This is a genomic window from Bradyrhizobium arachidis (assembly GCF_024758505.1).
GTDB lineage: Bacteria > Pseudomonadota > Alphaproteobacteria > Rhizobiales > Xanthobacteraceae > Bradyrhizobium > Bradyrhizobium manausense_C.
Genome location: NZ_CP077970.1, coordinates 5,397,379 through 5,510,567 on the forward strand (window position 1 = coordinate 5,397,379; position 113,189 = coordinate 5,510,567).

Below are 113,189 nucleotides of genomic sequence, written 5' to 3' on the forward strand. Positions count from 1 at the left end.
AACTGCAGGAGATTCGCACCTACTACAAAGTGCGCAACCTCGATGTCGATCGCTACTGGTTTGGCGACACCTACCAGAGCGTGATGATCTCGGCGCGCGAGCTGAATTCCGCGCTGCTACCTCCCAATGCGCAGACCTGGGTCAACCGCCACATCCTGTTCACCCACGGCAATGGCGCGGTGATGAGTCCGGTCACCCAGAAGAGCGGTGAAGGGCTCCCGCTTCTCTATCTGCACGATATTCCTCCGGTTGCACACGGAGGTCCCGCTATTCGCGAGCCACGGATCTATTACGGACAGGAGACTAACGACTACGTCGTCGTCAAGGGAACCGTTCCGGAGTTCGACTATCCAAAGGGGAAGGACAACGCCTACGCAGCCTACGACGGCTCCGGTGGTATCCCGCTGTCGGGGATGCTGAGGAGACTGATCTTCGCCCACCACTTCAACGACGTAAACCTGCTGCTTTCGGACTACATCGGCGACGACAGCCGGATCATGATCCGGCGCGACATCAAGAAGCAGGTCGGCACCATCGCCCCGTTCCTCACCCTCGATCACGATCCCTATTTGGTCGTCAGCGAGGGCCGGATGTTCTGGATACAGGACGCCTACACGACGAGCGAATATTTTCCCTACGCGCAGCCTGCGCCCGGCCACAATCTCAACTATATCAGAAATTCGGTGAAGGTCGTGATCGACGCCTACAACGGCACCGTCGACTTTTACCTGATTGATACGGCCGACCCAATCGCCGCGACCTATCAGCGAATCTTCCCCGCCCTGTTCAAGCCGTTCGCGGTCATGCCGCCCGATCTGCAGAAGCACATTCGCTATCCCGAAGACCTCTTCCTCATCCAGGCGCGGCTTTTCCAGACCTACCACATGGAAGCGGCCGATGTTTTCTATAACCGCGAGGACCTCTGGCAATTTCCGCGTCAGCCGGCCGGTGACGGCGTCTCTTCAATGGACGGGATTACCGCGATGGCCCCCTACTACATCATCATGCGGCTGCCGGGAGAGGCGCAAGCCGAGTTCTTCATCATGATCCCGATGGTGCCGAGCCGTCGCGACAACATGATCGCATGGCTCGCCGCGCGCTGCGACGAGCCCGGCTATGGCAAGCTGGTCGTGTACGAGTTTCCCAAGGAGAAGCTGGTCTACGGACCGTTCCAGATCGAGGCGCGAATTCATCAGAACACGGAGATCTCCCAACAGATATCGCTGTGGAATCAGATGGGGTCGCGCGTGATCCGGGGAAATTTGCTCGTGATCCCGATCGAGAATTCGATTCTCTACGTGTCGCCGCTGTATTTGCGGGCCGAGCAAGGACATTTGCCGGAGCTCAAGCGGGTGATTGCCGCCTATGGCGAACACGTCGTCATGAAGGAAACACTTGCCGAGGCCCTGTCGGCACTCTTCGTGGACGACGGACCTGCGCCGGCGCCGGGTGCGACCGCGGAATCGCCCAGCGAAGGGTCCGCGGCAAGGCGCGCGCAGGAGGCGCTCGATCACTACAATCACGCCATGGAGCGGTTGAAAGCCGGCGATTGGACCGGCTTCGGAAAAGAGATCGGCGTGATGCGCGGTATTTTGGAAGACATCCGGCGGCAATCGGGTAGCCGCTGAGGTGCCCGAGAAACGGTATTTTCTGACTTGCCCGGCGGATCGAGCGGATTGGGAAGGTCGCCCCCTGTCGTCGCGAGCGGTGCATGGCGTAGCTGGATCGGGGGCGGCTCTATCGATGAGCGCCTGCGCACTGACCACTAGCCTTTCGCAAACTCCGGCATCCAGGAGCGCAGCTCGCGGGCCGCGGCCGTCACGCTGGCGACATCGGGAAACTCCGCCGCCTCCACCATCATCATGCGCGCCAGCCGCACAGCCCCCGCCTCGCTGACCGCCGCCTCTCCGAATCCTCGATCAACTCGAAATCGATATTGTGCGCGACCCGAAGATGCGGCGGTGGCTGTGATCAAGTCGAACGTCAGCGTTTGGGAAGCGACGCCATTACCTCGCCCGCGTCCCCGTCTTCCAGGCAAGGCGTGACGGTCAACGGAAGTAGATCAGACCATTGGGCGACCCAACGATACATGGCCTTTGGATCACTCGATTCGGAGATCGCAAATCCCTGACCATTCATGCCATGCCAACGCCCCAACATCTTGACGCCGTCGGGTGGAGCGCCACCGGTTTCCAGGAAGCGCGCGACTGCTGCATTGAAAGTGCCTTGAGGTACAGACCAAGCAATGATGAATTTCATGCGAGTCTCCCATATTTGCAATTCATGGGTGAATGTCGCGGCTTCGCCGCTTGCGCACGATAGCGCCTGCAGGTCGGATAACAATGGCGAATGAATGGTCTGCTGATTGTTCGAGGGCGCCGTCCTGGAGGTCGACCAGCGGTGACGGATTGCGACCGTTTGGCCTCATGTCCCTCGCGACCGGAACCGTGTAGTATCCTTCTGACGCATGACAGAGGCGTGCCATGGCTGGCGAGCGCGTGCAGCGACGGCTAGCGGCAATTCTAGCGGCCGACATCGCTGGCTATAGCCGACTGATGGGCGCCGACGAAGAGGGCACGCTTGCCCAATTGAAGGCTCATCGCCATGCGCAGCTCGATCCCAAGATCGAGGAGCACCTGGGACGGATCGTCAAGACGACAGGCGACGGCATGCTGGCTGAGTTCGCTAGCGTGGTCGATGCACTGCGTTGCGCCATCGAGATCCAGCGCGGCATGCTCGAGCGCAATGCCGACGTCCCTCTGGAGAGGCGGATCGAGTTCCGTGTCGGCATTAATGTCGGCGATATCATCATCGACGGTGGCGACATCTATGGCGATGGCGTGAACGTGGCAGCCCGCCTGGAGGGCCTCGCTGAACCGGGTGGGATCTGCGTTTCGGGCCGCGTGCAGGAAGACGCGCGAGGCAAGCTCGACATCGCCTTTGAGGACGCCGGCGAACAGCAGCTCAAGAACATCGCCTGGCCGGTGCGGGTCTACCGGGTGCGGCTCGGCGGCGAAACAACCCAGGTCCGATCGGCCGTCGCACTTCCCTTGGCGCTTCCCGACAAGCCCTCGATCGTCGTCTTGCCGTTCACCAACATGAGCGGAGATTCCGAGCAGGATTATTTCGCCGACGGCGTGACCGAGGACATCATCACGGGGCTCTCACGTGCGCGCTGGCTCTTCGTAATAGCGCGGAACTCATCCTTCGCTTACAGGGGGCGCTCGACCGACGTTAAGCAGGTCGCGCACGAACTCGGTGTGCGCTACGTGCTCGAGGGCAGCATACGCAAGGTTGGGGAGCGCGTACGCATCAGCGCACAGCTGGCTGAGGGAACCTCCGGAAGACAGCTTTGGGCAAAGCGCTACGATCGCGAACTGTCCGACATATTCGCCATGCAGGACGAGATCACGGAGACGATCATCGGCGCGGTCGAGCCGGAGCTCGGAAAGGTCGAGCGCCGGCGCTCGGCCGGCAAGCGTCCGGATAATCTCGACGCCTGGGATCTCTACCAGCGCGGCATGTCGCACCTCTATGAATACACCAAGGAGGACCTGCAGCGCGCGCGGCAATATTTTGTCCAGGCAATTGCGAAGGACCCGCAGCTCGGGCCCGCACATTCCGGGCTCGCCGAGACCTATTACTACGAGGGTGTCTACGGCTTCGCAGAGTCCATTTCGGACAATCGCGAGAAGGCACTCGCACCCGCGCTGCGGGCAGTGGTACTCGACGCCGAGGATGCTGGCGCGCACTGCACGTTGGGGCGGGCCTACTACATGCGCCGCGCCTATGACGCTGCATTCCGGGAACTGAAGACGGCATTGGAGCTGAACCCTTCACTGGCGCTCGCACATTACGGCCTGGGTGCGACACTCCTATTCTCGGGACGCGCAGCGGAGAGCATCCCCCATCTGACCGCGGCGATACGGCTCAGTCCGCATGATCCGAACATGGGATCATTTTTGGTGCGGCTCGCTGATGCCGCGTATTTTCTGAAGCGCTACGAGGAAGCCGCCGAATGGGCAATGCGCGCACTGCAGCAGCCGAATTTCCAATGGTCGCGGTACACCGTGCTGATCGCGGCTCTGGCCCAGCTTGGCAGGCTCGACGAGGCCAGGAATTGCATCGACGAATTGCAGGCCAAGCGACCAAACACGTCAATAGCGTTTGTGCGAGAAACTCACCTGTTCGGCGACACGGCAAGCTTCGCGCACTATCTGGATGGCCTCCGCATGGCCGGTCTGCCCGATTGAGCGCGCCGCAATCAACTTCTATTCCGCTGACGCAACGGCGGGCGTCTCCGCCTTGGGCTTGCGCAGCATCATGCGTGCGATGGCCTCGCCGATCACCACGGTGGTGAAGTGGGTGTTGGCGCGGCAGTCTGCCGGCATGATTGACGCGTCGGCGACGCGCAAGCCGGCAATACCCTTCACAGTGCCGTCGGGATTGACCACACCGTTGGCGTCGTTGAAGCCCGTCATGCGGCAGGAGCCGGCGGCGTGCTGGATGTCGCCGGTGTCACGGCGCAGCACGGCTTCGAGCTCACCGGTCGGCAGCGCCGCCGCTTGCGGCAGCGTCATGTCGGTGTCGGTGAGGCGGATCCAGTCGGCGATTCCGGCGAGTGCAGGTTGCGTCGTGAGGACGGCGAGCCGCTTGACCGCATCGACCATGCGCAGCATGTCGCGGGGATCGGCCAGCATGTTCTCCTCTACAACGGGGTCGACGGAGGGATCGATCGAAGCGAGCTTTAGCGTGCCACGCGAATAAGCGTTGTAGAGACCGGCACCGATCGCACCGGGATTGCCGATGCCGCGATGGTTGAAGGCGATCAAGATCATGTCGCGCTTGCCGCCGCCGGCGAGGCCTGACGAATAGGTGACGCAGCAATTGGTGTGGCGCGTATCGCGATCGGTTGGGCGCAGGTCTTCCCGAAGCTGGATGGTGGCACGGAACAGCGGATGATCGAAGTAATCCTTGCCGACCGGCAGATCGCGTTCGACCGCGATGTTCATGGCCCTCAATTCATCGCCAGGGCCGATGCCTGAGCGCATCAGGATGGCCGGGCTGTGGATCGCGCCGGCGCACAGCACGATCTCGCGTGCGCTGATCTCCTGCGTGCCCTGCCCCTCCACATGCACGATGACACCGGTCGCCCGGCCATCCCTGATGACGAGGCGATCGACCAGGGCAAAACCGCGGATCTCCAGATTGGCGCGACCGCGTATGGGCTCCAGATAGCCTTCGTTGGTGGAGATCCGGCGCAGATTGCGGCTGTTGATGGGATAGCAGGCGACACCCTCGCCGTCCGTTCCGTTGAGGTCCTCGCACCAGGCATAGCCTGCGGCGAGTGCCGCATCGCGCAAGCCCCGATCGATCGGGCCCCAAGTCTCCGGCGGCGCGCGATAGACCGGCAGTGGCCCGCCGCGGCCATGGCCGGGTCTGTCGCCGAACTCAAAATCGTCCTCGATCACCGAGAACAGCGGCATCACATCCTTGGCGGACCAGCCGGTGCAGCCGAGCTCTGCCCATTCATCGAATGCGTCGGCGACGCCGCGGATGGCGATCTGGCCGTTCATCATCGAGGAGCCGCCAAGGCCCTTGCCGCGCCAATAGAAGCGCTGCTCCTGGCCTGCGATGCGGCGCGCATGCAGGTTGGGCCACTGCCACTTCTCCTGAAACTCGCGCTGGTGAATGATCGGGATCGGATTCGCAGTGGTCACTTCCCACGGCGCGTCAGCGGCACGCCAGTCGAGGCCGGCTTCCAGCAGCAGCACGCGCTTGCTGGCGACTTCCGAAAGCCTCGCGGCAACCGCGGCGCCGGCGGAGCCGCCGCCGACGACAATGACATCATACATGTGATTCAAGTCCCGATGGTTTGGCCGGCGCATCAAAGCATGGCTCGGCGCTATCGGGCTAGGGTCGCACCCGCGCCAGTCAGCCGCATTATTTGGCGAAATCCGGCTGCCAGTCGCACAATTTTCGCGCAGCACCCGTGATGTCGGTGATGGATGGGAACGACCCCGTCTCCACCATCATCATGCGCGCCAGCCGCACGGCGCGCGCCTCGCTGATCGCCCGCCTCTGCGGATCCTCGATCAGCTCGAAATCGATATTGTGCGCGAGTCCGAAGATGCGGCGGATGATTTTTGCGGCGGCAAATCCGACCGTGTCGGCGAACAGCCGCTGCATATAGGCTTGCCGCTCGGCCTCCAGCCGTGCGGCGCCGTTGTCGCCGGCAAAGAGCGAGGCCGGATAGCCGTCGCCCGCGGCACCCGCGCGCCAGAGGTCGAGGAATTTTCGCAAGAACTCGCTCCAAACCTTCTCGACGGTGTCGAGCACCCAGCCCTCGAACGCGCGCCGTTCGCCCGGTGTGCGCTCATGGCCGGCCGAGGCAAAATAGGCCATCAGGAGATTGGCGATGACGGCGCCGACGTCAAAACCCATCGGGCCGTAGAAGGCGAATTCGGGGTCGATCACCCGCGTCTCGGTCTCCGTCACCATGATCGAGCCGGTATGGAGGTCGCCATGGACCAGCGCCTCCGGGCTCGCCATGAATTTGAGTTTCAGCCGCGAAATCGCGACATGCAGGTCCAGGTCCTCACGCAGGCTTGCTGCGGTGGCGTCGAGGTATGGCGCGGTCCAGCGGTTCTGCTCCGCTATGCGATAGGGATCGGTGAAGATCAAATCCTCGGTGATCTTGCACAGCGCATGATTGCCAGCAAAGGCGGCGATGCCTTCCTTCTTGTCCGCCGCCGACAGCGCGAGATCGGAGGTGTAGAACAGCGTGCGCGCCATGAAGGTCGAGATGTCATCGACGAAGCGCGGATATTTGACGCCGGCGACCAGCCCCTTGCGCATGATGATGTGGGGCTCGAGCAGCTCCATCGCCGTCAGCGCGAGCGTGTCGTTGTGATGCAGCAGCGCCGGCACGAGGCCGGGGGCCAGTTCGGCCTGCCGCGACAACGCCAAAAATTCGTAATGCGCCCGCGACAGCGGCAGCGGCCAGCTTTCGCCGACCAGCCGCACATAAGGCAGCGCCTGCTTCACGGCGATCCCGCCTTGCGCGCCCTTGACGATGAAAACCAGATTGAGATTGCCGTCGCCGACCTCGGTGATCTCCCAAGCGCTCGGCGCCCCGCCCAGCGTTGTCGCTAGCCCTGGAACGCCGGCCAAATAGTCCCGCAGGTCGGCTTCATGCAGGATACAGTATTGATCTGCCCCATCGGCCTTCATGACGCTCCCACCCCATGGCTCTCATGGCCGGCTCGTCACTCGCGCTCCAGGAAGCTCGAACCGATATCGGCCTTTCTTTTAATCGGATCGTAGTCGCAATAGACGCCGTCCGCCACCAGCGTGTAGCTGGCGAAGACCGTGTATTTGTCCGTTTTGACCGAGTTGAGGCCGATGACCGAGGTGCTCTTGCCACCGTTCCACTTGAACGGCGTCGAGCTTTGCGCCCGCTCGCAGGCGGCGACCGCCTCGTTGAAGACGTAGCCTTCGACGAAGGCCTTCATGGTCCGGACCTGGACCGCCATCTTCCATTCGAAATAGCCGATGGCACCGAGGCCAGCGACGATCAACACCAAGAGCGCAATGACGATCCGCTGAAAAGTCATTCTTCCCCCCAAACGCCGCCGCCCAAATCTAGAACGGCATTCCCATCAATTTCGACAACCGTTCGATCGACAAATATCCGGCATGGTAAGCGGCCATGCCAAGCCCGAAAACGATGGCAGAAATGATCGTGGTCCAGATCAGCTTGGGCCCCATCCTGGTCAGGATCGGAGCGCCGGGATCAGTCCCCGGCTCGCCAACGCCGTCCTCATGCTGGCTGCGTACGCCGAACGGCAGGGTCACGAACAGCGTGACCCACCACAGCACGAAGTAGATCGCGAGCGCGGTTGATATCTGGTAGGCCATGGCCTGTCTTACGCCTGCTCGATCTCGACCAACGCGCCGGAAAAATCCTTCGGATGCAGGAACAGCACCGGCTTGCCGTGGGCGCCGATCTTCGGCACGCCGTCGCCGAGCACGCGGGCACCCTCCTTCACCAGCGCATCGCGCGAGGTGATGATGTCGACTACCTCGTAGCAGACATGGTGGATGCCGCCGTCGGCGTTGCGCTCCAGGAATTTGGCGATCGGCGAAGCCTCGCCATAAGGCTCGATGAACTCGATCTTGGTGTTTGGCAGCGTCACGAACACGGTGGTCACGCCGTGCTCGGGCAACGCCACCGCGTCCGAAATCTGCGCGCCGAATGCGGCGCCATAGATCTTCGCCGCCTTGGCGGCGTCCCTGGTCGCGATCGCGACGTGATTGAGCCGGCCCAGCATGTTCCTTCTCCCTTAGAGCATGATCCGCGGTCTTCCGAAAAGATCATGCTTAAACAGTTAGACTGTCAGCACATGTACCAGACAGGGGGGCTTTTTGCCCCAATGTTCGTTGATGACCGCGCGCACCGCCCGCCGCACTGATTCCGCGAGCGCATCGGCGTCGCGGCGCCGCGCCCGCGGCAGGCCCTCGATCGTCGAAACCACGGCGTCGAACACGAGGTCGTCAAAGGTCTCGCCGCCCCTATTCTTCTCGGGGATTCCGACGAGATCAATCTCGGGATCGTCAGCAAGCTCGCCCTGCTCGGTCATGGCGATGGCCACGAAGGCGCAGCCGGAGAACGCCATGCGCCGCCGCTCGACCACCGCGCGCGACTTGGAATCCTCCAAAATCGTGCCGTCCTTGTAGAGCCGGCCCGAGGGCACCGCGCCGACGATGCCGGGATCGCCGGGGCCGAGCTTGACCAGGTCACCGTTGCGGCAGACCAGCACTTTTGGCACGCCCGCCGCGCGCGCGAGCTTGGCATGCTCGTGCAGGTGCAGCGGCTCGCCATGGACGGGGATGAGGAGCTGCGGCTTGGTCCAGGCGATCAGGTCGCGCAGCTCGTCGCGGCGGGGATGGCCGGAGACGTGGACGAGATGGGTGCGATCGGTGATGACCTCGACGCCCTGCGACACCAGGCCGTTGATGATTGCGCCGACCGCCTTCTCGTTGCCGGGGATGGTACGCGAGGAGAAGATGACACTGTCACCCTTGTTCAGGGTGACCTCGGGATGGTCGTCATTGGCGATGCGCGCCAGCGCCGCGCGCGGCTCGCCCTGGCTGCCGGTGCACAGCGCCAGCACCTTCTCCTGGGGGATATGGCCGTAGAATTCGGGGCTGCGGAAATTCTGCACGCCGTCGAGATAGCCGGTCTCGCGCGCCACCTGCACCACCCGGTCCATGGCGCGACCGACCACGACGACCTCGCGGTCCGCCGCCTTGGCCGCATCGGCGACCGCCTTGATGCGGGCGACGTTGGAGGCAAAAGTCGTGACCGCGACGCGGCCCCTGGCCTCTTTGACGAGCTCAATGATGGTCTTGGCGACCTCGGCTTCCGAGGGCGAGCGGCCCTCGCGCACGGCGTTGGTCGAATCGCCGATCAGGGCGAGCAGCCCCTCCTCGCCCAACTCGCGCAGCCGTCGCTCGTCCGTCGGCTGGCCGATGATCGGGGTCGGGTCGATCTTCCAGTCGCCGGTGTGCAGCACCGTGCCGACTTCGGTATGGATCGCCAGCGCATGCGACTCCGGAATGGAGTGCGCGACCGGGATGAACTCGACATTGAACGGGCCAACGTCGACGCGGCCGCCGGACGGAATCACCGTCACCGGAATGTTGGGCGCGTTACGCTCGGCCGCGCATTTGGCCTCGAACAGCGCCGCGCTGAATTTCGTCGCGTAGATCGGGCATTTCAGTTTTGGCCAGAGATCGATGATAGCGCCGAAATGATCCTCATGGGCATGCGTCAGCACGAGGCCCATGAGGTTTTTGCGTTCCTTCTCCAGGAAGCTGATGTCGGGCATGATCAGGTCGATGCCCGGCAGGTGTTCCTCGTCGCCGAAGGAAACGCCGAGATCGATCGCGAGCCAGGCCCGCTGGTGGCGGTTGCCGAGGCCGTAGATCGACAGGTTCATGCCGATCTCGCCGACGCCGCCAAGCGGCGCAAAGACCAGCTCGTCGGGCCTCGCCATCACGTCGCTCCCACCGATGCCGCCGCACCAAAGAACACTTCGCCCGCGGCCACGGGCACACGCCGGCCATCCGCGGTGCGGACAATCAGGCAGCCGCTGTCGTCGATCGTGTCAAAAACGCCTTCAACGGTCGCGTTGCCCGTGTTGATCGCCACCTTCTCGCCGAGCCCGGCCGCGCGTTCCAGCCAGAGGCGCCGGATCTCGGCAAAACCGCGACCATTGTCCCAGATGCCGCGGAACTCCACCCATGCATCGGACAGTGCGACGAAAAGCTCCTCTGCGCTGACCTGGACCCCGAGTTCTGCCAGCGACACGGCGGGTGTCGGCAAGCCCTCGGGCGCAGCGACAACGTTGGTGCCGATGCCGACCACGACGGCAAGGCGCTCGCCGACCGGCTCGGCTTCGAGGCCGATCCCGACGAGCTTTTTGCCTCCGGCCAACACGTCGTTCGGCCACTTCAGCGCGTATGTCGGACGCCCGGGACCAAGGCGCAGCGCCGCCTCGATACTGACCTGATCGAGCGCCGTCGCCTCGGCCAGCCCCGCGGCAAAGCCGATCGTCGCGGCAACAGCCGGGGCGACGTCCAGGACCTCCAAAATGGTGGCGGCGAGATTGCCGCGCGGCGCGATCCAGGCGCGCTGGCGGCGGCCGCGACCGGCGGTCTGTTGCGTGGTCACGAACCAGATCGGGCCCCGCTCACCGGCGCGGGCGCGCTCCAGCGCCTCCGCATTGGTCGAGCCGATCTGGTCAAAGGCTGCGAGCCGGTAGCCCGCCTGGAGAGCCCGATGACCGAGCGCGAAACTCATCCCTAGAACAGCGACTTGGCCGCCGCGCTCGCCATGCTCACGAGCGGCGCCGGATAGACGAAGAACAGGATGTTGAAGAGGCCGGCGACCGCGAGCACGGTGCGCAGCTCGATCCTGACAGGATCCAGCTTGGTCAGCGGCTCGTCGAAGTACATCGTCTTGACGATGGTGAGATAGTAGTAGGCGCCCACCACGCTGGTCAGCACGCCGATGACGGACAGCGTGAACAGGTTAGCCTTGATCGCGGCGACGAAGACGTACCATTTGGCGAAGAAGCCGGCGAGCGGCGGGACGCCCGCGAGCGAGAACAGCAGCATCGCGAAGAAAAAGGCGAGCAACGGGTTGGTGCGCGAGAGACCGGCGAAATCGCTAATGTTCTCGACGTTCTTGCCGTCGCGTTTCATGGCGAGGATGATGGCGAAGGAGCCGAGCGTCATCGCGACATAGATCGCGATATAGACCAGCACGCCCTGCGCGCCCTCTGGCGTACCGGCGGCAAGGCCGACCAGCGCAAAGCCCATATGGCCGATCGAGGAATAGGCCATCAGGCGCTTGATGTTGGTCTGCCCGATCGCCGCAAAGGAACCCAGTGCCATCGATGCGATCGCCACGAAGACGATGATCTGCTGCCACTGGCCGAGGATGCCCGGGAACGCGGTCAGCGCCACACGGGTGAAGACCGCGAGCGCCGCGACCTTGGGCGCGGAGGCAAAGAACGCGGTCACCGGCGTCGGCGCGCCTTCATAGACGTCCGGCGTCCACATGTGGAACGGCACGGCAGACACCTTGAAGCAGAGGCCGGCGAGCAGGAAGACCAGGCCGAACACCAGGCCGACATTCGCATGGGTCGCAGCCGCGGCAATGCCGGCAAAGTTGACCGTACCGGTGAAGCCGTAGACCAACGAGGCGCCGTAGAGCAGCATGCCCGACGACAGCGCACCCAGCACGAAGTACTTGAGGCCCGCTTCGGTCGACTTGGCATTGTCCCGGTTGGAGGACGCCACGACGTAGAGCGCCAGCGACATCAGCTCGAGGCCGAGATAGAGCGAGATCAAATCGCCGGCCGAGATCAGCACCATCATGCCGAGCGTCGAAAGCAGGACCAGGATCGCATATTCAAAGATGCGACGGGACGGATCGGACAGAAACTCCGCCGACAGGATCAGCGTCGCAGCCGAGCCGATCAACGCAAGTACCTTCAGGAAGCGCGCAAAGTCGTCGACGATGAAGCTGCCGCCGAAGGTCACGAGCTTGCCGGCCGGCAAGGTCAGCACCAGCACGCCGGTCAGGACCAGGAGCAGCACCGCGAGCGTGGTGACCGCCTTGGTCGTCCCCTGCCCGCGATAGGCACCCAGCATCAGCAGCGCCATGCTGCCGATTGCCAGCACGAGCTCGGGCAGCACCGGCCCCAGTTGATATCCTGCAGTCTCAAAGCTCATGGCGATATCCTCACCCTGCCGCTGTCATTGCAGCAGTGCGGCGGCCTTAACGGCCGTCACCGCGGTGTTGTAATTGTTGACGAGTTGCTGGACCGAGGCTGCCGACATGTCGAGCACCGGCTTCGGATAGACGCCGAACAGGATGGTCAGCGCGATCAGCGGGAACAGGGTCAGGCACTCCCGGAAGGTGAGGTCCTTGATGGTCGCCAGCGACGGCTTGACCAGCGCTCCGAAAACGACCTTGCGGTAGAGCCAGAGCGCGTAGCCGGCCGACAGGATCACGCCGAAGGTCGCGGCGAACGCGGTCGGGATCGAGACCTTGAAGGTGCCGAGCAGCGTCATGAACTCGCCGACGAAGCCACTGGTGCCGGGCAGACCGACATTGGCCATGGTGAACACCATGAACGTCAGCGCGTACAGCGGCATCCGGTTCACGAGGCCGCCATAGGCTGCGATCTCGCGGGTATGCATGCGGTCGTAGACGATGCCGACGCAGAGGAACAGCGCGCCGGAGACGATGCCGTGCGAGATCATCTGGAACACGCCGCCGGCCACGCCCTGCATGGTGCCGGCGAAAATGCCCATGGTGACGAAGCCCATATGCGCGACGGAGGAGTACGCGATCAGCTTCTTCATGTCCTCCTGCATCAAGGCCACCAGCGAGGTGTAGATGATGGCGATGGCCGAGAGCGTGAAGATCAGCGGCGCGAAGTCATGCGAGGCCAGCGGGAACATCGGCAGCGAGAACCGCAGGAAGCCGTAACCGCCCATCTTCAGCAGGATCGCGGCCAGGATGACCGAGCCCGCCGTCGGCGCCTCGACGTGCGCATCGGGCAGCCAGGTGTGCACCGGCCACATCGGCATCTTCACCGCGAACGAGGCGAAGAAGGCCAGCCACGCCCAGGTCTGCAACGACCGCGGCACGGCGGTGTGCATCAGGGTCGGGATGTCGGTGGTGCCGCCGTTCCAGTACAGCGCCATGATGGCGAGCAGCATCAAGACCGAACCGAGCAGCGTGTAGAGGAAGAACTTGAACGATGCATAGACCCGGCGCGGACCGCCCCAGACGCCGATGATCAGGAACATCGGGATCAGGCCGCCTTCGAAGAACAGGTAGAACAGCACGAGGTCGAGCGCCGAGAAGGTGCCTACCATCAGCGTTTCCAGGATCAGGAACGCCATCATGTATTCGCGGACGCGGGTCGTGACCGACTTCCAGCTCGCGATGATGCAGAACGGCATCAAGGCGGTGGTCAGGATCACGAACGGCAGCGAAATGCCGTCCACGCCCATGTGATAGGTGATGCCGGAGGCGAGCCAGTTCGTCTTCTCGACGAACTGGAAGTCGGCAACCGTCGGATCGAAGCGCCAGACCAGCAGCAGCGACACCGCGAAGGTGATCAGCGTGGTCCAGAGCGCGATCCAGCGCGAATTGGCCTTGGCTGCCTCATCGTCGCCGCGGCTGACATAGACGATCAGCGCGCCGACCAGCGGCAGGAAGGTGGTGACGGAAAGGATGGGCCAGGTTGTCATTTACTGGCCTCCAAAGCCGAACATGAACCATGTGATCAGGCCGGCGACGCCGATCAGCATGGCGAATGCGTAGTGATAGAGATAGCCGGTCTGGATCTTCACGACGTTGCGGGTGACGTCCAGGACACGCGCCGAGACGCCGTCCGGGCCAAAACCGTCGATGATGAAGCCGTCGCCCTTCTTCCAGAGCTGATAGCCGATCCACTTCGCCGGGCGGACGAAGATGACGTCGTAGAGCTCGTCGAAGTACCACTTGTTGAGCAGGAAGTTGTACAGCCCCGGCTGGGTCGTCGCGAGTTCGACCGGCAGATAGGGCCGGCGGATGTAGAACAGGTACGAGATCAGGAAGCCCACCACCATCATCACCGTCGGCAGCAAGGCGATGGTCTCGGGGATGTGGTGCATCTCCTCGATGATGTGCGGGTTCATCTTCACGGATTCGCGGAAGAACTCCTCGATGCCGTGACCGGCGAACAATTCCTTGAACGGGAAGCCCGCGACGATGGAGCCGACCGCCAGCACGCCGATCGGGATCAGCATCCAGATCGGGGCCTCATGCGCCGCCTCGTAATGATGCTCGTCATGCGGTTCGCCGTGGAACGTCTTGAAGATCAGGCGCCAGGAATAGAACGAGGTCAGGCAGGCCGCGATCACGGTCATCAGGAAGCCGTAGAACGCGAACGGATTGTGCGAGGCGTAGGCGGACTCGATGATCGCGTCCTTGGAGAAGTAGCCGGCCGTCAGCGGGAAGCCGGTGAGCGCCAGCGTGCCGACCACCATCACGGCATAGGTGTAGGGGATTTTCTTCCAGAGCCCGCCCATGTTGCGGATGTCCTGCTCGTGGTGCATCGCGTAGATCACCGAGCCTGAGCCTAGGAACAGCAGCGCCTTGAAGAAGGCGTGCGTGAACAAATGGAACATGCCGACCGAATAGGCCCCTGCCCCCATCGCCACGAACATGTAGCCGAGCTGCGAACAGGTCGAGTAAGCGACGATGCGCTTGATGTCGTTCTGGACGAGGCCGACTGTCGCCGCGAAGAACGCGGTGGTCGCACCGAAGAACATCACGACAGCCTGCGCGTTCGGCGCGAGTTCGAACAGAGGCGACAGGCGCGCCACCATGAACACGCCTGCGGTGACCATGGTCGCGGCGTGGATCAGCGCCGAGACCGGGGTCGGGCCTTCCATGGCGTCCGGCAACCAGGTGTGCAGCAGGAACTGCGCCGACTTGCCCATCGCGCCCATGAACAGGAGCACGCAGGTCAGCGTCAGCGCATCCGCCTGCCAGCCGAGGAAGTTGATGGTCTTGCCGGTCAGGCCGGGGGCGGCGTGGAAGATGGTCTCGAAATCGGTCGAGCCAACCAGCATGAAGATCGCGAAGATGCCGAGCGCGAAACCGAAATCGCCGACGCGGTTGACGATGAAGGCCTTGATCGCCGCCGCATTCGCCGACGGCTTGTGGTACCAGAAGCCGATCAGCAGATAGCTTGCGAGACCGACGCCTTCCCAGCCGAAGAAGAGCTGCACCAAATTGTCGGCAGTCACCAGCATCAGCATCGCGAAGGTGAACAGGCTGAGATAGCCGAAGAAGCGCGGCCGATACGGATCCTCATCCATATAGCCGATGGAATAGAGGTGCACGAGCGAGGACACGGTCGTGACCACGACCAGCATCACCGCCGTCAGCGTATCCACCCGCAGCGCCCAGTAGACCTGGAGGTCGCCGGACACGATCCAGGGCAGCAGCGGAATCCGCGCGTCGTGATGCATGAAGCCGACATCGACCAGCGTGAACCAGGACAGCGCCGCCGACACGAACAGCAGCGCCGTCGTGATCAGCTCGGCCGCGCGCGATCCCGCCGCCGGCGGCTCGGAGACGTGGTGGTCGTCGTGGCCGTGATCATCATGCGCGTGGTCATCGTGGGCCGCCGCGTGACCATGGGCATCGCCATGCCCGTGATCATGATGCTCGACGGTGTCGCCGCTGGGGTTGCGGGCATGCGCGCCGAACAGCGCGATCAGGCCGGCCAGAATGGCGCCCAGCAGCGGCAGAAAAACGATTGCCTGAACCATGACTGAGCTCAGCCCTTCATCAGATTGACGTCCTCAACCGCGATCGAGCCGCGGTTGCGGAAATAGACCACCAGGATGGCAAGACCGATCGCGGCTTCGGCGGCTGCGACGGTAAGCACCAGCAGCGCAAAAACCTGGCCGACGATGTCGCCGAGGAAGGTCGAGAACGCCACCAGGTTGATGTTGACCGAGAGCAGGATCAGCTCGATCGACATCAGGATGACGATGATGTTCTTGCGGTTGAGGAAGATACCGAGGATCCCGAGCGTGAACAGGATCGCGCCGACCGCCAGATAGTGTCCAAGCCCGATCGTCATTTCACCCACTCCGCCGCGTCCGCATCCGAGAGCCCCTGCCCCGTCGCCACCTTGCGCAGCGCCATCGCCATCTCAGGCGTGCGCGCGTTCTGCACGTTGATGTCCTGCCGCTTGACGTTCGCCTTGTGCCGTAGCGTCAGCACGATGGCACCGATCATGGCGACGAGGAGCACCATGCCGGCAAGCTGGAAGTAATGGATGTACTTCGTATAGAGCACCAGGCCGAGCGCCTCGGTATTGGAGACGTTGGTCGGGATCGCCGCCGTGATCGTCTTGGCGACGCCGGGGTTGATCACCCAGAAGCCGACGGTGAGCAGCAGCTCGAACAGGAAGATGCCGCCGATCACCAGACCAACCGGCAGATATTCGATGAAGCCCTCGCGCAGCTCCTCGAAGTCGACGTCGAGCATCATGATGACGAACAGGAACAGCACCGCGACCGCGCCGACATAGACGACGATCAGGATCATCGCCAAAAATTCGGCGCCGAGCAGCACGAACAGGCCCGAGGCGTTGACGAAGGCCAGGATCAGATACAGCACGGAGTGCACGGGATTGCGCGAGACAATCACCATCACCGCCGAGGCGACGCAGACGCCGGCGAACAGATAGAAGAACAGCGCGGGAAGGATCATGCCCTCACCTCACCGGTACGGCGCGTCGAGCTCGATCGCCTTGGCGATCTCGCGTTCCCAGCGGTCGCCATTGGCGAGCAGCTTGGCCTTGTCATAGTAGAGCTCCTCGCGGGTCTCGGCCGCAAATTCGAAGTTCGGGCCCTCGACGATGGCGTCGACCGGGCAAGCCTCCTGGCAGAGGCCGCAATAGATGCACTTCACCATGTCGATGTCGTAGCGCACGGTGCGGCGGGTGCCGTCGTTGCGGCGCGGACCGGCCTCGATGGTGATGGCCTGCGCGGGGCACACGGCTTCGCACAGCTTGCAGGCGATGCAGCGCTCTTCGCCGTTCGGATAGCGGCGCAGCGCATGCTCGCCGCGGAAGCGTGGCGAGATCGGACCCTTCTCGAAGGGATAGTTGAGCGTCGGCTTCGGCTGGAAGAAGTAGCGCATGGCGAGGAAGAACGCCGATACGAATTCCGACAGCAGCAGCGAGCGCGCGGTGGCGTTGATGTTGATACCCATGGCGAGCCTCACTTCGGCGCGATGCCGGCGAAATGCAGCACGCCGGCCACCACGATCACCATTGCCAGCGAGATCGGCAGGAACACTTTCCAGCCGAGCCGCATCAGTTGATCGTAGCGGTAGCGCGGCACGATCGCCTTTGCCATCGCAAACAGGAAGAACATGAAGAACAGCTTGAGCGAGAACCAGATTATGCCTGGAACCCAGGTGAAGGGCGGCAGGTTCACCGGCGGCAGCCAGCCCCCTAAGAACAGGATCGTCGCCATCGCGCACATCGTGCAGATCGCGACATATTCGCCGAGCATGAACAGCAGGTACGGCGTCGAGCCGTATTCGACCATGAAGCCGGCGACGAGCTCGGATTCGGCCTCGACGAGGTCGAAGGGCGGACGGTTGGTTTCCGCCAGCGCCGAGACGTAGAACACGACGAACATCGGGAACAGCGGCCAGACGTACCAGTTCAGGATGGTGAGCTGCGGCAGGCCGATCAGGCTGGCAAGGCCCCGCGCGTTCTGCGCTTCGACCACGGCCGACAGGTTCAGAGTGCCGGCGCAGAGCAGCACCGTGATGATGACGAAGCCGATCGAGACTTCGTAGGACACCATCTGCGCGGCGGAGCGCAGCGCGGCCAGGAACGGGTATTTCGAGTTCGACGACCAGCCGGCCATGATGATGCCGTAGATCGACAGCGACGAGATCGCGAAGATGTAGAGGATGCCGACATTGATGTCGGAGATCACCCAGCCGAGATTGGTCGGGATCACGGCCCAGGCCGCGAGCGCCAGCACGCACGAGACCAGCGGCGCCAGCAGGAACACGCCCTTGTTGGCGCCGGACGGAATGATCGGCTCCTTCAGCACGAACTTGAGGAGGTCGGCGAAGGACTGGAACAGGCCCCAAGGACCGACGACGTTCGGACCGCGCCGGATCTGCACCGCGGCCCAGATTTTGCGGTCGGCCAGCAGGATGTAGGCGATCGCGACCAGGAGCACGACGAGCAGCAAGACGCTCTCGGCGACCATGATGATCAGCGGCCAGAGGAAACCGGTCCAGAATGCGCTTTGGAAGAATTCCATCAGATCACGCTCACTCCGCTGCCGTCAGCATCTGCCCGGAGGCAAGCCGCGAACATTCCGCCATTACGGCGGATGCACGCGCGATTGGGTTGGTCAGGTAAAAGTCCTCGATCAGCGACTTGAACGGCGCCTTTTCCGGCGTGCCGCCCTTGCCTGCGAGTGCCTTGACCTGGTCGGCAGAGCCAGCCGCGATCTGATCGAGGCGGATCAGGTGCGGCACCGCCTTGAAGACCGCCTGGCGCAGCGCGGCCAGCGAGTCGTAGGGCAGCTTCTTGCCCAGCGCTTCCGACAGCGCGCGGATGATCGCCCAGTCCTCGCGGGCTTCGCCCGGCGGGAACGCCGCGCGCCCCGTCATCTGCACCCTGCCCTCGGTATTCACGTAGATCGCCGACTTCTCGGTGTAGGCGGCTGCCGGCAGGATGACGTCGGCGCGATGCGCGCCGCGGTCGCCATGGGTGCCGATATAGACCACGAAGGTGCCGTCCGGCGCCTTGATCTCGTCAGCACCGAGCAGGAACAGCAGGTCGAGGGTCCCGAACGTCGTCATCTGCGCCGCATTCAGCCCGCCGCTTCCCGCGGCAAAGCCGATATCGAGCGCGCCGACGCGCGAGGCCGTGTCCTGGAGCACGCCAAAACCGTTCCAGCCGTCCTTCACCGCGCCCACATCGAGCGCCAGCTTGGCGGCGGCAGCCAGAATGGCCGCACCGTCATGGCGCGAAGTCGCGCCCGCGCCGACCAGCACGATCGGGTGCTTGGCGTTCTTCAACACGTCCATGAAGGAGTGCTTGCCGGCCGCGAGCTCGGCGAGCGTCTCGGTGCCTGCGCCGATATGATCGAAATCATAGGTCAGATCGGCCTTGGCGCCGATCACGCCGACCTTGAAGCCGCCCGCACGCCAGCGCTTGCGGATGCGCGCGTTGAACACGGCGGCTTCCTTGCGCGGATTGGCGCCGATGATCAGCAATGCATCGGCCTGCTCGAGGCCGACGATGGTCGGGTTGAAGATGTAGGAGGCGCGCCCGAGTTTTGCATCGAAGGCGTCGCCGCCCTGCACGGCCATATTGGTCGAGCCGTACTTCGCCAGCAGATCCCTCAGCGCGAACATCTCTTCGACGCCGGCGAGGTCGCCGGCAATGGCGCCGATCCGCTTGCCGTCGGAACGGCCTGCCTTCGCGGCAATCGCGGCAAAAGCCTCAGACCAGGACGCCGGACGCAGCTTGCCGGCTTCCCGGATATAGGGCCGGTCGAGCCGCTGGGTGCGCAGGCCGTCGACGACGTGGCGGGTTTTGTCCGAGATCCACTCCTCGTTCACGGCCTCGTTGATGCGCGGCAGGATGCGCATCACCTCGCGGCCGCGGGTGTCGACGCGGATCGCCGAGCCGAGACCGTCCATGACGTCGATCGACTGGGTCTTGCCGAGTTCCCAGGGACGCGCGGCAAAGGCATAAGGTTTCGAGGTCAGCGCGCCGACCGGGCAGATGTCGACGAGGTTGCCCTGCAATTCCGACGTCAGTGCGTGCTGGAGATAGGTCGTGATCTCCATGTCCTCGCCGCGGCCGGTCGCGCCCATCTCCGGAGCGCCGGCGACTTCCGCCGAGAAGCGGACGCAGCGCGTGCACTGGATGCAGCGGTTCATCGAGGTCTTGACCAGCGCGCCGAGATACTTGTCCTCGACAGCGCGCTTGTTCTCGGCGAAGCGGCTGGTGTCGACACCGTAGCCCATCGCCTGGTCCTGGAGGTCGCACTCGCCGCCCTGGTCGCAGATCGGGCAGTCCAGCGGATGGTTGATGAGCAAAAACTCCATCACGCCTTCGCGCGCCTTCTTCACCATTGGCGAACGCGTGGAAATTTCCGGCGGCTCGCCCTTGGGACCCGGACGGCAGTCGCGCACGCCCCAGGCGCAGCTTGCGACCGGCTTCGGGCCGCCCTTCACCTCGACCAGGCACATCCGGCAATTGCCGGCGATCGACAGCCGCTCGTGGTAGCAGAAGCGCGGAATCTCGGCGCCGGCGGCTTCGCACGCCTGCAACAGCGTGTACTCCGGCGGGACGTCGATCTCTTTGCCGTCGATGATCAGCTTCGTCATTATCCCTACTCCGCCGCCACCATGTGAGCGGGATCGAGCACCCCGGCGTCATCGATGTCGGCCTTGCGCGAATACTGGTCGATGCGCGCTTCGATCTCGTGACGGAAATGCGCGATCAGGCCCTGGATCGGCCATGCGGCCGCGTCGCCCAGCGCGCAGATGGTGTGGCCCTCGACCTGCTTGGTCACTTCGAGCAGCATGTCGATCTCGCGCTTGTGGGCGCGACCTTCGGCCATGCGGGTCAGCACGCGCCACATCCAGCCCGTGCCCTCACGGCACGGCGTGCACTGGCCGCAGCTCTCGTGCTTGTAGAAGTACGATATGCGGGCGATGGCACGGATCAGGTCGGTCGACTTGTCCATCACGATCACGGCCGCGGTGCCGAGGCCCGAGCGCAGCTTGCTCAAGCTGTCGAAATCCATCGGCGTGTCGATGATCTGCTCGGCCGGCACCATGCGCACCGACGAGCCGCCGGGGATCACGGCCTTGAGATTATCCCAGCCGCCGCGGACGCCGCCGCAATGCTTGTCGATCAGCTCACGGAACGGAATGCCCATGGCCTCTTCGACGTTGCAGGGCCGCTCGACATGACCGGAGATGCAGAACAGCTTTGTGCCGACATTGTTGGGACGACCGATGCCGGCGAACCACGCCGCGCCGCGCCGCAAGATGTCTGGTGCAACCGCGATCGACTCGACGTTGTTGACGGTGGTCGGGCAGCCGAACAGGCCGACGTTGGCCGGGAACGGCGGCTTCAGCCGCGGCTGGCCCTTCTTGCCCTCGAGACTTTCGAGCAGCGCTGTCTCTTCGCCGCAGATATAGGCGCCGGCGCCGTGCGCGACGTAGATGTCGAACGGCCAGCCGGTGACGTTGTCCTTGCCGACCAGCTTGGCCTCATAGGCCTGGTCGATCGCGGCTTGCAGCCGCTCGCGCTCGCGGATGAACTCGCCACGGACATAGATGTAGCAGGCATGCGCGTTCATCGCGAAGCTTGCGATCAGGCAGCCCTCGACCAGGAGATGCGGATCGTGCCGCATGATCTCGCGGTCCTTGCAGGTGCCGGGTTCGGACTCGTCGGCGTTGACGACGAGATAGCTCGGCCGGCCGTCGGTCGACTCCTTCGGCATGAACGACCATTTCAGGCCGGTTGGGAAGCCCGCACCGCCGCGGCCGCGCAGGCCGGAGGCCTTCATCTCGTTGATGATCCAGTCGCGGCCCTTGTCGATGATGGCCTTGGTGCCATCCCAGGCGCCGCGGCGCCGCGCGCCCTCGAGGCCCCAATCATGGAGGCCGTAGAGGTTCTTGAAGATGCGGTCCTTGTCCTCGAGCATTTCAGTGCTTTCCGATCAACGATTGGCTTGCATGTAGGCAAGCCCGGCGGCGCAGCCGGCGAAGGTCAGCGCCCAGAGCAGACTGGATTCCAGCGACGCACTCAGCGTGTAGCGCTGGAGCAGGAAAATGAACGCGGCGGCCACCACGGCATGCGTGGCGATCAAGCCCCATTTCTTCATGGTGCCGCTCCCCTCCAACCCGTTTGCTGGCGCGTGAAGACCACGCATCAGGTGGTCTCCTTGAGCGTGGTTGGTCCGGTGATGGGCGCCGAGAACTGGCGGCCATTCTGCGGACCGGGCTTTGGCGGACTGCCCGAGGCAAAGCCGTCGAGCAACTTGCCAAAACTTTCCTTGGTCAGGTCCTCATAGGTGTCCTTGCCGATCAGCACCATCGGCGCATTCACGCAGGCGCCGAGGCACTCCACCTCTTCCCAACTGAAATTGCCGTCCTTGGAGAGCTGGAAGGGCTCGTGACTGATGCGGTGCTCGCAGACGTGGATCAGTTCCTCAGCACCCCGCAGCCGGCATGGCGTGGTGCCGCAGACCTGGACGTGGGCCTTCTTGCCGACGGGGGCGAGCTGGAACATCGTGTAGAAGGTCGCGACTTCGAGCACGCGGATATAGGGCATGTCGAGCATGTCGGCGATCACGCGGATCGCGGCTTCCGAGACCCAGCCCTCATTCTGCTCCTGCGCGCGCCACAGGATCGCGATCACGGCGGAGGCCTGACGGCCCGCCGGATATTTGGCGATCTGCTGTTTTGCGAAGGCGAGATTCTCCTCCGTGAACGCAAAGCTCGCGGGCTGGACTTCCTTCGGTGCTAATCGGCGGACGGACATCTCTTCGTTCTCTCACTGCATGCGGCGCGCGGTTTTCGCATTCAGGGCATCGATCCTGCTCTGCCAGAATGCGCTCGCGGTGCCGAAAACGTTGTAGCCGACGTGGGTGGAGACCTTGATACGATCGAGGATCGACAGTTCGGTCACCGTCTCCAGGCGATTGCTGCGCGGATCGTAGACGATCAGCTTCAGCGGGGTTTGTTCGAGGATGTAGCGCGACACCGCATGCGTACGGTCGCTGCCGTGCTCCTCGCACATGATGACGCTGTCGCCTTCGAGCAGCCGCTTGCCGCCCTTGATGGCCTCGATCTCGACGCCTTCGACGTCGAGCTTGATCAGATACTTGCCGCCAGCCTCAACCTTGCCGTCGTCGATGAGGTTGTCGAGCGCGATGACCGGCACCTCTTCGCCGCCGGCGGACGGATCGCCCGCGATGCTGAAGGCCTCGTGCTTGGTGCCCGACAGCCGCGCGGAGCCGCGCGAAGCGCCGATCGCGCATTTCATGCTCTCGAAGCGATTGCCGTTGATCCTGGCGTTGTTCGCAAGCTTCGGATAATTCTGTCCCGACGGCTCGATCGCGATCGCCCTGTGCGCGCCAAAGGGCTTGCTGGAAACCAGCACCGACCAGTAGCCGTAATTGGCGCCGCAATCGATCAGCGTGTAGTCGACGTCGGCGGAGTCAGCGAACAGCAGCTCCAGCTCGTCTTCGTAATTGTAGGAGCGGTTGAGCAGCTTGCTCCAGTAGCCGTCGCCATAAGGAAATTCGAACACGGCGTCGGGATTGAGCTTGATCGCGATGTTGCGGTCGGGAAGTGTTCTCCGCAACAGGTTCGCGCAGGCGATATAGCCCATGTGCGAGAAGTGCGACGAGATCTTCGACCCCGTCACCAGCGCCAAGGCAGCCGTCCGCTCCCACAGGTTGGCTCCTTCGAGAGCCCCCGAGGCACGGTCAAACTGGATCGGCGCCTGGGCCATCACCGATCGACCTCTCCGAACACGATGTCGAGCGAGCCGAGGATCGCCGAGACGTCGGCGAGCAGATGGCCTTTGCAGATGTGGTCCATCGCCTGGAGATGGGCAAAGCCCGGCGCGCGGATCTTGCACTTGTAGGGTTTGTTGGTGCCGTCAGAGACCAGATAGACGCCGAACTCGCCCTTGGGCGCCTCGACCGCGGCGTAGACCTCGCCGGCCGGCACGTGAACGCCCTCGGTGTAGAGCTTGAAGTGGTGGATGAGCGCTTCCATCGAACGCTTCATCTCGCCGCGGCGCGGCGGCGCAACCTTGTTGTCAGCGACGACGACGGGCCCCTGCCCGTCGGCCGCGTTCAGCTTCTGGATGCACTGCTTCATGATGCGCACGGACTGGCGCATCTCTTCCATGCGGATCAGGTAGCGGTCGTAGCAGTCGCCGTTCTTGCCGATCGGAATGTCGAACTCCATCTCGGCGTAGCATTCATAGGGCTGCGACTTGCGCAGGTCCCACGCCGCGCCCGAGCCGCGCACCATCACGCCGGAGAAACCCCACTCCCAGGCTTCCTTCAGCGGCACCACGCCGATATCGACGTTGCGCTGCTTGAAGATGCGATTGGCGGTGAGCAGACGGTCTAGATCGTCGACCACTTTCAGGAACGGATCGCACCAGGCCTCGATGTCGTCGACGAGCTTTTGCGGCAGGTCCTGGTGCACACCGCCGACGCGGAAGAAGGCTGCGTGCATGCGGCTGCCCGAGGCACGCTCGTAGAACACCATCAGCTTTTCGCGCTCTTCAAAGCCCCACAGCGGCGGGGTCAGCGCGCCGACGTCCATCGCCTGCGTCGTGACGTTGAGAAGGTGCGAGAGAATACGCCCGATCTCGCAATAGAGCACGCGGATCAACTGCCCGCGGCGCGGCACTTCGATGCCGAGCAGCTTTTCTGCCGCGAGGCAAAAGGCGTGCTCCTGGTTCATCGGCGCGACATAGTCGAGCCGGTCGAAATAAGGAATCGCCTGGAGGTAGGTCTTCTGCTCGATCAGTTTTTCGGTGCCGCGGTGAAGCAAGCCGATATGGGGGTCGACACGCGCAACGACCTCACCGTCCAGTTCCAGCACAAGGCGCAGCACGCCGTGCGCCGCAGGATGCTGCGGGCCGAAGTTGATGGTGAAATTTCGGAGGTTTTCGGGTTGCTCGTTCATGATCAGACCTTCGGCCCCGCCTTCTCATCGCCGGGCAGCGGATAGTCCGCCCCTTCCCACGGCGAGAGGAAATCGAACTTGCGGAATTCCTGGTTGAGCCTGACAGGCTCGTACACCACCCGCTTCTCCTGGTCGTCGTAGCGCACCTCGACGAAACCCGTGGTCGGAAAGTCCTTGCGCAGCGGGTGCCCCTCGAAACCGTAGTCGGTGAGGATGCGGCGCATGTCGGGATGGCCGACGAAGATCACGCCATAGAGATCGTAGGTCTCGCGCTCGAACCAGTCGGCGCCTGGGAACATTTCGATCAGCGACGGCACCTGCGTGGTCTCGTCGGCCTGCGCCTTGAGGCGGATCCTCGTGTTCAGGGTCGGCGACATCAGGTGGTAGACGATGTCGAAGCGCTTCTCGCGCGACGGGTAGTCCACCGCGGTCACGTCGGTGAAGTTGATGAAACGGCAATTCGGATCGTCGCGCAGGTATTTTACCACCTCGACGACCTTGCCGACCTCAATGTCGACCGTGAGCTGGTTGAAGGCCACGGTATGACCGGTTGCCGCGCCCGGAAGCGCGCTCACGATCGTCTGCCCCAAGGCGTCGAGCTTGCCGTCGTCCATGACGTAAAACCTTAGCGTTCGATGGTGCCGGTGCGCCGGATCTTCTTCTGCAGCAGCAGCACGCCGTAGAGCAGCGCTTCCGCCGTGGGCGGGCAGCCCGGCACGTAGATGTCGATCGGCACGATGCGGTCGCAGCCGCGCACGACCGAGTAGGAATAGTGATAGTAGCCGCCGCCATTGGCGCAGGAACCCATCGAGATGACGTAGCGCGGCTCGGGCATCTGGTCGTAGACCTTGCGCAAGGCCGGGGCCATCTTGTTGGTCAGGGTGCCCGCGACGATCATCACGTCGGACTGGCGCGGCGAGGCGCGCGGGGCGAAGCCGAAGCGCTCGACGTCGTAGCGCGGCATCGAGACCTGCATCATCTCGACCGCGCAGCAGGCGAGACCGAAGGTCATCCACATCAGCGAGCCGGTGCGCGCCCAGGTGATGAGGTCGTCGGCCGCGGCGACGAAGAAGCCCTTGTCGGAGAGCTCGTGATTGACCTCGAGAAAGAACGGGTCATTGGCGCCGACCGGTTTGCCGGTCGCGGGGTCGAGAATGCCCTTCGGGGCCGGCGTCACCAGCGGACCCGCGGACTGCGTAGCAGGGTTCAATCCCATTCGAGCGCGCCTTTCTTCCATTCATAGGCAAACCCCACCGTCAGCACGGCGAGGAACACCACCATGGACCAGAAGCCGGTCGCACCGAGCTTGCCGAACGCCACCGCCCAGGGGAACAGGAACGCCACCTCGAGGTCGAAGATGATGAAGAGGATGGCGACCAGGTAGAAGCGGACGTCGAACTTCATCCGGGCGTCGTCGAAGGCGTTGAAACCGCATTCATACGCCGACAGTTTTTCCGGGTCCGGCTGCTGGAACGCCACGATGAACGGGGCAATCAGCAGCACCAGGCCGATCAGGCCGGCTACCCCTATAAAGACGACAAGTGGAAGATAGTTCTCAAGAATGCCGCTCATTGGCGAGCCCTTTTTCCCGCAGCCCCGGAAGAGGCCACGGATTCGTCCGATTTGGAATTATTCTGAGCCTTAGCGCAGTGCACCAAGGGGCGCAAGACACGCTGCTTTTAGGCCCTTTGCCGCCCCCAGAACAGTGAAAACCCGGACACGAAACCGGGAATCGTCCCGCCGCTGGTATGGAGCAGATCAGCTACCCCAGCAAGGTGAGCGCGTTCGGCCGCCGGGCCGCCATGTCGCAATTCCGAGCCGGTGTGGCGACTTATCCACTATGGGGCGCACGCCCCGCTTACCGGCGCTTTTCCAGCCGGCGGCCCAACCACACCCAGGTGACGACCGCAACGGGTGCCCCCACGGTGACCCAGGCAATATATTTGCCGAAGTTGCCCCAGATCAGCGCGATCAGCAGGCCGGCCGTCGTCAGCACACCAAGCACGATGGGAGCGCCGAAGACACGGAGCCACGGGCGCGAACGGTCGAGCGAGCCGTGCATCACGGCGTGACCACGGAACGTGCGCCATGCGGGACCGGCGGCGCGCGTTTGCGGCGCCGCGCAACCCAGAGATAGAGCCCACTGCCGATCACAATCATGGTCAGCACGTCGAGCGCCGCCCAGATGATCTTGAGGGGCATGCCGCCATAGTCGCCGAAATGCAGCGGCTGCGAGATCAGCAGCGCCTGGAGGTAGACCGGCAAGGCGCGGCTGTCGGCGACCTCCCCCGTTTCACCGTCCAGCAGGACCGGCTTCAACAGCCGCGCCGTCAGCGGCGTGTCGCCGCGCATGAAGACCCCAAAATGATGGGACGACGCGAAGGGCGTTCCCGGGAAGGCAATGAAAGCGATGTCCATGCCGGGCGCGGCCTCCTTCGCACGGCCGACGACGACGTCGAGGGAAGCAAGGCGTGTCGGCGGCAGCTTGCCGGCAAAGGGCGCGACCATGGCGGCGAGCTCGTTCGCCTTCCACTGGTTGAGCATCAGCTCGGCCCAGGTGTTGACGACTCCGGTCAACCCGACCACCAGCGCCCAGGCGATCGTCACCACGCCGATCAGATTATGCCAATCGAGCCAGCCCACGCGTCGCGAGGCGCGGTCGCGGATGGTGGCAAAGCGCAGGCGACGCGTGAACGGCCAGTACAGCACCACTCCCGAGACGATGGCGACCGCAAACAACAGTCCCATGCCGCCGAGAAACAGCTTGCCGGGCTGTCCCGCGAACATGTCCACATGCAGCTTCAGCACGATCAGCATGGGTCCGACACCGACCGGCCCCAGCATTTTGGCTGTGACGGCATCGAAGGCCCGCACCGTCGCCTTGTCGGGCTCGCCGTTCGGCGCGCTGTTGGTGTAGGCGAAGACGACGCCCGGCTCGTCCCTGTCCCAGCCGATATATTGCAGCACACGGCCGGGATCGGCCGCGAGCGCTGATACGGCGATCCGCTGCGTCGCCGCCTTCTCGCCCGAATGCACCTCGGGCTGGGGCGCATAGCCCAACAGCTCGTCGATCTCGTGATGGAAGATCAACGGCAGCCCGGTCAGGCAAAGCAGAAACAGGAACAGGGTCGAGATCAGGCTGGTCCAGGTGTGGACCGCGGACCAGATCCGGACGGTGCGCGCCTTCACGAGATCATCCCCTCGCCTCCCGTCACCACTTGTAGGACACGCTCGCGGTGACCCGCCGGCGGTCGCCGTAGAAGCAGGCCGTGACGCCGGCGCAGCTCGCGACATAGGTCTTGTCGGTCACGTTGATCACGTTCAACGCGGTGCGCCAGTTCTGCCACTCATAGTGCAGCGCTAGGTCGCCGAGCACGACCGTGGGGACCTCGAGCGTGTTGGCCGCGTCGGCCCATGAGGAGCCGACATAGCGCACGCCGCCGCCGACGCCGAAGCCCGTCAATGGCCCCTGCTTGAAGGTGTAGTCCGCCCAGCCGGACACCAGCATCTGCGGGGTATTGGTCGGCGTCTTGCCGACAAGGGTTGGATCGAGATCCCTGCTCGTGAAGAGATGATAGCTGGTGAATGCGCCGATCAGCTTCAGCTCGGACGTGACATTGGCCACTGCTTCGATCTCGATGCCCCGCGAAGTGACCTCGCCGGTCTGGTTCTGCAGCAGGAAGTTGTTCGGATCGGTCGTCAGCGCGTTCTGACGCTTCAGATTGAACGCGGCGACTGTGAAGTATCCGTCGAACCCGCGCGGCTGGACCTTCAGGCCGACTTCGACCTGCTTGCCCGTTTCCGGCAGCAACAACTGGTTCGCCGCATTCAGACCGATGACGGGATTGTAGCTCGTCGCATACGAAACGTAGGGAGCCAGACCATTGTCGAAATTGTAGATCAGGCCGGCGCGTCCGCTGAACTGACTGTCGTCGCGCTGGGCGAGCAAGGCGCCGGTCGCACGATTGTCCTGGCTCGTCGAAACCCAGTCATTGCGGCCGCTAAGCACCAGCGTGAAGTTGCCGAGCTTCATCTGGTCCTGGAGATAGGCGCCGGCCTGCTTCTGCGTGATGACGAAGTTGCGGAATGGTGCGCTCGTAAACGGAATGTCGCCGATGCCGTAGACGGGATTGAAGATGTTGAGCGAGGGGACCGTTCCGAACTGGAAGTTCTGGTAGTCGTCGATCTGGTAGCCCCTTAAGTCGACGCCAAACAGCGTCGTGTGCTTCACGGGACCGGTGTCGAAGCGATACTCCAGCTGATTGTCAAGGTTGGCCTGATTGGCAGTGTCCTTCGCATACCAATTGTAGCGCGCGACGTCGCCCGTAGCGATGTTGGAGTAGCCGTTGGCGACGTAACCGCGATAGGTCACATCGACATGGGCAAACCGTGCGTTCTGGCGGAACGTGACGCTGTCAGTGAGGTTGCGCTCGAACTGATAGCCGATCATCTCCTGCTCGCGCGTGAATTTGTCGGAGCTGGGATCGCCCAAGAATCTGTTCGTCGGGATGCGGCCGAATGGTGCATTCGTCACCGTGCCGACATAGGGCAGGAAATTGATGCCGCGCGTGTCGGTCCGCGAGGCCGACGCCAGCACGGTGAAGGTCGTGTCGGCATCCGGCCTCCAGGTCACCGACGGGGCAATGAAGTAGTTGTTGTCCGGCGTGAATTCGACCTGGGTGCCACCGTTCTGTACCTGGCCGACGACGCGGTAGAACAGCTTGCCGTCGCCGTTTTGCGTCAGAACCGGACCGCCGAAATCGAAACCGACATAGGCGTTGCCGAAATTATTCACGCCGGCCTCGAGATAGCGGATCGGTTCGGTCGGCGGCATCTTGCTGATGACGTCGACGATGCCGCTGGGGCTCGAACCGCCATACAGCACCGCAGACGGTCCGCGCAGGATCTCGACACGCTCCATATTGAAGGGCGGCAGCTTCCAGCTCGCATAGGACGTGTAGAACAACTGCATGCCATCGAGGAACAGGCCGACGTCATCCGACTTGAAGCCGCGGATCAGCCACCAGTCGTTGCGGGTGTCAGCACCAAAGGTTCCGGCGCGGACACCGGCCGAGTAGCGCAGAACCTCATCGAGCTTGCCTGGCTTCTGGTCGCGGATCTGCTCGGCGCCGACCACGGAAACCGATTGCGGCGTCTGCATGATCGGCGTGTTGGTCTTGGTGCCCGACGAGCTGCGCGTTGCGACGTAACCCTGGATCGGACCGCGCGGCGTCTCGACGAATCGCACCTCGCGCGGCGGCTGCGGCTTCCGCCCGCTCGTCGTGAGGACCGGTCGCGCCACGCGACGCGGCGCGGTGCTCGCCGCCGGACGCCGCGACTCAGGCGGCGCCACCGACACCGGCGGCAAATTCTGCGCGCCACCTTGTGACGACGACTGAGCGAAAGAGACCTGCGGCAAAAATGCCAAAGCGGATGCGGTTGCCATCGCGGCCCACCGCAGCATTCCCAGAGAGTTCAACGCGCCACCCAACCTGCATGTGTGTTACGTCATGCCGTCAGTCCCGTGACGACATGCGTTTGCAGCGACGCTTATGCGAGTGGGCGCACGTAGCCTAATAGAAGGCCTCTTAGAAGAACTCTTAGAGAGTCTCCAAGAATGATTCAAAACAGACTGAGGATCAGCCGAGCTCTCGTTCGCTATCGAGCATGTCGGCGGCCGTCGCAGTGAGACGATCGATCTGCACGAGCAACGCGTCGAGTTCCTCTCTGCTCAGTTGCTGCAGCAGTCGCCGGTTCCGTTCCTGCGCGCCGGCAACGATCGCATCGTGTGCGGCGAGCCCCGCCTTGGTCAGCGAGATCAGCACCTCGCGATTGTCATTGGGATTGGCCGCCTTGGCGATCAGCTTGCGCGACACGAGTTCCGCGAGCGCGCGGCTAATCAGGCCCTTGTCCTGGCCGACCGCCTCGGCGAGTCGCGCCACGCTCATCGGCGGCCGGCGGCCGAGCGAAGCCACGAGACCGAACTCGACCGAAGACAATCCAGTCAGCCGCTTGTAGCGCAGCATCGCGCCGCGCTTGAGCAGGTTCGCCAGCACCATGAGCCGCGACGACAGCATCACGGTGATCGGCGCCGGCTCGTCGTTCTCATCAGCCGCGGGCAGCGCCCGCCTCGCCTTGCTCGGTTTCTGGCTCATGTTCCGATTCATGGGTCACCTCTGCCAAGAAAGCTGCGGCCTGCCAAGCCCGCCAAGTCATGTGCGGTGCAGCACTTCCAAACGCTTCTAAGAGGCCCTCGCAAAATCGTTGACATTGTCATCGATCTACCGTTGACTTGATCAACGGTCGAATAACGACCCTGTGAACCAAAGTCATCGCGGGAGGACCAGGAATGACCATCACCCAGCGTGATCGCGATCTCGGCACGGCCTATGCGATGAAGCCCGCTTCCACGCGTACCGAACTGACGTCAGTTGCGCGCGGTACGCCCATGGGCGAGCTCTTGCGTCGCTACTGGCATCCGGTCGGTCTGATCGGCGACGCCACGGACACGCCGAAGAAAGTCCGCGCGCTAGGCGAGGACCTGGTCCTGTTCCGCGACAAGCATGGCCGGCCCGGTCTTCTCCACGCCCGCTGCTGTCACCGCGGAACTACGCTCTACTACGGCAAGGTGGAGGACGACGGCATCCGCTGCTGCTATCACGGCTGGAAGTTCGACACGGAAGGCCATTGCCTCGAGCAGCCCTGCGAGCCCGATGGCGGCCAGTTCAAGGACAAGGTGCGCCAGCCCTGGTATCCGGTCGAAGAGCGCTACGGCCTGATCTTCGCCTATATGGGCCCGGCCGAGAAACGCCCGGTCCTGCCCGCATACGAATGCCTGGAAAACATGGACGATGGCGAAATCGTCGAGGCCGACGATTCCTCGATCGGCGGAGGCGGTCCGGCCATCATCCCCTGCAACTGGCTGCAGCATTTCGAGAACGTGGTCGATCCCTTCCACGTGCCGGTGCTTCATGGCTCGTTCAGCGGTCCGCAATTCACCAACATGATGGCCTCGATTCCCGAGGTGAAGTTCGAGAAATCGCCGCGCGGCATCCTCGTGCGCTCGGTGCGCAAGCAGGATGACGGCAAGGTGTTCTATCGCGTGAGCGAGGCCGCCCTCCCCACGCTGCGCGTCGTGCCCAACCCGCGCGTGGCGCAATTTGCCCGTGTCGAGTCGATCGGCTGGACGCTGCCGATCGACGACACCTCGTTCCGCATCTATGTCGCCGGCCGCGTCAAGAACGCCGGCGACATCAGCCGCATGCGCTCGAAGTTCAACGGCAAATTCTGGTGGGACATGAGCGAGGAAGAGCACCAGAAATTCCCCGGCGATTATGAGGCCCAGGTCGGCCAGGGCCCCGTGACTGTTCACTCCGAGGAGCACTTTGGCCAGAGCGACCGCGGCATCCTGATGATGCGGCGCATGCTGGGCGAGCAGTTGGAGGCGCTCGGTGCAGGCAAGGATCCGATCGGCGTCTCCTTCGATCCGAACGCACCGCCGGTAGAATTTGAAGCGGGGAATTACATCCGCGAAGCCTGAACGACCAAAACCATAAAATACATATTGGGGGGAAGTCATGGTCGATGTGACGTCACAGCTTTCCGTGCAGACGGATGCGGCCGCAAAGCCGTCCGCGCGGCGATACTACGTGCTCGGGCTGCTCACTATCGTGTATGCCCTGAATTTCCTCGATCGCACCATCTTCAATGTGCTGATCGAGCCCATCAAGAAGGAGTTCGCACTCAGCGACACCATGATGGGCCTGCTCGCAGGCTTCGGCTTCGCGCTGTTCTATTCGCTGCTCGGCATTCCCATCGCGCGCATCGCCGACCGGCTGAACCGGCGCAACATCGTCGCGGTCGCCTTCGCCTTCTGGAGCGCGATGACGGCGCTGTGCGGCATGGCCACCAGCGTCACCTCGCTGGCGCTGGCGCGTATCGGCGTCGGCATCGGCGAATCCGCGGGCTCACCCGCCTCGCAATCGATCGTCGCCGACCTCTTCAACAAGAACGAGCGGCCGCGCGCGCTCGGCATCTACGCCATCGGCACCTACCTCGGCGTCTTCCTCGGCTATTTCATCGGCGGCTACGTCAACCAGCACTATGGCTGGCGGATGGCGTTCTACGTTGCGGGCCTCCCCGGCATCCTGCTCGCCATCGTGCTGTGGCTGACGATATCAGAGCCGAAGCGCGGCGCGATGCAGGAGACCTTTACGCCCGAGCCGCTCGGGCCGACGCTGCGCTTCCTGGCCTCGCAGCAGAGCTTCATCATCGTGCTGATCGGCTTTTGCCTGACGACCTACACCAACTACTCGACCGCGGCGTGGATTCCTCCGTTCCTCGCACGCGTGCACCATCTCTCCAGCGCCGAGATCGGCACCTATGCCGGCACCTTCAAGGGCCTCGCCGGCATGGCGGGGACGCTGCTCGGCGGCTTCGTGGTGGCTCATATCAGTCGCCGCGATGACCGCTGGAAGTTGTGGGCGCCCGCGATCACATCGGGCCTCGCCGGTCCCGTGTTTGCGCTGTGCATGTTGACGCAGGATTTTGCGACCATGGTGGCGATGCTGGCGCTGACCTCGTTCCTGGTCGGCTGCCATCTCGGGCCGATCTTCGCGATCGCCCAGACTGTGGCAAAGCCCAGCATGCGGGCACTCGCTTCCGCCCTCATCGCGCTCACCGCGACCTGCTTCGGCCAGGGCGTCGGCCCGCTCGTTGTCGGCATGATCAATGACGCGCTGAAGGGAACCTACGGGATCGAGGCGGTCCGCTATTCCCTGCTGTCGGCCGCCGTGACGTCCACCCTGGGCGCGCTCCTCTTCGTCTGGGCGGCCCGCACCATCCGGGACAATATTAACCGGGCAGCGGCCTAAATCACGCCCCGGGCCGGCCGGTTTCGGCCGGCCCGGAGCGAAATCAGGGAATCCGCCGAATGAAACCATTTTGCGGAACCCGCGAAACCATCCGGAAACAGATGGACCTTATGAAAAGAGCCAACAGACGGCGGCAAAGCCCGCCCGGAGGCTCAAATGAACCACTCCATTCACTCTGCTGACCGTGCGACGCACCTGAAGATCGTGGTGGTGGCGCTGGTGGCCGGCATCTTCGTGGCAGGCTTCGGGATCGCGGCGCGGACCAATGTCGATTACAGCCAGACCGCCCAGACCCACGTGATCAAGGCCGGAAAGCCTGTTGTCGTGACCAGTTCGGCGACCTCGGAAATCCGCTAACAAACCCATTTCCGGGCTGACAGATGGCCGCCTTAAGGCGGCCTTTTCGTTTTCCAGAGCAATGCTAGGCAGGCCGCCCGCTGCAAAGCGCAACGTCCTTGACTTCAACAGGCCCCGCCTTTAAGTCCCCCCTCGTTCCGCGCGCGTTCAGCAAGCCACGCGGGAGTAGCTCAGTTGGTTAGAGCGCCGGCCTGTCACGCCGGAGGTCGCGGGTTCGAGCCCCGTCTCTCGCGCCATTTTGGCAATCCCTTCATAGCCTTAGCCTAAAATCGAGCCCCCACCGTTTTTGCGGGGGCATTGGCGCGTCGAATTGGGCCACATAGGCAGCCCGGCCCCGAATCGTCTAGGCCTGCCCGATGCTTGGCCGGATTTCCGGAACTGTCCGCCGGATCCGCGGGATTGCCGGCGATTCGAGCAAGGAGGCCTGACATGGCGAAGAAGGCAGCGGCTCCGGCCACGATTACGCTCAGGCACCTCGCCGCCGACATCGCGGAGGGCCAGGATCTGTCCAAGAAACAGGCCGAGGCCATCCTCACCGATACGATCGACCTGATCGCAAAACATCTGAAGAAGGGCGACCGTGTCAGGATCGTCGGCCTCGGCATCCTCCAGGTGCGCAAGCGCGCCGCCCGCATGGGCCGGATTCCCTCGACCGGCGAGCCCATCCAAATCAAGGCCAGGAAGAAGGTCACCTTCCGCCCGGCCAAGGAACTCGCGGAAGCGATCTGACATCACGATTCATCAAGGTACGATCGAGCACCATTCCGGCACGCTGGCGCGGCCCCCGGAATGACGCTTTTCTGCTATATCGCAAGCTCACCTGATCCGGCGGTTTGAACTGAAATGTCCTCCCTCACCTTCTCGCATACCGTGACCGAACGCTTCCTGCGCTACGTCACCATCGACACCCAATCCGATCCCGAGTCGCCAAGCTCGCCCTCGACCGAGAAGCAAAAGGATCTCGGCCGCGTGCTTGTCACCGAGCTGAAGGCGATCGGCGTCGCAGACGCCCATCTCGACGAGTACGGCTACGTCTACGCGACGATCCCGGCCAACACCGACAAGAAGGTGCCGGTAATCTGCTTCTGCTCGCACATGGACACCTCGCCCGACGTCACCGGCAAGGACGTCAAACCGCAAGTCGTGAAGAACTACCGCGGCGGCGACATCACGCTATCAGCCGATCCGACGCAGGTGATCCGTTTCGCCGAGCATCCCGCGCTGAAAAACCAGATCGGCAACGACATCATCACCACCGACGGCACCACGCTGCTAGGAGCCGACAACAAGGCGGGCGTCGCCGAGATCATGGATGCCGCGCACTTCTTCATCAACAATCCGCAGGTAAAGCACGGCACCATCAAGATCCTCTTCACGCCCGACGAAGAGATCGGCCGCGGCGTCGACAACGTGGATATCAAGAAACTCGGCGCAGAGTTCGGCTACACCATGGACGGCGAGAGCGCCGGCAGTGTCGAGGACGAGACCTTTTCCGCCGACGGCGCCACCATCACCATCCAGGGCGTCAGCGCGCATCCCGGCTACGCCAAGGGCAAGATGGAGCATGCGATCAAGATCGCCGCCGCCATCGTCGAGCGACTCCCCAAGGAAGGCTGCTCACCCGAGACGACTTCGGGCAAGCAGGGTTTTCTGCATCCGATCGGCATCTCCGGCGCGCTGGAGCAGGCGACACTGTCCTTCATCGTGCGCGACTTCACCGAGGAGGGCCTGAAGGAGAAGGAGGCGCTGCTCGAGGACATCGTCAAGGACGTGATGAAGGACTTTCCGCGCTCGACCTACAAGTTCGAGGTCAGGGAGCAGTACCGCAACATGAAGCAGGTGATCGACCGTCACCCGCACGTCCTCGAATACGCCATCGAGGCGATCCGCCGCGCCGGGCTGCGCCCGATGCGCACCGCGATCCGCGGCGGCACTGACGGCTCGCGCCTCTCCTTCATGGGCCTGCCCTGCCCCAACATCTTTGCCGGCGAACATGCGTTTCATTCGCGACTGGAATGGGTGAGCCGGCAGGACATGGAAAAGGCCGTGCAGACCATCGTGCATCTGGCGATGATCTGGGAGGAACGGGCCTAGATCTCCGCGCAAGCTGATGTCCTATGTTAACGACACCGGCGCGGCGATCGTTCAAGGATGCGGTCGGGGCGGAACCTCCTGGACAGGAGAGCCGCGTGGATCGCAGAACGGCATGCCTCAACCAGGCAAGTGCATGTCGGAAGAAGGCGCTTGCCGATCCCGAACATCACGATCTCTGGATCGATGAAACCATCAAATGGCTGGAGCGGGCGCTGGAGGAGGCAAGCGTGTCAGGATCATCCTCGGCCCGGACGACAAGCTGTCCTAAACATTGGAAACAACCCCATGCACAGTAGCCGATGGCCGTCGGCACAATATCGTCTTTTGCGAATCCATGTGACGGATCAGGCACATCCGGGGCGTGGCGCCGCCCTCGCGTCTTAACCCCGGAAACTGCTGGCAAAATCGTGAAGCCGGCCGGTTTGCAGGTTCCCTCGCGCCATGCGACAAGCGGATATGCACCTGAAACGGTTCGCCAACGCTGTGGTGATGCTGCTGGTCGCGGCCGGGCTTCTGCTCGCGCCCCTGGCGGCACCGGTGTTGGCTGCGCCGGCTTCCGGCGCTACGGGCCACGACATGCGTGCGATGTCCACGGACACGCAGACGATGTCCGGCGACATGCAGGCGGACATGCCCTGCTGTCCGGACCAGCCCCAGAGCAAGGACTGTGGATCCTGTCCGTTCGTGGCGCTGTGCCTGCTGAGCGCCACCCTCCCCGCCCCGTCCGGTGCAGTCTCCCTGATCGAGCGCCACGCGCAGTACCGCGCATTCGCAGCGATCGACGATCTCCTCCTTGACGGGCTCGGCACCAAGCCGCCCGACCATCCTCCTCGAACCGACGTCTGACGGGCGCGTAAGCGCCTGATCGTCTCGCGCGTCGGAAGCGGCGCGCGTCGTTGCATGCCGCCTTGGCGGCAATCAGACCTATCGAGGACGACTTCCATGAGGACTTATCATTTTGCGCGCGTCGCGATGGCCGCGCTGATCGGGGCTGCGTTCGCAGGCGCCGCCTTGCCGGCCCATGCCGAAATCAAGAACTACGAATTCCAGCTCGTTCAGCCGACGGTCAAGGCCGGCGCCGACCGCATCGTCACCGTGCGCCTGGTCGACAAGACCACCGGCAAGGCGGTGCCCGACGCGGTGATCTTTGCCAGCCGGCTCGACATGGCCCCCGACGGCATGCAGGAGATGGCCACCAAGGTCACCGCGATGCCGGGCACCGAACCCGGGACCTATCGGTTCAAGGCGACATTCGGCATGGCCGGCCGCTGGCAGCTCTCGCTCGGCGCCAAGGTGCAGGGCGAAACCGGCACGGTCGAGAACAAGCTCGTCGTCACGGCCGAGAAATGAGCCGGCGCCGCCTCACCGGCACTGCTGCTGCGGTTCTCGCAGCGGCAGGTGTCGCGCTGTTCGCGGGGCTGCTGAGACAGCAGACCAGCGACGGCCCCATCGTATCCGCGGCGAACGCGGCGGATACGGCGGCCCCGATCTACTATCAGGACCCGGACGGCAAGCCGCTCTATTCGCTGACACCCAAGACGACCGAGGACGGCCGCGACTATCGCGCCGTGCCGGCCGGCGCGGACATAAGCTTTGACGAGCCCGAGCAGCCCGCGGAGATGGCGGCAGCCGAGACGAAGGTCGATCGCAGGATCAAATACTACCGCAACCCGATGGGCCTGCCGGACACCTCTCCGGTGCCGAAGAAGGACTCCATGGGGATGGACTACATTCCCGTCTACGAAGGCGAGGACAGCGACGACGGCATCGTGAAGCTGTCGCCGGGCAAGATCCAGCGCACGGGGGTGAAGTCAGAGCCGGTCGTGCGGCAGCCTGTCAGATCGGTCATCCGTGCGCCTGGGACCGTCAAGGAGGACGAGCGCCGCATCTCGGTCGTCGCCCTGCGCTTCGAGGGCTTCGTGGAGAGCGTCGCCAACGTCACGACAGGCGACCACGTCCACAAAGGACAACCGCTCCTGAACATCTACAGCCCGGCCCTCTCCAGCGCTGCTGCCGAATATCTGTCCGCCATCAACGCGGGCGTCACCGGAAAGGAATTGAAGGGCGCGCGTCGAAGGCTGGAGAATCTCGCGACGCCCGAGCAGGCCATCAGGGATCTCGAACGAACGCGCGACATCTCCCTCTCGATTCCCTGGCTCGCTCCGCAGGATGGCGAAATCCTCGAGCGAAACGCGGTGAATGGAATGCGGGCGGGACCCGGCGACGTTCTGTTCAGAATCGCCGACCACCGTCTGGTCTGGGTCCTCATCGACGTCGCCGAACGCGATCTGGCTCAGGTCGCCATCGGAACGAAAGTAACCGTCAGGCCGCGCGCGCTGGCCGGCCGGACCTTCGCCGGAGCCGTGGCGCTGATCTATCCGCATCTGAACGCACAGACCCGCACAGCGCGCATTCGTGTCGAAGTGCCCAATCCCGATGAAGCGCTGCGACCCGAGATGTACGTCGATGCCGAAATCGAGACCGGGACGCCAGGTCCGGTGCTCGCTGTTCCCGAAAGCGCCGTACTCGACAGTGGCACGCGCCAGGCGGTCCTGATCGACAAGGGCCAGGGCCGGTTCGAGCCGCGCGACGTCAAGCTCGGCCGTCGGGGTGGCGGCTATGTCGAGATCGCGGAAGGCCTCGCCGAGGGCGAAGCGGTCGTGACCTCGGCCAACTTCCTGATCGACGCCGAGAGCAATCTGAAGGCGGCACTGAAGGGGTTTGCCGAAGCTTCCGGCGACGAACCCATGGGAGCCAAGTCCTTGGGAGCCAAGTCCTTGGGAGCCAAGTCCTTGGGAGCCAAGCCATGATCGCCCGCATCATCGCCTGGTCGGCCCGCAACCTGCTGCTGGTGCTGTTCGGCACCGGCTTTGCCGCGGCGGCCGGTCTCTACGCGCTGGTCCATCTGCCGCTGGACGCCATCCCAGATCTCTCCGATACCCAGGTGATCGTCTATACCGAATATCCCGGACAGGCGCCGCAGGTCATCGAGGATCAGGTCACCTATCCCCTCACCACCGCAATGCTGACAGTGCCGAAATCGAAAGTCGTGCGCGGGTTCTCCTTCTTCGGCGTCTCTTTCGTCTACGTCATCTTCGAGGACGGCACCGACATCTACTGGGCGCGGTCGCGGGTGCTGGAGTTCCTCAACGGCGCGGCGTCGCGGCTGCCCGCCGGCGTGGCACCGACAATCGGCCCGGACGCGACCGGCGTCGGCTGGGTCTACCAATATGCGGTGATGTCCAAGGAGTTGAACCTTGCCGATACCAGAGCGATCCAGGACTGGAATCTGAAATTCGCGCTCGCCAAGGCGGGCGGCGTGGCCGAGGTCGCGAGCATCGGCGGCTTCGTCAAGCAGTACAACGTGATCCTCGATCCGCAGCGGATGCGCGATCTCGGCATCACCACGCAGAAGATGCGCGACGCCATCCGCGCAAGCAATGCCGACGTCGGCGGACGCACGGTCGAGCTCTCCGAGTTCGAATACGTCATCCGGGGCAAGGGCTACCTCAAGAGCATCAACGATCTCGGCAATGTCGTGCTGAAGACCGACAACGGCACACCGGTGCTGGTGCGCGACGTCGCTCGCGTCGAGCTCGGCCCCGACGAGCGCCGGGGCATCGCCGAGCTCGATGGCGAGGGCGAGGTGGCTGGCGGCATCGTGCTCCAGCGCCTCGGCATGAATGCGCTCGACGTGATCGAGAACGTCAAGAAGCGCTTCAAGGAGATCGCGACCAGCCTGCCGCAATCGGTCGAGATCGTCCCGGTCTACGACCGCTCGAACCTGATCAACGCCGCGATCGAGACCTTGCGGCACACGCTGCTCGAGGAAAGCGTCGTTGTCGCGCTCGTCTGCATCGTGTTCCTGCTTCACGTCCGCAGCGCGCTCGTCGCCATCCTGATGTTGCCGGTCGGCGTGCTGATGGCGTTCGGAGCGATGAAATTGCTCGGCATCGGCTCCAACATCATGAGCCTCGGCGGCATCGCGATTGCGATCGGCGCGATGATCGACGCCGCGATCGTCATGATCGAGAACGCGCACAAGCATCTCGAACGCGCCGAACCGGGAAAGTCGCGTATAGCGATCCTGATCGAGGCGGCATCGGAAGTCGGGCCGGCGCTATTCTTCAGCCTGCTGATCATCACCGTGTCGTTCATGCCAATCTTCACCCTGGAGCAGCAGGAAGGCCGGCTGTTCAGCCCGCTCGCCTTCACCAAGACCTTTGCGATGGCGGCAGCAGCGCTGCTGTCGGTCACGCTGGTTCCGGCTCTGATGGTGATCTTCGTCCGCGGCAAGATCGTTCCGGAGCACAAAAATCCGGTCAATCGCTTCCTGATCTGGATCTATCGACCCGTGATCAAGGGCGTGCTGCGCGCCAAGACTTTTGTGATCGTGCTTGCACTCGGCGTCCTCGCAATCTCGGTCTGGCCGGCGCGCCAGCTCGGTACCGAGTTCATGCCCAACCTCAACGAGGGCACGCTGTTGTACATGCCGACCACCCTGCCCGGCATTTCCGTGACCAAGGCAGCCGAGCTGATGCAGACCCAGGACCGGATCATCCGTTCGTTCCCCGAAGTCGCATCCGTCTATGGCAAGGCCGGACGCGCAGCGACCGCGACGGATCCGGCGCCCTCGGAAATGTTCGAAACCGTCGTCAATCTCAAGCCCAAAGAGCAATGGCGCGCGGGCGTGACGGTGGACAGCCTGATCGCGGAGATGGACAAGGCGCTGCAATTCCCCGGTGTCTCGAACGCCTGGACCATGCCGATCAAGGCGCGCATCGATATGCTCTCGACAGGCATCCGCACGCCTGTCGGCGTCAAGGTCATCGGCCCCGATCTCACCGGGATCGACAAGCTCGCCAGGCAAGTCGAGCAGGTGCTCAAAACCGTGCCCGGCACGTCGTCGGCCTATGCCGAGCGCAGCCTTGGCGGCTACTACCTCGAGATCACGCCAAACCGCGAAGCGCTGTCGCGCTATGGCATCATGGTGCAGGACGTGCAGGACACGATTGCCACTGCGCTGGGCGGGCAGACCGTGACCACCACCGTCGAAGGCCGGCAGCGCTTCGCCGTCAACATGCGCTACCCCCGCGATCTCCGCGACAATCCGAGGGCGATCGCCAGCGACATCCTGGTGCCGATGCCGGCCGGCGGCGCCGTTCCGCTGGGCGAAGTCGCCGATGTCGCGCCGGCGCGGGGGCCGACCTCGATCCGGACCGAGAACGGGCAACTGGCGACCTACATCTATGTCGACATCCGCGACCGCGATCTCGGCGGCTATGTCGCCGATGCGCAACGCGCGGTGCAGGCGAGCATCCAGTTTCCGCCGGGCTACTACGTGGTCTGGAGCGGACAATACGAATATCTGGAACGCGCGACCGCGCGGTTGAAGATCGTGGTGCCGGTGACGCTCCTGATCATATTTCTCCTGCTCTATCTCAACTTCCGCTCCGTGACGGAGACTATGATCGTCATGCTTTCGCTGCCATTCGCCCTCGTCGGCGGACTCTGGCTGATGTGGTGGCTGGGCTTCAACCTCTCGGTCGCCGTTGCGGTCGGCTTCATCGCGCTCGCCGGTGTTGCCGCCGAGACCGGCGTGGTGATGCTGATCTATCTCAACCAGGCGCTGGCGGCGGCAAGGACCCGCCGCGCCGCCGAAGGTCAGATGTTCACACGCAAGGACCTCTTCGACGCCATCATGGAAGGCGCCGTCGAGCGCGTGCGTCCGAAGATGATGACGGTGGTTGCGATCATGGCCGGCCTGTTGCCGATCATGTGGAGCACCGGCACCGGCTCGGAGATCATGCAGCGCATCGCGGTCCCCATGATCGGCGGCATGATCTCGTCGACGCTCCTGACGCTGATCGTCATCCCCGCCATTTTCGGCCTCGTGAATGGGATTGGATTGCGTCGAGACGACGCATCTGTCGGACAACAGCTTCCGGAGGCCGCCGAATGAAGCGACCTCGGATCGACTCCTATCCAGTCCTTGCGAGCCAGTCGCAATCGCTTAAGCGATCCTGCGACCTTGAGTTCCCCACACGTAACAATATTGCACGTCGACACCCTTCCCGCGTCCATGCTAGGCCTGCCGTAACGCAACAAGAGTGACGACGTGTTCGCCATCTGCCGGCCAAAGGGACTTGTCCACCTGCGCAATTGGCGCGGGCTTTTGGCTGCGTTCGTTGCGACGATGTATCTCCTGACCGGAACGCTGCACGGCATCTACGACGTCGACGTATCAGCTTCGTCCGGACCGTCGGAGATCGTCACGGTGATCGGCCCGGCGTCCGGGCATGCGGATCACAAGGCGCTCGCCGGCCATCACTGCCACGGCTGCTTCTCGGTCGCCATCGCGCAGGCCGTGCTTCCGGCAACGGCGGCAGAACTCCTGACCCAGCCCGCCTCGCCGCGTCTGCCGGCACTCGCGGGCATTGTGCCCGATACGGACTCCCCGCCCCCCAAATCTCTGACCTGAACGGATCAGCCGGGCGCTTCCTGCGCCCATGACGTTGTCCTTCACAGGTCGTTTCCATGTTTTGCAGGCGAACAGCCGCGCGCTTGGCGTGCGCAACGGCTATTCTCATCGGGCTCCATAGTGCGCCCGTGCACGCCCAGACCCTGACGATGCGCGCTGCGCTCACGCGCGCGCTGGCCGCGAGCCCGCGGTTGACCGCGGCCGAGCGCGATGTCGGCATCGCCACGGGCCAGCGCATCCAGGCGGGCGCGATGCTCAATCCCGAGCTCTCCTACGAGCAGGACAATTCCTTCGGCTCCGGAAACTATCGCGGCACCAGGTCGGCCGAGACCACGCTCCAGATCAGCCAGGGTTTTGAGCTGTTCGGCAAGCGCGAGGCGCGTATTGCCGCAGGCGAAGCCGGCATCGACGTCGCCGCGATCCAGCGCAAGGCGGTCAGGCTCGAGGTGCTGTCGGAGACCGCCATCGCCTTCCTCAGCGTGCTCGGGGCCCAGCGCCGCATCCAGATCCTCGACGAGCAGGTCACGGCGATCGATCGCCTGACGCCGCTGCTCCGCCGGCGCGTCGAGGCTGGCGCCTCCTCGCCGGCCGAGACCGGTCGCGCCGAGGTCGCCTCCGCGCTGGTCAAGGCCGACCGTGAGCGCCTCAAGGCGACGCTGGCGAGTGCCCGGCGCGAGCTCGCGGTGCTGATGGGCGACACCAATGCGAAGTTTGGCGAGGTCTCCGGGCGGCTCGACACCATCGGCCGGCCGCCTTCGTTCCAATCCGTCGTCGCCGCCATCGACGCCAATCCGCAACTGGTGCGTTGGACTGCCGTTTTCGCGCAGCGCAATGCCGAGCTGCTGCTGGCGCGCTTGAAACCCTATCCGGACGTGCGGATCGCCGCCGGCTGGCGCCACTTTAACGAAACCAATGACGACGCCGTCAGGCTGACCCTGTCGGTGCCGATCCCCGTCTTCGACCAGAACCAGGGCAACATCCTTTCCGCGCAGGAGAGCCTCGCCAAGACCAAAGCGGAGCGCGAGGCCAACCGCAACACGCTGATCGTGATCGCCGGCCGCGCCTACGACTCGCTTCAGGGTTCGCTGCGCGAGCTCGCCGTGTTGCGCGAGGTCGCGATTCCGAAGGCGCAGGAGGCGGCGGAGGCAATCTCCCAGGGCTACGGCCAGGGCCGCTTCACCCTGCTGGAGGTGCTGGACGCACAGGCCAGCGTCGCCCAGGCGCGGCTGCGCGAGCAGGAAGCGCTGCAAAATTTCCACGCCGCCATCGCCACCATCGAGGGCCTGGTCGGCAATCCCTTTACGCTGGCGCGGGAGAGCGCGCGATGAAGACCTCCTCCACCATCATCGCCGCGCTGGTTGCGGCCGGGCTCGGCGCCTACGGCTATGCGATGCTCGCCCCGGCCCGGGTCGAGAGCACCGTGCAAGCGGAGAAGAAGCCGGAGAAGCCCGCAAAGGAGCATGTCGAGCAGGACGAGCACGGCGCCGATCGCATCAGGATCAGCGACGTCAAGCTCGCGGCCGCCGGCGTCATTCTTGCGGAAGCCGCAGGCGCGACGCTGACCGACACGCTGTCCTTCAACGGCATGCTGCGCGCCAATCAGGAGGCCGTGGTGCAGGTGACGCCCCGCTTCCCCGGCATCGCAAAGTCGATCCTGAAGCGGATCGGTGACAAGGTCGCCAAGGACGATCTGCTCGCCTCGATCGAGAGCAACCAGAGCCTGACGGTCTACGACCTGAAGGCGCCGATCGGCGGCACCATCATCGAGCGCCAGATCTCGCTCGGCGAATACGCCTCCGAGCAGAAGCCGGCCTTCGTGGTGGCCGACCTCTCCACCATCTGGGTCGACCTGTCGATCTACCGCCAGGACCTGCGGCGCGTCCGGCTCGGCGACGAGGTGCTGATCGATCCCGACGACGGCCGCGGCGAAATCAAGGGCACGATCTCCTATGTCGCGCCGGTCGGCAGTAGCGAGACCCAGACCGCACTGGCGCGCGTCGTGCTGCCGAACACGGATGGTCGGCTGCGTCCCGGCCTGTTCGTCACTGCGCGGCTCGTGCTCGCGGCGCGCAACGTGCCGGTGGCCGTGCGCAAGGGCGCGATCCAGACGCTGGAGAACAAGACGGTCGTGTTCGTGCGAGAGGACGACGACAAGATCGAGGCCCGGCCGGTTGAGCTTGGCGATTCCGATCTGAAATTCGTGGAGATCCGCGCCGGCCTGTCGGTCGGCGAGCGCTACGTCGCCGAGAACAGTTTTGTCGTCAAGGCGGAGATGGGCAAGGGAGACGCCGATCATGATTGACGCGCTGCTCGCCTTCTCGATCCGTCAGCGCTGGCTGGTCGTGCTGCTGGCGCTCGCGGCCGGCGCATTCGGCGCCTGGAACTTCACGCGCCTTCCGATCGACGCGGTGCCAGACGTCACCAACGTCCAGGTGCAGATCAATACGCGCGCTCCGGGGTTGTCGCCGCTCGAGGCCGAGCAGCGCATCACTTTCCCGATCGAGACGGCGATGGGAGGTCTGCCGAAGCTCGATTACACGCGGTCGATCTCGCGCTACGGGCTGAGCCAGGTCACCGTCGTATTCCAGGACGGCACCGACATCTATTTTGCCCGCCAGCTCGTCAACGAACGCATCCAGCAGGCCCGCGACCTCTTACCCGCCGGCGTCGAGGTCGCGATGGGTCCGATCTCGACCGGCCTCGGCGAGATTTACGTCTACTCCGTCGAGGCGAAGGCCGGTGCGAAGTCGCCGAGCGGCGACGACTTTACGCCGACCGAGCTCCGAACGATCCAGGACTGGATCATCAAGCCGCAGCTCCGAACCGTTCCCGGCGTCATCGAGGTCAATTCGATCGGCGGCTTCGAGCGGCAATTCCATGTGCTGCCGATCCCAGAGCGACTGATGGCCTACAAGCTCGGCTTTCGCGACATCATGACGGCGCTCGCTGCCAACAATGCCAATGTCGGCGCCGGCTATATCGAGCGCAACGGCGAGCAATATCTGGTTCGCGCCCCCGGCCAGGTCGCCACCATCGCCGAGATCAAGGATATCGTCATCGGCTCACGTGGCGGCGTGCCCGTGCGCATCCGCGACGTCGCCGAGGTGCAGGAAGGCCAGGATCTGCGCACCGGCGCGGCATCAGCCAATGGCAGCGAAACCGTGCTCGGCACCGCCATGCTCCTGATCGGCGAGAACAGCCGCACCGTGGCCCAGCGCGTGTCGGCGCGGCTGAAGGACATCGCCAAGTCGCTGCCTGAGGGTGTCGTGGCAAAAGCGGTCTATGACCGTACCTATCTGGTCGAGGCGACGATCGCCACCGTCGCGAAGAATCTCGCCGAGGGCGCGGCCCTCGTGATCGCAGTGCTGTTCCTGATCCTTGGCAACTTCCGGGCCGCGCTGATCACGGCCTGCGTCATTCCGCTCTCGATGCTGCTGACGATATCGGGGATGGTGGAATCCAGGGTCAGTGCCAACCTGATGAGCCTGGGCGCGATCGATTTCGGCATCATCGTCGACGGTGCCGTGATCATCGTCGAAAACTGTCTGCGGCTGCTCGCAGTGGAACAGCACAGGCGCGGACGCCTGCTGTCACTGGAGGAACGGATCGAGACAATCCAGGCCGGTGCCAGCGAGGTCGTGCGTCCCAGCCTGTTCGGCACGCTCATCATCGCGGTGGTCTACCTGCCCGTGCTGACCCTGACCGGCACCGAGGGCAAGATGTTCACGCCGATGGCGCTCACGGTGCTGATGGCGCTCACGGGGGCGGCCCTGCTCTCGGTGACCTTCGTCCCAGCCGCGATCGCGATCCTGGTCAGCGGCAAGGTCTCGGAGAAGGAGAATATCTTCATGCGTGGAGCCAAGAGGCTCTACGTTCCCCTGCTCGACCGTGCCATCCGCTATCGCGCCAGCGTCGCGGTCGGTGCAGTCCTGATTGTGGCCGGAAGCATCCTCGCAGCCACAAGGATGGGCGGCGAATTCATCCCGAGCCTCGACGAAGGCGACGTCACCATCGAGACCATCCGGATCCCCGGAACCAGCCTGACCCAGAGTGTCGACATGCAGCTGCGGCTGGAAAAGGCCGTCGGGCAGGTGCCGGAGGTCGCGACAATCTTCTCCAAGATCGGCACCGCCGAGATTGCCAACGACCCGATGCCGCCCAACGTCGCCGACACCTATGTCACGCTCAAGCCGCGCGATGCGTGGCCGGACCCGGCGAAGGCGAAGCAGGAGGTCGTCGAAGACATCGAACGCGCCGCCAACACCCTGCCCGGCACGGCCTATGGCATGACCCAGCCGATCCAGATGCGGTTCAACGAGCTGATCGCAGGTATTCGCAGCGATGTCGGCGTCAAGATTTTTGGCGACGATCTCGACGTACTTGCCGGCGTTGCCCAGCAGGTTCACGGCGTCATTCGCGGAATCGAGGGCGCCGCGGATGTGAAGACGGAGCAGATCGCAGGCCTGCCGATCCTCACCGTCAAGCTCGACCGCCAGGCACTGTCGCGCTACGGTCTTAGCGTCGGCGAGGTGCAAAACCTCGTCGAGATCGCGATCGGCGGCAAGCCGGTCGGAAAGCTGTTCGAGGGCGATCGTCGCTTCGACATCGTGGTGCGCCTGCCGGAGAGCCTGCGTGCCAATCCGGATGCCATCAAGTCCCTGCCGATCCCACTGCCCCCTGGCGAGGATGCCGCGACGCCCACCAAGACAGCCTGGCCCGGAGCCTCCGGCACCGCGTTGCGCTACGTCCCGCTGTCCTCGGTCGCGAGTGTCGAGATCGCGCCGGGCCCCAACCAGATCAGCCGCGAGAATGGCAAGCGCCGCGTCGTCGTCATGGCCAATGTCAGGGGCCGCGACCTCCGCTCCTTCGTCACCGAAGCGCAGGACGCCGTCGCGCAGAAGGTCAAGCTGCCGCCGGGCTACTGGATCGGCTGGGGCGGACAGTTCGAGCAGCTCGTCTCCGCCACCAAGCGGCTCACCATCGTGGTGCCGGTGGCGCTGCTGCTGGTCTTCCTCCTGCTCTTCATGAGCATGGGATCGGCGGCGGATGCGCTGCTGGTGTTCTCGGGCGTGCCGCTGGCGCTGACCGGCGGCGTCGCGGCACTGCTGTTGCGCGGCATTCCCTTGTCGATCAGCGCCGGCGTCGGCTTCATCGCGCTGTCGGGCGTCGCCGTGCTCAACGGCCTCGTGATCATCGCCTTCATCGAACGTCTCCGCAGCGAAGGATACTCGGTCGCGGACGCCGTCCGCGAGGGCGCGCTGACCCGACTGCGCCCGGTGCTGATGACGGCGCTTGTTGCTTCCCTCGGCTTCGTGCCGATGGCGATCGCCACCGGCGCCGGCGCGGAGGTGCAACGGCCGCTCGCAACCGTCGTCATCGGCGGCATCATCTCCTCGACCATGCTGACGCTGCTGGTCCTGCCGGCGCTGTACGTTCTGTTCCGGAAAGATAAGGCCGTGACGGCGACGGCAGAGCGCCTACAATGACGCGGTGATTTGAAGGAGCGGTCAATTTGGCCAGCCACGACCATCACGCCGGCCATCACCACCATCATGGCCATGCCGACCACAGTCATGGCCATAGCCATGATCACGGTCATGCGCACGTCCACGCGCCCGCCAACTTCGGCAAAGCCTTCGCGATCGGCATTACGCTCAACATCGCGCTCGTCGTGACTGAAGCGGTCTACGGCTATATCGGCAACTCCACCGCCCTGCTCGCCGATGCCGGTCATAACCTCAGCGACGTACTCGGCCTCGTCGTGGCCTGGGGCGCATCGGTCGCCGCCAAACGAGCGCCGAGCGGCCGCTTCACCTACGGTTTTCGCGCCTCGACCATTTTGGCTGCGCTTGCCAACGCCGTGTTCCTGCTGGTCGCGACCGGCGCGATCGGCTGGGAGGCAATCTTGCGCCTGCGCGAGCCGGAGCCGATCGCAGGCGTCACCGTGATGGTGGTCGCCGGCATCGGCATCTTGATCAACGGTTTTACCGCGATGCTGTTCGCGCGCGGCCGCAAGGACGACATCAACATCGAAGGCGCCTATCTCCACATGGCCGCCGATGCCGCGGTCTCGCTCGGCGTCGTGGTCTCGGCGGCGCTGATCATCTGGACCGGCTGGCTCTGGCTCGATCCGGTGACAAGTCTGGTCATCTGCGCCACCATCCTCTGGAGCACGACCAGCCTGCTGCGTAGCTCCGTCGACATGTCGATGGCCGCCGCCCCGAAGGGCACCGATCTTGCCGCCATCAGAGGTTTTTTGATGCAGCGGCCCGGCGTCTCAGGAATCCACGACCTCCACGTCTGGCCGATCAGCACAACCGAGACGGCGCTGACCTGTCACCTCGTCATGCCCGATGGCGCCGGAGACGATTTTCTGATGGAGACCGCGGACAAGTTGAAGGCAACCTTCCGGATCGGCCACACCACCCTGCAGGTGGAGACGCATCCCGACAACGGCTGCGCGCTGGCGCCGGATGATGTGGTGTGAGCGCGCGAAAGCTCTCGCCCCTGTCATTGCGAGCGCAGCGAAGCAATCCAGACTATTTCCGCGGTGAGATTCTGGATTGCTTCGCTGCGCTCGCAATGACAGCGGTGAATACGTTTGGCGCCGGCAAGTTTGCGCCTACGCCACCTTCGCCGTCACGACCCACACCGACCCCGGCAGCGCGACCGCCTGCCCCTTCACATAGGGCGTCAGCATCTCGCGGATCGAGGCTTTCGCGGCCTCACGCGTCTCCGGCGGATGTCCCTCGAGTGCCCGGTTGGCGGGACCGATCTGCAAGGCGCCGTCGACGGCCGCATCGAGACCGCCGCCGATCGCGATGTCCATCGCCAGATTGTGGGGCTGCATCGCGATGTCGGTGAAGCCGGCGCCGTTGAGAATGCGCGTCACGCGCTCCTCGGAAGCGAAGGCGAACGGGCCGGGATCCTCCGGACCGACCGGCGGCATTTTTGGCACGTGCTTGTAGACCGCCATCAGCGGCGCCATCATCCAGGGGTTTTCGCGCGGCTCGCGCCAGCAGATGAAGGCAAGCCGCCCCGACGGTTTTAGCGCACGGCGCAGATTGGTGAAGGAGGCAACCGGATCGGCGAAGAACATCACGCCGAAACGCGAGACAAGGAGATCGTAGCTCGCGGGATCGAACGGATAGACCGTCGCATCCGCGAGCACGAAATCGAGCGGCAGACCCTTTGGCGCAATCGCGCGTGCCTGCGCCAGCATCGGGCCCGACACGTCGAGGCCGAGCGCAAATCCGTTGGGTGCGACCGCCTTCGCAAACGCAATCGTCGTAGCACCCGAGCCGCAACCGATGTCCATCACGCGCTCGCCCGCCTGCGGCTTCGCGCGCGCGATCAGGAGATCGGCGATGGGCCCAAGCAAAATCTCCTGCGCCGCCTGACGGTCGGCCCATTTCTGGCCGCCGGGCCCGTTCCAATAGGCGATCTGATCGGCGTTCTGCTCGTGTCCGCTTGGCTGTACCATGGGCGCCCCTCTGGCAACTTGGTCGAAAGACCCCGATGCCGAAACGCAAAGGCGCCGTCAACTGCCGGTACCTGTTCTGTCGACTCGGCGGCGAGACAAGTTTGCGGCTCCCCGCGCTGTACGGCGTCCGAGGTTGACGGATGGTGAGAGGACTTAGCTGCCGAGTTGCGCTACGCCAATGCGCCAGGCAAAATCATTCGGCTGCCAGCGAGGCTCCGGTTCGCTTCGCAAGGACGCGGCGAAAGTCCGTTGCCAGTTCGTCGTAGTAGCGAGCAAGCTCCTCGTAAAAAGCCTTTCCGGCCTCGTCGCGCGCTTCTTGAGCTGCTTTCATACAGTGGGCGGCTTTGGACTCGTACCTTTCCAACTTCGTGCGAAGATCACTCATCACGGCGGTACTCCACGCTAACCACGGGAACTGGAACCGTGGGTCCGGCTGCGACCGAAACAATGACCGAACGAAGGCAATTTTGGACCCGCCGGGGGCCATTTCTAGGCGCCGGATGCGTGGCGAAAGGCCCGCCTGCGCCCGTTGGGCTCCGGCGCGGCAGCCTTCGCTCGCTTAGCGTCAATGATGTTTTGAGCTGGCCTGCCCAGCCGAAACTCGCGAAGCGAGCGAAGGCTGGTGGGCGGTCACGGATTCGAACCGCGGACCCTCTCGGTGTAAACGAGATGCTCTAACCAGCTGAGCTAACCGCCCTCGCCGCCTCTTTAGCCTCGCCGCCCCCGGCGGGGCAAGCCTAACGTCAGTCTTTGGGCCTTCCCGGCAGCCCCGGAACGGCGTCGATCCAGACCGCGGCCGACTGGCACCAGATCTGCCGGACGGGCCGCAAGGCGTCACGCTGGCGGATGCTACCCCAGCGGATGCCCCAATCGCCGGCCTGGTCGCCCTCGCCGCTCGCGAACAACGGGGAGCCACAGTCGCCGCAAAAGTGCTGGAAGCGCAGCCGGCCGTTATCGCCGCGCTTGCCATAGACCTTTGGCGTCCCGCCGGTGAGCCGGACATCGGCCGCCGAACAGAGCGCCGTGACCCGGAACGGCGATCCCGTCAGCGTCTGGCAATCCCGGCAATGGCAGACCGAGACCGCCTCAGCGTCGATCTCGGCCTCATAGGTGATTTTCGCGCAATGGCACTGTCCGTCGATCTGCATCGCCTTGCCTCAAAACAAAAACGGCGCCCGAAGGCGCCGTTTTATCATTAGCTTGAGATCAGTGAGCGGTCAGTCCGCCGGCGGCTTCGTCGCCGTCCGGCTTCACCGTCACCTTGGTGTCCTCTTCCCAGACGATCGGCACCGGCTTCTTCACCAGCGCGCGGGCGACGACGTCGTCGAGCCGCGAGACCGGGACGATCTCCATGCCGCCCTTGATCGCATCGGAAATCTCCGTGAGATCCTTGGCGTTGTCCTCGGGGATCAGCACCGTCTTGATGCCGCCGCGGGCAGCGGCGAGCAGCTTCTCCTTCAGACCGCCGATCGGCAGCACGCGGCCGCGCAGCGTGATCTCGCCGGTCATCGCGACATCGTGGCGGACCGGGATGCCGGTCATGACCGAGATGATCGCGGTGGCCATCGCGACGCCCGCAGACGGACCATCCTTCGGCGTCGCGCCCTCCGGCACGTGCACGTGGATGTCGCGCCTGTCGAACATCGGCGGCTCGATGCCGTAGTTGATCGCCCGCGAGCGGACGTAGGACGCTGCCGCCGAGATCGACTCCTTCATGACGTCGCGCAGGTTGCCCGTGACGGTCATCTTGCCCTTGCCGGGCATCATGACGCCTTCGATCGTCAGCAGCTCGCCGCCGACATCGGTCCAGGCCAGGCCCGTGACGATACCGACCTGCGGCTCGCTCTCGATCTCGCCGAAGCGGTATTTCGGCACGCCGAGGAACTCTTCCAGAGTCTTCTCGGTGACCTTGACCGACTTCTTCTTAGAGATCATCAGCTCCTTCACCGCCTTGCGGGCGAGTGTCGAGAGCTCACGCTCCAGGTTACGCACGCCCGCCTCGCGGGTGTAGCGGCGGATCATCAAGAGCAACGCATCGTCGTCGATCGACCATTCCTTGGAATCGAGGCCATGCTTGGAGACCGCGTTCGGGATCAGGTGCTTGCGCGCGATCTCGACCTTCTCGTTCTCGGTGTAGCCGGCGATCCGGATGATCTCCATGCGGTCCATCAGCGGGCCCGGAATGTTGAGCGTATTCGCGGTCGTGATGAACATGACGTTGGAGAGATCGTAGTCGACCTCGAGATAGTGGTCGTTGAAGGTCGAGTTCTGCTCGGGGTCGAGGACCTCGAGCAGCGCCGAGGACGGATCGCCGCGGAAATCGGCGCCCATCTTGTCGATCTCGTCCAGCAGGAACAGCGGATTGGACGACTTCGCCTTGCGCATCGACTGGATGATCTTGCCGGGCATCGAGCCGATATAGGTGCGGCGGTGACCGCGGATCTCGGCCTCGTCACGCACGCCGCCGAGCGACACGCGCACGAACTCGCGTCCGGTCGCCTTCGCGATCGACTTGCCGAGCGAGGTCTTGCCGACGCCGGGAGGTCCGACGAGGCACAGGATCGGCCCGGTCAGCTTGTTGGCGCGCGACTGCACCGCGAGATACTCGACGATCCGGTCCTTGACCTTCTCGAGCCCGTAGTGATCGGCGTCCAGAACCGCCTGCGCGGCTTCCAGATCCTTCTTCACCTTGGACTTCTTGTTCCACGGGATTGACAACAGCCAATCCAGATAGTTGCGCACGACGGTCGCTTCCGCGGACATCGGCGACATCTGGCGCAGCTTCTTCAGCTCATGCTGCGCCTTCTCGCGCGCTTCCTTGGACAGCTTGGTCTTGGCGATCTTCTCTTCGAGATCCGCGAGCTCGTCGCGACCATCGTCGTCGCCGAGTTCCTTCTGGATCGCCTTCATCTGCTCGTTGAGATAGTACTCGCGCTGGGTCTTCTCCATCTGGCGCTTGACGCGCGAGCGGATGCGCTTCTCGACCTGCAGCACCGAGATCTCGCTCTCCATCAACCCGAGCACCTTCTCCAGGCGCTGGGTGACCGACAGCGTTTCCAGGATGCCCTGGCGATCCGCGATCTTGACCGCGAGATGCGAGGCAACGGTGTCTGCGAGTTTTGCGAAATCGGTGATCGCCTGCACGACGCCGACTACTTCGGCCGAGATCTTCTTGTTGAGCTTCACATAGCTCTCGAAGTCGGACACGACCGAGCGCGCGAGCGCTTCCGCCTCGACCGACTTCGCATCGGTGTCGGCGAGCGCGACCGCGGTCGCTTCATAGTAGTCGGCACGCTCCGTGTACTTCTCGACGCGCGCGCGCTCGAGCCCTTCGACCAGCACCTTCACGGTGCCGTCGGGGAGCTTCAAGAGCTGCAGCACGCTGGCAAGCGTACCCGTCTCGTAAATCGCATCGGGCGCCGGATCATCGTCGGACGCGTTCTTCTGCGTCGCGAGCATGATCAGCGCGTCGTTCTTCATCACCTCTTCGAGCGCGCGGATCGACTTCTCGCGACCGACGAAGAGCGGCACGATCATGTGCGGGAAGACGACGATGTCGCGCAGCGGCAGCACCGGATAGGCGTGAGTTTCGCCGTGGACGATGGTTGGCCGGGGTTTTGGAGTGGTCATGGCCTTATCCTTTTGCTGTGCCCCCTTGCACGCAGTCCGCCTGGCTTTGCGCAACCGCCACAAGGTGCCGAAATGATCCGGTTTTTTCGTGCGGTCCGAACCTTCGGACCAGCTCTGCCGGATCGAAACTGAGGCGAATCTTGAAGGGAATTCTTGCTCGCCGCTGACATTAGGTGGCTATCGACCCGGGGGGTGTCAAGTCATTGAAAAACGCACGCCATTCAGCGCTTTACGCGAGCTGAACGGCCACGCAACATTGGCTGCGGAAGCACTCTCCGCAGCCTTCCTGTCAGACGGAACGGTATGCTGCACCAGCGCGGTATTACGCGCTGGCGTTTTCGACCGCACGGTCGGAGCGATCCGCGTAGATGTACAGCGGCCGCGCCGTGCCTTCCACGACTTCGCGGGAGATCACGACCTCTTCCACACCTTCCAGGCCCGGCAGGTCGAACATTGTCTCGAGCAGGATCGCCTCGAGGATCGAACGCAGGCCACGCGCGCCGGTCTTGCGCTCGATCGCCTTGCGGGCGACCGCGCCAAGCGCCTCGTCGGCGAAGGTCAGCTCGATGTTCTCCATCTCGAACAGGCGCTGGTACTGCTTCACCAGCGCGTTCTTCGGGTCGGTCAGGATCTTCTTCAGCGAGGTCTCGTCGAGATCCTCGAGCGTCGCAACGACGGGCAGACGGCCGACGAACTCGGGGATGAGGCCGTACTTCAGGAGATCCTCAGGCTCGACGTGACGGAAGATCTCGCCGGTGCGGCGGTCTTCCGGCGCGAGCACGGATGCGCCGAAGCCGATCGAGGTCGAACGTCCCCGGGCGGAGATGATCTTCTCTAGCCCTGAGAAGGCGCCGCCGCAGATGAACAGGATGTTGGTGGTATCCACCTGCAGGAACTCCTGCTGCGGATGCTTGCGGCCGCCCTGCGGCGGGACCGAAGCCACCGTGCCTTCCATGATCTTCAGCAGCGCCTGCTGCACGCCCTCGCCCGACACGTCGCGGGTGATCGAGGGGTTGTCGGACTTGCGGCTGATCTTGTCGATCTCGTCGATGTAGACGATGCCGCGCTGCGCGCGCTCGACGTTGTAGTCGGCGGCCTGCAGCAGCTTCAGGATGATGTTCTCGACGTCCTCACCGACATAGCCGGCTTCGGTCAGCGTCGTCGCGTCGGCCATCGTGAAGGGCACGTCCAGGATGCGGGCGAGCGTCTGCGCGAGCAGCGTCTTGCCCGAGCCGGTCGGACCGATCAGCAGGATGTTCGACTTCGCGAGTTCGACGTCGTTGTGCTTGGTCTGGTGGTTGAGGCGCTTGTAGTGATTGTGGACCGCGACCGACAAAACCTTCTTGGCGTGGCTCTGGCCGATCACGTAGTCGTCCAGCACCTTGCAGATTTCCTTCGGCGTCGGAATGCCGTCGCGCGACTTCACCAGCGAGGACTTGTTCTCCTCACGGATGATGTCCATGCAGAGTTCGACGCACTCGTCGCAGATGAAGACCGTGGGACCCGCGATCAGTTTGCGGACTTCGTGCTGGCTCTTGCCGCAGAACGAGCAATACAGCGTGTTCTTGGAGTCGCTCGTGCCGACCTTACTCATTCCTGTCTCCGTCCGCGGTTCGATCCGTCCGCCCGATCGCTCCATTCTGGCACTTCGGCCGTCTTGAAGCTGAAATAGAGCAAATTCCGTACCAAAAAAGACCCTACGCGCTACATCCCGTGCGAATCACGGTCACTCGATTCTCCCGCGATCATATAGCCGATCAATCGTAGCCAACCATGCTGTCACCCGACTATCAAGAATTCGCTAATCGGGCGGCTTCCCGCTACCCGTGACAATACCGTGATTTCACGTCTTGGCACGAAAGAAGTGACCGAAACCACCCCGGCGTTGCTGGATTGCCACGAAAAACAAGCACGAAAGCGGAACTTTCTGCCTGCCGCGGGGCGCAAATCACGCTTTCCGCGCCATCGGTTAACGTGAATGCCGCCTTTGCGATCCCCAGGGTCGCTCTTGCGATCCCTCGGGTCGCTCTTGCGATCCCGGGGGCGCTCTTGCGATCCCGGGGGCGCTCGCGCCATCCCCGGGGTCGTTGGTTGCAAGCTCCGGGCTCTTACGGGGCTTTCGTCGGCGCCGGTTCCTCGGCGCGCTTGTCGATCACCTTGTCGACGAGACCAAACTCCTTGGCATCGGTGGCGGTGAGGAACTTGTCGCGCTCCAGTGCGTCCTCGATCGCCTTGTAGGTTTGGCCGGTGTGCTTCACGTAAATCTCGTTGAGCCGCTTCTTCAGGTTCAGGATCTCCTGCGCGTGCAGCATGATGTCGGTGGCCTGGCCCTGGAAGCCGCCGGAGGGCTGGTGCACCATGATGCGCGAGTTCGGCAGCGTGAAACGCATGTCCTTCTCGCCGGCGCAGAGCAGCAGCGAGCCCATCGAGGCGGCCTGGCCGGTGCACAGCGTCGAGACCGGCGGGCGGATGAACTGCATGGTGTCGTAGATCGCAAGGCCCGACGTCACCACGCCGCCCGGCGAGTTGATGTACATCGAGATTTCCTTCTTCGGATTTTCCGCTTCGAGGAACAAGAGCTGCGCGACGATCAGCGTCGACATGCCGTCCTCGACCGGCCCGGTCACGAAGATGATGCGCTCCTTCAACAGGCGCGAGAAAATGTCGTAGGCGCGCTCGCCACGGTTGGTCTGCTCGACCACCATGGGCACGAGGTTCATGTAAGTTTCGACCGGATCGCGCATGAGTCACCTAGGGTTGGCGGAGCGGACATCGCTTTACGGCAAGACAGTTTCGAAAGACAGTTTCGAGCTGGGATGCCGGGCGCTGATGCACGTCCCGTGATGCAGGACTTGAAAGACGGTTTGACAGATATAGGCCAATTCACCGGAGACAAGACCGGAACGAATTAAGGCTTAACCCGAGAAGTCAGTTGAAGCTGATTCTTGCGAACAGGCCCAGCCGGCCACCTGGCTAGCTGGGCCCTTCCGCGGATCATCCTTAATGGAAGGCTTCGCGCCTTCGTCAGGCGGCGGGCTTGTCCGCCTCGTCGTCCTTGTAGAGGTCCTCACGCGCAACCTTCTTCTCGGTCACGTTGGCAAGCTCCAGGATGAAGTCGACCACCTTGTCTTCATAGATCGGGGCACGAAGCTGGGCCAGCGCGTTGGCATTGTTGCGATAAAAGTCCCAGACTTCCTTTTCGCGGCCGGGCATCGAGCGCGCGCGCTCGATCACCGCGCGACCCACCTCGTCGTCGGTCACGGTGATCTTGTTCTTCTCGCCGATCTCCGAGAGCACGAGGCCGAGGCGCACGCGGCGGTCGGCGATCTTGCGATACTCGTCCCGCGCCTTGTCCTCGGTGGTGTCCTCGTCGGCAAATGTCTTGCCGGCCGAGTCCATCTCGGCCTTCACCGAGTTCCACATCAGATTGAACTCCTCGTCGACGAGCGACTGCGGCGCGTCGAAGCGATGCGCCTCGTCGAGACGGTCGAGCAGCGCGCGCTTGACGCGCTGGCGCGTCGCACCGGCGAACTCGGCGACCAGCCGCTCGCGCGCGGCCTGCTTCAGCTTGTCGAGCGATTCAAGGCCGAGCGTCTTGGCGAACTCGTCGTCGATCGCAACGTCCTGGGGCGCTTCGACCAGCGTTGCCGTGGTCTCGAACTCGGCGGCCTGGCCGGCCAGCTTGGCGTTGCCGTAGTTCTTGGGGAAGCCCGCCTTCACCGTGCGGGTCTCGCCCGCACCGATGCCGATGAGCTGGTCCTCGAAGCCGGGAATGAAGGTGTTGGAGCCGATCACAACCTGGATGCCTTCGCCGGTGCCGCCCTCGAACGCCACGCCGTCGATGGTGCCCTTGAAGTTGACGGTGACGCGATCGCCCGATTCCGCCTTGGCGCCCTCACCCTTCGGCGAGTAGTTGCGGTTCGAGTCGGCAATGCGCTTGATCGCCTCGTCGACATCGGCGTCGGTGACGTCCGCGACGGGCTTTTCGACCTGAAAACTCTTGAAGTCGGCGAGCGCAATCGGCGGCACCACTTCGATCGCGACCGTGTAGGTCAGGTCGGATTTGCCGGACAGCAGTTCCTCGACCTCTTTCTGCTCGGTCGGCATCGTGATCTTCGGCTCGGTCGCGAGCCGGAAGCCACGCTCGGAGAAGAGCTGCGTGTTGGTGTCGCGGATGGTCTGGTCGATGGTCTCGGCCATCACCGAACGGCCATAGACCTTCTTCAGATGGGCGACCGGCACCTTGCCGGGACGGAAGCCGTTGAGCTTCACCTTGTCCTTGAGGTCGACGAGCTTGGCATCGGCCTTGGCATCGAGATCAGCCGCGGAGACGCTGATCTTGAACTCGTGCTTCAATCCTTCCGCGAGGGTCTCTGTGACCTGCATGGCGTTCAATCTTCTTCTCGTTCGGCCGCAGCGCTTGGACGCCGCGACGCTTGTCATCAATCGATCCGGCGCGGAAGGCGTGTTGCCTTGCGCCGGTGGTTTGTCAGACCCGGCTCCTCAGGGGCATCTCGCCCATGAGGAACAAGTCCTTCGGTAATCCTCGTGCAAACGCTGATGAGCGCTTGGTGCGGGCGGAGGGACTCGAACCCCCACAACTTTCGTCACTGGAACCTAAATCCAGCGCGTCTACCAGTTCCGCCACGCCCGCGTGAATTTGCATCCAGACCGGCCGCGATGCCGCGGGCGGCCGGGCTTATAGCATGTGCCTGCCTGTTCGCAGCAAAAAAATGGCCTGATGCGGGCAGGTCCCGCCGCCCCTCAGGCGGCTGGACTTCCACCCTCAAAAATGGTGCGCATTGGCCCGATGACAAGCGACGAATCCCGACCGAACCGACGCGAACTGATGGCCGGAATTGCCGCTGCCGTCATGATCCCGGCGCTGCCGACAAGACCGGTCCGCGCCTCGCAGGCTCGCCTGCTCACGGCCAAGGCCGACACTCTCTCGCTTCGCCCAAATGGGCCCGCAACGCCGGTCTGGTCATTCGCCGGCCCCGACCTCCGGCTCAAGCGTGGCCAAAGTCAGGAGGTCGCCTTCGACAATGGCCTGCCGTCCCCGGCAATCCTCTCCTGGCGCGGGCTCGACGCCGCAGCCGCGGCCGAACCCCTCCTGAACCGCCAGCCGGTCGCTGCCGGCGCGAAAGAAACTTCAATTATTTCAACCCCTCATGCCGGGACCCTGATGGTCGATCTTCGCCTGCTCGAAGACGGCTTGAAGCAGCCGGCGCGGCCGCTTCCCGTCATCGTCCAGGAGAGCGAGCCGGCCGCGGTCGACCGCGACGAGGTGTTTCTGGTCGAGGACTGGCGGCTAAACCCTGATGGCACGGCGATGATCCCCGGCGCCGCAGGCACCGAGATCGCGCCGGTCTACACCGTCAACGGCAAGGTGGCGCCCGACCTCACCCTCCGTGCGAACGAGCGGCTGAGGCTGCGCTTGATCAATGGCTGCCAACGCGCTGTCATTGCGGTGAAAATCGACGGCATCGAGGTGACGATCATGGCGCTCGATGGCCAGCCCGCCGAACCGTTCGTCGCCCGCAATGGCGCCCTGGTGCTGGCGCCGGGCGGCCGGGCCGACGTCTTCCTGGACGGGACGGGCGCGCCCGGCTCCGCTTCACCGATCCTGCTCCATGACGGCAAGGACGCCCGGCCCATCGCCCGGCTGGTGACCTCGACCGAGCCGCAGTTGCGGCCAAGCCGGCCGCCGACACCCTCACCCCTGCCGTCGAACGGTTTGCCGGTCGAGCTCGGCCTCAAAAACGCCCTGCGGTTCGATGTCGCGCTGGGGACATCTGACAGCGGATGGGCGCGCCCGCAAAACTTCTCCGCCTCTTCGGCCCACGCCTTCCGCGCCAAGGCCGGCCGCACCGTCGTGCTGGCCCTCAAGAACACCGCCACCGTCGCAACCGTCTTCCACCTGCACGGCCACCACTTCCGCCTGCTCGACCGGCTCGACGACGGCTGGAAGCCCTACTGGCTCGACACGCTCGCGGTTGAGCCCGGCCAGACCCACCGCATCGCGTTCGCGGCGACCTATCCCGGCCGCTATCTCATCGAGTCCGTTGCGACCGACTGGGCCGCGCCGCGGCTGCTGCGCTGGTACGCGGTGGAGTGACTACCGGCCCACACGGGTCCAGAGGTAGCGGGCGTCGGGCTCTTTCTCCTCGTTCCGCGCCCCGTCGGTTTGCTCGACCAGCGCAAATCCGTTTGCCTCATAGAAGCGCCGTGCCCGCACGTTGCGCTGGAAGGTCCAAAGCTCCAGTCGTTGGCAGGCGCGTTTGGCGACGTTGAGGAGTTCGGTGCCGACGCCGCAGCCCTGGGCAGCGGGCAGCACGTAGAGCTGGTCGATCCAGCCGTCGCGAAAAGCGATGATCCCGCTCAAGACTCCATCGTCAAAATGTCCCCACACGCGGCAAGTCGCGAACACACGCTCGCGGTAGAACCAGCGGTCCTCGTCCGGCGTGTGCAGCCCAATCAGCCACGGCATCGCGTGATCAAACGCAATCCGATGGACCTGCGCAGCCGCGCCCATGTCGGTGAGCGCGAGCTGTCTGAGCACTAGTACTCCACCCCGAGCGCATCATAGATCCGCCGGTGCACGGCCGGCAGCGTCTCGGTCAGGTCTTCGGCGATCAGGCCGGGGCCGGCCTCGAGCGCTGCCTCGCCATGCATCCAGACGCCGATGCTGGCGGCCTCGAACGCGGGCACGCCCTGCGCCAGGAGGCCCGCGATGATGCCCGTGAGCACATCACCGGCGCCCGCGGTGGCGAGCCAGCGCGGCGCGTTCGCGGCGATCGTCGCGCGGCCGTCGGGTGCGGCAATCGTGGTGTCCGGACCCTTCAAGAGCACGACCGCGCCGGAGCGCTCGGCGGCGGCGCGCACGCGCTCGAGCTTGGAGCGGCCGGGATGCTTGTTGCTGAGATCGGAGAACAGTCGCGGAAACTCGCCCTCATGCGGCGTCAGCACGACCCCGGTGTCGTGCGACGACTTGATCGATTCGAACAGGCGCTCGGGGTTGGCGGCAAAGCTCGTCAGCGCATCCGCGTCGAGCACGAGATGGCGCTGCGCCGACAGCGCGGTGTGGACGAAATCGCAGGTGCGCTCGCCCGTGCCGGTTCCGGGACCGATGATGCAGGTGTTGTAGCGCTTGTCCTCGAGCAGCGCGCCGAACTCGATCGCGGTATCGACGGGGCGCACCATCACGGCGGTCAGCGCACCCGCATTGATCGCGAGCGCATCGCGGGGCGTCGCCAGCGTGACGAGCCCGGCGCCTGACCTCAGTGCGCCGCGTGCGGCAAGCCGCGCCGCGCCGGTTGCAGCGGCATCGCCGGAGACCGCAAGCACGTGACCGCGGGCGTATTTGTGGCCGTCAATCCTCGGCACCGGGAAAGCGCGTCCCCAAAAGTCCGGGTCGTTCTCGAAGACCTGCGGGGCGATCTCGTCCAGCACCTGCGCGTCGATGCCGATGTCGGCGACGCGCACGCGCCCGCAATGAACGCGTCCGGGCAACAACAGATGCGCCGGCTTCTTGCGGAAAAAGGTGACCGTCTCGGCGGCGTTGACGGCGACGCCCATCACCGCCGCGCTGGCGCCGTTGATGCCGCTCGGCAGGTCGACGGCAAGCACCGGCGCGCCGTTGGCGTTGATCGCCTCGATCATCTCGCGCGCCTCGCCTTCGAGCGGACGGCTGAGACCTGCGCCAAACAGCGCGTCGATGATCAGGGACGGCCGGCCGATCGCCTGCGGATTGAACGGCAGCACCGGATGCTTCCAGCCGCGTGCAGCGGAGGCCGCATCGCCCTGGAGCTGATCGCGCTCGCACATCAGGATGATCGAGACCTCGCGGCCCTGCGCCGCAAGCTCGGCGGCTGCGACAAAACCGTCGCCGCCATTGTTTCCGGGCCCGGCCACAACCAGGATCGGCCCCTCCTCCACCAGCGCTTGCGCGGCTTCAGCGACCGCCTGTCCCGCACTCAGCATCAGCTCGAAGCCGGGCGTGCCCGCCGCGATGGTCAACTGGTCGGCCCGCTGCATTTCGGCGTTGGTTAGAACTTCCATGCCACTTCCCTGGTACAAACGCCTTTTCAACAGGCATTTTCTGTGCCGACCTGAAACACAACACGGTCATTTGCACAGAGATTGAACTGTTTGCCTATTTCATAGTCTTCGGTATTTTGAGACTGTTGGTCCCACCTTCTAGGGATGCCCGTTAAAAGGCTGATAATGCTCCAAAAATCAGGGTAAATACAACTTGGCATAGACCCTGCTTTCGAGGAAGCCACTTCGGTTCGTCGTGCTCACTGGCATTCATGTAGGTGTGACCGGCCGCCGCCCGGCCTGGTCAGGCATTCCGGGACGGCGAAGACAAATCCGCGCATGAAACAAGCGCACCCTGACAAAGACGTTGCTATTTGATTGAAAGGCCGGGAGGCGCTCAGTGAAGAAAATCGAAGCCATCATCAAGCCGTTCAAGCTCGACGAGGTGAAGGAAGCGCTTCAGGAGGTCGGACTTCAGGGCATTACCGTCACCGAGGCCAAGGGTTTTGGACGTCAGAAGGGCCACGCCGAACTGTACCGCGGTGCCGAATACATCGTCGACTTCCTGCCCAAGGTGAAGATCGAGATCGTGATCGGGGACGACCTGGTCGAGCGCGCGATCGACGCCATCCGCCGCGCGGCACAAACCGGTCGCATTGGCGACGGCAAAATCTTCGTCTCCAACATCGAGGAAGCGATCCGCATCCGAACCGGCGAATCCGGGCTGGACGCTATCTGAGCCGGGTGCTATCCGGAATCTTGCGACACTCTACCTAAAGAAATAAGGCTGCTTCGGCGGCCTGATTTCGTTTGTGCACTCGCGCGCCTCACGAAGCGAGAACAACGTCGCTCGTAGTCTGGAAACCGACCCGCAGAGCCAAAAAGGGGTATGCATGAAGACCGCCAAAGACGTCCTGAAAGCGATCAAGGATAACGACGTCAAATACGTCGACCTCCGTTTCACCGATCCGCGCGGCAAGTGGCAGCACGTGACCTTCGACGTCAGCATGATCGAAGAGGACACCTTTGCCGAGGGCCAGATGTTCGACGGTTCCTCGATCGCCGGCTGGAAGGCCATCAATGAATCCGACATGTGCCTGATGCCGGATCCCGTCACCGCGACGATCGATCCGTTCTTCGCCGAAACCACCATGGTCATCATCTGCGACGTGCTCGAGCCGACCACCGGCGAGCCCTACAACCGCGACCCCCGCGGCATGGCGAAGAAAGCAGAAGCCATGGTGAAGTCGATGGGCGTCGGCGACACCGTCTTTGTCGGCCCCGAAGCCGAGTTCTTCGTGTTCGACGACGTGCGTTTCTCCTCAGACCCCTACAACACCGGTTTCCGGCTCGACTCCTCGGAACTGCCGACCAATTCCGCCACCGAATATGAGGGCGGCAATCTCGGCCACCGCGTCCGCACCAAGGGCGGCTACTTCCCGGTGCCGCCGCAGGACTCCGTGCAGGACATGCGCTCCGAAATGCTCGGCGCCATGGCCAAGATGGGCGTCAAGGTCGAGAAGCATCACCACGAGGTGGCGTCCGCCCAGCACGAGCTCGGCATGAAGTTCGACACGCTGACGCTGATGGCCGACCATCTGCAGATCTACAAATACTGCATCCATCAGGTCGCGCACATCTACGGCAAGACCGCCACCTTCATGCCGAAGCCGGTCTATGGCGATAACGGCTCGGGCATGCACGTCCATCAGTCGATCTGGAAGGAAGGCAAGCCGGTGTTCGCCGGCAACAAATATGCCGACCTGTCGGAGACCTGCCTCCACTATATCGGCGGCATCATCAAGCACGCCAAGGCGATCAACGCCTTCACCAACCCGACGACCAACTCCTACAAGCGTCTGGTCCCGGGCTATGAGGCGCCGGTGCTGCTCGCCTACTCCGCGCGCAACCGCTCGGCCTCCTGCCGCATCCCCTACACCGCTTCGCCGAAGGCCAAGCGTGTCGAGGTGCGCTTCCCTGATCCGCTCGCCAACCCCTATCTCGGTTTCGCCGCGATGCTGATGGCAGGCCTCGACGGCATCAAGAACAAGATCGATCCGGGTCCGGCGATGGACAAGGACCTCTACGACCTGCCGAAGGAAGAGCTGAAGCAGATCCCGACCGTGTGCGGCAGCTTGCGCGAGGCGCTGGAAAACCTCGACAAGGACCGCGCCTTCCTGAAAGCCGGCGGCGTGTTCGACGACGACTTCATCGACAGCTACATAGAGCTGAAGATGACCGAAGTCGCCCGCTTCGAGATGACCCCGCACCCGGTCGAGTTCGACATGTACTATTCGGGCTGATCGGGTCCCGAGAGACGACAAAGCAAAAGGCGCTCCGAAAGGGGCGCCTTTTCGTTTTGGGGCCGCCTGCAAGCGCGGCACGAGCGCCCGACCTGCCGCTCCTGCGAATGATGGGTTCCGTGCTCAAGATGCGATCCGGCCGTGTGAACCTCTTCACAACTTCAAATGGCAATCCCTCGTATGATCCGCGGTGATTGAGGACGCAGTTGCGTGCTCTGTTACACACCGGGAGAGAGTCATGCGTACAATCAAGATTCTCGGAATGCTCGTATCGATCCTGACGACGATCTACGCCGTCACTCCGGCATCCGCTTGTCCGGCGGGCTATTTCAGCTGCGGCGGCGCCTGCTGCCCCGGCCGATGAACGTCATAGCCAGACGCGTGGGCCCGACGAGAGGAGGCAGTCATGCGAAAGTTGACCATTTTTGCACTCGCCGCGATCGGTATGACGGTGGCCGCTCCGCTGGCGGCGTACTATGAAACGAGCCCCAGCGATGACCCCCTCGGCGACACGCTGCGCCAATACGGATTCCAACCGATCAATCCGCCGTCCAACCTGATGAGCGTCGGATCGCTCTATTACGTCGACGCCCAGGTGAAGGACTTCAAGGCGATCTGTCACGCCGACAAGGCCGATCTCGAGGATGCGGTGGTCTCCTCGCGGAGTTGGGAGATGCAGGAAAGTCTCGAACGCAAAGGGCGCTTCGCCACAGGCGTTGAAGTTGACCTCGGCTGGCTGTTTCACGACACGGCCGACAAGAGCTATGTGGCGAAGGTGCGCTCCTCCCTGACCGACGTTGTTCTGGAGGAAATTCCGCTCGGCCCCAATTGGGCTATCTTCGCCAAGCTGATGAAGAAGCCCGAATGCAATGAAGTCGCCATGCAATACATCCATGCCGGCGGTTACGTATGCCAGGGGCAGAAAATTCTGCAGGCCACAGCCGAGTACAAGCTGGATCGGGACGCCGAGAGCAAGCTGGCGGCGAAGACCACGAACGAAAACATCAAGGACATCGTCAAGCTTGCGGTCGAGGCACAGGCGGACCAGGCCGTCGTCGACAGGCAGGGCCGATTGTTCGCCGGGGCAGCGCTGAAATACGGCATCTCGATGACGCCGATCTGCCTCGCACCGCCGACCGGACGCTTTCAACGCGTTCTGCCGCGAACCGCACTCGGGCGCGTCGCCAATTTCGTACTGTTCAACATCGTCGAGCCGATACTGCCCGCTCAACCCGACCATGTGAAGGTCGCGCAAGGTCCGCAGGAGGCGGAGCAACCGAAGTAACGACCGGCGTGGTTCGTCAGGCGGCTCTCAATCGATACGGCCTGATCAAAAGCTCCGCCGGCACCTTCCAGGCTTCGCTGATCCTGAAGATCATTTCCACCGTCAGCGCTCGCCTCCGATTCAATATCTCGGAAAACGTTTGGCCGACCGACACCTCCAGGGTCGATCCTCGTTCTCGTATCTCTCGACGAGCGTGGCGAGAATGTCGAGCTTGTCGTACCCTACGCCGCCGCCCGCCGCCGCGCCAGCAGCGCGTCGCCAAACGCCTCGAACAGGGCGCGGTTGATCGGATTGCGCTGCGGGTCGTATTCGGCGTGCCATTGCACGCCGAGCGCAAAGGTCGGCGCGTCCGCGATGCGGATCGCCTCGATCGTCCCATCGTCGGCGACGCCCTCGACGACCACGCGCTGGCCCGGCTCCAAAATGCCCTGGCCGTGCAGCGAATTGACCTTGATCCTCTCGCAGCCCAAAATCGTTGCGAACGCGCCGCCGGGGATGAGGTCGACATCGTGACGGTCGGCGAACACGACCGTGGGATCGGGATGGATCTCGCCGTTCTCCAGGCGCGGCATGCGATGGTTCATGCGGCCGGGAATCTCGCGGATTTCCGGATGCAGCGAGCCGCCGAAGGCGACGTTCATCTCCTGCAGGCCGCGGCAGATGCCGAACAGCGGAATGCCGCGGGCGACGCAGGCGACCGACAGCGCCAGCGCCACCTCGTCGCGATGGATGTCGTAGGGCTCATGCTTCTCGCAGGGGTCGACGTTGAAGCGGGTCGGATGAACATTGGCACGGGCGCCGGTGAGCACGATGCCGTCGACGACATCGAGCAGCGCACTGATGTCTGTGATGTCGGGCGAGCCCGCAAACATCAGCGGCACGGCGCCGGAGACCTCGGCAACCGCGCGCAGATTGCGCTCGCCGACCATCTGGACCTGGAATCGATTTTCGACGCGATGGCTGTTCCCGATCACGCCGACGACCGGCTTTTTCATCTCCCTCGTCAGACCTCCCGCGGAAAAGATTCTGCAAGGATGCCCATGGAGGAGAAAATATCAACTGGCTGGCCTGCGGGACCGCCCTGCTATTTTCGCGTAAATGCCTCGCGGGGCTCGATCGGGGCGCTGGCGGTCAGGCCGGCGGCCTTGAGCGCGGCCGCAGCAGGCTCGCCGGTCCCGGCCAGCCAGGGCAATTTCGCGGTGATTCCGCGCGTGACCGGCTCGCCCAGCGCCCCGCCAAAGTCGATCGGCCAAAACCCGTTGGGCACGATCTCGGCGGAGAGGCCATGGAGCTTGTAGCCGGCACCGAGCACCGCCTCGAGCTGGTCCGGAGCCACGGTGCGAGCTGTTGCGGGATTGTTGGGGTCGCCAAACGTCACGAGCACGGGGATCAGCGGCCCCTGCACCGGCACGATGCCGGACAGGCGGCTCAGCTCGTTGAAGGAAACCCGGCTGCCGCGCGCGGCGCCATAGGCACGCAGCGCGACGTAGTTGACGTCGTCGAGATCGAGGGCCTTGCCGAGATGGGCGAGCAGCGCCACCAGGTTCTTGCGCTGGCCGTGGTCTTCGCCGAGGTCGACGAATACGGCCTCGCCATGGGTCACGGTCTTGCCGCCGCGGCTGTAGCCCCGGTCAGGCACCACGGCCAGGACACTGGAGGCGCTCTTGATCCCGGCCGGCGTCTCGACCTCGACGGTGAGCCGGTATTTGTGGCCGGGCCGGTGAATGCGGATCTGGTCGCCGGCGACCAGCACCGCGAGCAGGCCAAGCACGCCGATCCATTTGCCGATGAAACTCAAGCCGCGCCCACCCTGTATCTCCCGCTATCGCTTTGCACGACCGGCGTTGCACCGTCAAACCGGCGTGTGTGAGGCGGCTTGATCCCGGCCGCGTTTGACGAAAGAGTGATTCTTCCAGCTTGCAAAGGACATCACGTGACATCCTCCGCCGACGAACGATCCCGGACCCGCAGTGATCTGGCCTGGGCGATCTGCGTCGGCGGCATCGGCGTGGTGCTGTTTGCGACGCTCCTGCTCTTCACCTGGCATTTTGCCGCGACCCTGCTCCTGATCTTCACGGGCATGCTGCTCGGCGTGGCCTTGAATGCGCTGACCAACGCGCTCGGCCGTTTCGTCAACTTGGCCCATCCCGTCCGGCTCGCGATCGTCTGCGTGGTGCTCGCCCTGCTGCTTGCGGGCGTCGTCTATCTCGGCGGCGCCACCATTGCCGACCAGGCCTCCGCGCTCAGCAAGACCATCAAGTCGCAACTCGGAGGCGTCAAAGCCTTTCTCGACAGCCACGGCATCGACACCAGCTTCTTCGACATCGGCAACACGACGACACCGGCCGCCTCCGACGCATCAGCCACGACGCCGTCGCATCCGTCACTGCCGAGCGCCGGCGCGCTGGCGTCCAGCGGCGGGGCGATCGTCAGCCAGACCTTCAAGCTGCTGCTCGGCACGATCAGCGCCGTCGGCAACTTCTTCATCGTGCTGTTTCTCGGGCTCGCCTTCGCGGCGCAGCCCAGCCTCTATCACGACGGGCTGCTTTTCATCGCGCCGGCCAAAATGCGCGGGCGCACCGCCATCATCATCGACGGCATCAGCGAGACTTTGGAACGCTGGCTGATCGCGCAGATCATCGTCATGCTGGCGGTCGGCGCCGTGACCTGGATCGGGCTTGCCGTCATGGGCATCCCCGGCTCCTTCATCCTGGGCATTCAGGCCGGGCTGCTCGCCTTCATCCCAACCGTCGGCGCGATCATCGCCGGCGTCGTCGTCGTGCTGGCAAGCCTCGCCTCGGGCTGGGTCGCAGCGCTCAGCGCCCTCATCCTGTTTCTCGGCGTGCACGCGATGGAGAGTTACGTGCTGACGCCCATCCTGCAGCGGCAGGCGCTCGACATTCCGCCTGCCACGCTATTCGCATTCCAGATCCTGCTCGGCGTGGTCTTCGGCATCTGGGGCCTGGCACTGGCGCTGCCCCTGATCGCCATCGCCAAGGTCATGATCGACCATTTCAAGACCTATGAGGCGTCGCCCCGGGCCGCCTGAGCCCTCAGGTCGTCACCACCGTCTGGGTGTGCTCGACCTCGGGCGGCGAGGCAAAGTACTGCCCGACCAGGCCGCGCCATTCCGCAAAATTCTCCGAGCCGCGGAAATCGACGGTGTGATTTTCCAGCGTCTCCCACTTCACCATCAGCCGGTAGCGCTGCGGTTTCTCGATCGACTTGTGCAGCTCGAAACCGTGAAAGCCCTTGGAGCGGCCGAAGGCGGCCTTGGCCTTGGTCACGGCAGCTTCAAAATCCTTCTCGGAGCCCGGCTTGACGTCGATTTGCGCGATCTCGGTAATCATCGGCTTCCACCCTTTTTGTTTGATCGGGCGTGTCTAGCGCAGGTGCCAAAAAAGAAAAAGGCGCCGGAACGGCGCCCCGATGCGTTGAATCGACGTGGCTCGTCAGCCGAACAGCAGCACGGCGCCCACCACTCCCAGCGCACAAGCCACAAACAGCGCGAGCGGCCAGCGTTCCTGCCCCTTGGCGTAGTGCCCTTGGGCGCGGCGTTCGGTGATCAGCGCCGTCTCGTATTCGTCTGATGTCGAGAAGATGCAGGCAAAGCCGCCACGTGCCGAAGCTGCGGCTGCTTCCAGCGACATCAGGGCGGCTTGCGAGCTCTGTTGACGGACCTGCTCCATGACCGGAATGGTAGGGAGCGAATGGTAAACAGCAGGTTATCGCAAGCCGCCGTGACCTCATGCGATCGCAGGCTGTGGCCGCGGCGCGCCGATCTTGGCCGCACTCTGCCGCCGCCAGTTTTCCAGCGATAGCGGCAACTCCTCGGCCGCCTCGACGCGATTGCGACCGCCACGCTTGGCCTGGTAGAGCGCGGTGTCGGCCGACGCCAGCAGCACTTCGAGCTCGGTGCCGGCGGGACCGCCTGCAACGCCGATGCTGACTGTGGTGTCGACCGGCGCTTCGTCGACGACGACGCCGGACATCTCGAAGGCTTCGCGCACCCGCTCGGCGACCAGCACGCCCTCTTCCAGCGAGCACGGCAGGAGTGCTGCAAACTCCTCGCCGCCGATGCGGCCCGACAGGTCGGAGATGCGCAGGTTGGTCACCACGACGGTCGAGAACAGTTTCAGCATCTCGTCGCCGGCGGGATGGCCGAAGCGGTCGTTGATCGACTTGAAGTGATCGATGTCGAAGATCATCACGGTCACCGGACGCCCGCCCCGTGCTTCGCGATCGATGACGCGGGCGCACGCCTCGGAGAAGCCGCGGCGATTCAACATGCCGGTCAACGGGTCGGTCGAGGCTGCCGTCCGGTGCGCGGTCACCGTGCGCTCCGACACCAGCATGAAGATCACGAACACGGTGCCGACGGCATAGAGCACAAGCTCGACCGCGAACACCGTCACCCAGATGCTGGTGGAGAAGTGCGGATCGTTCGGCCGCAGGAAGCCGCCGATCAGGATCGGCAGCATCAGCACGCAGCCGTGCATGACAGGCACGACAAAGGCCGGCCAGCGCCGCTGCAGGCTCTTGCGCCGCTCGACCCAGAGTTCGCTCGCGGTCAGCGCCGCATAGACCGAGACGATGCCGGCGCCGACCATCATGCGCAGCGTGGACGCGGCCGGATCGAGCAGCGTCACGGCCGCGGCCCAGGCGAGCGCGCCGATCACGAGGCCCGGCCAGTTCGGCCTGCGACCGTGGAAGACGCGCGCGGCGTTCCACACCATGCCGCAGGCGACGAAGCCGACCGCGTTCATCGCAAGGTAAAGATGCGCACCGAGCTTGTCGCCGGCCGCGGTCCATATTGCGACGGAGGTCGCACCGAGCAGATAGGCAGCGCCCCACCATTTCAGTGCGGGACTCTTCTCCTGCTTGCCGAAGAACACCAGCATGGCGCCGAGAAGTGCGGCGATCATGGTGGCAACCAAATAGAGCGTGATGCTATCGAGCGACATCTGTCAGCCCCCTTTGAACACAGCCTTGACGCGCTCAGCCCATTGATGACGCGCCCTTCCGATTGCGACGCTATGTCTCGCGGGTTCCATTGAGGTTTTCATTGGCGCGCAAGTTTTCGCGAAAGACAGGATTAATTTGTTCACAAACGACCAACAAAAAGGGCGCCGAAATCGGCGCCCTTTTGCATCTCATTGAAGCCGCTTTCGCGACGAATTTTACCGAAGCGATTAGCGCTTGGAGAACTGGAAGGAGCGGCGGGCCTTGGCCTTGCCGTACTTCTTGCGCTCGACCACGCGGGAGTCGCGGGTCAGGAACCCGCCCTTCTTGAGCACGGTCCGCAGCTCCGGCTCGAAATAGGTCAGCGCCTTGGAGATGCCGTGACGCACGGCACCGGCCTGGCCGGAGAGGCCGCCGCCGGCGACGGTGCAAATCACGTCGTACTGGCCGGCGCGGGCCGCGGCGACCAGCGGCTGCTGGATCATCATGCGCAGCACCGGACGGGCGAAGTAAACTTCGACTTCGCGCGCGTTGACCGTGACCTTGCCGGCGCCCGGCTTGATCCAGACACGGGCGACCGCGTCCTTGCGCTTGCCGGTGGCGTAGGCGCGGTTGAACTTGTCGACCTTCTTCTCGTGCTTGGGCGCATCGGGCGCCGCCGCCGTCTTGAGCTGGGAGAGCTGGTCGAGCGACTGGATGGATTCGGCCATATTATGCGGCCCTCGTGTTCTTGCGGTTCAACTTGGCGATATCGATCTTCTCGGGCGACTGCGCCTCATGCGGATGATCGGCTCCGCCATAGACGCGGAGATTGCCCATCTGGACACGGCCGAGCGGACCGCGCGGGATCATGCGCTCGATGGCCTTCTCGACCACGCGCTCGGGATACTTGCCCTCGAGGATCTGCTTCGCGGTGCGCTCTTTCACATGACCGACGTAGCCGGTGTGCTTGTAGTAGGTCTTCTGCTCGCGCTTGCGACCGGTCAGAACCGCGTGCGCGGCGTTGACGATGATGACGTTGTCGCCGCAGTCGACGTGGGGCGTGTAGGTCGGGAGGTGCTTGCCGCGCAGCCGCATGGCGACGATGGTGGCGAGACGGCCGACGACCAGACCCTTGGCGTCGATCAGCACCCACTTCTTCGTCACCTCGGCAGGCTTTGCCGAAAAGGTTTTCATATCAGAATTTCCGTGAGGGAGATGGCGGCGCGGACGTCGCACCGAACTGCGCGGTTTCTAGTGAAGGGACGCGCGCGGGTCAATGCCCCGCAGCATAAATTACCGCAGTAAAATCAATTGCTTAAAAATATGGTGTTATAATACCGCAGAAAAGCTCAAACATTTGGAATGGAATAGGTGGATGTGACGTGGGCAATCGGGTCGGGAGACGTGCCGGACAGGAGGTTCACCTCGCCCACCGCCAGGCGCTTGCCAAGTTTTAACAGCCGCGCCTCCGCCAGCACGTCCTGGCCGGGCAGACCCTTGCGCAGGAAATTGATGTTGAGATTGGTGGTGACGGCGAGGCCGACCGGCCCGATCGCCGAAAGCAGCACCACGTACATCGCGAAATCGGCAAGCGCCATCAGGGTCGGGCCCGAGACGGTTCCGCCCGGCCGGAGCATCCTTTCGCTGAAGCGCTGGCGCAAAAGACAGGTCTGGCCGTCGGCGCTCTCGATGGTGATGTCGTCGCCGCTGAAGGCCTGGGGAAACTCGTCGCGCAAGAACTGCTCGACCTCCGCCACGCTCATTTTCGCTGCTGCCATGCCGTCCCCCGCCTCGCTTCACTTCGCCTGTTACATTAAGTTATGTGCGTCATCCAACTGGAATCTCCGCAACTGGAATCCGCCGATGTCCATCCAGGCCGCCCGTGCCCCCTCCCCGCAATCGCCGATCCTGCTGCGCGAAACGATCGGCAGCATCGCGATCATCACGCTCAACCGGCCGGCCGCGCGCAACAGCCTGACGGAGGCGATGATCGCAGGCCTGCACGCGGAGCTCAATGAGATCAGGGATGACAAGGACGTTCGCGGCGTGGTGATCGCGGCCAACGGCCCCGCATTCTCCGCCGGCCACGACATGAAGGAGCTCACCGCACACCGCACTGACCCCGATCGCGGCCGGGCCTATTTTGCGCAGCTCATGAATGCCTGTAGCGCGATGATGCAGGCCGTGGTGCTCCTGCCGAAGCCGGTGGTCGCCGCTGTCCAGGGCATCGCGACGGCGGCCGGCTGCCAGCTCGTCGCGAGCTGCGATCTCGCGGTCGCCTCGGAGGCCGCAAGCTTCGCCACGCCGGGCGTCGATATCGGCCTGTTCTGCTCGACGCCGATGGTGGCGCTGTCGCGCAACGTGCCGCGCAAGCAGGCAATGGAGATGCTGCTCACCGGCGAGCCGGTCCCGGCCGAGCGCGCCCGCGAGATCGGCCTCGTCAACCGCGTGGTGCCGGCCGGCACGGAACTCGCGGCGGCGCTGGAGCTCGCACAACAGGTTGCGTTGAAATCCGCCTACACCGTCAAGCTCGGCAAGGAGGCCTTCTACCGCCAGGTCGAGATGAACCTTGCCGATGCCTATCGCTATGCGGCAGAGGTGATGACCGAGAACATGATGGCGCGCGACGCCGAGGAAGGCATCGGCGCGTTCATCGAAAAGCGCGAGCCGAAATGGGAAGACAAGTGATCCCGTCATTGCGAGCCAACGGGTCCGCGCGAGCGCGGCCCGATGACAGGCTCCGCGAAGCAATCCAGAGCTCGCGCAACGCTGACAGACTGGATTGCTTCGCTTCGCTCGCAATGACAGCAAGAAAAGACCAGTGATGAACCACGACACCTACCCCGATAACTACATCCGCGGCATCCTCAACAGCGTGAAGTCGATCGCGATGGTCGGCGCCTCGCCGGTGAACGTGCGTCCGAGCTACTTTGCATTCAAATATCTGGCACAGCGCGGCTACGATATGATCCCCGTCAATCCCGGCCATGTCGGCAAGGAGCTGCTCGGAAAGCCCTTCATTGCCTCGCTGCGCGACCTCGGCCGCCCCGTCGACATGATCGACATCTTCCGCAACTCCAGCCACATCATGCCGGTGGTCGAGGAAGCCTTGACGCTCGATCCGCTGCCGAAGGTGATCTGGATGCAGTTAGGGGCGCGCGACGACGCCGCGGCCGAGAAGGCCGAGGCCGCCGGTATCAAGGTCGTGATGAACCGCTGCCCGAAAATCGAATATGGCCGGCTGTCGTCGGAAATATCCTGGATGGGTGTCAATTCGCGCACGCTTTCCTCCAAGCGTCCGCCGGCGCCGACGCAAGGCATGCGACTGTCTCTCAATCGCATGAGCGTGGGCGGCGGCGAGACCGCCGCGTCCGACCGCGCCGCCAAGATTACGGCTGACAAGAACAAGACCGAACAGAGCTGACACGATCGCGAAAGATTCGTTTCGCGAACGCGACATAGCGAAGCACGGCCGTTTCGAACAAGATCTTGGTGACTGCGATGCCTTGACGGCGGACCCCGCCGCGATCAGCATGCCGCGCGATTTTCAGAGAGCCACAAGAACAGGACGAAAGATTATGAGCGATCGCCTTCCGGGATTTTCAACCCTCGCCGTGCATGCCGGTGCACAGCCCGATCCGACCACCGGTGCGCGCGCGACCCCGATTTATCAAACGACCTCTTTCGTCTTCAACGACGCCGACCACGCGGCCTCGCTGTTCGGCTTGCAGTCCTTCGGCAACATCTACACCCGCATCGGCAACCCCACGAATGCCGTGCTGGAGGAGCGCGTCGCGGCGCTCGAGGGCGGCACCGCCGCGCTCGCGGTCGCCTCGGGCCATGCCGCGCAGGTCGTGGTGATGCAGCAGCTTCTGCAGCCCGGCGATGAATTCATCGCGGCGCGAAAGCTCTATGGCGGCTCGATCAACCAGTTCACCCATTCCTTCAAGAGTTTTGGCTGGAACGTGGTGTGGGCCGATTCCGATGACATCGCGAGCTTCGAGCGCGCAGTGACGCCGCGCACCAAAGCGATCTTCATCGAGTCCATCGCCAATCCCGGCGGCAGCATCACCGACATCGAGGCGATCTCCACCGTCGCCCGCAAGGCCGGCGTGCCGCTGATCGTCGACAACACGCTCGCCTCGCCCTATCTGATCCGCCCGATCGATCACGGCGCCGACATCGTCGTGCACTCGCTGACGAAATTTTTGGGCGGCCACGGCAATTCGATCGGCGGCGTCATCGTCGATGCCGGCACCTTCGACTGGTCGAAGGCCGGCAAATATCCGATGCTGTCCGAGCCGCGCCCGGAATATCACGGCATCAAGCTGCACGAGACCTTTGGCAATTTCGCCTTCGCGATCGCCTGCCGCGTGCTCGGCTTGCGCGACCTCGGGCCGGCGCTGTCGCCCTTCAACGCCTTCCTCATCCTCACCGGCATCGAGACGCTGCCGCTGCGCATGCAGAAGCACTGCGACAACGCAAAAGCCATCGCGGAATTCCTCTCGGGACATCCGGCGGTCTCCTCCGTGAGCTATGCGGGCCTTTCGAGCGACAAGTACAATCAGCTCGCCCGCAAATATTCGCCGAAGGGCGCGGGCGCCGTCTTCACCTTCAGCCTGAAGGGCGGCTATGACGCCGGCGTCAGCCTGGTGTCGAACCTGAAACTGTTCTCGCACCTCGCCAATGTCGGCGACACCCGCTCGCTGGTGATCCATCCGGCCTCGACCACGCACAGCCAGCTCGACGACGCCGCCAAGGTCAAGTCGGGCGCCGGCCCCGACGTGGTGCGGCTCTCGATCGGCATCGAGGACAAGGAAGATCTGATCGCCGATCTCGAGCAGGCGCTGAGCGCGTAAGCGCCCACTGTCATTCCGGGGCGCGCGCAAGCGCGAACCCGGAATCTCGAGATTCCGGGTTCGGTGCTTCGCACCGCCCCGGAATGACGACTCCAGTTAACAGTCATTAACCACCCTAGGCATAGATTGGCTCCGGATCACGATCCTTGATTCGGAGCCGACAATGCTGCGCTGGATGACGCCTGCCCTTGCGGCGATGTTGACTGTCTCGGGCGCGCTTGCGGCCGACATGCCGACCGTGCCGAAGAAGCGCTATGCCGCGCCACCTCCGCCGCCGCGCGAAATCGTCACCGAGGTCGAGGCGGACTCCCTGATCTCGCCGGCCTATGGCGTCGGCAGCTACATCCGCAATCTGCCCGGCACGCCGCTGCTGCCGGGCTCCGCGGCCCTGCCGGGTTATTATGGCCGCGCCTGGAGCTACGACTATCAGGGCGCCTATTATGGCGGCCCGCAGGTCGACTACTTCTGGCGGCTACCTTACGCCTGCGGCGTCTACGGCTATTGCTGAAATCAACTGGGCTGGCCGACTGGCACGACGCGCGGATGCACTTCCGCGGGCTTGCGCGATGCCATCCGCTCGACCTGAATGACCGCCAGCGTCAACACGACGATCGCGACCGCCTGATGGGCGAGCGCAAGCCCGATCGGGACTTCGTTGAGCAGCGTGAGAATGCCGAGCACCGCCTGCACGCTCACCGCTGCCAACAGCAACGCGGCCCCGCTGGCGACCCGGCCGGCGCGCGCGCCGATGGCGTCGATCGTGTGGAATACGGCGAGCGTGAACAGCAGATAGGCCGTCATGCGGTGCTCGAACTGCACGGTCAGCACATTGTCGAACAGATTGCGCCACCACGGCGTCTCGAACCACAGCCGCTCGGCGGAGGGGATGAAGGCGCCGTCGATGTCGGGCCAGGTGTTGTAGACGCGCCCTGCCCTCAGGCCCGCGACCAGCGCGCCGAAATAGAGCTGCACGAACGTGACGACCAGAATGACCGCGCTCGTCGCCTTCAGCCGCGCTGGCGCAACGATCTGCGGCTGCGCGCCAAGGCGCCGCACTGTCCAGACGATGCCCGCGAAGATCAGGAGCGCGAGCGACAGATGCGTCGCCAGCCGATATTGCGAGACTTCGACGCGCTCGGTGAGGCCCGAGGCCACCATCCACCAGCCGACCGTGCCCTGGAGCGCGCCGAGGCCGAACAGCAGCCACAGCCGGCGCTTCAAGTCGACCGACAGGCCGCCGCGCCACAGGAAGAACAGGAACGGCAACAGATAGGCGGCGCCGATGAAGCGCCCGAGCAGGCGGTGGCTCCACTCCCACCAGAAGATCGTCTTGAACTCGTGCAGGTTCATCCCGGCATTGAGCTCGCGATATTGCGGGATCTTCTTGTAGGCCTCGAACGCCTCGGTCCACTGCGCTTCGCTCAGTGGCGGCACGCTGCCGGTGACCGGCTTCCATTCCACGATCGACAATCCGGACTCGGTGAGCCGCGTCGCGCCGCCGACTAGCACCATCAGCGCGATCAGCGCGGCCACCGACACGAGCCACCAGCGCACCGCACGGTGCGGGTCCTTTTGGAGCGGAATCGTCGTCATTTCGGGTCGAAAACCAGAGTGTGAGCCAACAAGGCTTGAACCAAACTGCGCGCCCCTTATAGTCCCCCGCTCCCGCAGCGCAAGCTTGCGCCAGACACAGCAAACTTCGGCATGACAATTCGCACCCGCAAGTTCCTCGGTGCTATCGCACTCCTGGTGTTGGCCACCGTATGGGCACTGGTCGGCATGGTCCTGGCCCAGAATGCCTGGATCGCAAGTTCCGGCTGGCGGCAGGCGATCTATTACGTCGTCGTCGGCATGGGCTGGGTGCTGCCGGCGATGCCGATCGTGAGCTGGATGCAGCGGCCCAATCGCGCCTGATCAGTTGTGGCCGCCGGGCGTCGGCTTCACCGGCGCGAAGGCCGCGCCTGACAACAGCACCCGCATCATCCGCAGCGAGCGCCGCCTTCCGTCCCAGGAGATCCGCGGCAGCGCGCGCAGGTTGGTGCGCCCCTCGACATCGACGATCCCCGGGATCGTCGACACCGCGCTGGCAAAGCCCGCCTCCTCGGCCATCACGACATGCGTCCTGCGAAAGGAATCGCGGTCGCCGAACGGAAATGCCAGATGCCTGATCTCGCGGTGGAACGCGGATTCCGCCACCGCCTTGCCCATCGCCATCTCGCGCGCGGCAACAGTGTCCTTCATGTTGGCGAGCGCGGCGTAGTTTACGGTCGCGCTTCCGATCGTGACCAGCGGATCGGCGGCGAGCCTCGCAAGATCGCTCCAGTTCATCGACGCTTCGCGCGACAGGCTGGCGAGATCGACGCGGTAACGCTTGCAGAGATCGTTGATCGCCGCCGACAGCGCCTGCGGCGGCAGCTTCCTGAGCCAGGCCTCGATGAAATCAAAAAGCTGCTGCTTCTCGGCGTGGCCAGTCACCACAAAACGCTGCTCCTTGTCGTCCATCATCAGGCTGATGCGGCTTTCGCTGGCGATCACCTTCTCGAGCCCGAGCCACCAGGCCTCGCCGACGCCGTCCGGAAACGCGGTCGGAACGTAGATCGTGAACGGCACGCCGTGCCGCGACAGCACTGGATAGGCAAAATCGATCAGATCCCTGGTGGCGCCATCGAAGGTCAGCGCCACGAACCGCCGCCGCTCGGGCAGCGTCACCGCGCGCCGGCAGACCTCGTCCATGCCGACGATGTCGAACTTCCAGCGCTTCAGCGCCCGCAGCACACGATCGAGGAATTTTGGCGTGATCTCGCCGGCGATGAGCGGCTGGAACCGCCCGCTCTGCCGCGGCCGCACGCGCTGGAAGCGCAGAATCGCGCCTGCTCCGCCGGCCTTGCGCCCGTGCAGCCAGGCCTGGCCGGTGAACCAGGCGGCCTCGAGGCGCAGCCGTTCCAGCCATCTGTTGTCGGATTCCAAGATCCACCCTCAAGCGAGCGCCAGCGGCCCGTGTCCCCTCCCGATTGTCCTTACTCTTTGTTGACACTTCTTTGCAAAGGTCGCCCGAGGCCGAAAACCGTAAATTTTCCTTGTCCGACAGGTTTTGCGAATGACCATGGCTGCGGCGATGCAAAGCCGGACGGCAGACGCGCCAGCGCGGTCGAAAGCGAGCCGTATCGCTGAGGTCGATATCGTCGCCGATCTTTCCGCAGCCGAGCCGATCTGGCGCTCGCTCGAAGATGCCGGCCATCTCTCAACACCCTATCAGCGCTTTGATCTGCTCGCTCCCTGGCAGCGGCTGGTCGGCGAGCATGAGGGCGCGCAGCCCTTCATCGTGATCGCGCGCGATGCCGAACGCCGGCCGCTTTTCCTCCTGCCGCTGTCCCTGCATCAGAACCATGGCGTGCGCGCTGCCTGCTTCATGGGTGGCAAGCACACAACCTTCAACATGGGGCTGTGGGATGGCGATTTCGCCGCACAGGCTAGCCCCGCCGATATCGACGTTCTGCTCGCGGCCTTACGCGCGCGCGGAGACGTCGACGTGCTCGCGCTGACGCAGCAGCCGCTCGCCTGGCACGACCGGCCGAACCCGCTTGTCGCTCTGCCGCGCCAGAATTCGATCAACGGCTGCCCGCTGCTGACGATGCCCCCCGGCGGCGCGCCGGCGACGCGGATCAGCAACTCGTTCCGCAGGCGGCTGAAGAGCAAGGAGAAGAAGCTCCAGACGCTCGCCGGCTACCGCTATCATGTCGCCGCAACGGACGACGACATCACCCGCCTGCTCGACTGGTTCTTCTGCGTCAAGCCTGTCAGGATGGCCGAGCAGAAGCTGCCGAACGTGTTTGCCGAAGCTGGCGTCGAGGCGTTCATCCGCAGCGCCTGCCTCGAGCCACGCGGCGACGGCCGCGTCATCGACCTCCATGCACTCGAATGCGACGACGAGGTGATCGCGATCTTCGCCGGCGTCGCCGACGGCCACCGCTTTTCGATGATGTTCAACACCTACACGATGTCGGAACATTCGCGCTACAGCCCCGGCCTGATCCTGATGCGCAACATCATCGACCGCTACGCCGAGCGCGGCTACCGCACGCTCGATCTCGGCATCGGAACGGACGATTACAAGCGGATGTTCTGCAAGGGCGACGAAGCAACCTTTGACAGCTTTGTGCCGCTCACTTCGCGCGGCAGGCTCGCGGCAATGGCGATGTCCTCGCTCAATCACGGCAAGCGCCTGGTCAAGCAGAACCAGATGCTGTTCGAGCTCGCGCAAAGATTGCGTCGCGCGTTCGGGTAGGAACGGCTCCTTTCAAGAACGATGCCCTCTTCCCTTCTCCCGTTGTGGGAAGATGTCACTCTACCTACCGCGTTGAAAGAAATGGGAATCGGCGTCCATCCTGCGTCCCTTGCAAGCGGTTTCCCGGCAGCTTAGCTCACGGTCACGGCCTAGCCGGGCCGCGCGTTTTCCTTTTTCCAACCACCGTTCAAGCATTGGCCTATCGTGGCGACTGGACCCGGTCCAGACAAGCCCGCACGCCGCCTCGTGCAATCGGCGCTACAGCTCTTGGCACGATTGAACAAGAAAATGGCGAACAATCGCAAGAACGGTCCGCCGGTCCATCCTACATCGTAGATCGCTGGAACTATGCAATGCGTTGTCGCGCGCGCCCATTGCGATGCGATTCGCTCGGCAGAGTTTTCCTCGAGGGCAAATGCTCTCTCGATGGTCGGGGCTACGGGCAACCCAGCAAGCACGCTCTTCTGAAACTGCGGCGTTCGCGAAAGCGCTGAAGCTCTCGTTCGCCGTGGTGCGGATCGGCGAGCGCCGCGCCAATGTCAGCCGAGATTGGCGCTTCATGTCCATCGCCGGAGGCCGCAACGCCTACCGGCAGATGATCGACGTGGTCGTCGAGGAAGCCAAAGTGCGGAAGGCCGCGTGAGAATGATGTCGCTACAGAACCCAAAGCCTTCCGATGGCGAGCCAATACACTGTGTGTACTGGCTCCACATGCCAGACCACACCGATCCTATGTCCCAAGGCTACGTGGGCATCGTGTCCAACAAGCGACGGAAGACGAGAGAGCGGGAGCATCGTCAAAATAGACGAATACCCGCAGGCTTCGTCGTTACATGGTTGGCAGAGAACCTCACTCGCTTCGAAGCCGCGAAGATCGAATGGGAGCATCGTAAGCAAAGGCATATCGGCTGGAACACCAAGCAAGGCGGCGGGAAATTTATTCGCAACCTGATGGAGCAAATGGAGGCAAGCCCGGTCTCCACCACGTAGTGCCGTGAGCAAGCTTCCGGACCTTGTCCCCGGCGGCGCAAGCCTACCGGGGTCGGGGCGTCGGGAGAGCTGCATGGACGCAGCTCGCAATTCGAGAGAAGCAAAAAGAGGACTCGGCCTCACTTTGCTGACGACGTTCACCGCAAACGTCTTGAGCAATTATGTCGGATTCGACAAGCTCGTGCCGACGATGTCCTACCTGCTGCTGTTCCTGCCGGTGGCGTTCTGGATGCAGTCCAACCTGATGACGGCAAGGCTGCACGACAGCGACCGCAGCGCGTGGTTTCAACTGGTGTATTGGGTGCCCGTTCTGACGCTGCTCGTTGTACAATTCTGGATGGGTTATAGCGGCTCCAGCGATGCCGACTTGGCCGCAATGAAGAGGGGCACCAGAGCGTTGGCGCAGTTCATCAACCTCTTTATCTGTCTGCCGAAAGGCAGCAAGGGACCGAACCAGTGGGGTGACGACCCGCTCGCGCCGCACGCCGGTCGCGTGCAATTCGAGCCGCGTGTCGAACCGCGTTTCGAAAGAGACTAAACCCGCTAAACGGCGAAGGTAGGCAAATGATTGAACATTTCGCGGAAAAAATTGATCCAGCCCTCAACCGCCAGTCTGGAAAAGTCTTTTATTCGGGGCGCACCGCCTTCAGTCGTCCCGCTGACCTGTACCTCATCGGATTGAACCCCGGGGGCGACCCGGTCAGGCAGGCGACCGAAACAATCGGCGCCGAAACTGCGCGAGTCCTGTTGCAGCTCCCAGATCGCTGGTCCGCCTATAGCGACGAAAGCTGGCGAAACAAGCGACCGGGCACGCACCAGATGCAGCCGCGTGTCCTTCACATGCTGCGCCAGCTCGGACGCGATCCTCGCGAAACGCCCGCGAGCAATCTGATCTTCATGCGCAGTCGCCGCGAAGCGAATTTGGGCGCTGACGTCAACGTGCTCGTCGATCAGTGCTGGCCTTTCCACGAAGCAGTGATCGCCTCCCTCAATCCGAAGGTGATCGTCTGTTTCGGGCAGACCGTTGGCAGCCTGCTCAACCGCAAGCTCAAAGCGAATGAGCGACCGATTGCGCGGTTTGTCGAGACGAACAGTCGCGGCTGGGCGACCAAGGCTTACCGTGCGGGAAGCCAGATCGTCATCGTCGCCACCCACCCAAGCATCGCCGATTGGACCAATCCAGCGGCCGATCCGACGCCTTTGATTCAGGAGATGCTTGATCGCTCGAAGGGCGAGAAGCCGTGATGGAGATCGAGCGTTAAAAAACTACGCCGCCACGCGCGGGCCGGGCGTCGGCGCATCCGACGGCTGCACAGGCCTCGTCAGCATCACGACCTCGCTGAAACCGACCGCCCCGAGCTGCGTGCTCATCAGCGCGCGGGCGTCCGCGGCCATCGAAGCGTCCGGCACCACGACGGCGCGGGCATGCGCCGTCAGCAGTTCGGCCGGGAGGTCCGATGCCGTGCCGGCATCGAGCAGGACGTGGTCGTAGACCCGCAGCAGCGCGTCGACCGCGAGCGTGACGCGTGGCGACTGCAAGAGGTTGCGATCGAAGCCGGGCCGGCCCGCGTTGACGATCTGCACGCGCGACAGCCGGTCCTTGGTGATGATCTCCGTGAACGAGGCCTGGCCCTGCATCAATTCGGCAAGGCCCGGGGCATACGGATCGGCCGACACCGCCGACATCGTCGGTGTCGAAGCCGCCAGATCGACGACAACGACGCGCGCGTCACGGGCAAGGAAGCGCGCCAGCGTCAGCGCGGTCAGCGTGATGCTCTCACTGGGCGCCGTGCCGAGCACGGTAACCTTGCGCCCCGCAGGGCCTGCGGCACGCAAGCGCGTGGCGAGACGTTCGACCTCGGCGAGCTCGCGCGAGACCGGATCCGGCGCGATCGCCTGCTGAGGGCGTAGCGGCGCTGGCGCTGGCGCCTGCACCGGTGCGATCGGCGGCGCGGCGACGACCGGCTCGATGACGGGTTCGATGCGCGCAGGCGAAGCCGGCATCGGCGCTGCCATGGGCGGCGACTCCACCGCGGGAACGGCGACGACGGCAGCCGGGGCTTGCGCGACCGTCACCGGGGCGACGGGTGCCGCGGGACGCGGCGCGGTCATGCGCAGCAATTCGCCGGTGACCACGATGCCCGAGCTCAGCAGCAACGTCGCCAGCGTGGCGATCAGCACGATCGGCAGCTTCTTCGGATAGGCCGGCGTATTTGATACGGTGGCGCGCGAGATGATGCGGCCTTCCGGCGTCACGTCGATCGTCTCGCGCGTGTTGGCCTCGCGAAACTTGGCCAGATACGATTCCAGGAGGTCACGCTGCGCCTTGGCCTCGCGCTCCAGTGCGCGGAGCTGGACGTCCTGACCGTTGGTAGAAGAGGCCTGCTTCTTGAGCTGCTCGAGGCTCGCGGTCAGGCTCTGGACCCGGCCGTCGGCGATGCGGGCATCGCTTTCGAGCGCACGTGAGATCTTGCCGGCCTCGTCGCGGATCTGATTGTCGAGGTCGGCGAGCTGCGCCTTCAGTTCCTTGATGCGGGGATGGTTGCCGAGCAGCGTCGACGATTGCTCGGCAAGTTGCGCCCGCAGCGTCACACGCTGCTCCGAAAGCCGGCGCATCAGCTCCGAATTGAGGACTTCGGACGCTTCGATCGGCTTGCCGCTCTGAAGCATCTCGCGGATCAGCCGCGACTTGGATTCGGTGTCGGCCTTCATCGCGCGCGCATTGTTGAGCTGGGTGTTCACCTCGCCCATCTGCTGGTTGGACAGCGTGGTGTTGTTGGTGCCGACGAACAGGCTCGACTTGGAGCGGAAATCCTCCACCCGCGACTCGGCGTCGGAGACCTTCTTGCGCAGGGTCTCGATCTCGCCCGAGAGCCACTGGCTTGCCGATTTCGCCTGATCCTGCCGCGCGCTCTGCTGCAGCACGAGATAGCCGTCGGCGATCGAATTGGCGACGCGCGCGGCCAGGTCCGGGTCCCAGGACTGGAATTCCACGACGATCACGCGCGACTTGTCGACGGCGTAGGCCGTCAGGCGATCGTAATACGCTTCCATGACGCGCTCGTCGGGCGTCATGGAGAACGGGTCGCGGCCGATGCCGACCAGCGCCAGCAGGGATTTGAGCGGGGTCACGCCCTGGAGCACCGGATCGAATTCGGGACGTTCGGCAAGCCTGTTCTTCTTGATGATCTCGCGCGCAAGATCGCGCGACAGCACGAGCTGGACCTGGCTGGTGACGGCCTCGGGGTCGAGCGCCTGCCGTTCTTCCGTCCGCTCGCCGTTCGGTCGAATGAAAACGTTCTCGCGCCCGTCAACCAGGATGCGCGCTTCCGACTTGAAGCGCGGCGTAACGAGGTTGACACCGACCGCAGAGAGCGCCAGCGCCAGCACCGTCGGCACGATGATCCAGCCGCGCCGGCGCGCCAGCGCGCGACCAAGCAGACGCAGGTCGAGATCGCCCGTCTCCGCCAAGGGTGCGTCGGCTGCGGGCTTCTCGACCGGGGCCTTCTGCTTTGTCACTTTGGGCGGCTTGGGAACGGCCCGTTTGATCGCCGCTCTCTCTTTCCAGCCACGCCAGAACGCCAGACGCATCGTACACTCCCGCGGGGACGCCACTCATCCACCTCAACCGGCGCGATTACACTCCATTAAGGTTGCTGCTGGGTTAATTGCGCGCCGCAGGACACGTGCGTCGCCAACGACGACATCAAGAACACCGTTTCTTAACCATGAAGGCCCTTAATCCAGATTGATATTTGGTTCGTTGTGAATTCGCCTCCCGAGCGCTGGTTTGATCATGCCTCCGTCTCTCGACCAGCCGCTGCGCATCCTGCACGCCGTGCGCGCGCCCGTCGGCGGTATCTTTCGGCACATCCTTGATCTCGCCAACGGCCAGATCGATCGCGGACATCATGTCGGTATCCTCGCTGACAGCCTGACCGGCGGCGAGCGCGCGGAGAAGGCGCTTGCCGATCTCGCGCCGCGCCTGAAGCTCGGCGTGCATCGCATGGCGATCCGCCGCGAGCCCTCGCCCGACGACGTGCTGGTCTGGATGCGCATGATGTCGCTGATCCGCAAACTCAGGCCGGACGTCCTGCACGGCCACGGCGCGAAAGCCGGTGCGTTCGTCCGCCTGCGCCGGCGCAGGGACAAGACCATCCGAATTTACACGCCGCATGGCGGCTCGCTGCACTACCCGCTCAATACCTTCAAGGGCGAGTTCTACGCCCGGCTCGAACGCACGCTGATGAACAGCACTGACTTGTTCCTGTTCGAGAGCGCGTTTGCCCGCGACACCTATCAGCGCATCGTCGGCACGCCCAAGGGGGTGGTGCACTGCGTGTTCAACGGTGTGACGCCGGAAGAATTCGAGCCGATGGCTTTGGCCGATGATGCGACCGACCTCGCCTATGTCGGCGAGTTCCGGCACATCAAAGGCGCCGATCTCCTGGTCGACGCGGTCGCGCGCCTGCATGCCGGCGGCAAGATGGTCACGCTGACGCTCGGCGGTGACGGCGAGGAAACCGCAGCGCTGAAGGCGCAGGTCGAAAGACTCGGCCTTGGCGGTTCGATCCGCTTCATCGGCCACGTCAAGGCACGCTACGGCTTCTCCAAGGGTCGGTTGCTGGTCGTCCCCTCCCGCGGCGATTCCATGCCCTATGTCGTGATCGAGGCCGGTGCCGCCGGCATTCCGATGATCGCCGCACGCGTCGGCGGCATCCCGGAGATCTTCGGCGCCGACAGCGCCGCGCTGTTTGCGCCGAGCACTCCCGACGCCATGGCTGACGCAATCGGCGCTGCGCTGGACAATCCGCAAGTCACCGCGCAACGTGCCACGGCGCTGCGCGAGCGCATATCAGCGCATTTCTCCCAGCAGGCCATGGTCGAAGGCGTGCTGGCCGGTTACCGCGACGCGTTTGCCAATCATTAACCGTCATTTACTACGCTAAGAGTTTCTTCCGATTTGTCCGATAAGCGAAGAGCCAGGGGAGTTCCGCCCTGGCGCCTGCGTGCCCATCTGCATGGGCAAGCCAAAACAATGGCCAGGGGGATCGCTGGAATGGACTGGGAAGGCCGTGGAACCGATCAACGCGCGTTCGATGCTCGAGGACGCAGCTAACGCTGCGACAGACACGCCGACAGAAAAACCCTTCGTCGAACGGCGGCGCCGGCTGTCGCCGGCCGCGCTCGACGTGGTCAATCAGAAAGTCCTCAGGGCCTATTCGCCGATCGTAATCGCCGGCTTCGTGCGGCTCGCCGATTTCGTGCTGCTCAGCGTCGTCGGCATCGCGCTGCACCTGCTTTATGTGCTGCCGCTGTCGGGCTTCTATTGGGAGTATCTCGTCGCGATCTTCGGCATCACCGCGGCCGCGATCGCCTGCTTCCAGGCCGCCGACATCTATCAGGTCGAACTCTTCCGCGGCCACCTGCGCCAGATGACGCGGATGGTCTCGTCCTGGTCCTTCGTCTTCCTGCTGTTCATCGGCGTTTCCTTCTTCGCCAAGGTCGGCGGCGAGGTCTCGCGCGTCTGGCTCGCCGCCTATTTCGTCGTCGGTCTCGTCGCGCTGGTCGGCGAACGGATGATCCTGCGCAACCTGGTCCGCAACTGGGCGCGCGACGGCCGGCTCGACCGCCGCACCATCATCGTCGGCTCCGATCGCAACGGCGAGGAGCTGATCGAAGCATTGAAGGCGCAGGACGACACCGACATCCACGTGCTCGGCGTGTTCGACGACCGCAACGACAGCCGCGCGCTCGACACCTGCGCCGGCGCGCCAAAGCTCGGCAAGGTCGACGACATCGTCGAATTCGCCCGCCGCACCCGCGTCGACCTCGTGCTGTTCGCGCTGCCGATCTCGGCCGAGACGCGCATCCTGGAGATGCTGAAGAAGCTCTGGGTGCTGCCGGTCGACATCCGCCTCTCCGCGCACACCAACAAGCTGCGCTTCCGTCCCCGCTCCTATTCTTATCTCGGCGAAGTGCCGACGCTCGACGTGTTCGAGGCGCCGATCACCGACTGGGACCTGGTGATGAAATGGCTGTTCGACCGCATCGTCGGCGGCATTGCGCTGCTCGCCGCATTGCCTGTCATGGCGCTGGTCGCGCTTGCGGTCAGGCTCGACAGCCCGGGACCGGTCCTGTTCCGCCAGAAGCGTTTTGGCTTCAACAACGAGCGCATCGACGTCTACAAGTTCCGCTCGATGTATCACCACCAGGCCGATCCGACCGCTTCCAAGGTCGTGACCAAGAACGATCCGCGTGTCACCCGCGTCGGCCGCTTCATCCGCAAAACCAGCCTCGACGAGCTGCCGCAGCTCTTCAACGTCGTAGTCAAGGGCAATCTGTCGCTGGTCGGGCCGCGTCCGCACGCCGTGCAGGGCAAATTCCAGCACCGGCTGTTCGACGAGGCCGTCGACGGCTATTTCGCGCGCCACCGCGTAAAGCCGGGCATCACCGGCTGGGCGCAGATCAACGGCTGGCGCGGCGAGATCGACAAGGAAGAGAAGATCCAGAAGCGCGTCGAGTTCGACCTCTATTACATCGAGAACTGGTCCGTGCTGTTCGACCTCTACATCTTCCTCAAGACACCGTTGTCGCTGCTGACCAAGAACGAGAATGCGTATTGAGGTCTTTCGTCATGCCCCGCGAAGGCGGGGCATCCAGTACGCCGCGGCGTCGAGATTGAACTCACCGTCTCGGAGTACTGGATCGCCCGGTCGAGCCGGGCGATGACAGCAGTGTGTTGTGTACGAGTTGCGTAAGCGTATGAGCGTGTGATGACCTATGCGGCGACAGCCGGGGGAATGAATGCAGCGGCTTCCGCTGCGCCCGGCGTATTGGCGCTCCAGCGCGCGCTGGTCTGGCTGGTCGGCGCATGCGGCGCCGTCGTCTTCATCGAGCCGAGCCCCTACGAAATCGCCACACTGCTTGCCACGGTCACCTTCTTCGCGACCGGCCTGCGGCTGCAACTTGTGTTCATGCCGCTGGTGCTGGCGCTGTTCCTGCTCAACATCGGCTACACCATCTGTGCCATTCCGCTGCTCGGCCAGAGCGAGGTGGCGAGCTGGATCGCGACCTCCTGGTACATGGCTTTCACCGTGGTGTTCTTCGCCATGGTCGTCTCCGAGGACACGGCGGCGCGGCTCGATATGCTCAGGCGCGGGCTCGTGGTCGGCGCCATGGTCGCCGCGATCTCCGCGGTTGCGGGCTACTTCCATCTCGTCCCCGGTGGAAACGACCTGCTGACGCTTTATGGACGCGCGCGCGGCACCTTCAAGGACCCGAACGTGCTCGGCGCCTTCCTGATCCTGCCGTCGCTATTCGTGTTGCAGAGCGTGGTTTTGGAGCGGCCCGGCAAGGCGATCCGCAACGCGATAGCCTTTGCCATCATGGCGCTCGCCATCCTTCTCGCCTTCTCGCGCGCGGCCTGGGGCGGCCTGGTCCTGACCGCAGCGTTCATGCTAGCGCTGATGGTGCTGACCAGCCGGAGCAACACCCAGCGCTCGCGCATCATCATCATGACCATCGTCGCCGCGGTCCTGGGGCTGGCGCTGATCGCGGTGCTGCTGTCGTTCGACGCCACCGCAGAAATGTTCAAGCAGCGCGCGAGCTTCGATCAGAGCTACGACGAAGGCCGCTTTGGCCGCTTCGGCCGCCACATCCTCGGCGCCGACATGGCGCTCGACCTTCCCTTCGGCATCGGGCCGCTGCAATTCCACCGCTACTTTCCCGAGGACACCCACAACTCCTACCTCAACGCCTTCATGTCCGGCGGCTGGTTGTCGGGCGTGCTCTATCCGGCGCTGGTGTTCACGACCGTCGTCATCGGCTTCCGGCACGTCTTCGTCCGCGTGCCCTGGCAGCGCACATACCTCGCGGTGTTCTCGGCCTTCGTCGGCACCGTCGGCGAGAGCTTCGTGATCGACACCGATCACTGGCGGCACTTCTGGATGATGCTGGGCGCGATGTGGGGCATGATCGCCGCGGCGCAGGCCTACAAGGTGCCCGCAGACATGTCTGTCAACGCCGAGACTTCGGCGTCTTGAGACTGGCGCGCTTCTCCGGCGGCGTGTCGATGACGGTCTTCAGCGCCTCGGTCGCTTCCAGCACGCCCTTGTAACCGTCAGTAGCGAACCGCAGCAACAGGCGCAGCTCCTCGTCGGTATAGCGGCTCCAGAGCTTCTGCATCGCCTGCTGCATCGGCACGTAGAGCTGTCCGATCTGCGCCGTCGCCTCCGGCACGATGACGATGAAGACCTTGCGGCGATCGGCGTCATCGCGCTCGCGACGCACATAGCCAGCTTTCTCCAGCCGATCCACGACGCCGGTGATGGCGCCGGTCGTCAGGCCCGTGACCTCGGCGAGCCGGCCTGCGGTCGCCCGTCCTTCCAGGTTCAGAAAGTCCATGCATTCGAGATCGGAATTGGAGATCCCGGCAACGTTGGCAACCGCCTGGCCGTAGAGCACGCCCTGCGCCGACGATCGACGCATCGCCTCTTCGAGTTCCCCAAGCAGCACGGTGCGCGCTTTTCCCCTTGACAAGGACCGGCCTCATATCTTAGCAACTATATCTCTTAGTCGCTAAGATAATTAGCGACCATAATTTTCCTAGCACCCAGCCACCCTCGGGAGCAAGACATGCAAAGCCGTCCTCGCAAGGCCCTGATCATCGGCGCCGGTATCGCCGGGCCCGTCACCGCGATCCTGCTCCGCCGCGCCGGCATCGAGGCGCAGATCTTCGAGGCCTGGCCCTACTCCACCGGCATCGGCGGCGGGCTCCAGATCGCACCGAACGGCATGCACGTGATGGAAGAGCTCGGCCTCGCCCGCGAGCTGATCGGCCGCGGCTCCGTCGCGGAGTCCTTCGACTTCTACGCCCAGGATGGCACGCGGCTCGGCTCGATCAATCGCGACATGGAAAGGCGCTTCGGCCAGCCTGCGGTGAACATCTGCCGCGCGACGCTGAACGAGATCCTCATCGACAAGGCGTGGTGCTCGCATGCCGAGCTCTACTTCGAAAAACGCCTGGTCGGCATCGAGGATCGCGGCGACCAGCCGATCGTCGCGCATTTTGCCGACGGCACCAGCGCCGAAGGCGACTTCCTGATCGGCGCCGACGGCGTGCATTCCGCCGTCCGCCGCCATGTCGTGCCTGATGGTCCCACGCCCTTCGACACCGGCCTGATCGGCTTTGGCGGATTTGTACCGCGCGCCGTGCTCGACGGCGTTTCGCTCGGCGGGCGGGTCGAGACCACGTTTGGCCGCAGCGGCTTCTTCGGTTACGGATTCTGGAGCACCGACCCCAGGGACGGCGCGATGTGGTGGAGCACGCAGCCCGCAAACGGCATGGATGCGGCAACGTTCCGCGGCCAGGAGCAATCGACGCTGAAGCAGCATCTGCGCGACTTCCACAGGGGATGGCACGACCCGATCCCCGCGATCATCGAAGTCGCCGAGAACATCGTGGTGACCGACACGCTCGACGTCGCGACGCTGCCGACCTGGTCGCGCAAACGTTCATTGCTGATCGGCGATGCCGCACATGCAACCAGCCCGCATGCCGGCCAGGGCGCCTCGCTCGCGCTCGAGGACGCGATGCGGCTCGGCCGGCTGATGATGCAGGGACAGGAGCTCGGCCTCACCTTCCAGAATTTTGAGCTCGAGCGCCGCCCGCGCGCGGAGAAGATCGTCGCCATCGCCCGCCGCAACGGCAGCAGCAAGCGCGAGTTCAGCGCCAGCGGCGCGTGGATCCGCAATCAGATGATGAAATGGTTCTTGCCGCTCGGCGCCAAGAGCATGGATTTCATGTACGCGTATGATGCGCGGGCGGCGTAACAAGCGACGCTGCCGTAGGGTGGGTTAGCCTCGCGGCTGCGCGAAGCGCAGACCGCTAGGCGTAACCCACCTCTTTTCTTTCCGCGTCGACAGAAGTGGTGGGTTACGCCTAGCGGATTGCGCTTTGCACAATCCGCGGGGCTAACCCACCCTACGAAGGCGCGACTACGTCTCCACCTGGAACGTCAGCCCGGCGTGATCCTGCAACCGCTTGATCAAACTGCCCTGCATCGCCGCGCCCGGCGTCCAGAAGCCGCCCGGCACGTCCCTGGTGTCGCGCAGCATGCAGATCGCGCATTCCGAGATCATCTTCGAGGTCGAGCCGTAGCCGGGATCGCGGTCGCCCTTCACGCCCGCGCGGACCTGACGGCCGTCAGGCGCGATCGCGACATAGAGCAGATCGTAGCGGCCGTTCTCGCGTTCCTCCTTCGAGGGCCCCTCGCCCGGCTTCGGCGCGTTCGGGCCGGTCTTCTCGGCATTAACAGCCATCACCTTCTTGGCGTTCGCCTCGCCCTTCTCGCCGGCGCCGGTCAGCACCATCTCGTCGTAGATGAATTGCTTGCCATAGGGAAAGCTCATCAGCATGTTGGAGCGGTGGACGTTGCGCGTGTTGATCAGCGCCATCATGAACGGCGCGGCCCACGAACCCAGATCCTCTTCGTAGGCCGCCCTGTTGCCGCGCGGCTGCTTGGGACCGGTGAAGCCCGGCGTCAGCGCGAAGGCGTCATTCAGGATGGCGACGAGGCTGATGTCCTTGGCGACCGCGTCGAACGTCGCCTTCGCGCTCGCCGCCGTGCCGCCGGAGAGCGTGCCGCGCATGTCGCGCACGCGGCCTTTGACGCGCGGTGCCGTCGCGCCGAACACGCGCTTGGCTTCCTCCTGCACGAAGAAGGCGCCGAGCTCGAACGGCACCGAGTCGAAGCCGCAGGAGAATACGATGCGCGCGCCGCTCGCCTTGGCCGCCGCCTCGTGCTTGTCGATCATCTGCCGCATCCACACCGGCTCGCCGCAGAGATCGAAATAGTCGACGCCGCCGGCAACGCAGGCGGCCAGCAGGTCCTCGCCGTACCATTGATACGGACCGACGGTGGTGATCACCGACTTCGTCTGATCGACCATCGCCTTCAGCGTCGCCGGATCGGAGGCATCAGCGACGATCAGCGGTGTGTCGGCCGGCGCGCCGATCGCGTCGCGCACCGATTTGAGCTTGTCGAGGCTGCGCCCCGCCATCGCCCATTTCAAATCCTTGTCGGCCTTGTAATGAGCCGCGAGATATTCGGCGACGAGCTGACCGGTAAACCCGGTCGCGCCATAGACGACGATGTCATAGTTCTTGGAACTCATGGTCCAAAACCTCTACTTCTTTCCGTAACTCACGCCCATGCCCGCACGCACATCGCTCTGGATCCCGTAGGGCGGGATCGGATAGCGAAGACCGTTCTTGGCCAGCGCCTTCATGCCCACGATCGCCTTGGCGAGATGTTCGGGCTTCAGGGCCATCAGCATCTCCTCGTCCGGCACGCCGCCATAGCGCCGCTCGGCATAGCATGGCAAGGACAGACTGGGCTCGCCGGTCTTGAACGCCCGCCCCCAGGAATCCGCGCAGGCGGTTTCGCCGACCACGCCCCATTCGAACTTCTTGTAGCCGGTATATTGCAGCCCGTTGATCAGGATGATCATCTGCCCCGGCGTCGCATAGACCATGCAGATGTCCGGCGGGTTGAGGCGGCCGCTCGCAAGCGGGCTCACCGCAAGCGCCTTGTACTGGCCGAACGGCACCACGTCGAGCGCCTCCTGGCGCTTGCGCGCGTCCTCCGCCGTGCCGTGCCACACGCCGACATAGTTTTCGCCCGACAGCCACTTTTCGTCCTGCGGCGCGAGCCCGATCACGGCGCGGCACTGCGCGCCGACGAGATCATCACCGGTGATGCCGACCGTCCAGCCGAGCCGCGAGGCCATGCTGACGATCTGGTCGGTGGTGTGGACCGCACTCGGCCGGCGGATTTTCGGGATCGCCTCCATGTCCTCGACGCGCGCAAACAGCTTCATGCCGATCACGCTCGTCTTCAGGCGCAACAGGCTGTTGAGGTCAGCAACGATGGCGGAGAGGTCGATCGGATCGGCGATCTCGTGTTGCATGCTGTCCTCCCGGCGAAGGGCCGTTGTTCTGTTCTGGCTCTTTTCTAGTCCTTGCCCGGGCCCGGAAGCAACTCGTCGATCCTGCCGGTCAGGCGGTAGGCCACCAGGCCGAGCCATTCGCGCGCGGCGGTTTCGGTGCGTGCAAGGCCGTCAGTCGACAGTTTGTTGAACGAGAGCAGATCGGCGCGGCCGCCGACGCGCCAATCCACCGGATAGGCCTCGACCGGAAATCCCGCCTTGCGAAACAGGCCCATGGAGCGCGGCATGTGATAGGCCGACGTCACCAATAGCCAGCGCTCGCCGGGTTTCGGGTCGACTATCGCCTTCGTGAACTGCGCATTCTCCTGGGTGTTGCGCGACTGCCGCTCGATGATCATCCGCTCCTTCGCGATGCCAAGTCCTTCCAGGATGGTCGCGGCATAGTCGCCTTCCTTGGCGTCGACCGCGATCAGATTGGCGCTGCCACCGGTGAAGACGACGCGCGCGTTGGGATAGCGCCGCGCGAGTGCAGCAGTGGCAAAGAGGCGATCGGCCGCGTTGCGCACCACGGGCGTGTTGCGGGCCTCCGAGAGATCGGCATCGATCGGTCCGCCCAGCACAATGATGCCGTCGGGCGCGCCGCGCGCGGCGTCCCATGCCGGAAAGCGCTGCTCCAGCGGATAGATCAGGATGCTGCCGAGCGGCGCAAATCCGCACAACGCGAGCAGCGCCATTGTCACGACGAGCAATTTGCGGCCGAGCGAAGCAAAGCGCGTCGCGAGCAGCAGGATCCCGACGACGCCGAGCTCGATCAGGAGATTGATCGGCATGAAGACCATGCCGAGGGTTTTGGAGAGCACGAAAAACAGGGGAAGCCTCTTGGGATATTTGCTACAGCCTCATACGCTGTCTCCGCCGCGAGCCCAAGGGCATTCACAAACCCCATTCAAGAGCGCATTCCGAGGTCGTCGAAATGGCCCATCATCACCTGCAATCCAGCCCGAAGACCTGCCACTGGGGCTTTTTCGAAGCCAAACTTGCGCCGGTGCTCGCAATCGACAGCGGCGACGAGGTCACGATCGACACGATCAGCGGCGGGCCGGACGTGGTGCCCGATCGCAAGCAGTTTCACGTTCCGCCCGAATTGTTGGAGGTGCACGCGCAGAACGAACGGATGCTGCCCGGCCACATCCTCACCGGCCCGATCGCGATCAAGGGCGCGGAGCCCGGCGACGTGCTCGAGGTCAACATCCTCGACGTCACGCTGCGGCAGGACTGGGGCTACAATCTGATCAAGCCGCTGTCCGGCACCCTGCCCGACGATTTTCACGAGCTGCGCATCCTCAACATTCCGCTCGATCAAAAGCGCATGGTCGGCCGCCTGCCCTGGGGGCTTGATCTGCCCTTGAAACCGTTCTTCGGCGTGATGGGCACGGCACCGCCGCCGGCCTGGGGCCGCATCACCTCGCTGATCCCGCGCGCGATGGGCGGCAATCTCGACAACAAGGAGCTTGGTGCCGGCGCAACGCTCTATCTGCCGGTGTTCGTGGCGGGTGCGCTGTTCTCCTGCGGCGACGGCCACGGCGTGCAAGGCGACGGCGAGGTCTGCGTCACCGCGATCGAGACCGCGCTGCAGGGCCGCTTCCGTTTCACACTGCGCAAGGATCTCCGCCTCACCTATCCCCGTGCGGAAACGCCGACGCATTACATGACCATGGCGATGGATCCGGATCTCGACCAATGCGTGGTCCGCGCGCTGCGCGACATGATCGTGCTGTTGGGCGAGAAGCGAAATTTGTCGCGCGAGGATGCCTACACGCTCTGTAGTCTCGCCGCCGATTTGAGGGTCACGCAGACCGTCAACGGCTCCAAGGGCATCCACTGCATGATCGCAAAATCGGTCGTGCACGGTTAAAGCGTTTTCGAGCGAAGTGGGCACCGGTTCGCGCCCAGAAAACGCGTCAAAACAAGACTCCAGAGCCCCGTTCCGATTTCATCGGAACGGAAAAGGCTCTAGGCCCGTAACGGCCCCTACTCAGCCTCGGTTCTTCACAACGCCCGCGCCGGCTTCGCCGCCGCGCGGCCGGTCGTGCGCATTTTTCCAAGCGATTCCAATGATTTCTCGAACTCTTTCGCGACCGATTTGACTTTCAGCCCTAAACCTAAATAGAGTCTTAATCGTTACTTTTATGTACCCGAGTATGAGGCTAGCGTTTGGGTCATGGCCACCGAAAAAGCCGAGACTGACCGCATTCCCGTAACCTTGGCGCTCTCGACCATCACCTATCTCGAAAAACTGGTGAGACAGGGCACCCACGGCACCAGCGTCCCAGGCGTTGCACGAACCTTGATCGAGGAAGGCATCCGCCTCGCGATCAAGGATGGCCTGCTGTCCATTCGCGACAACGGCAGGACGTGAGGCTCAAGGACGCGCAAAGCGGACGGTTTCGGACGGCGTGGTCGATTTTAGAACCTGGGACCGTCACAAAATGCCCGCTGCTTCACCGACTTCGCCACCGACTTCCGTTGCGACCTGGACCGACGAGCGCATCGAACTTCTGAAAAACCATTTTCACGCCGGCCTGTCCTGCCGCGAGATCGCCGCCGATATCGGCGTCAGCCGCAACGCCGTCATCGGCAAGCTCAGCCGCCTCAATCTGACCCGCGGCCCGAAGCGGGAAGAGCGGAGCGTGGAGAAGAGCACTGCGCGGGCCCTGAGGACCCTTCGCAGGCTGCAATGTGAAATGCTAGGCGCGATCTATGACGAGGCCGAAACGCCGCTCGCGCACGCGCCGATCGACGAGACCAACCGCTGCTCGCTGCTCGAATTGTCAGAGAACCGCTGCCGCTGGCCGATCTCGACACCGGGCGCGGATGACTTCTGCTTCTGCGGCAACGCCTCGCCCGACGGCCAGTCCTATTGCACGGGCCACGCGCGCCTCGCCTACCGGCCGAACTCCCGGGCGCGCCTGATTCGCTGAGGAGGAATGTGCTTGCGGGATCACCGGCAGGAAAGATCCCTACGAATCAAAAACCTCCGGCAGGGCATTGCCGGAGGTTTCGGAGGTTAGTTCATAAAGTTGTAGATCGTCTCCTTTAGAGACCAGGCGCCGCCAATACGTTTGGCAGGCTGCTTTGTAAATTACATGAGTAACTCATGTAAGTAAATATAGTTTTTGCCGCCAACGCATCCAAGCGTTCATCTGTGGCATATCTCCGGCACCGCCGAGGCGACGCCACCAATGCCGTCCTCGCGACCGGCTACGACTTCCGGCGCCGCGCCCGTTGGCTGGACCTCTTGCCAAATCCTAATTCGGCTCATCCTCCGACTTCACCCCGTCCCGAGCTGAAGTCCCGCTTCTTCACGGACGACAGATTATCGTTTGAGCATGATCTCCGCGCAAACGCGTTCCGCGTTCGTCGCGAGAGAAGACCGCTTTGCACTTTGCGCTAGCGCGGCCCTTCGGGTCCGGATCAGTGCCTCCAGGCACGCGCGAATTCGCTCATCGGCCGGTCGCAGGATCTCCGGCTGCGGAAGCGCGAGCGCCACCTGCTCTTTCGCGGCGATGGACGCAGCGACGCCCACAAAGAAAAACCCCGGCGGTTTCCCGCCGGAGTTCTCTGATCGGTCGTGAGATCGATCTTAGAAGTTGCGCTGAGCGCGGAGGAGCAGGGCGAGCGAGTCCTGGTCCTTCATCTCATACACAGCAGCCGGCTTGGCAGCGGCAGCAACTCCAGGGCTCGCGATGGTGCCCGAGTACTTCTGGTCCAGACGGGAGTAGCTGAGGTCCGCCGTGAAAGCCAGGCCCTTGACCGGAGTCCACACGGTGTTGACGCCGATCACCCCGAAGTTGAAGTCCGGGTTGCAGTTGCCGGTCAAGCCGAGGAGCCCAACCATGTTGGCGCAGATCGCGGCCTTGCCACCGGAGCCGTACTGCACAGCGCCGTAGCCACCGTAGATGGCGCTCGCCCAGTTCGGGTTCCAGTTGTGGGTGTAGCCACCACGGAAGCCCCAAGTCTTGACGGTCTCGATCGAGCTGCCGTTAGCAGCCGAAGTGCCGGTGAAGACACCATCAGCAATGCCGGCGATCCCGAGGCTCTGGTAGGCGCCAGCGCCGCTACCGCTGTACATAAAGAAGGACTGCGGGAACAGGCTCTGGAAGTTGTAGCGAGACGCGCCATCCGTGTAGACGGCCTGCAAGTTGATCGAGTCGCCCGCACCAGTCGGGATGTTCTTGATCGACAAGGCGCCCTGAATCGCCCAGCCCCACTTGTCGCCGGGGTGACCGGTCAACTCAGTCGCACCGTAGTAGGCGGGATGGAGATTGTGCCCAACAACCGACAACTGGGCCAGACCCCAGGCCTGGTCGACGCGGACTTGGCCGACGATGTCGGGAGCACGCGTTCCACCCCAATTGTTGTTGCCATAGATGCCCTGAACCATGTTGGCTGCAGTCGCACCCGACAGGTTCCAGAGGTTCGACTCGCCGTTTGCCGCCGTCGTTTCATCTTGCGCCGAGACCGAAGCGGTGATGCCCTGACCGAAGTCAGCCGTGTAGGTAACCTGGTTCACGCCGGTGACGTGGTTGGAGCCGCCCGGAAGCGTGTCGGGACCGCCAGCCGGATAGCTCTGCCACGGGGCGTCGAAGATCGAGACCGTGCGGCCGAACGTGAAGCCAGCGAACTGGATGAACGCATGGTAGAGGCCGAGCGAGGCCGAACCGGTCGAGAACGCCGACGGGTTGCTGCCGGTGACCGCGGTCGTATCCCAGGTGAAGATCATGTCCGCGTAGGTACGAACGACACCGTACTCGGTCGCGGTGCGCGTATCGACGGTGAAGTCCATACGAGCGCGGGTGCCCCAGTAGTTCGTCAGACGGTTATTCGAACCCTGGTTCGCGCCCTGCCGGAAACCGTAGTCGCCGCCCTGGTACCAGTTATCGGCACGCAGATAGCCGCCGAACTTGATGCAAGTGTCAGTGCCCGGCATGTAGTAGAATCCGGCACCGTACAGGGAGCAGATCTTCACGTATTCGACCGCCTTGGCCTTCACGGGGAGATCGGCTGCTTGCGCTCCGCCAGCGGCGATCAGAACCGCAGCTGAACCGAGCAAAAGGCTCTTGAACTTCATGTTTAACCTCCAAGTTGCGTTTGGGGGGATCGCTATTTCCCCAGACCCCCCGCATCATCAAAACCGCTCAGCTGCCTCGCGCCTTCGGACACACCCGCATGAACGCGAGGGACTTAAGCGAACCACCTGCAACGGGACGATGGAGGAACCCCCGCCGTCGGGATCAATATGCATGCGCCACTTTCTTAATCAAAATAGTTTATCTACTCAGCTATCTGATTGCGCAGGCCCTGTGTCCTCGACGCAACACCCGTGTCCGGTTGGCAACCGGAATGGCTGAGCAGATAATGTGTGCTATACCAATAACATAGATAGGTGCATTCTATGCTTGCATCGCCCTAGAGTTACGTTGAGAATAGTCCTCATGGCACTCGCAAAAAGAATAAGATCGGGAAGCGAAGCCGGCTCGGCCCGTGGCCGGACCTACAAGAATCACGACCTCATCAAGCGTTTCACTTGGGAGATCGCGTCGATCAGCGTCTACCTTGAGGAGCTTCGTCAGTTCTGGGCCAAGGCGATCGGGATCAGCGGCCCGCAATGGATGATCCTGATGGCGATCTCAGATCTGGACAAGGACGACGGCATCCCCGTCAACGCGGTCTCAAAAATGCTCCACGTCGACGCATCGTTCGTCACGACGCAATCGAAGTTACTGGAGAAGAAGGGTTTTCTGCGCCGCAAGCCCTCGCCCACAGATGCCCGCGTGGTTCGGTTGTCACTGACGGACAAGACACACAAACATCTGGCCATCCTGGCCGCGCAACACGAGGCGATCGACGAATTCGTGTTCGCGGAATTTGGCGAGCACGAGTTGGTGGAACTCACCGACAAGCTTGCTGCACTGAAGAATCGTCTCGAAAAGGCTCGCTTGAAGGTCGCGGTCGATTTTTGAGTCGCGGACCTCTGACGTCGCGGACCTCTGACTATGTCGGAGCCATTCAGTCACGTGCTAGACGAGAAACAAGCCAGTCGAAGATAAATTCGTTCGCAAGGCTCGGGTTGTCCGCGTGTCCCTGCGCCGCTGCCGTTTCCTCCGCCGTGAACACCTTCAGCGTGACATCCATTCGCCAGGTCCTCAATTGGCGAATCATATCGGACGCGCGATCCGCTTTGAGCCAGCCGTCCGCACCCAAGGTGACAAGCACCGGACAGTCGATGTTGCGCGCGATCCGGCTTGCTCCCATCGCTGGGATAAAATCCGCATGCCGCAACACCGCGCGTTCACTCAAGAAAGCCCGTTCATGAAGGTCCCATAGCCCGCCGTCGCAAACGGCAGCGGCCAGCCGCGGCTCGTTGGCCACTGCGCGTGCCACGAATGACGAACCCCATCCATCTGCGAGAATAGCCACTCGGTCAAAGTCGACATCGGTGCGCAAGGCCAGGTAGTCCATGACGCATGAGATCGACGTCTCGGGATTCGGGCGCCCGACGGCATCGTCCGGAAAATCTTCGCCATTGGCACCCAGAAGATCCACCGCCAGCAATGACAATCCCCGCTCACGAGCGTGGGGAGCGAGCTTGAAAAGAAACTCCTCTTTGCGATGTCCGGGTTCACCGATGCTAATCACGGTCGGCAGCCTCTCGTGCGACGACCGCGCGGGCAGAAAATAACCCTGTAGGGAATGGCCACCCTCCCAGGGAAGCACGACGACTTCGCCCGCGGGGCTGCTGTACTGAAGAAAGCGATGGGCGCAATTCTGCATTGCCAAGATCGAAGCCGATCGCCTCTCATCAGCGGAATCCATGGGAAGCAGGGCAGCGTTGTAGTAATTGATGGCGCGAAGCCAGTTGCGCCGCGCCGTCACTTCATGGCCAGCAGCGAGCGCCGCGTCGCCCCGTTCGCGGCTTGCTTCCGCCAGGTTTTTCCATTCAGTGTACCAGGAAAGGTCATTGCCCTTTCTGATCCGTCCGATAGCCAGCAGACATTCCGCAACGGTTGAGCCGCCCTCCTGGGCCGCAGCAAGCAGCTTGATCAGCTCGGCGGACCATTCTTCGCGATCTGGCCCCAAAATCCACTCTTCCAGCGTGCCAGGAGGATCCATGCGAGCGTTCAACTGCTATTTCCATTACTTGGTCAGATAACTTAATAACCCATCTTATTGGGTCTTCTAGAGACGAGCAATTCGGGAGTACTCACCTCACGCGGTGCCATCGGGACAGGACATCTCCCGAATGGGCCACGATCGAACCGGCGGTCCACGACCACCGACGGCGGGTCCACAAACTCTTTCACCAAACGAATGATAGATAGCCCGTACGACTACGGACCACGGCTCGCCCAAGAATTCGGCAAGCGTTTCTGTCTAGAAATATTCCAGTTTGTATAATTCTGCTTTACAGAAGACAACCTTGTCGTCCCAGTCCAGGCCGGGAGACGCACACGGCAAAGCCGCGGGATCACGGCAAAGCCGTGGGATTATGTGTCCTGGATGTTCACCAGGACGGGCAACGAGGATGTGCAGGCGAACGCCTCGCCTCACCCGAGCCGCCAGCCGACCTCCTGCGCAAAGCTCTCGTAGAACTCGCGCTCATAGGCCTGCTCGGGCTTTTGGCGCACGCGCTCGTCGAGCCGTTTGGCGTCCTCGCCGACCAGGATGCGCCAGCGCTCGGCCTTCACGCCGTCGAGGATGATCTTTGCGGCCTGTGCTGCCGTGGTCGGGGCGTCCTCCAGGAAGCTGCGGGCGCGCTCGGCAAAGGCAGCCTGCACGTCGTCGTCGGTCATCTTGTCGGCATCGGGCACGCCGGCTGCGACCATGCGCTTGCGGGTCAGCGCGATCTCGTCGGCATTGAGACTATCGGAGCCGTCGCCGGATTGTACCTTGCGCGAGTTGGAGACGATCGAGGTGCCGATATGGCCGGGCATCACGACCGAGCATTTGACGTGCGGCGCATGCAGGCGGAGATCGTTGATCAGCGCCTCTGAAAATCCCTTCACCGCGAATTTTGCCGAGCTGTAGGCGGTGTGCGCCTGCCCCATGCCGATCGAGGCCCAGAAACCGTTGACGCTGGCGGTGTTGACGATGTGGGCCTCCTCCGCCTTCACGAGCATCGGCAGGAAGGTGCGCACGCCGAGATAGACGCCGCCCCAGCAGATGTTGAAGGTGCGCTCCCACTGCTCGCGCGTGTTGGTGAACAGGCTGCCGCCACCGCCGATGCCGGCATTGTTGAACAACAGATGGATCTTGTCGGTCGCCTGCTGCTCGGCGAGCTCGGCGCGGAAGCGCATGAGGTGATCCTCGATCGCGACGTCGGCGACATGCGTCGTGACGCGCAGGCCCTGCGGCTTCTCGACCTCGCACAGCCGCTTCGTCTCGGCCATCGCCGCTTCCGAGACGTCGCACATCGCGACGTTGCAGCCCTCGGCGACGAGCTGGCGCGCCAGCTCCCGCCCCATTCCCGTGCCGCCACCGGTGATGACCGCGGTTTTTCCAGAAAAATCCTTCATGGGATTTTCGCCCCTCCCCTTGTTGTTGGTCTGTTGTTCGTTGTTGGCCATCACGGGCAATGCACGGGGCCGCACGCGAACTCTAAAGCATGATCCGGAAAAGTGTGAAGCGGTTTTCCCTCGCGACAAACGCGGAACGCGTTTGCGCGGAGATCATGCTCAAACGGGGAGCGCGACGGGCGGGCTGTCACGACCCGCGCGTCGGCTGGGGCTCCGTCTCCTTCACCTGCCTCGCCCAGTTCAGGACCTGCGCACGGTCCTCGGTCGCGAAGGCGCGCCAGAACACGAGGCGCGAAGCTCCGGCGACAAGCACCATCTGCATCGTATGGTCGCTGTTGTACACGCGCACCACGCTGGTCCACGGCACGGTGAGCGCGAAATTGGCGGCATCTCGCGTGGTGAGGCCATGCTTGGTCGCCTCGTAATGGATGCGCCTGTTAGCCTCGGGAACGCGAGAGAACCCCCGGGCGTACCAGCCGACCAGCATCACCAGCACCACGACAAAGCTCCCCGCGAAGAAGGGCCAGGCATCGCACGCCGCCAGCACGAGCGCGGCGAGCGGCTCGCGGCGCAGCAACAGCCAGTCGTCGTCCGAGCAGCTCGTCGCCCAAACCAGAAAGAGCGCCGCGCTCATCCCCACCGAGAAAATGACCATGACGCGGACGATCGGCCGGACCACGCTTCGTGCCTGATCTTGCCAAATCATCGTCGTCTGGCCGGATATTGTCCGCTCGTCGTTCATCGGGCGCCGCCGTCCACTTGCCATCTCAGGGAATAAGTGGCGCGAACATGCAGACCGGTTCGGTCGACGGCCGGATTATCGACTTGGGCCTGGCGCCGGGACGTAAAACCGTCCCGGTCTCGCCACGATGACGGCGGCTGGCCTATTCCGCCGCCTGAAAATGCTTCGCGCCGGAGATGCCCAACCCGTCCAGCGCCTTGCGGATCGCGGCCTGCTGCGCGCTAGAGGCCTCCGGCATCGGCGCCCGCGGATAAGTCTTCGGCATGCCCTGAAGCGTCTGCGCATAGCGGGTGCAGGCCGGCAGATTGTCGGCGATGATGGCGTTCCACAAGGTCAGCAGCTTCTTGTGCAGGTCGAGCGCGCGCGGATGATCGCCCGCCTTCACCGCGTCCCACAGCGCGACGGACGCATGCGGCGCGGCCGTGAGGATCGCCGCGATCGAGCCGTGGGCCCCTAACGTGTAGGAGGGATACATCAGCGCATCGACCGCGCTGTAGATCAGCTTGTCCGGCGCCATCATCATGAGGTCGGCGAACAGTTTGAGATCACCGGCGCTCTGCTTGACGCCGACCACCAGCGGCACCTCGGTCATGATGCGCGTGAGCAGCGCGGGCGACAGATACGACCACGGCACGACGTTGTAGATGATGATTGGCATGCCGGTCTCATCGGCCATGGCGCGGAAGTGCGCGACCATCGCCTCCTCGTCCGGCTTGAACAGATAGTGCACCGGCGTCACCTGGAGTGCGGCGACGTTCATGTCGCGCACCAGCTTGCCGCGACGGATCGCATCGCGCGTCGAGTCCACGATGATGCCGGCGATCACGGGAATGCGGCCCTTCACGGCGTCGACGGTCGCCGCCATCAGGTCGCGATACTCTTCGTGGTCGAGTGTGTGGCCCTCGCCCGTCGAGCCGCCGGCCGCGACGCCATGCGCGCCGGCGCTGATCATCCACTCGACCTGGGGAGCAACGAGCCTGTAATCGATCTCGCCGTCCTTAGCGAACGGCGTCGTCATCGGCGGAATCACGCCGGTCGGACGCACTGTCATGTTCTTCCCTCGCGTTTCCTCATGCCAACCCTTCGGCCTCGCTCTGTCGGCGAGTGTCCGCGGATGTGAAGCCTATCGCTTGCACGCTTCGCATCAAGGCGGCGCCTTGGCGTGGCTGCCCTGAGAGGGCGGCATGGCAGGGCCGTAACAGTACGACCGTAGTTGTCCGGCTCTGCCGCGAGGCGGGAATTTTTTACAATGAGATTCGTCAATTGGAGCTGGGAAGCAGGTCAAGTCTGCAGTGGTCGCGTGGCGTCTGACCACGGTGTGGCATCCCGCTTGCATTCTCCTCGTGGTGTGAAACAGCCGAAGAGGTGAACAGAATGTTTGTGACCGTCGTTGCCGTACTATGCCGACTCAGCGGAGCTGCTACCGGCAGTTGCGTCGAGGAGATCGTGACCGACAGCAACCTGTCGCCCGAGATGTCGCTGATGCAATGCGCGATCGGGGCTCAGGCGCCGCTGGCGAAATGGATGGGCGAACACCCGATCTATCGCACCAACTGGCGCATCGAGCGCTACAAGTGCGTACCGGGCCATTACGAGGTCAAAAGCCACGCCTAAACACCCGCAAGACCAAGCTACAAGACTAGGCTAATCGAGGAAACGCCCCGGAGGCGCCCCCTTCCCTCCGCCCGGGTTGCAGCGCCGGTTCCCATCGAGGCCGCGCCGTGTGACAACGATCACGCTTTTCCCTTAGGCAACCGCACGCAAAATGATCTTCCGCGCCTCGCGCCCTTCCGGCGTCGGCATCAGCGCGTAATTGTGCGGCTGGTCACGTCGCAGATGGAGCTCGACCGGCACGCCCACCGCCCGCGCGCGCTCGGCCAGATCGACGCTATCGGGGTAGAGCAGATCGCGCGTCCCGGCGAAGATCAGCATCGGCGCGAGCGAACGGAAGGCGCCGTTCAGGGGGCTGACGAAGGGATGGCCGACATCGAGTTCGCCGGCATAGAGGCGTCCGGCCTCTGTCATCCCCGGGATGTCCTGGATCGGGTCTCGCACCGCGATCGCCACCTGCTCCGGACGGCTGATCGATGCATCGGCCGCGGGCGAGATCAGCACCATGCGGTCCGGTTGCCGATGCCCGCGATCGCGCAGCCATTGGCAGGCGGCCAGCGCAAGGCCGGCGCCGGCCGAGTTGCCGACCACCGTGACCCCCGCGGAGCCGGCATCCTCCAGCAGCATTCGCAACAGCTCGGCCGTCGCCGGCACGATGTCTTTCGCCGTCGCCCCGGGGGCAAGCGGATAGATCGGAACGACGCAAACGACGCGCGCCTCTCGCGTCATCTGACCGACGAAGCGCCAATGCGCCGGCACGATCTCGTTGATGAAGCCGCCGCCATGCAGGAACATGACGTAATTGCGGCCCTCGTAGCCCGAAGACGGCGCCGTGTAATAGACCGGCCACCCTCCCATCTTGGTCAGGGTCACCTCGACGCCGCGCCCGAGCCCCTTCGGCTCACACGAGGCCGGCTGCAATGCGAGCTTGCGCACATGCGCTTGCACGGCCTCGGCCGAGGCAAGCTGTGTCTTGAATGGCAGCAGCCGCAGAGCTGCGTTGAAGCAGCGGCTCTGCAGGCTCGGTGCCGGATCGCGCGGCGGCGGCGCCCCCAGCACGCGACCGCCGGGGCAAAACTGCAAGGCCGACACGATCTTTGCAACGCTCATGGTGCGTCCCCGCCTGGCTCGATATCGACGCGGCGACGAAGAGGCTTGCCGACCCGCCGCGACTGTTCGATATAATGCGAGCGATCACTCGCTTTTTCTACTCGCATTCGAAAGTGCTGGGACATGGCCCGAAAGCCGCCGACAAAACCCCGGAAAAATGCCTCGCAGGCGCGCTCGCGCGCGACGGTCGACGCCCTGGTCGAGGCGACCGCTCGCATTCTGGTCCGGGAAGGTTTTGAGAAAGCTGGCACCAACCGGATCGCCGAGGTCGCCGGCGTCAGCGTCGGCTCGCTCTACCAGTATTTTCCGAGCAAGGAGGCGCTCGTCGCCGCCGTGATCGATCGTCACAACCGGGAGATCATGGCCCTCGTCCGCGCAGCGCTCACTGAAGTCGCCGACATGCCGATCGAGACAGCGGTGCGCCGGCTCGTCACCGTGGCGATCGAGGCCCATCGGATCGACCCGAAGCTGCACCGCGTGCTCGCCGAGCAGATCCCGCGCACCGGACAGCTCGCCGACGTGGAAGCCTTCAATCGCGAGGTCCACACGCTCGTGCGCGCCTATCTCGAGAGCCGCCGCAGGGAGATGCGCAAGATCGATCCGGCGCTGGCAACCTTCATCTGCGTCAGCGCGATCGAGGCGATCGCCCACAACACGGTGCTGAACCAGGCCGAGATGCTGTCGGACAAGATGGTCAGGACGTTGGTGGACGAGGCGACGCGGATGGTGGTGGGGTACTTGAGGTAGGCCTGGCGCCGCTACCCCGCACGCCTATGCCTTCGGTTCATCACGGGCTAAAGGTCGCCAATCAGCCGCCCTTGGTCTAGCCCACGAGCACGGGATTGAGCCGGAGTAGCGTTCGCTCACTGCCAGCGAGATTGCGACCGCAGGGGACAGACCGGACTGAAGCACCTCGGATTGTCTTGCGTGCCTGCAAATGGCTTGCGCCAATGACGCTTGCTGCACGAGTTCCAGCCGAAGTCGCTCCGCCTCGCGTAGAGCGGCATCGACACGTGCAAACAGGGGATCGTGCGATGAACCGTGCATTGCGGTCCAACACAGCTTCGGCGAGCTAGTTCCATGCCCCGAGGAACAATGCGAACCGCCGCCCGTTGCCTGACATCACCGGCCAAGGCTCGTCCGTAGGCGTCGGTGGCTGAGAGACCAAGCGCGCTCCCGCCTGCAAGGGCAAGGGAGCTGCCGATGCCAGACAACCCCCATATTCACTCCGTCCATAGTCATGCGTCCGAAATCGCGGAGCAAAACGCGTTCATGCGCGCGGTCATCAGAAAAGCGATGGAGATTCTTAGGGCTCCAGTCCCCGACACATTCCTCGGGCGCAAGACGCAGGAACCATTTCCTGCAGAAGACCCGATAGAACGCCCGGAGATTCAGAACCTCATTCACAGCGAGCTACAGCCATCCAGATAGCAAGCCTCAGTCGGCCGCCACTTTCCGCGAAACCTTTTAGCGTTGCCGCAGCGACAAGAGCCGATGCCGGTCTTGCTGACGCTGCCGCTGGTTCTCGCGCATTGTTTCGAGTTCAGCCTCGGCGCTGCTGGCATCCTGGCGTTGCCGCTTCAAGTCAAGGATCAGCGCCTCCTGCTGCGCCAGCCTCCGCTCAGCTTCAACGACATCGAGCTCCAGCTTCCTCAATTCATCATAGAGAGCATCGTCAAACATGACCGGCACCTTCATCCTGCACAACGGCAGCAGGAAACGGCTCCGGCACAACCATAAATGCCAGGGCCGTTGGAAGTTGCTTCGTTTTGTTTGGCCCCGCTAAACCTTCGTATGCTGGGACACCTGACGGAACTAATCTAAATTGTACGTTAGTAGCCCTCAGCGGGAGACCTCCAGTGATGGAGACGATCATGGAGCAAAAAGAGCGATTGCAGCTCTTGTCCGCAGATGAGCTGTGGTCCTTGCGGGAAGACGTCGACTCGAAGCTGGCCACGATCATCCTCAAGCGAAAGAGCATGCTCGAAGAGCGCCTGGAGCAATTGCGGCGGCGCCAGTCGTAACGCGCTCGGTCGAGCGGCCGTATCGGGGAAGCCTCGGAAGAATCCTAGACTTCCCACTCGCGGATTCACAAATGTTGTAGCCGGAACGCTCGTCGCCGGGGAAACTCGACAGTCCGGGGAGTGCCTCCTTGTTCGAAAGCTTCGAAACCCCGGAAAGGGCCGCTGATACTCCAGGCAGCGGCCCTTTTGCTCGACCCGCATTCGGGTCGGTGCCGACATAGCTTTGAACGCGGGTCAGTTGGAGTTGTGCGTATGGCCTCGCCCTCGATCATCCCCGAACGACCGGCTAGACAAGGACTTTTACCTCGTCCTGGAAGACTTCCGCACCGGCGCCGCCTTTCGCGATACCGAATATCGATTTGCTCACACCCACGACCGGCAGTAGCTCAGGGCCGTCCTTCGATAATTTGCAGACTGCCGCGAGCACCGCTTTGATGCGCCATGCGGCCGGTCAAGATCAACTTCGGCGACATGCGCGGCTCACCCGTCCGCGATCTCCTCGTGTTTTACCAAGTGCCCTTTGGCGCGCCCTGCCAAGCCTTCTTTGCTCCGCCTTGAGCACGCGGTCTCGAAGATTTTCCAGTTCGGAAAGCTCAGAAGCGAGCGCATCGAGGTGCCGGCGCAAAATACCGGCGCGATCCAAATTACTCATGGTACGCCTCTACTAAAATACCTAGGTCAAAAATGGCGCGATACGCGAAAACCCAAATAGCGCAACTCAGACGATTGCAGGTCAGGCGACCTGATGCAACGCGTCAATAATCCTGACAGAAGTCGGTGTTCCCCAAAAATAAACAAGAAACGGCCCGGCATCTCTGGGGCTTGGGGCTGGAAAAAGACGCCGGAGCCGATTTCGAGGCCAAGCGTGGGTCGGTCGCCAGGCCGTTCCAGACTAGCAAAGAATAAACGATTTGCACCATTTAATTTTGATTTAAATTATATTTATTCAGCAGATTTATTTTGTTGCTCTAACGACGTTGTTCCCGATTCGTAAAGTGCGCCCTTCTAGTCGGTGCGCGCGCGGACGGAATCACCTTGGCGCCGTTCGAGCGCGGCGAGATCGGGACAGACCTATTCCGCGCGGCTTGCCGCATGGGCCTCGGGGGTCTGGTCTCAAAGCACCGCGATCGACCTGACCGCGGTGGCCGACAGAAGCACTGGATCAAGGTGAAGAACCGCAGCCATCCAGCAATGGAGAGCGAGCTGCAGGGTGGCCTACAGGCCAGGCGCCGAGCGGCCCAGCCTGTTCACGCTGACGAGGCGCCATCGATATGCGAAACGCCGACGTTTTCGCAGATCGAGACGAACGCCCTCTTCGCCTCAGCGCCCTCAAAGCAAAATCGTGTGCCTTGGACTCCGCGCTCGATCCACCAGTCGACTTCGTTTGCCCGCGAAATGCGGGACGCCTCTCCGCGCAACTGATCCAATTGCCTTCCATAGGCCCGAACGATCACACAATTTGTCATTCTCTAATCCCCCCAAAAGAAAGCGCTGTTCTAACTAGCCCTGAACGCAAGTGTCCTTCCGACTGCTCATCGCGCACGCGCGGTGAGCTATCCCTTCGAAACGCCAGAAAGTCACAGAGTCGGTCGCTCCGCAGCGATCGCACGTCAATCGCTCCTGGCCGAGCATGTAGCGCCCGCGGATCGCGGAAGCGGCATTCTTGCAAGATGGACAAATCAACAAAAAATTGCGCATACGCCAGCGCATCACCAGACCGCCCAACACCTTCGAGGCCCCTTCGTGAATCACGTAACTCGCTGAGGAGGAGCGTAGCGAAACTTTGCACGCCTGAATGTTCGATCGCGAACACAGGAACCGCCCTGCTCCAGGGCATGATGGCGTCCTTTCCGGGAGCTGCTAGGCTAGGCCCAACTGCGAGAGAGCGATGAGCGATGACGCGAAAGATTCAGGCCTTGCGGCGCTGATCAGCAGCATTTTTGCTCCGTCCGCCACCACGCCTCCGGCGCCGGAGACGCCTCAAACACTCCAAGAGAAGCCCGTGACCGCGGCAGCGCCACCTGCGAAGCCAGTCGCTCCCTTGTCCGCCGACGGCCCCGATGGGAAACGAGCGCGACTGCCCGCTGTGGCGATCGCCGACCTCGTCCTTGGTGAGCTTCGCAAAGTTGATGGCTTTCCGAAATCCGGAGTCTCGATCACCGTTTACGGAAGTCGACCTTGGAACGCCATGATCAGGTTCGCACCATTCTCGACCACTTCCCAAGACGCGACACGCCTGCGGCGGGCTTTGCCCGACATCGTCTTCAGGCTTCGGCAATATGTCGACCTCGAAAATTAGGTTCTGCCGACCAAGACCGCGCGACTGAAGTCGAAGGCGTACGGTCGCCGAACCCCGTTGTCGTCGATCGACAGATAGTCGCCGAAGTGACGGTCGACGTTTCCGGGGAAACATATCCAGCGCGCAAAATCCGCGAGAGGACGCCCGCCAGACCGCTGATCCGCATTGCCGCATTCGAAGCGGACGGCGTCATCAAATAAGAACGGGTGAGAATGTCATCGACGACCCCGGCGATACGAGGCGATCCAAAAAGGATGTCACCGTTCAACCGCTTAGGACAGCCGCCAGCGCCTGTAGAGTTCAAACCACAACCTGCGATGATTCCATACTACCCCCCGATTTGCCCGACGCGTCAGGTAGAATTTCGGAAGATTCGTAGTGAGTCGCGCCGCCCTCGCCGGCTACTGTGCATGGGGTTGTTTCGATGCTTTTGTCAGCCGGCCGCCAACAGGCGGTCGGCCGGCAACCGACCGCCCGAAATCGACTTTGATGTTGCTTTGAATTTTGGTCGGAGCGAGAGGATTTGAACCTCCGACCCCTAGTCTCCCAGACTAGTGCGCTAACCGGGCTGCGCCACGCTCCGAATGACGTTCCCTTAGCCGCGATCAGGCCGTTGCGCAAGGCGATCACACCGATCGTTTGGACCGGGAACAGGCGCCATGCGGCTACCGGGGGCGATCAGCCGTCCTTCAGGGCCTGGTCGAGCATCTGGCGGCAGGCCACGAGATCGGCCAGCACCCGTTCCAGCCGTTCCCGGTCGGCAGGGCTCGGGCCGGTGGCCCGCTCGCTCGGGCCCTTGCGGAAGGTGGTGAGCACCTCCTCGTCGTCGATCTCGGCGAAGCGGAAGTCGATGCCTTCCTCCTCCTCGCCCTGGAAATCGTCGTCGTCGCTGTCGAGGCCGCGGGGGGCAGTTTCCGCCTCCTCACCGTCCTCCATCAGGCTGCGCCCGATCGCGTCCTCGATCGCGCCGAAGGAGACGGCGGCGGACGAATCGGCCAGCCCCTGGACGGACTTGATGCCGTGCTCCTTCAGGATCCGCTGCACACCGCGGATGGTGTAGCCCTCGCTGTAAAGCAGCCGGCGGATGCCCTTCAACAGGTCGACGTCGTCGGGGCGGTAATAGCGGCGGCCACCGCTGCGTTTCATGGGCTTGATCTGGGAGAACCGCGTTTCCCAGAAGCGCAGCACGTGCTGCGGGATATCGAGGTCCTGCGCGACCTCGCTGATGGTGCGGAATGCGTCCGGCGACTTGTCCAAAAGCCGGCTCCTCCTGGAGGGCGATTACGCCTCCGGTTGCTCGTTGCCGTCGCCGTTGGCCCTGTGCTGGCCGTTGATCCGCTGCTTGAGGATGGCCGACGGCTTGAACACCATCACACGGCGCGGCGAGATCGGCACCTCGGTGCCGGTCTTCGGATTACGGCCGATACGCTGGCCTTTCTTGCGAACCATGAAGGAGCCGAACGACGACAATTTCACCGTCTCGCCCCGCTCGAGGCAGTCGGTGATCTCCTTCAGCACGAGTTCCACGAACGCAGACGACTCGGTCCGCGACAGGCCGACCTTTTGATAGACGGCCTCGCAGAGATCCACGCGTGTAACGGTCTTGCTAGTCTCGGTCATCGCCTTGCCCCAAACTCACGGCGAACAATTGTTGTCTAAAATTATGAGGTTACGAGACGATGGTCAACAGCGCTCATCGATGCAGGAGCATCGAAAATCACTTGCAATGCACGCAAAAGTTTAGCGGACGCTCTACCAGCGCACGAGTGCGGAGCCCCAGGTGAAGCCGCCGCCCATCGCTTCCAGCAGCACGAGGTCGCCGCGCTTGATGCGGCCGTCCTTCCGCGCCACCGACAGTGCCAGCGGAATCGAGGCCGCCGAAGTGTTGCCGTGCCGGTCCACCGTCAGCACCACCTTCTGCGGTGCGATATGAAGCTTGTGCGCTGAGGCGTCGATGATTCGCTTGTTGGCCTGGTGCGGTACGAACCAGTCGATGCTTTCGGCATTGAGGCCGGTGGCGTTGAAGGCATCCACGATGACGTCGGTGATCATGCCGACCGCGTGCTTGAAGACCTCGCGGCCTTCCATGCGCAGGTGACCGACCGTCTGCGTCGAGCTGGGTCCGCCATCGACGAACAGTTTTGCCTTGTGCCGGCCGTCGGAGCGCAGATGCGTGGTCAGGACGCCGCGATCGCTCGCGGCATTGCCCGGCTGCTCCTGGGCTTCCAGCACGATAGCGCCGGCGCCGTCGCCGAACAGCACGCAGGTGCCGCGGTCGTTCCAGTCGAGGATGCGCGAAAAGGTCTCGGCGCCAATGACCAGCGCGCGCTTGTAGGCGCCGGTGCGCAGGAAATTGTCGGCGGTCGCGAGCGCAAACACGAAGCCGGAGCACACCGCCTGGAGATCGAAGGCCGCGCCATGGGTAATGCCGAGCCCGTGCTGGACGGCGACTGCGGTCGCCGGAAAAGTGTTGTCCGGCGTCGAGGTCGCCAGCACGATCAGCTCGATCGACTGCGCGTCGATGCCGGCGTCAGTGAGGGCTGCCTGCGCCGCCTTGATCGCGAGATGCGAGGTGAACTCGCCTTCAGCGGCGATATGCCGCTCGCGGATGCCGGTGCGCTGCACGATCCACTCGTCGGAGGTGTCGATGCGCTCCGCGAGTTGCGCATTGGTCACGACCTGCCCCGGCAGATAGGCGCCGCAGCCCAGCACGACCGAACGAATTTGAGTCACGAAACAGCCTCCTGCGCGGTCGGCACGGAACTGAGCGCACCCCCGTCGCGGTTGAGCATCTGATTGATCTTGTTCAGGAGATCGTAGTGGACCATCTCATAGCCAACATCGATCGCATAGGCAAAGCCTTCGGCGCTGATACCGCCATGGCTCTTGACCACGACCCCGTTCAACCCAAGGAACACGCCGCCATTGGACTTGTTGGGGTCCATCTTGTCGCGCAGGGCCTGGAAAGCACCGCGCGCGAAGAGGTAGCCGAGCTTGGACAGCCAGCTCCGCTGCATCTCGTTGCGAAGTAACCCCGCCATCTGCCGGGCGGTTCCTTCGGCGGCTTTCAGCGCGATATTGCCACTAAAGCCCTCGGTGACGATCACGTCGGCCAGCCCCTTGCCGATGCCGTCGCCCTCGACGAAGCCGACATAGTCGAGCTGCGGCAGGTTCATCGCGCGCAGCTTTTCACCGGCCTCGCGGATCTCCTCGTGCCCCTTGATCTCCTCGGTCCCGATGTTGAGCAGGCCGACCGTCGGGCGCGGCTTGTTGAACAGCACGCTCGCCATTGCTGCGCCCATGACTGCGAGGGACACCAGATGGTGCGCATCGCCGCCGATGGTGGCGCCGAGATCGAGCACCACGGAATCCCCACGCGTCGTCGGCCACACCGCTGCAATCGCCGGACGGTCGATGCCCTTCAGCGTGCGCAGGTGGAAGCGCGACATCGCCATCAGCGCGCCAGTATTGCCGGCGGAGACCGCGACATCGGCCTCGCCCTTCTTGACGGCGTCGATCGCGAGCCACATCGACGAGGTCTTGCGGCCGCGGCGGAGCGCCTGGCTCGGTTTGTCCTCCATGCTCACGGCGACGTCGGTATGGATGATTTTTGAGGCCGCCTTCAGCTTGGGATGCTTGTCGAGCTCGGGCTCGATCTTGGCGCGGTCCCCGACCAGCAAAAATTCGGTATCGCGATGCCGGGCAAGCGAGATGGCGGCGCCGGGAATGACGACGGGGGCGCCGACATCGCCTCCCATGGCGTCAAGCGCGATTCTTACCTTCTGAGGCATAAACGTCCCGGAAACCTGGTCTCGTGCGGTCTGGAGCTAGCGGGACCGCGAAAATGAAGTCGCCTTGCTCAACGGCGATCGGCCTGACGCCACGCTGCACCCGGACCGGGCCGCGACAATAGCGTCTCCCCGTCCCGACACAACCACCTGATCCCAGCCTTTTGCATCCCCGGCGTTCCCCTGCACGAATTCTTACCAGCAATAAAAATAGCGCCCAATCAAGTAGATATACCGGGTTTTCGATCTGCCCCGGCAACCGGCTGATGCACATTGCCAGCCATCCCGGCGCAAGCCCCGGCCGTTACTTGCCTTTCGGCTTCTCCTGGAGCGCCTTCAGGGCGGCAAACGGATGATCCTCGGGATCTGGCGCGGCGACCTCCGGCTCGAACACGGCGCCTGGCTTGCGCGGATAGGGATCGATGGCGAGGTACAGCGCGTCGGTGGCGATGCGGCCGAGGTCGATGACGCCGCCCACGATCGCCTCCGGCGGCTCGGGGACGTCGGGCGCCTCCTCGCTGTCCTGCCCCTCCTCGATCAGGTCGGCCAGTTTCCGGGCCTCCTCCTCCGGGGCGAACATCAGGTCGACCTC

108 protein-coding genes and 4 tRNA genes (2 of these 112 only partly in view) are annotated in these 113,189 nt (G+C 63.7%); 45 read left to right on the top strand and 67 right to left on the bottom strand.

Annotated elements, in window-relative coordinates:
• Nucleotides 1-1,628, top strand: partial view of a UPF0182 family membrane protein gene (locus KUF59_RS24995; RefSeq protein ID WP_212460840.1) — the 3' portion only. 1,162 nt of this gene lie to the left of the window's left edge; 1,628 of the gene's 2,790 nt are visible here — the last part of the coding sequence; its start codon lies off the left edge, out of view; its stop codon occupies nucleotides 1,626-1,628.
• Between the two features lie 355 nt (nucleotides 1,629-1,983).
• Here the strand turns inward: KUF59_RS24995 and KUF59_RS25000 are convergent, their stop codons facing one another.
• Nucleotides 1,984-2,259 carry a DUF3303 domain-containing protein gene (locus KUF59_RS25000; protein ID WP_212460841.1) on the bottom strand — a complete coding sequence of 92 codons (276 nt, stop codon included), beginning with the start codon at nucleotides 2,257-2,259 and terminating at the stop codon, nucleotides 1,984-1,986.
• A gap of 224 nt (nucleotides 2,260-2,483) precedes the next feature.
• On the opposite strand from KUF59_RS25000, the gene KUF59_RS25005 reads away from it, so the two are divergent.
• Nucleotides 2,484-4,253, top strand: coding sequence for an adenylate/guanylate cyclase domain-containing protein (locus KUF59_RS25005; RefSeq protein ID WP_212460842.1), 1,770 nt, complete (start codon nucleotides 2,484-2,486; stop codon nucleotides 4,251-4,253).
• An 18-nt stretch (nucleotides 4,254-4,271) separates the two neighbouring features.
• Here KUF59_RS25005 and KUF59_RS25010 read toward each other — a convergent pair whose 3' ends face one another.
• From KUF59_RS25010 to KUF59_RS25140, 27 genes are all read right to left on the bottom strand, one after another.
• Nucleotides 4,272-5,855 carry a GMC family oxidoreductase gene (locus KUF59_RS25010; protein WP_212460843.1) on the bottom strand — a complete coding sequence of 528 codons (1,584 nt, stop codon included), beginning with the start codon at nucleotides 5,853-5,855 and terminating at the stop codon, nucleotides 4,272-4,274.
• An 88-nt stretch (nucleotides 5,856-5,943) separates the two neighbouring features.
• A complete protein-coding gene (gene mtnK / locus KUF59_RS25015) occupies nucleotides 5,944-7,233 on the bottom strand; it encodes an S-methyl-5-thioribose kinase (RefSeq protein WP_212460844.1) in 1,290 nt (429 codons plus the stop codon).
• A 35-nt stretch (nucleotides 7,234-7,268) separates the two neighbouring features.
• A complete protein-coding gene (locus tag KUF59_RS25020) occupies nucleotides 7,269-7,616 on the bottom strand; it encodes a hypothetical protein (protein WP_212460845.1) in 348 nt (115 codons plus the stop codon).
• A gap of 28 nt (nucleotides 7,617-7,644) precedes the next feature.
• The gene (locus KUF59_RS25025; RefSeq protein WP_212460846.1) at nucleotides 7,645-7,920 is read right to left on the bottom strand and encodes a DUF1467 family protein; all 276 of its coding nucleotides are present in this window, start codon (nucleotides 7,918-7,920) and stop codon (nucleotides 7,645-7,647) included.
• A gap of 8 nt (nucleotides 7,921-7,928) precedes the next feature.
• Entirely contained in the window at nucleotides 7,929-8,333 is a 405-nt protein-coding gene (gene mce / locus KUF59_RS25030) for a methylmalonyl-CoA epimerase (protein ID WP_212460847.1), read from the bottom strand.
• 57 nt (nucleotides 8,334-8,390) lie between these two features.
• On the bottom strand, nucleotides 8,391-10,061 hold the full coding sequence (locus KUF59_RS25035) for a ribonuclease J (protein ID WP_212460848.1): 1,671 nt from the start codon (nucleotides 10,059-10,061) through the stop codon (nucleotides 8,391-8,393).
• Nucleotides 10,061-10,867 (bottom strand): biotin--[acetyl-CoA-carboxylase] ligase, encoded by an 807-nt coding sequence (locus KUF59_RS25040; protein ID WP_212460849.1) that lies wholly within the window; start codon nucleotides 10,865-10,867, stop codon nucleotides 10,061-10,063. The genes KUF59_RS25035 and KUF59_RS25040 overlap by 1 nt, the downstream gene beginning before the upstream one ends.
• Nucleotides 10,868-10,869: 2 nt before the next feature.
• Entirely contained in the window at nucleotides 10,870-12,306 is a 1,437-nt protein-coding gene (nuoN, locus tag KUF59_RS25045) for an NADH-quinone oxidoreductase subunit NuoN (protein ID WP_212460850.1), read from the bottom strand.
• 24 nt (nucleotides 12,307-12,330) lie between these two features.
• Nucleotides 12,331-13,839, bottom strand: coding sequence for an NADH-quinone oxidoreductase subunit M (locus KUF59_RS25050; RefSeq protein ID WP_212460851.1), 1,509 nt, complete (start codon nucleotides 13,837-13,839; stop codon nucleotides 12,331-12,333).
• Nucleotides 13,840-15,912, bottom strand: a complete 2,073-nt coding sequence (nuoL, locus tag KUF59_RS25055) for an NADH-quinone oxidoreductase subunit L (RefSeq protein WP_212460852.1) — start codon at nucleotides 15,910-15,912, stop codon at nucleotides 13,840-13,842. It abuts the gene before it with no gap.
• An 8-nt stretch (nucleotides 15,913-15,920) separates the two neighbouring features.
• A complete protein-coding gene (gene nuoK / locus KUF59_RS25060) occupies nucleotides 15,921-16,229 on the bottom strand; it encodes an NADH-quinone oxidoreductase subunit NuoK (RefSeq protein ID WP_008547737.1) in 309 nt (102 codons plus the stop codon).
• Nucleotides 16,226-16,864: an NADH-quinone oxidoreductase subunit J gene (locus KUF59_RS25065; RefSeq protein WP_212460853.1), complete on the bottom strand. Its 639-nt coding sequence runs from the start codon at nucleotides 16,862-16,864 to the stop codon at nucleotides 16,226-16,228. The genes nuoK and KUF59_RS25065 overlap by 4 nt, the downstream gene beginning before the upstream one ends.
• A gap of 9 nt (nucleotides 16,865-16,873) precedes the next feature.
• A complete protein-coding gene (nuoI, locus tag KUF59_RS25070; RefSeq protein ID WP_212403843.1) occupies nucleotides 16,874-17,362 on the bottom strand; it encodes an NADH-quinone oxidoreductase subunit NuoI in 489 nt (162 codons plus the stop codon).
• 14 nt (nucleotides 17,363-17,376) lie between these two features.
• Entirely contained in the window at nucleotides 17,377-18,444 is a 1,068-nt protein-coding gene (gene nuoH / locus KUF59_RS25075; RefSeq protein ID WP_212460854.1) for an NADH-quinone oxidoreductase subunit NuoH, read from the bottom strand.
• Nucleotides 18,445-18,454: 10 nt separating this feature from the next.
• Nucleotides 18,455-20,530, bottom strand: coding sequence for an NADH-quinone oxidoreductase subunit NuoG (gene nuoG / locus KUF59_RS25080; protein WP_212460855.1), 2,076 nt, complete (start codon nucleotides 20,528-20,530; stop codon nucleotides 18,455-18,457).
• 5 nt (nucleotides 20,531-20,535) lie between these two features.
• Nucleotides 20,536-21,861 carry an NADH-quinone oxidoreductase subunit NuoF gene (nuoF, locus tag KUF59_RS25085; RefSeq protein WP_212460856.1) on the bottom strand — a complete coding sequence of 442 codons (1,326 nt, stop codon included), beginning with the start codon at nucleotides 21,859-21,861 and terminating at the stop codon, nucleotides 20,536-20,538.
• A 15-nt stretch (nucleotides 21,862-21,876) separates the two neighbouring features.
• Nucleotides 21,877-22,089 (bottom strand): hypothetical protein, encoded by a 213-nt coding sequence (locus tag KUF59_RS25090; RefSeq protein WP_212460857.1) that lies wholly within the window; start codon nucleotides 22,087-22,089, stop codon nucleotides 21,877-21,879.
• Nucleotides 22,089-22,700 (bottom strand): NADH-quinone oxidoreductase subunit NuoE, encoded by a 612-nt coding sequence (gene nuoE / locus KUF59_RS25095; protein ID WP_212460858.1) that lies wholly within the window; start codon nucleotides 22,698-22,700, stop codon nucleotides 22,089-22,091. The genes KUF59_RS25090 and nuoE overlap by 1 nt, the downstream gene beginning before the upstream one ends.
• Nucleotides 22,701-22,712: 12 nt before the next feature.
• Nucleotides 22,713-23,675, bottom strand: coding sequence for an FkbM family methyltransferase (locus KUF59_RS25100; RefSeq protein WP_212461018.1), 963 nt, complete (start codon nucleotides 23,673-23,675; stop codon nucleotides 22,713-22,715).
• Nucleotides 23,675-24,871, bottom strand: a complete 1,197-nt coding sequence (locus tag KUF59_RS25105) for an NADH-quinone oxidoreductase subunit D (RefSeq protein WP_212460859.1) — start codon at nucleotides 24,869-24,871, stop codon at nucleotides 23,675-23,677. Before KUF59_RS25105 ends, KUF59_RS25100 begins: the two co-directional genes overlap by 1 nt.
• A 2-nt stretch (nucleotides 24,872-24,873) precedes the next feature.
• Nucleotides 24,874-25,485: an NADH-quinone oxidoreductase subunit C gene (locus tag KUF59_RS25110; RefSeq protein WP_212460860.1), complete on the bottom strand. Its 612-nt coding sequence runs from the start codon at nucleotides 25,483-25,485 to the stop codon at nucleotides 24,874-24,876.
• An 11-nt stretch (nucleotides 25,486-25,496) separates the two neighbouring features.
• A complete protein-coding gene (locus KUF59_RS25115) occupies nucleotides 25,497-26,087 on the bottom strand; it encodes a NuoB/complex I 20 kDa subunit family protein (RefSeq protein WP_408918032.1) in 591 nt (196 codons plus the stop codon).
• Nucleotides 26,078-26,443: an NADH-quinone oxidoreductase subunit A gene (locus KUF59_RS25120; protein ID WP_091886001.1), complete on the bottom strand. Its 366-nt coding sequence runs from the start codon at nucleotides 26,441-26,443 to the stop codon at nucleotides 26,078-26,080. Before KUF59_RS25120 ends, KUF59_RS25115 begins: the two co-directional genes overlap by 10 nt.
• A 286-nt stretch (nucleotides 26,444-26,729) precedes the next feature.
• Nucleotides 26,730-26,933, bottom strand: a complete 204-nt coding sequence (locus KUF59_RS25125; RefSeq protein ID WP_212460861.1) for a hypothetical protein — start codon at nucleotides 26,931-26,933, stop codon at nucleotides 26,730-26,732.
• Nucleotides 26,933-28,060, bottom strand: coding sequence for a PepSY-associated TM helix domain-containing protein (locus KUF59_RS25130; protein ID WP_258767213.1), 1,128 nt, complete (start codon nucleotides 28,058-28,060; stop codon nucleotides 26,933-26,935). Before KUF59_RS25130 ends, KUF59_RS25125 begins: the two co-directional genes overlap by 1 nt.
• Before the next feature lie 22 nt (nucleotides 28,061-28,082).
• Nucleotides 28,083-30,335 (bottom strand): TonB-dependent siderophore receptor, encoded by a 2,253-nt coding sequence (locus KUF59_RS25135; protein ID WP_212460863.1) that lies wholly within the window; start codon nucleotides 30,333-30,335, stop codon nucleotides 28,083-28,085.
• Nucleotides 30,336-30,510: 175 nt separating this feature from the next.
• On the bottom strand, nucleotides 30,511-31,026 hold the full coding sequence (locus KUF59_RS25140; protein ID WP_212460864.1) for a MarR family winged helix-turn-helix transcriptional regulator: 516 nt from the start codon (nucleotides 31,024-31,026) through the stop codon (nucleotides 30,511-30,513).
• A 194-nt stretch (nucleotides 31,027-31,220) separates the two neighbouring features.
• On the opposite strand from KUF59_RS25140, the gene KUF59_RS25145 reads away from it, so the two are divergent.
• From KUF59_RS25145 to KUF59_RS25215, 15 genes are all read left to right on the top strand, one after another.
• Nucleotides 31,221-32,411: an aromatic ring-hydroxylating dioxygenase subunit alpha gene (locus tag KUF59_RS25145; RefSeq protein ID WP_212460865.1), complete on the top strand. Its 1,191-nt coding sequence runs from the start codon at nucleotides 31,221-31,223 to the stop codon at nucleotides 32,409-32,411.
• Between the two features lie 37 nt (nucleotides 32,412-32,448).
• Nucleotides 32,449-33,744, top strand: coding sequence for a spinster family MFS transporter (locus tag KUF59_RS25150; protein WP_212460866.1), 1,296 nt, complete (start codon nucleotides 32,449-32,451; stop codon nucleotides 33,742-33,744).
• Between the two features lie 156 nt (nucleotides 33,745-33,900).
• On the top strand, nucleotides 33,901-34,101 hold the full coding sequence (locus tag KUF59_RS25155) for a hypothetical protein (RefSeq protein ID WP_212460867.1): 201 nt from the start codon (nucleotides 33,901-33,903) through the stop codon (nucleotides 34,099-34,101).
• Between the two features lie 159 nt (nucleotides 34,102-34,260).
• Nucleotides 34,261-34,337: transfer RNA gene (locus KUF59_RS25160), tRNA-Asp, on the top strand.
• A 193-nt stretch (nucleotides 34,338-34,530) separates the two neighbouring features.
• Complete coding sequence (locus KUF59_RS25165; protein ID WP_212460868.1) at nucleotides 34,531-34,830, top strand: HU family DNA-binding protein; 300 nt, start codon at nucleotides 34,531-34,533, stop codon at nucleotides 34,828-34,830.
• Between the two features lie 114 nt (nucleotides 34,831-34,944).
• Nucleotides 34,945-36,195: a peptidase T gene (gene pepT, locus KUF59_RS25170; RefSeq protein WP_212460869.1), complete on the top strand. Its 1,251-nt coding sequence runs from the start codon at nucleotides 34,945-34,947 to the stop codon at nucleotides 36,193-36,195.
• A gap of 456 nt (nucleotides 36,196-36,651) precedes the next feature.
• On the top strand, nucleotides 36,652-37,041 hold the full coding sequence (locus KUF59_RS25175; RefSeq protein WP_212460870.1) for a hypothetical protein: 390 nt from the start codon (nucleotides 36,652-36,654) through the stop codon (nucleotides 37,039-37,041).
• Nucleotides 37,042-37,137: 96 nt separating this feature from the next.
• Nucleotides 37,138-37,545 (top strand): FixH family protein, encoded by a 408-nt coding sequence (locus tag KUF59_RS25180; RefSeq protein ID WP_212460871.1) that lies wholly within the window; start codon nucleotides 37,138-37,140, stop codon nucleotides 37,543-37,545.
• On the top strand, nucleotides 37,542-39,005 hold the full coding sequence (locus KUF59_RS25185) for an efflux RND transporter periplasmic adaptor subunit (protein WP_212460872.1): 1,464 nt from the start codon (nucleotides 37,542-37,544) through the stop codon (nucleotides 39,003-39,005). The genes KUF59_RS25180 and KUF59_RS25185 overlap by 4 nt, the downstream gene beginning before the upstream one ends.
• On the top strand, nucleotides 39,002-42,157 hold the full coding sequence (locus tag KUF59_RS25190) for an efflux RND transporter permease subunit (protein ID WP_212460873.1): 3,156 nt from the start codon (nucleotides 39,002-39,004) through the stop codon (nucleotides 42,155-42,157). Before KUF59_RS25185 ends, KUF59_RS25190 begins: the two co-directional genes overlap by 4 nt.
• A 156-nt stretch (nucleotides 42,158-42,313) precedes the next feature.
• On the top strand, nucleotides 42,314-42,676 hold the full coding sequence (locus tag KUF59_RS25195) for a hypothetical protein (RefSeq protein WP_258767214.1): 363 nt from the start codon (nucleotides 42,314-42,316) through the stop codon (nucleotides 42,674-42,676).
• A gap of 56 nt (nucleotides 42,677-42,732) precedes the next feature.
• Complete coding sequence (ihpA, locus tag KUF59_RS25200) at nucleotides 42,733-44,004, top strand: divalent metal ion exporter subunit IhpA (protein WP_258767215.1); 1,272 nt, start codon at nucleotides 42,733-42,735, stop codon at nucleotides 44,002-44,004.
• A complete protein-coding gene (gene ihpB, locus KUF59_RS25205) occupies nucleotides 44,001-44,978 on the top strand; it encodes a divalent metal ion exporter adaptor subunit IhpB (RefSeq protein WP_212460875.1) in 978 nt (325 codons plus the stop codon). Before ihpA ends, ihpB begins: the two co-directional genes overlap by 4 nt.
• Nucleotides 44,971-48,162, top strand: a complete 3,192-nt coding sequence (locus KUF59_RS25210) for an efflux RND transporter permease subunit (protein WP_258767216.1) — start codon at nucleotides 44,971-44,973, stop codon at nucleotides 48,160-48,162. Before ihpB ends, KUF59_RS25210 begins: the two co-directional genes overlap by 8 nt.
• 26 nt (nucleotides 48,163-48,188) lie before the next feature.
• The gene (locus KUF59_RS25215; RefSeq protein ID WP_212460877.1) at nucleotides 48,189-49,163 is read left to right on the top strand and encodes a cation diffusion facilitator family transporter; all 975 of its coding nucleotides are present in this window, start codon (nucleotides 48,189-48,191) and stop codon (nucleotides 49,161-49,163) included.
• Between the two features lie 135 nt (nucleotides 49,164-49,298).
• Here the strand turns inward: KUF59_RS25215 and KUF59_RS25220 are convergent, their stop codons facing one another.
• From KUF59_RS25220 to KUF59_RS25260, 9 genes are all read right to left on the bottom strand, one after another.
• Complete coding sequence (locus tag KUF59_RS25220) at nucleotides 49,299-50,159, bottom strand: class I SAM-dependent methyltransferase (RefSeq protein ID WP_212460878.1); 861 nt, start codon at nucleotides 50,157-50,159, stop codon at nucleotides 49,299-49,301.
• Between the two features lie 193 nt (nucleotides 50,160-50,352).
• Nucleotides 50,353-50,544, bottom strand: a complete 192-nt coding sequence (locus KUF59_RS25225) for a hypothetical protein (protein ID WP_212460879.1) — start codon at nucleotides 50,542-50,544, stop codon at nucleotides 50,353-50,355.
• Nucleotides 50,545-50,779: 235 nt separating this feature from the next.
• Nucleotides 50,780-50,856: transfer RNA gene (locus tag KUF59_RS25230), tRNA-Val, on the bottom strand.
• Between the two features lie 46 nt (nucleotides 50,857-50,902).
• A complete protein-coding gene (locus KUF59_RS25235; RefSeq protein WP_212460880.1) occupies nucleotides 50,903-51,307 on the bottom strand; it encodes a GFA family protein in 405 nt (134 codons plus the stop codon).
• A 58-nt stretch (nucleotides 51,308-51,365) separates the two neighbouring features.
• Nucleotides 51,366-53,789, bottom strand: coding sequence for an endopeptidase La (gene lon, locus KUF59_RS25240; protein WP_212460881.1), 2,424 nt, complete (start codon nucleotides 53,787-53,789; stop codon nucleotides 51,366-51,368).
• 322 nt (nucleotides 53,790-54,111) lie between these two features.
• On the bottom strand, nucleotides 54,112-55,383 hold the full coding sequence (clpX, locus tag KUF59_RS25245) for an ATP-dependent Clp protease ATP-binding subunit ClpX (RefSeq protein WP_212403779.1): 1,272 nt from the start codon (nucleotides 55,381-55,383) through the stop codon (nucleotides 54,112-54,114).
• A 514-nt stretch (nucleotides 55,384-55,897) separates the two neighbouring features.
• A complete protein-coding gene (locus tag KUF59_RS25250; protein WP_212460882.1) occupies nucleotides 55,898-56,533 on the bottom strand; it encodes an ATP-dependent Clp protease proteolytic subunit in 636 nt (211 codons plus the stop codon).
• Nucleotides 56,534-56,813: 280 nt separating this feature from the next.
• On the bottom strand, nucleotides 56,814-58,175 hold the full coding sequence (tig, locus tag KUF59_RS25255) for a trigger factor (protein WP_212460883.1): 1,362 nt from the start codon (nucleotides 58,173-58,175) through the stop codon (nucleotides 56,814-56,816).
• A gap of 183 nt (nucleotides 58,176-58,358) precedes the next feature.
• Nucleotides 58,359-58,443: transfer RNA gene (locus KUF59_RS25260), tRNA-Leu, on the bottom strand.
• A gap of 195 nt (nucleotides 58,444-58,638) precedes the next feature.
• On the opposite strand from KUF59_RS25260, the gene KUF59_RS25265 reads away from it, so the two are divergent.
• A complete protein-coding gene (locus KUF59_RS25265; protein WP_249140605.1) occupies nucleotides 58,639-59,907 on the top strand; it encodes a multicopper oxidase family protein in 1,269 nt (422 codons plus the stop codon).
• Here the strand turns inward: KUF59_RS25265 and KUF59_RS25270 are convergent, their stop codons facing one another.
• Together KUF59_RS25270 and KUF59_RS25275 are read right to left on the bottom strand one after the other, a co-directional pair.
• The gene (locus tag KUF59_RS25270) at nucleotides 59,908-60,351 is read right to left on the bottom strand and encodes a GNAT family N-acetyltransferase (RefSeq protein WP_212460884.1); all 444 of its coding nucleotides are present in this window, start codon (nucleotides 60,349-60,351) and stop codon (nucleotides 59,908-59,910) included.
• Nucleotides 60,351-61,850 carry an NAD(P)H-hydrate dehydratase gene (locus KUF59_RS25275; protein WP_212460885.1) on the bottom strand — a complete coding sequence of 500 codons (1,500 nt, stop codon included), beginning with the start codon at nucleotides 61,848-61,850 and terminating at the stop codon, nucleotides 60,351-60,353. Before KUF59_RS25275 ends, KUF59_RS25270 begins: the two co-directional genes overlap by 1 nt.
• 379 nt (nucleotides 61,851-62,229) lie before the next feature.
• Between KUF59_RS25275 and KUF59_RS25280 the strand changes: the two genes are divergently transcribed.
• The 4 genes from KUF59_RS25280 (at nucleotide 62,230) to KUF59_RS25295 (ending at nucleotide 65,417) form a co-directional block, all read left to right on the top strand.
• A complete protein-coding gene (locus tag KUF59_RS25280; RefSeq protein WP_007603495.1) occupies nucleotides 62,230-62,568 on the top strand; it encodes a P-II family nitrogen regulator in 339 nt (112 codons plus the stop codon).
• Nucleotides 62,569-62,722: 154 nt separating this feature from the next.
• Nucleotides 62,723-64,132: a type I glutamate--ammonia ligase gene (gene glnA, locus KUF59_RS25285; protein WP_212460886.1), complete on the top strand. Its 1,410-nt coding sequence runs from the start codon at nucleotides 62,723-62,725 to the stop codon at nucleotides 64,130-64,132.
• A 238-nt stretch (nucleotides 64,133-64,370) separates the two neighbouring features.
• The gene (locus KUF59_RS25290) at nucleotides 64,371-64,496 is read left to right on the top strand and encodes a hypothetical protein (protein ID WP_258767217.1); all 126 of its coding nucleotides are present in this window, start codon (nucleotides 64,371-64,373) and stop codon (nucleotides 64,494-64,496) included.
• A 42-nt stretch (nucleotides 64,497-64,538) separates the two neighbouring features.
• A complete protein-coding gene (locus KUF59_RS25295; protein ID WP_212460887.1) occupies nucleotides 64,539-65,417 on the top strand; it encodes a hypothetical protein in 879 nt (292 codons plus the stop codon).
• A gap of 221 nt (nucleotides 65,418-65,638) precedes the next feature.
• Here KUF59_RS25295 and KUF59_RS25300 read toward each other — a convergent pair whose 3' ends face one another.
• Nucleotides 65,639-66,412 carry a gamma-glutamyl-gamma-aminobutyrate hydrolase family protein gene (locus tag KUF59_RS25300; protein ID WP_212460888.1) on the bottom strand — a complete coding sequence of 258 codons (774 nt, stop codon included), beginning with the start codon at nucleotides 66,410-66,412 and terminating at the stop codon, nucleotides 65,639-65,641.
• 89 nt (nucleotides 66,413-66,501) lie between these two features.
• Entirely contained in the window at nucleotides 66,502-67,215 is a 714-nt protein-coding gene (locus KUF59_RS25305; RefSeq protein ID WP_212460889.1) for a hypothetical protein, read from the bottom strand.
• 135 nt (nucleotides 67,216-67,350) lie between these two features.
• Between KUF59_RS25305 and KUF59_RS25310 the strand changes: the two genes are divergently transcribed.
• Nucleotides 67,351-68,466 (top strand): AI-2E family transporter, encoded by a 1,116-nt coding sequence (locus KUF59_RS25310; protein WP_258767218.1) that lies wholly within the window; start codon nucleotides 67,351-67,353, stop codon nucleotides 68,464-68,466.
• Nucleotides 68,467-68,470: 4 nt separating this feature from the next.
• Here KUF59_RS25310 and KUF59_RS25315 read toward each other — a convergent pair whose 3' ends face one another.
• The 6 genes from KUF59_RS25315 to KUF59_RS25340 all read right to left on the bottom strand — a co-directional run bounded on the left by KUF59_RS25315 (nucleotide 68,471) and on the right by KUF59_RS25340 (nucleotide 72,139).
• Complete coding sequence (locus KUF59_RS25315; protein WP_212460891.1) at nucleotides 68,471-68,767, bottom strand: antibiotic biosynthesis monooxygenase family protein; 297 nt, start codon at nucleotides 68,765-68,767, stop codon at nucleotides 68,471-68,473.
• 102 nt (nucleotides 68,768-68,869) lie between these two features.
• Nucleotides 68,870-69,106 carry a hypothetical protein gene (locus KUF59_RS25320; RefSeq protein ID WP_212460892.1) on the bottom strand — a complete coding sequence of 79 codons (237 nt, stop codon included), beginning with the start codon at nucleotides 69,104-69,106 and terminating at the stop codon, nucleotides 68,870-68,872.
• 57 nt (nucleotides 69,107-69,163) lie between these two features.
• A complete protein-coding gene (locus KUF59_RS25325; RefSeq protein ID WP_212460893.1) occupies nucleotides 69,164-70,381 on the bottom strand; it encodes a GGDEF domain-containing protein in 1,218 nt (405 codons plus the stop codon).
• 228 nt (nucleotides 70,382-70,609) lie between these two features.
• Nucleotides 70,610-71,089 (bottom strand): 30S ribosomal protein S9, encoded by a 480-nt coding sequence (gene rpsI / locus KUF59_RS25330; protein ID WP_212460894.1) that lies wholly within the window; start codon nucleotides 71,087-71,089, stop codon nucleotides 70,610-70,612.
• Between the two features lies 1 nt (nucleotide 71,090).
• The gene (gene rplM, locus KUF59_RS25335) at nucleotides 71,091-71,555 is read right to left on the bottom strand and encodes a 50S ribosomal protein L13 (protein ID WP_140977640.1); all 465 of its coding nucleotides are present in this window, start codon (nucleotides 71,553-71,555) and stop codon (nucleotides 71,091-71,093) included.
• Between the two features lie 155 nt (nucleotides 71,556-71,710).
• On the bottom strand, nucleotides 71,711-72,139 hold the full coding sequence (locus tag KUF59_RS25340) for a PaaI family thioesterase (RefSeq protein WP_212403764.1): 429 nt from the start codon (nucleotides 72,137-72,139) through the stop codon (nucleotides 71,711-71,713).
• Nucleotides 72,140-72,224: 85 nt separating this feature from the next.
• Between KUF59_RS25340 and KUF59_RS25345 the strand changes: the two genes are divergently transcribed.
• The 4 genes from KUF59_RS25345 to KUF59_RS25360 all read left to right on the top strand — a co-directional run bounded on the left by KUF59_RS25345 (nucleotide 72,225) and on the right by KUF59_RS25360 (nucleotide 75,728).
• The gene (locus KUF59_RS25345; protein WP_212460895.1) at nucleotides 72,225-73,049 is read left to right on the top strand and encodes an enoyl-CoA hydratase; all 825 of its coding nucleotides are present in this window, start codon (nucleotides 72,225-72,227) and stop codon (nucleotides 73,047-73,049) included.
• A gap of 136 nt (nucleotides 73,050-73,185) precedes the next feature.
• Complete coding sequence (locus KUF59_RS25350) at nucleotides 73,186-73,785, top strand: CoA-binding protein (protein WP_212460896.1); 600 nt, start codon at nucleotides 73,186-73,188, stop codon at nucleotides 73,783-73,785.
• A gap of 154 nt (nucleotides 73,786-73,939) precedes the next feature.
• Complete coding sequence (locus KUF59_RS25355; protein ID WP_212460897.1) at nucleotides 73,940-75,220, top strand: O-acetylhomoserine aminocarboxypropyltransferase; 1,281 nt, start codon at nucleotides 73,940-73,942, stop codon at nucleotides 75,218-75,220.
• Between the two features lie 163 nt (nucleotides 75,221-75,383).
• Nucleotides 75,384-75,728, top strand: a complete 345-nt coding sequence (locus KUF59_RS25360; protein ID WP_212460898.1) for a hypothetical protein — start codon at nucleotides 75,384-75,386, stop codon at nucleotides 75,726-75,728.
• A gap of 2 nt (nucleotides 75,729-75,730) precedes the next feature.
• On the opposite strand, the gene KUF59_RS25365 is transcribed toward KUF59_RS25360, so the two are convergent.
• Nucleotides 75,731-76,813, bottom strand: coding sequence for a COX15/CtaA family protein (locus KUF59_RS25365; RefSeq protein WP_212460899.1), 1,083 nt, complete (start codon nucleotides 76,811-76,813; stop codon nucleotides 75,731-75,733).
• 111 nt (nucleotides 76,814-76,924) lie between these two features.
• Between KUF59_RS25365 and KUF59_RS25370 the strand changes: the two genes are divergently transcribed.
• Entirely contained in the window at nucleotides 76,925-77,134 is a 210-nt protein-coding gene (locus KUF59_RS25370) for a DUF2842 domain-containing protein (protein ID WP_212403758.1), read from the top strand.
• Here KUF59_RS25370 and KUF59_RS25375 read toward each other — a convergent pair whose 3' ends face one another.
• Nucleotides 77,135-78,187, bottom strand: coding sequence for a polysaccharide deacetylase family protein (locus tag KUF59_RS25375; RefSeq protein WP_212460900.1), 1,053 nt, complete (start codon nucleotides 78,185-78,187; stop codon nucleotides 77,135-77,137). It abuts the gene before it with no gap.
• Nucleotides 78,188-78,317: 130 nt separating this feature from the next.
• On the opposite strand from KUF59_RS25375, the gene KUF59_RS25380 reads away from it, so the two are divergent.
• From KUF59_RS25380 to KUF59_RS25400, 5 genes are all read left to right on the top strand, one after another.
• Nucleotides 78,318-79,505, top strand: a complete 1,188-nt coding sequence (locus tag KUF59_RS25380) for a GNAT family N-acetyltransferase (RefSeq protein ID WP_212460901.1) — start codon at nucleotides 78,318-78,320, stop codon at nucleotides 79,503-79,505.
• A 415-nt stretch (nucleotides 79,506-79,920) separates the two neighbouring features.
• On the top strand, nucleotides 79,921-80,148 hold the full coding sequence (locus KUF59_RS25385) for a hypothetical protein (RefSeq protein WP_212460902.1): 228 nt from the start codon (nucleotides 79,921-79,923) through the stop codon (nucleotides 80,146-80,148).
• A 194-nt stretch (nucleotides 80,149-80,342) separates the two neighbouring features.
• Nucleotides 80,343-80,495 carry a hypothetical protein gene (locus KUF59_RS25390; RefSeq protein ID WP_258767219.1) on the top strand — a complete coding sequence of 51 codons (153 nt, stop codon included), beginning with the start codon at nucleotides 80,343-80,345 and terminating at the stop codon, nucleotides 80,493-80,495.
• A gap of 73 nt (nucleotides 80,496-80,568) precedes the next feature.
• Entirely contained in the window at nucleotides 80,569-81,033 is a 465-nt protein-coding gene (locus tag KUF59_RS25395; protein WP_212460904.1) for a DUF805 domain-containing protein, read from the top strand.
• Between the two features lie 26 nt (nucleotides 81,034-81,059).
• Nucleotides 81,060-81,740: a uracil-DNA glycosylase family protein gene (locus KUF59_RS25400; RefSeq protein WP_212460905.1), complete on the top strand. Its 681-nt coding sequence runs from the start codon at nucleotides 81,060-81,062 to the stop codon at nucleotides 81,738-81,740.
• A gap of 21 nt (nucleotides 81,741-81,761) precedes the next feature.
• On the opposite strand, the gene KUF59_RS25405 is transcribed toward KUF59_RS25400, so the two are convergent.
• On the bottom strand, nucleotides 81,762-84,086 hold the full coding sequence (locus KUF59_RS25405) for a GumC family protein (protein WP_212460906.1): 2,325 nt from the start codon (nucleotides 84,084-84,086) through the stop codon (nucleotides 81,762-81,764).
• A gap of 205 nt (nucleotides 84,087-84,291) precedes the next feature.
• Between KUF59_RS25405 and KUF59_RS25410 the strand changes: the two genes are divergently transcribed.
• From KUF59_RS25410 to KUF59_RS25420, 3 genes are all read left to right on the top strand, one after another.
• Nucleotides 84,292-85,425 (top strand): glycosyltransferase family 4 protein, encoded by a 1,134-nt coding sequence (locus KUF59_RS25410; protein ID WP_212460907.1) that lies wholly within the window; start codon nucleotides 84,292-84,294, stop codon nucleotides 85,423-85,425.
• A gap of 169 nt (nucleotides 85,426-85,594) precedes the next feature.
• Nucleotides 85,595-87,121 carry an undecaprenyl-phosphate glucose phosphotransferase gene (locus tag KUF59_RS25415; RefSeq protein WP_212461022.1) on the top strand — a complete coding sequence of 509 codons (1,527 nt, stop codon included), beginning with the start codon at nucleotides 85,595-85,597 and terminating at the stop codon, nucleotides 87,119-87,121.
• 150 nt (nucleotides 87,122-87,271) lie between these two features.
• Nucleotides 87,272-88,540 carry an O-antigen ligase family protein gene (locus tag KUF59_RS25420; protein WP_212460908.1) on the top strand — a complete coding sequence of 423 codons (1,269 nt, stop codon included), beginning with the start codon at nucleotides 87,272-87,274 and terminating at the stop codon, nucleotides 88,538-88,540.
• Here the strand turns inward: KUF59_RS25420 and KUF59_RS25425 are convergent.
• Entirely contained in the window at nucleotides 88,515-88,985 is a 471-nt protein-coding gene (locus KUF59_RS25425) for a MarR family transcriptional regulator (RefSeq protein WP_212461023.1), read from the bottom strand. The genes KUF59_RS25420 and KUF59_RS25425 overlap by 26 nt on opposite strands.
• 147 nt (nucleotides 88,986-89,132) lie before the next feature.
• Here KUF59_RS25425 and KUF59_RS25430 point away from each other — a divergent pair, with 147 nt between their 5' ends.
• On the top strand, nucleotides 89,133-90,329 hold the full coding sequence (locus KUF59_RS25430; RefSeq protein WP_212460909.1) for an FAD-dependent monooxygenase: 1,197 nt from the start codon (nucleotides 89,133-89,135) through the stop codon (nucleotides 90,327-90,329).
• A gap of 165 nt (nucleotides 90,330-90,494) precedes the next feature.
• Here KUF59_RS25430 and KUF59_RS25435 read toward each other — a convergent pair whose 3' ends face one another.
• Genes KUF59_RS25435 through KUF59_RS25445 form a run of 3 tightly spaced genes read right to left on the bottom strand, consistent with a single transcriptional unit; the run spans nucleotide 90,495 to nucleotide 93,316 of the window.
• On the bottom strand, nucleotides 90,495-91,673 hold the full coding sequence (locus tag KUF59_RS25435) for a saccharopine dehydrogenase family protein (RefSeq protein WP_212460910.1): 1,179 nt from the start codon (nucleotides 91,671-91,673) through the stop codon (nucleotides 90,495-90,497).
• Between the two features lie 12 nt (nucleotides 91,674-91,685).
• Nucleotides 91,686-92,468 carry a DUF169 domain-containing protein gene (locus KUF59_RS25440; protein ID WP_212460911.1) on the bottom strand — a complete coding sequence of 261 codons (783 nt, stop codon included), beginning with the start codon at nucleotides 92,466-92,468 and terminating at the stop codon, nucleotides 91,686-91,688.
• Between the two features lie 44 nt (nucleotides 92,469-92,512).
• Complete coding sequence (locus KUF59_RS25445) at nucleotides 92,513-93,316, bottom strand: YdcF family protein (RefSeq protein ID WP_212461024.1); 804 nt, start codon at nucleotides 93,314-93,316, stop codon at nucleotides 92,513-92,515.
• Nucleotides 93,317-93,420: 104 nt separating this feature from the next.
• Here KUF59_RS25445 and KUF59_RS25450 point away from each other — a divergent pair, with 104 nt between their 5' ends.
• From KUF59_RS25450 to KUF59_RS25460, 3 genes are all read left to right on the top strand, one after another.
• The gene (locus KUF59_RS25450) at nucleotides 93,421-94,362 is read left to right on the top strand and encodes an acetamidase/formamidase family protein (protein WP_212460912.1); all 942 of its coding nucleotides are present in this window, start codon (nucleotides 93,421-93,423) and stop codon (nucleotides 94,360-94,362) included.
• 306 nt (nucleotides 94,363-94,668) lie between these two features.
• Entirely contained in the window at nucleotides 94,669-94,866 is a 198-nt protein-coding gene (locus KUF59_RS25455) for a hypothetical protein (RefSeq protein ID WP_007603456.1), read from the top strand.
• Between the two features lie 70 nt (nucleotides 94,867-94,936).
• Nucleotides 94,937-95,428, top strand: coding sequence for a GcrA family cell cycle regulator (locus KUF59_RS25460; RefSeq protein WP_212403747.1), 492 nt, complete (start codon nucleotides 94,937-94,939; stop codon nucleotides 95,426-95,428).
• Between the two features lie 662 nt (nucleotides 95,429-96,090).
• On the opposite strand, the gene KUF59_RS25465 is transcribed toward KUF59_RS25460, so the two are convergent.
• Nucleotides 96,091-97,578: a porin gene (locus KUF59_RS25465; protein WP_212460913.1), complete on the bottom strand. Its 1,488-nt coding sequence runs from the start codon at nucleotides 97,576-97,578 to the stop codon at nucleotides 96,091-96,093.
• A gap of 364 nt (nucleotides 97,579-97,942) precedes the next feature.
• Between KUF59_RS25465 and KUF59_RS25470 the strand changes: the two genes are divergently transcribed.
• Complete coding sequence (locus KUF59_RS25470) at nucleotides 97,943-98,470, top strand: MarR family winged helix-turn-helix transcriptional regulator (protein WP_212460914.1); 528 nt, start codon at nucleotides 97,943-97,945, stop codon at nucleotides 98,468-98,470.
• A 46-nt stretch (nucleotides 98,471-98,516) separates the two neighbouring features.
• Here KUF59_RS25470 and KUF59_RS25475 read toward each other — a convergent pair whose 3' ends face one another.
• From KUF59_RS25475 to KUF59_RS25490, 4 genes are all read right to left on the bottom strand, one after another.
• On the bottom strand, nucleotides 98,517-99,620 hold the full coding sequence (locus KUF59_RS25475; protein WP_212461025.1) for an alpha/beta hydrolase family protein: 1,104 nt from the start codon (nucleotides 99,618-99,620) through the stop codon (nucleotides 98,517-98,519).
• Between the two features lie 434 nt (nucleotides 99,621-100,054).
• Entirely contained in the window at nucleotides 100,055-101,023 is a 969-nt protein-coding gene (locus KUF59_RS25480) for an SDR family NAD(P)-dependent oxidoreductase (protein ID WP_212460915.1), read from the bottom strand.
• A gap of 187 nt (nucleotides 101,024-101,210) precedes the next feature.
• Nucleotides 101,211-101,765: a hypothetical protein gene (locus tag KUF59_RS25485; RefSeq protein WP_212460916.1), complete on the bottom strand. Its 555-nt coding sequence runs from the start codon at nucleotides 101,763-101,765 to the stop codon at nucleotides 101,211-101,213.
• A gap of 142 nt (nucleotides 101,766-101,907) precedes the next feature.
• Entirely contained in the window at nucleotides 101,908-102,816 is a 909-nt protein-coding gene (locus tag KUF59_RS25490; RefSeq protein ID WP_212460917.1) for a dihydrodipicolinate synthase family protein, read from the bottom strand.
• 323 nt (nucleotides 102,817-103,139) lie between these two features.
• On the opposite strand from KUF59_RS25490, the gene KUF59_RS25495 reads away from it, so the two are divergent.
• Nucleotides 103,140-103,379 (top strand): hypothetical protein, encoded by a 240-nt coding sequence (locus tag KUF59_RS25495; RefSeq protein WP_212460918.1) that lies wholly within the window; start codon nucleotides 103,140-103,142, stop codon nucleotides 103,377-103,379.
• A 132-nt stretch (nucleotides 103,380-103,511) separates the two neighbouring features.
• Here the strand turns inward: KUF59_RS25495 and KUF59_RS25500 are convergent, their stop codons facing one another.
• Complete coding sequence (locus KUF59_RS25500; RefSeq protein WP_212460919.1) at nucleotides 103,512-104,486, bottom strand: alpha/beta hydrolase fold domain-containing protein; 975 nt, start codon at nucleotides 104,484-104,486, stop codon at nucleotides 103,512-103,514.
• Between the two features lie 123 nt (nucleotides 104,487-104,609).
• Between KUF59_RS25500 and KUF59_RS25505 the strand changes: the two genes are divergently transcribed.
• Entirely contained in the window at nucleotides 104,610-105,233 is a 624-nt protein-coding gene (locus tag KUF59_RS25505) for a TetR/AcrR family transcriptional regulator (RefSeq protein ID WP_212460920.1), read from the top strand.
• Nucleotides 105,234-105,953: 720 nt separating this feature from the next.
• Here KUF59_RS25505 and KUF59_RS25510 read toward each other — a convergent pair.
• On the bottom strand, nucleotides 105,954-106,169 hold the full coding sequence (locus KUF59_RS25510; RefSeq protein WP_212460921.1) for a hypothetical protein: 216 nt from the start codon (nucleotides 106,167-106,169) through the stop codon (nucleotides 105,954-105,956).
• 176 nt (nucleotides 106,170-106,345) lie between these two features.
• Between KUF59_RS25510 and KUF59_RS25515 the strand changes: the two genes are divergently transcribed.
• Both KUF59_RS25515 and KUF59_RS25525 read left to right on the top strand, forming a co-directional pair.
• Entirely contained in the window at nucleotides 106,346-106,510 is a 165-nt protein-coding gene (locus KUF59_RS25515; RefSeq protein ID WP_212460922.1) for a hypothetical protein, read from the top strand.
• A gap of 1,888 nt (nucleotides 106,511-108,398) precedes the next feature.
• A complete protein-coding gene (locus KUF59_RS25525; RefSeq protein ID WP_212460923.1) occupies nucleotides 108,399-108,809 on the top strand; it encodes a hypothetical protein in 411 nt (136 codons plus the stop codon).
• Between the two features lie 505 nt (nucleotides 108,810-109,314).
• Here the strand turns inward: KUF59_RS25525 and KUF59_RS25530 are convergent.
• From KUF59_RS25530 to KUF59_RS25555, 6 genes are all read right to left on the bottom strand, one after another.
• Nucleotides 109,315-109,392, bottom strand: a tRNA-Pro gene (locus KUF59_RS25530).
• A gap of 95 nt (nucleotides 109,393-109,487) precedes the next feature.
• Entirely contained in the window at nucleotides 109,488-110,066 is a 579-nt protein-coding gene (locus KUF59_RS25535) for a MerR family transcriptional regulator (RefSeq protein WP_212460924.1), read from the bottom strand.
• Nucleotides 110,067-110,090: 24 nt separating this feature from the next.
• Nucleotides 110,091-110,429, bottom strand: a complete 339-nt coding sequence (locus KUF59_RS25540) for an integration host factor subunit alpha (protein WP_212405636.1) — start codon at nucleotides 110,427-110,429, stop codon at nucleotides 110,091-110,093.
• Between the two features lie 132 nt (nucleotides 110,430-110,561).
• Nucleotides 110,562-111,542: a beta-ketoacyl-ACP synthase III gene (locus KUF59_RS25545; RefSeq protein WP_212460925.1), complete on the bottom strand. Its 981-nt coding sequence runs from the start codon at nucleotides 111,540-111,542 to the stop codon at nucleotides 110,562-110,564.
• Nucleotides 111,539-112,600 (bottom strand): phosphate acyltransferase PlsX, encoded by a 1,062-nt coding sequence (gene plsX / locus KUF59_RS25550; RefSeq protein ID WP_212460926.1) that lies wholly within the window; start codon nucleotides 112,598-112,600, stop codon nucleotides 111,539-111,541. Before plsX ends, KUF59_RS25545 begins: the two co-directional genes overlap by 4 nt.
• Before the next feature lie 301 nt (nucleotides 112,601-112,901).
• A protein-coding gene (locus KUF59_RS25555) for a YceD family protein (protein WP_212460927.1) crosses the window boundary here: on the bottom strand, nucleotides 112,902-113,189 show its 3' portion. The gene runs 282 nt beyond the window's last position; 288 of the gene's 570 nt are visible here — the last part of the coding sequence; its start codon lies off the right edge, out of view; the stop codon is at nucleotides 112,902-112,904.

Bases quoted from the DNA above. Each gene is read 5' to 3' on its own strand.
- KUF59_RS25000 (WP_212460841.1), bottom strand. From the start codon at position 2,259: ATGAAATTCATCATTGCTTGGTCTGTACCTCAAGGCACTTTCAATGCA.
- KUF59_RS25005 (WP_212460842.1), top strand. From the start codon at position 2,484: ATGGCTGGCGAGCGCGTGCAGCGACGGCTAGCGGCAATTCTAGCGGCC.
- KUF59_RS25010 (WP_212460843.1), bottom strand. From the start codon at position 5,855: ATGTATGATGTCATTGTCGTCGGCGGCGGCTCCGCCGGCGCCGCGGTT.
- mtnK (WP_212460844.1), bottom strand. From the start codon at position 7,233: ATGAAGGCCGATGGGGCAGATCAATACTGTATCCTGCATGAAGCCGAC.
- KUF59_RS25020 (WP_212460845.1), bottom strand. From the start codon at position 7,616: ATGACTTTTCAGCGGATCGTCATTGCGCTCTTGGTGTTGATCGTCGCT.
- KUF59_RS25025 (WP_212460846.1), bottom strand. From the start codon at position 7,920: ATGGCCTACCAGATATCAACCGCGCTCGCGATCTACTTCGTGCTGTGG.
- mce (WP_212460847.1), bottom strand. From the start codon at position 8,333: ATGCTGGGCCGGCTCAATCACGTCGCGATCGCGACCAGGGACGCCGCC.
- KUF59_RS25035 (WP_212460848.1), bottom strand. From the start codon at position 10,061: ATGGCGAGGCCCGACGAGCTGGTCTTTGCGCCGCTTGGCGGCGTCGGC.
- KUF59_RS25040 (WP_212460849.1), bottom strand. From the start codon at position 10,867: ATGAGTTTCGCGCTCGGTCATCGGGCTCTCCAGGCGGGCTACCGGCTC.
- nuoN (WP_212460850.1), bottom strand. From the start codon at position 12,306: ATGAGCTTTGAGACTGCAGGATATCAACTGGGGCCGGTGCTGCCCGAG.
- KUF59_RS25050 (WP_212460851.1), bottom strand. From the start codon at position 13,839: ATGACAACCTGGCCCATCCTTTCCGTCACCACCTTCCTGCCGCTGGTC.
- nuoL (WP_212460852.1), bottom strand. From the start codon at position 15,912: ATGGTTCAGGCAATCGTTTTTCTGCCGCTGCTGGGCGCCATTCTGGCC.
- nuoK (WP_008547737.1), bottom strand. From the start codon at position 16,229: ATGACGATCGGGCTTGGACACTATCTGGCGGTCGGCGCGATCCTGTTC.
- KUF59_RS25065 (WP_212460853.1), bottom strand. From the start codon at position 16,864: ATGATCCTTCCCGCGCTGTTCTTCTATCTGTTCGCCGGCGTCTGCGTC.
- nuoH (WP_212460854.1), bottom strand. From the start codon at position 18,444: ATGGAATTCTTCCAAAGCGCATTCTGGACCGGTTTCCTCTGGCCGCTG.
- nuoG (WP_212460855.1), bottom strand. From the start codon at position 20,530: ATGACGAAGCTGATCATCGACGGCAAAGAGATCGACGTCCCGCCGGAG.
- nuoF (WP_212460856.1), bottom strand. From the start codon at position 21,861: ATGCTCGAGGACAAGGACCGCATCTTCAAGAACCTCTACGGCCTCCAT.
- KUF59_RS25090 (WP_212460857.1), bottom strand. From the start codon at position 22,089: ATGCGTGGTCTTCACGCGCCAGCAAACGGGTTGGAGGGGAGCGGCACC.
- nuoE (WP_212460858.1), bottom strand. From the start codon at position 22,700: ATGTCCGTCCGCCGATTAGCACCGAAGGAAGTCCAGCCCGCGAGCTTT.
- KUF59_RS25100 (WP_212461018.1), bottom strand. From the start codon at position 23,675: ATGGCCCAGGCGCCGATCCAGTTTGACCGTGCCTCGGGGGCTCTCGAA.
- KUF59_RS25105 (WP_212460859.1), bottom strand. From the start codon at position 24,871: ATGAACGAGCAACCCGAAAACCTCCGAAATTTCACCATCAACTTCGGC.
- KUF59_RS25110 (WP_212460860.1), bottom strand. From the start codon at position 25,485: ATGGACGACGGCAAGCTCGACGCCTTGGGGCAGACGATCGTGAGCGCG.
- KUF59_RS25115 (WP_408918032.1), bottom strand. From the start codon at position 26,087: ATGGGATTGAACCCTGCTACGCAGTCCGCGGGTCCGCTGGTGACGCCG.
- KUF59_RS25120 (WP_091886001.1), bottom strand. From the start codon at position 26,443: ATGAGCGGCATTCTTGAGAACTATCTTCCACTTGTCGTCTTTATAGGG.
- KUF59_RS25125 (WP_212460861.1), bottom strand. From the start codon at position 26,933: ATGCACGGCTCGCTCGACCGTTCGCGCCCGTGGCTCCGTGTCTTCGGC.
- KUF59_RS25135 (WP_212460863.1), bottom strand. From the start codon at position 30,335: ATGCTGCGGTGGGCCGCGATGGCAACCGCATCCGCTTTGGCATTTTTG.
- KUF59_RS25140 (WP_212460864.1), bottom strand. From the start codon at position 31,026: ATGAGCCAGAAACCGAGCAAGGCGAGGCGGGCGCTGCCCGCGGCTGAT.
- KUF59_RS25145 (WP_212460865.1), top strand. From the start codon at position 31,221: ATGACCATCACCCAGCGTGATCGCGATCTCGGCACGGCCTATGCGATG.
- KUF59_RS25150 (WP_212460866.1), top strand. From the start codon at position 32,449: ATGGTCGATGTGACGTCACAGCTTTCCGTGCAGACGGATGCGGCCGCA.
- KUF59_RS25155 (WP_212460867.1), top strand. From the start codon at position 33,901: ATGAACCACTCCATTCACTCTGCTGACCGTGCGACGCACCTGAAGATC.
- KUF59_RS25165 (WP_212460868.1), top strand. From the start codon at position 34,531: ATGGCGAAGAAGGCAGCGGCTCCGGCCACGATTACGCTCAGGCACCTC.
- pepT (WP_212460869.1), top strand. From the start codon at position 34,945: ATGTCCTCCCTCACCTTCTCGCATACCGTGACCGAACGCTTCCTGCGC.
- KUF59_RS25175 (WP_212460870.1), top strand. From the start codon at position 36,652: ATGCACCTGAAACGGTTCGCCAACGCTGTGGTGATGCTGCTGGTCGCG.
- KUF59_RS25180 (WP_212460871.1), top strand. From the start codon at position 37,138: ATGAGGACTTATCATTTTGCGCGCGTCGCGATGGCCGCGCTGATCGGG.
- KUF59_RS25185 (WP_212460872.1), top strand. From the start codon at position 37,542: ATGAGCCGGCGCCGCCTCACCGGCACTGCTGCTGCGGTTCTCGCAGCG.
- KUF59_RS25190 (WP_212460873.1), top strand. From the start codon at position 39,002: ATGATCGCCCGCATCATCGCCTGGTCGGCCCGCAACCTGCTGCTGGTG.
- ihpA (WP_258767215.1), top strand. From the start codon at position 42,733: ATGTTTTGCAGGCGAACAGCCGCGCGCTTGGCGTGCGCAACGGCTATT.
- ihpB (WP_212460875.1), top strand. From the start codon at position 44,001: ATGAAGACCTCCTCCACCATCATCGCCGCGCTGGTTGCGGCCGGGCTC.
- KUF59_RS25210 (WP_258767216.1), top strand. From the start codon at position 44,971: ATGATTGACGCGCTGCTCGCCTTCTCGATCCGTCAGCGCTGGCTGGTC.
- KUF59_RS25220 (WP_212460878.1), bottom strand. From the start codon at position 50,159: ATGGTACAGCCAAGCGGACACGAGCAGAACGCCGATCAGATCGCCTAT.
- KUF59_RS25225 (WP_212460879.1), bottom strand. From the start codon at position 50,544: ATGAGTGATCTTCGCACGAAGTTGGAAAGGTACGAGTCCAAAGCCGCC.
- KUF59_RS25235 (WP_212460880.1), bottom strand. From the start codon at position 51,307: ATGCAGATCGACGGACAGTGCCATTGCGCGAAAATCACCTATGAGGCC.
- lon (WP_212460881.1), bottom strand. From the start codon at position 53,789: ATGACCACTCCAAAACCCCGGCCAACCATCGTCCACGGCGAAACTCAC.
- clpX (WP_212403779.1), bottom strand. From the start codon at position 55,383: ATGAGTAAGGTCGGCACGAGCGACTCCAAGAACACGCTGTATTGCTCG.
- KUF59_RS25250 (WP_212460882.1), bottom strand. From the start codon at position 56,533: ATGCGCGATCCGGTCGAAACTTACATGAACCTCGTGCCCATGGTGGTC.
- tig (WP_212460883.1), bottom strand. From the start codon at position 58,175: ATGCAGGTCACAGAGACCCTCGCGGAAGGATTGAAGCACGAGTTCAAG.
- KUF59_RS25265 (WP_249140605.1), top strand. From the start codon at position 58,639: ATGGCCGGAATTGCCGCTGCCGTCATGATCCCGGCGCTGCCGACAAGA.
- KUF59_RS25275 (WP_212460885.1), bottom strand. From the start codon at position 61,850: ATGGAAGTTCTAACCAACGCCGAAATGCAGCGGGCCGACCAGTTGACC.
- glnA (WP_212460886.1), top strand. From the start codon at position 62,723: ATGAAGACCGCCAAAGACGTCCTGAAAGCGATCAAGGATAACGACGTC.
- KUF59_RS25290 (WP_258767217.1), top strand. From the start codon at position 64,371: ATGCGTACAATCAAGATTCTCGGAATGCTCGTATCGATCCTGACGACG.
- KUF59_RS25295 (WP_212460887.1), top strand. From the start codon at position 64,539: ATGCGAAAGTTGACCATTTTTGCACTCGCCGCGATCGGTATGACGGTG.
- KUF59_RS25300 (WP_212460888.1), bottom strand. From the start codon at position 66,412: ATGAAAAAGCCGGTCGTCGGCGTGATCGGGAACAGCCATCGCGTCGAA.
- KUF59_RS25315 (WP_212460891.1), bottom strand. From the start codon at position 68,767: ATGATTACCGAGATCGCGCAAATCGACGTCAAGCCGGGCTCCGAGAAG.
- KUF59_RS25320 (WP_212460892.1), bottom strand. From the start codon at position 69,106: ATGGAGCAGGTCCGTCAACAGAGCTCGCAAGCCGCCCTGATGTCGCTG.
- KUF59_RS25325 (WP_212460893.1), bottom strand. From the start codon at position 70,381: ATGTCGCTCGATAGCATCACGCTCTATTTGGTTGCCACCATGATCGCC.
- rpsI (WP_212460894.1), bottom strand. From the start codon at position 71,089: ATGGCCGAATCCATCCAGTCGCTCGACCAGCTCTCCCAGCTCAAGACG.
- rplM (WP_140977640.1), bottom strand. From the start codon at position 71,555: ATGAAAACCTTTTCGGCAAAGCCTGCCGAGGTGACGAAGAAGTGGGTG.
- KUF59_RS25340 (WP_212403764.1), bottom strand. From the start codon at position 72,139: ATGGCAGCAGCGAAAATGAGCGTGGCGGAGGTCGAGCAGTTCTTGCGC.
- KUF59_RS25345 (WP_212460895.1), top strand. From the start codon at position 72,225: ATGTCCATCCAGGCCGCCCGTGCCCCCTCCCCGCAATCGCCGATCCTG.
- KUF59_RS25350 (WP_212460896.1), top strand. From the start codon at position 73,186: ATGAACCACGACACCTACCCCGATAACTACATCCGCGGCATCCTCAAC.
- KUF59_RS25355 (WP_212460897.1), top strand. From the start codon at position 73,940: ATGAGCGATCGCCTTCCGGGATTTTCAACCCTCGCCGTGCATGCCGGT.
- KUF59_RS25360 (WP_212460898.1), top strand. From the start codon at position 75,384: ATGCTGCGCTGGATGACGCCTGCCCTTGCGGCGATGTTGACTGTCTCG.
- KUF59_RS25365 (WP_212460899.1), bottom strand. From the start codon at position 76,813: ATGACGACGATTCCGCTCCAAAAGGACCCGCACCGTGCGGTGCGCTGG.
- KUF59_RS25370 (WP_212403758.1), top strand. From the start codon at position 76,925: ATGACAATTCGCACCCGCAAGTTCCTCGGTGCTATCGCACTCCTGGTG.
- KUF59_RS25380 (WP_212460901.1), top strand. From the start codon at position 78,318: ATGACCATGGCTGCGGCGATGCAAAGCCGGACGGCAGACGCGCCAGCG.
- KUF59_RS25385 (WP_212460902.1), top strand. From the start codon at position 79,921: ATGCTCTCTCGATGGTCGGGGCTACGGGCAACCCAGCAAGCACGCTCT.
- KUF59_RS25395 (WP_212460904.1), top strand. From the start codon at position 80,569: ATGGACGCAGCTCGCAATTCGAGAGAAGCAAAAAGAGGACTCGGCCTC.
- KUF59_RS25400 (WP_212460905.1), top strand. From the start codon at position 81,060: ATGATTGAACATTTCGCGGAAAAAATTGATCCAGCCCTCAACCGCCAG.
- KUF59_RS25405 (WP_212460906.1), bottom strand. From the start codon at position 84,086: ATGCGTCTGGCGTTCTGGCGTGGCTGGAAAGAGAGAGCGGCGATCAAA.
- KUF59_RS25410 (WP_212460907.1), top strand. From the start codon at position 84,292: ATGCCTCCGTCTCTCGACCAGCCGCTGCGCATCCTGCACGCCGTGCGC.
- KUF59_RS25415 (WP_212461022.1), top strand. From the start codon at position 85,595: ATGCTCGAGGACGCAGCTAACGCTGCGACAGACACGCCGACAGAAAAA.
- KUF59_RS25420 (WP_212460908.1), top strand. From the start codon at position 87,272: ATGACCTATGCGGCGACAGCCGGGGGAATGAATGCAGCGGCTTCCGCT.
- KUF59_RS25425 (WP_212461023.1), bottom strand. From the start codon at position 88,985: ATGCGTCGATCGTCGGCGCAGGGCGTGCTCTACGGCCAGGCGGTTGCC.
- KUF59_RS25430 (WP_212460909.1), top strand. From the start codon at position 89,133: ATGCAAAGCCGTCCTCGCAAGGCCCTGATCATCGGCGCCGGTATCGCC.
- KUF59_RS25435 (WP_212460910.1), bottom strand. From the start codon at position 91,673: ATGAGTTCCAAGAACTATGACATCGTCGTCTATGGCGCGACCGGGTTT.
- KUF59_RS25440 (WP_212460911.1), bottom strand. From the start codon at position 92,468: ATGCAACACGAGATCGCCGATCCGATCGACCTCTCCGCCATCGTTGCT.
- KUF59_RS25450 (WP_212460912.1), top strand. From the start codon at position 93,421: ATGGCCCATCATCACCTGCAATCCAGCCCGAAGACCTGCCACTGGGGC.
- KUF59_RS25455 (WP_007603456.1), top strand. From the start codon at position 94,669: ATGGCCACCGAAAAAGCCGAGACTGACCGCATTCCCGTAACCTTGGCG.
- KUF59_RS25460 (WP_212403747.1), top strand. From the start codon at position 94,937: ATGCCCGCTGCTTCACCGACTTCGCCACCGACTTCCGTTGCGACCTGG.
- KUF59_RS25465 (WP_212460913.1), bottom strand. From the start codon at position 97,578: ATGAAGTTCAAGAGCCTTTTGCTCGGTTCAGCTGCGGTTCTGATCGCC.
- KUF59_RS25470 (WP_212460914.1), top strand. From the start codon at position 97,943: ATGGCACTCGCAAAAAGAATAAGATCGGGAAGCGAAGCCGGCTCGGCC.
- KUF59_RS25475 (WP_212461025.1), bottom strand. From the start codon at position 99,620: ATGGATCCTCCTGGCACGCTGGAAGAGTGGATTTTGGGGCCAGATCGC.
- KUF59_RS25480 (WP_212460915.1), bottom strand. From the start codon at position 101,023: ATGAAGGATTTTTCTGGAAAAACCGCGGTCATCACCGGTGGCGGCACG.
- KUF59_RS25485 (WP_212460916.1), bottom strand. From the start codon at position 101,765: ATGAACGACGAGCGGACAATATCCGGCCAGACGACGATGATTTGGCAA.
- KUF59_RS25490 (WP_212460917.1), bottom strand. From the start codon at position 102,816: ATGACAGTGCGTCCGACCGGCGTGATTCCGCCGATGACGACGCCGTTC.
- KUF59_RS25495 (WP_212460918.1), top strand. From the start codon at position 103,140: ATGTTTGTGACCGTCGTTGCCGTACTATGCCGACTCAGCGGAGCTGCT.
- KUF59_RS25500 (WP_212460919.1), bottom strand. From the start codon at position 104,486: ATGAGCGTTGCAAAGATCGTGTCGGCCTTGCAGTTTTGCCCCGGCGGT.
- KUF59_RS25505 (WP_212460920.1), top strand. From the start codon at position 104,610: ATGGCCCGAAAGCCGCCGACAAAACCCCGGAAAAATGCCTCGCAGGCG.
- KUF59_RS25510 (WP_212460921.1), bottom strand. From the start codon at position 106,169: ATGTTTGACGATGCTCTCTATGATGAATTGAGGAAGCTGGAGCTCGAT.
- KUF59_RS25525 (WP_212460923.1), top strand. From the start codon at position 108,399: ATGAGCGATGACGCGAAAGATTCAGGCCTTGCGGCGCTGATCAGCAGC.
- KUF59_RS25540 (WP_212405636.1), bottom strand. From the start codon at position 110,429: ATGACCGAGACTAGCAAGACCGTTACACGCGTGGATCTCTGCGAGGCC.
- plsX (WP_212460926.1), bottom strand. From the start codon at position 112,600: ATGCCTCAGAAGGTAAGAATCGCGCTTGACGCCATGGGAGGCGATGTC.